88 protein-coding genes, 1 tRNA gene and 4 pseudogenes (1 of these 93 running past the window's edge) are annotated in these 115,343 nt (G+C 45.6%); 53 read left to right on the forward strand and 40 right to left on the reverse strand.

Annotated elements, in window-relative coordinates:
- Positions 1-1,154, forward strand: a pseudogene (locus RID09_RS08130) (RNA-guided endonuclease InsQ/TnpB family protein); the annotation flags it as partial.
- A 59-nt stretch (positions 1,155-1,213) separates the two neighbouring features.
- Here the strand turns inward: RID09_RS08130 and RID09_RS08135 are convergent.
- Entirely contained in the window at positions 1,214-1,810 is a 597-nt protein-coding gene (locus tag RID09_RS08135; RefSeq protein WP_446335445.1) for a glyoxalase-like domain protein, read from the reverse strand.
- Between the two features lie 290 nt (positions 1,811-2,100).
- Between RID09_RS08135 and RID09_RS08140 the strand changes: the two genes are divergently transcribed.
- Both RID09_RS08140 and RID09_RS08145 read left to right on the forward strand, forming a co-directional pair.
- On the forward strand, positions 2,101-2,760 hold the full coding sequence (locus RID09_RS08140) for an RNA polymerase sigma factor (RefSeq protein ID WP_446335446.1): 660 nt from the start codon (positions 2,101-2,103) through the stop codon (positions 2,758-2,760).
- A gap of 222 nt (positions 2,761-2,982) precedes the next feature.
- Complete coding sequence (locus tag RID09_RS08145) at positions 2,983-4,062, forward strand: tetratricopeptide repeat protein (RefSeq protein WP_446335447.1); 1,080 nt, start codon at positions 2,983-2,985, stop codon at positions 4,060-4,062.
- A 68-nt stretch (positions 4,063-4,130) separates the two neighbouring features.
- Here RID09_RS08145 and RID09_RS08150 read toward each other — a convergent pair.
- Positions 4,131-4,202, reverse strand: a tRNA-Asn gene (locus tag RID09_RS08150).
- Between the two features lie 65 nt (positions 4,203-4,267).
- On the opposite strand from RID09_RS08150, the gene RID09_RS08155 reads away from it, so the two are divergent.
- Positions 4,268-4,480, forward strand: a complete 213-nt coding sequence (locus RID09_RS08155; RefSeq protein ID WP_446335448.1) for a hypothetical protein — start codon at positions 4,268-4,270, stop codon at positions 4,478-4,480.
- 217 nt (positions 4,481-4,697) lie between these two features.
- Here RID09_RS08155 and RID09_RS08160 read toward each other — a convergent pair whose 3' ends face one another.
- Positions 4,698-5,342, reverse strand: a complete 645-nt coding sequence (locus RID09_RS08160; RefSeq protein ID WP_446335449.1) for an HAD hydrolase-like protein — start codon at positions 5,340-5,342, stop codon at positions 4,698-4,700.
- Positions 5,343-5,640: 298 nt separating this feature from the next.
- Here RID09_RS08160 and RID09_RS08165 point away from each other — a divergent pair, with 298 nt between their 5' ends.
- Complete coding sequence (locus RID09_RS08165) at positions 5,641-6,285, forward strand: ABC transporter permease (protein ID WP_446335450.1); 645 nt, start codon at positions 5,641-5,643, stop codon at positions 6,283-6,285.
- Between the two features lie 226 nt (positions 6,286-6,511).
- On the opposite strand, the gene RID09_RS08170 is transcribed toward RID09_RS08165, so the two are convergent.
- The 3 genes from RID09_RS08170 to RID09_RS08180 form a co-directional block, all read right to left on the reverse strand.
- On the reverse strand, positions 6,512-8,503 hold the full coding sequence (locus RID09_RS08170; RefSeq protein ID WP_446335451.1) for a Dyp-type peroxidase: 1,992 nt from the start codon (positions 8,501-8,503) through the stop codon (positions 6,512-6,514).
- A 129-nt stretch (positions 8,504-8,632) separates the two neighbouring features.
- Positions 8,633-10,768: a galactose oxidase-like domain-containing protein gene (locus RID09_RS08175; protein WP_446335452.1), complete on the reverse strand. Its 2,136-nt coding sequence runs from the start codon at positions 10,766-10,768 to the stop codon at positions 8,633-8,635.
- Between the two features lie 675 nt (positions 10,769-11,443).
- Positions 11,444-12,079 carry an ABC transporter permease gene (locus tag RID09_RS08180; protein WP_446335453.1) on the reverse strand — a complete coding sequence of 212 codons (636 nt, stop codon included), beginning with the start codon at positions 12,077-12,079 and terminating at the stop codon, positions 11,444-11,446.
- A gap of 63 nt (positions 12,080-12,142) precedes the next feature.
- Between RID09_RS08180 and egtC the strand changes: the two genes are divergently transcribed.
- On the forward strand, positions 12,143-12,931 hold the full coding sequence (gene egtC, locus RID09_RS08185; protein WP_446335454.1) for an ergothioneine biosynthesis protein EgtC: 789 nt from the start codon (positions 12,143-12,145) through the stop codon (positions 12,929-12,931).
- A gap of 368 nt (positions 12,932-13,299) precedes the next feature.
- Here the strand turns inward: egtC and RID09_RS08190 are convergent, their stop codons facing one another.
- The gene (locus RID09_RS08190; protein ID WP_446335455.1) at positions 13,300-13,488 is read right to left on the reverse strand and encodes a hypothetical protein; all 189 of its coding nucleotides are present in this window, start codon (positions 13,486-13,488) and stop codon (positions 13,300-13,302) included.
- A 356-nt stretch (positions 13,489-13,844) separates the two neighbouring features.
- Here RID09_RS08190 and RID09_RS08195 point away from each other — a divergent pair, with 356 nt between their 5' ends.
- The gene (locus RID09_RS08195) at positions 13,845-14,810 is read left to right on the forward strand and encodes a protochlorophyllide reductase (protein ID WP_446335456.1); all 966 of its coding nucleotides are present in this window, start codon (positions 13,845-13,847) and stop codon (positions 14,808-14,810) included.
- Positions 14,811-15,413: 603 nt separating this feature from the next.
- On the opposite strand, the gene RID09_RS08200 is transcribed toward RID09_RS08195, so the two are convergent.
- Together RID09_RS08200 and RID09_RS08205 are read right to left on the reverse strand one after the other, a co-directional pair.
- Positions 15,414-16,031: a sugar O-acetyltransferase gene (locus RID09_RS08200; RefSeq protein WP_446335457.1), complete on the reverse strand. Its 618-nt coding sequence runs from the start codon at positions 16,029-16,031 to the stop codon at positions 15,414-15,416.
- A 48-nt stretch (positions 16,032-16,079) separates the two neighbouring features.
- Positions 16,080-16,394 carry an urease subunit beta gene (locus tag RID09_RS08205; RefSeq protein WP_446335458.1) on the reverse strand — a complete coding sequence of 105 codons (315 nt, stop codon included), beginning with the start codon at positions 16,392-16,394 and terminating at the stop codon, positions 16,080-16,082.
- Between the two features lie 375 nt (positions 16,395-16,769).
- Between RID09_RS08205 and RID09_RS08210 the strand changes: the two genes are divergently transcribed.
- Positions 16,770-17,078 (forward strand): hypothetical protein, encoded by a 309-nt coding sequence (locus tag RID09_RS08210; RefSeq protein WP_446335459.1) that lies wholly within the window; start codon positions 16,770-16,772, stop codon positions 17,076-17,078.
- 676 nt (positions 17,079-17,754) lie between these two features.
- Positions 17,755-24,384 carry a CHAT domain-containing protein gene (locus tag RID09_RS08215; protein ID WP_446335460.1) on the forward strand — a complete coding sequence of 2,210 codons (6,630 nt, stop codon included), beginning with the start codon at positions 17,755-17,757 and terminating at the stop codon, positions 24,382-24,384.
- A 573-nt stretch (positions 24,385-24,957) separates the two neighbouring features.
- On the opposite strand, the gene tatC is transcribed toward RID09_RS08215, so the two are convergent.
- The 3 genes from tatC to RID09_RS08230 form a co-directional block, all read right to left on the reverse strand.
- Positions 24,958-25,731 (reverse strand): twin-arginine translocase subunit TatC, encoded by a 774-nt coding sequence (gene tatC, locus RID09_RS08220; RefSeq protein WP_446335461.1) that lies wholly within the window; start codon positions 25,729-25,731, stop codon positions 24,958-24,960.
- A 100-nt stretch (positions 25,732-25,831) separates the two neighbouring features.
- The gene (ccmS, locus tag RID09_RS08225; RefSeq protein WP_446335462.1) at positions 25,832-26,266 is read right to left on the reverse strand and encodes a beta-carboxysome assembly chaperone CcmS; all 435 of its coding nucleotides are present in this window, start codon (positions 26,264-26,266) and stop codon (positions 25,832-25,834) included.
- Positions 26,267-26,332: 66 nt separating this feature from the next.
- Positions 26,333-28,090 (reverse strand): ABC transporter ATP-binding protein, encoded by a 1,758-nt coding sequence (locus RID09_RS08230; protein WP_446335463.1) that lies wholly within the window; start codon positions 28,088-28,090, stop codon positions 26,333-26,335.
- A gap of 538 nt (positions 28,091-28,628) precedes the next feature.
- Between RID09_RS08230 and RID09_RS08235 the strand changes: the two genes are divergently transcribed.
- Positions 28,629-28,838 (forward strand): hypothetical protein, encoded by a 210-nt coding sequence (locus RID09_RS08235; protein WP_446335464.1) that lies wholly within the window; start codon positions 28,629-28,631, stop codon positions 28,836-28,838.
- A gap of 144 nt (positions 28,839-28,982) precedes the next feature.
- On the opposite strand, the gene RID09_RS08240 is transcribed toward RID09_RS08235, so the two are convergent.
- Entirely contained in the window at positions 28,983-29,378 is a 396-nt protein-coding gene (locus tag RID09_RS08240; protein WP_446335465.1) for a PPC domain-containing DNA-binding protein, read from the reverse strand.
- Between the two features lie 42 nt (positions 29,379-29,420).
- On the opposite strand from RID09_RS08240, the gene RID09_RS08245 reads away from it, so the two are divergent.
- On the forward strand, positions 29,421-29,747 hold the full coding sequence (locus tag RID09_RS08245) for a hypothetical protein (RefSeq protein ID WP_446335466.1): 327 nt from the start codon (positions 29,421-29,423) through the stop codon (positions 29,745-29,747).
- A 104-nt stretch (positions 29,748-29,851) separates the two neighbouring features.
- Here the strand turns inward: RID09_RS08245 and RID09_RS08250 are convergent, their stop codons facing one another.
- A complete protein-coding gene (locus RID09_RS08250) occupies positions 29,852-30,430 on the reverse strand; it encodes a TIGR04376 family protein (RefSeq protein WP_446335467.1) in 579 nt (192 codons plus the stop codon).
- A gap of 309 nt (positions 30,431-30,739) precedes the next feature.
- On the opposite strand from RID09_RS08250, the gene RID09_RS08255 reads away from it, so the two are divergent.
- Together RID09_RS08255 and RID09_RS08260 are read left to right on the forward strand one after the other, a co-directional pair.
- Complete coding sequence (locus tag RID09_RS08255; RefSeq protein WP_446335468.1) at positions 30,740-33,859, forward strand: MFS transporter; 3,120 nt, start codon at positions 30,740-30,742, stop codon at positions 33,857-33,859.
- Positions 33,860-34,043: 184 nt separating this feature from the next.
- Entirely contained in the window at positions 34,044-34,535 is a 492-nt protein-coding gene (locus RID09_RS08260) for a BON domain-containing protein (RefSeq protein WP_446335469.1), read from the forward strand.
- A 193-nt stretch (positions 34,536-34,728) separates the two neighbouring features.
- Here RID09_RS08260 and RID09_RS08265 read toward each other — a convergent pair whose 3' ends face one another.
- Positions 34,729-35,820, reverse strand: a complete 1,092-nt coding sequence (locus RID09_RS08265) for a response regulator transcription factor (protein ID WP_446335470.1) — start codon at positions 35,818-35,820, stop codon at positions 34,729-34,731.
- 250 nt (positions 35,821-36,070) lie between these two features.
- Between RID09_RS08265 and RID09_RS08270 the strand changes: the two genes are divergently transcribed.
- The 5 genes from RID09_RS08270 (at position 36,071) to RID09_RS08290 (ending at position 41,075) form a co-directional block, all read left to right on the forward strand.
- Positions 36,071-38,089 (forward strand): AMP-dependent synthetase/ligase, encoded by a 2,019-nt coding sequence (locus RID09_RS08270; protein WP_446335471.1) that lies wholly within the window; start codon positions 36,071-36,073, stop codon positions 38,087-38,089.
- Positions 38,090-38,228: 139 nt separating this feature from the next.
- Positions 38,229-38,684, forward strand: coding sequence for a YlqD family protein (locus RID09_RS08275; RefSeq protein ID WP_446335472.1), 456 nt, complete (start codon positions 38,229-38,231; stop codon positions 38,682-38,684).
- A 170-nt stretch (positions 38,685-38,854) separates the two neighbouring features.
- On the forward strand, positions 38,855-40,054 hold the full coding sequence (locus RID09_RS08280) for an NAD(P)/FAD-dependent oxidoreductase (protein WP_446335473.1): 1,200 nt from the start codon (positions 38,855-38,857) through the stop codon (positions 40,052-40,054).
- A 150-nt stretch (positions 40,055-40,204) separates the two neighbouring features.
- Positions 40,205-40,867: an HAD-IA family hydrolase gene (locus tag RID09_RS08285; RefSeq protein WP_446335474.1), complete on the forward strand. Its 663-nt coding sequence runs from the start codon at positions 40,205-40,207 to the stop codon at positions 40,865-40,867.
- A 67-nt stretch (positions 40,868-40,934) separates the two neighbouring features.
- Positions 40,935-41,075, forward strand: a complete 141-nt coding sequence (locus RID09_RS08290; protein ID WP_446335475.1) for a hypothetical protein — start codon at positions 40,935-40,937, stop codon at positions 41,073-41,075.
- A 109-nt stretch (positions 41,076-41,184) separates the two neighbouring features.
- Here the strand turns inward: RID09_RS08290 and RID09_RS08295 are convergent, their stop codons facing one another.
- Positions 41,185-42,024, reverse strand: coding sequence for a PEP-CTERM sorting domain-containing protein (locus RID09_RS08295; protein ID WP_446335476.1), 840 nt, complete (start codon positions 42,022-42,024; stop codon positions 41,185-41,187).
- A 285-nt stretch (positions 42,025-42,309) separates the two neighbouring features.
- Between RID09_RS08295 and cofG the strand changes: the two genes are divergently transcribed.
- From cofG to RID09_RS08310, 3 genes are all read left to right on the forward strand, one after another.
- Positions 42,310-43,275, forward strand: coding sequence for a 7,8-didemethyl-8-hydroxy-5-deazariboflavin synthase subunit CofG (gene cofG / locus RID09_RS08300; protein ID WP_446335477.1), 966 nt, complete (start codon positions 42,310-42,312; stop codon positions 43,273-43,275).
- A gap of 29 nt (positions 43,276-43,304) precedes the next feature.
- On the forward strand, positions 43,305-44,180 hold the full coding sequence (locus tag RID09_RS08305; RefSeq protein ID WP_446335478.1) for a hypothetical protein: 876 nt from the start codon (positions 43,305-43,307) through the stop codon (positions 44,178-44,180).
- A 183-nt stretch (positions 44,181-44,363) separates the two neighbouring features.
- Positions 44,364-44,747, forward strand: a complete 384-nt coding sequence (locus RID09_RS08310; protein WP_446335479.1) for a TFIIB-type zinc ribbon-containing protein — start codon at positions 44,364-44,366, stop codon at positions 44,745-44,747.
- Between the two features lie 360 nt (positions 44,748-45,107).
- On the opposite strand, the gene RID09_RS08315 is transcribed toward RID09_RS08310, so the two are convergent.
- The 3 genes from RID09_RS08315 to RID09_RS08325 form a co-directional block, all read right to left on the reverse strand.
- Complete coding sequence (locus tag RID09_RS08315) at positions 45,108-45,422, reverse strand: DUF2973 domain-containing protein (RefSeq protein ID WP_446335480.1); 315 nt, start codon at positions 45,420-45,422, stop codon at positions 45,108-45,110.
- A gap of 115 nt (positions 45,423-45,537) precedes the next feature.
- Entirely contained in the window at positions 45,538-45,903 is a 366-nt protein-coding gene (locus RID09_RS08320) for a DUF2605 domain-containing protein (RefSeq protein ID WP_446335481.1), read from the reverse strand.
- A 169-nt stretch (positions 45,904-46,072) separates the two neighbouring features.
- On the reverse strand, positions 46,073-46,222 hold the full coding sequence (locus RID09_RS08325; RefSeq protein WP_446335482.1) for a hypothetical protein: 150 nt from the start codon (positions 46,220-46,222) through the stop codon (positions 46,073-46,075).
- Positions 46,223-46,232: 10 nt separating this feature from the next.
- Here RID09_RS08325 and thrS point away from each other — a divergent pair, with 10 nt between their 5' ends.
- Entirely contained in the window at positions 46,233-48,062 is a 1,830-nt protein-coding gene (thrS, locus tag RID09_RS08330; protein ID WP_446335483.1) for a threonine--tRNA ligase, read from the forward strand.
- 94 nt (positions 48,063-48,156) lie between these two features.
- Here thrS and RID09_RS08335 read toward each other — a convergent pair whose 3' ends face one another.
- Positions 48,157-49,563: a hypothetical protein gene (locus RID09_RS08335; RefSeq protein ID WP_446335484.1), complete on the reverse strand. Its 1,407-nt coding sequence runs from the start codon at positions 49,561-49,563 to the stop codon at positions 48,157-48,159.
- Between the two features lie 872 nt (positions 49,564-50,435).
- Between RID09_RS08335 and RID09_RS08340 the strand changes: the two genes are divergently transcribed.
- From RID09_RS08340 to RID09_RS08360, 5 genes are all read left to right on the forward strand, one after another.
- Positions 50,436-51,428 carry a hypothetical protein gene (locus tag RID09_RS08340; protein WP_446335485.1) on the forward strand — a complete coding sequence of 331 codons (993 nt, stop codon included), beginning with the start codon at positions 50,436-50,438 and terminating at the stop codon, positions 51,426-51,428.
- A gap of 155 nt (positions 51,429-51,583) precedes the next feature.
- Entirely contained in the window at positions 51,584-52,138 is a 555-nt protein-coding gene (locus RID09_RS08345; protein ID WP_446335486.1) for a hypothetical protein, read from the forward strand.
- Positions 52,139-52,572: 434 nt separating this feature from the next.
- Complete coding sequence (locus RID09_RS08350) at positions 52,573-52,935, forward strand: response regulator (protein ID WP_446335487.1); 363 nt, start codon at positions 52,573-52,575, stop codon at positions 52,933-52,935.
- Positions 52,936-53,112: 177 nt separating this feature from the next.
- Positions 53,113-53,460 (forward strand): aspartate 1-decarboxylase, encoded by a 348-nt coding sequence (gene panD, locus RID09_RS08355; protein WP_446335488.1) that lies wholly within the window; start codon positions 53,113-53,115, stop codon positions 53,458-53,460.
- A 50-nt stretch (positions 53,461-53,510) separates the two neighbouring features.
- Positions 53,511-54,368 carry a class I SAM-dependent methyltransferase gene (locus tag RID09_RS08360; protein WP_446335489.1) on the forward strand — a complete coding sequence of 286 codons (858 nt, stop codon included), beginning with the start codon at positions 53,511-53,513 and terminating at the stop codon, positions 54,366-54,368.
- A 78-nt stretch (positions 54,369-54,446) separates the two neighbouring features.
- On the opposite strand, the gene RID09_RS08365 is transcribed toward RID09_RS08360, so the two are convergent.
- The gene (locus RID09_RS08365) at positions 54,447-54,902 is read right to left on the reverse strand and encodes a pentapeptide repeat-containing protein (RefSeq protein WP_446335490.1); all 456 of its coding nucleotides are present in this window, start codon (positions 54,900-54,902) and stop codon (positions 54,447-54,449) included.
- A 155-nt stretch (positions 54,903-55,057) separates the two neighbouring features.
- Complete coding sequence (uvrB, locus tag RID09_RS08370; protein WP_446335491.1) at positions 55,058-57,055, reverse strand: excinuclease ABC subunit UvrB; 1,998 nt, start codon at positions 57,053-57,055, stop codon at positions 55,058-55,060.
- A gap of 99 nt (positions 57,056-57,154) precedes the next feature.
- On the opposite strand from uvrB, the gene RID09_RS08375 reads away from it, so the two are divergent.
- A complete protein-coding gene (locus RID09_RS08375; protein ID WP_446335492.1) occupies positions 57,155-58,132 on the forward strand; it encodes a hypothetical protein in 978 nt (325 codons plus the stop codon).
- 77 nt (positions 58,133-58,209) lie between these two features.
- Positions 58,210-58,812, forward strand: coding sequence for a superoxide dismutase family protein (locus RID09_RS08380; protein ID WP_446335493.1), 603 nt, complete (start codon positions 58,210-58,212; stop codon positions 58,810-58,812).
- A gap of 212 nt (positions 58,813-59,024) precedes the next feature.
- Here RID09_RS08380 and RID09_RS08385 read toward each other — a convergent pair whose 3' ends face one another.
- Together RID09_RS08385 and RID09_RS08390 are read right to left on the reverse strand one after the other, a co-directional pair.
- Positions 59,025-59,786, reverse strand: a complete 762-nt coding sequence (locus RID09_RS08385) for a TIGR03943 family putative permease subunit (RefSeq protein ID WP_446335494.1) — start codon at positions 59,784-59,786, stop codon at positions 59,025-59,027.
- Positions 59,787-59,969: 183 nt separating this feature from the next.
- The gene (locus tag RID09_RS08390; RefSeq protein ID WP_446335495.1) at positions 59,970-60,998 is read right to left on the reverse strand and encodes a permease; all 1,029 of its coding nucleotides are present in this window, start codon (positions 60,996-60,998) and stop codon (positions 59,970-59,972) included.
- A 312-nt stretch (positions 60,999-61,310) separates the two neighbouring features.
- Here RID09_RS08390 and RID09_RS08395 point away from each other — a divergent pair, with 312 nt between their 5' ends.
- Positions 61,311-62,450 (forward strand): glycosyltransferase WbsX family protein, encoded by a 1,140-nt coding sequence (locus RID09_RS08395; protein WP_446335496.1) that lies wholly within the window; start codon positions 61,311-61,313, stop codon positions 62,448-62,450.
- A gap of 375 nt (positions 62,451-62,825) precedes the next feature.
- On the opposite strand, the gene RID09_RS08400 is transcribed toward RID09_RS08395, so the two are convergent.
- Positions 62,826-63,302 carry a DUF29 domain-containing protein gene (locus RID09_RS08400; protein WP_446335497.1) on the reverse strand — a complete coding sequence of 159 codons (477 nt, stop codon included), beginning with the start codon at positions 63,300-63,302 and terminating at the stop codon, positions 62,826-62,828.
- Positions 63,303-63,478: 176 nt separating this feature from the next.
- On the opposite strand from RID09_RS08400, the gene RID09_RS08405 reads away from it, so the two are divergent.
- Positions 63,479-65,068 carry an NAD(P)H-hydrate dehydratase gene (locus RID09_RS08405; protein ID WP_446335498.1) on the forward strand — a complete coding sequence of 530 codons (1,590 nt, stop codon included), beginning with the start codon at positions 63,479-63,481 and terminating at the stop codon, positions 65,066-65,068.
- Positions 65,069-65,572: 504 nt separating this feature from the next.
- Positions 65,573-66,853: a dihydroorotase gene (locus tag RID09_RS08410; RefSeq protein ID WP_446335499.1), complete on the forward strand. Its 1,281-nt coding sequence runs from the start codon at positions 65,573-65,575 to the stop codon at positions 66,851-66,853.
- Positions 66,854-67,131: 278 nt separating this feature from the next.
- Here the strand turns inward: RID09_RS08410 and RID09_RS08415 are convergent, their stop codons facing one another.
- Positions 67,132-67,500, reverse strand: coding sequence for a hypothetical protein (locus RID09_RS08415; protein WP_446335500.1), 369 nt, complete (start codon positions 67,498-67,500; stop codon positions 67,132-67,134).
- A 610-nt stretch (positions 67,501-68,110) separates the two neighbouring features.
- Between RID09_RS08415 and RID09_RS08420 the strand changes: the two genes are divergently transcribed.
- Positions 68,111-71,389 (forward strand): plasmid replication protein, CyRepA1 family, encoded by a 3,279-nt coding sequence (locus RID09_RS08420; RefSeq protein ID WP_446335501.1) that lies wholly within the window; start codon positions 68,111-68,113, stop codon positions 71,387-71,389.
- 78 nt (positions 71,390-71,467) lie between these two features.
- On the opposite strand, the pseudogene RID09_RS08425 reads toward RID09_RS08420, so the two are convergent.
- Positions 71,468-71,620: pseudogene (locus tag RID09_RS08425) on the reverse strand (glutaredoxin domain-containing protein); the annotation flags it as partial.
- Positions 71,621-71,659: 39 nt separating this feature from the next.
- Complete coding sequence (locus tag RID09_RS08430) at positions 71,660-73,183, reverse strand: RNA-guided endonuclease TnpB family protein (RefSeq protein ID WP_446335502.1); 1,524 nt, start codon at positions 73,181-73,183, stop codon at positions 71,660-71,662.
- 99 nt (positions 73,184-73,282) lie between these two features.
- On the opposite strand from RID09_RS08430, the pseudogene RID09_RS08435 reads away from it, so the two are divergent.
- A pseudogene (locus RID09_RS08435) lies at positions 73,283-73,405 on the forward strand (transposase); the annotation flags it as partial.
- A gap of 78 nt (positions 73,406-73,483) precedes the next feature.
- Here RID09_RS08435 and RID09_RS08440 read toward each other — a convergent pair.
- Positions 73,484-73,555: pseudogene (locus RID09_RS08440) on the reverse strand (glutaredoxin 3); the annotation flags it as partial.
- Between the two features lie 389 nt (positions 73,556-73,944).
- Between RID09_RS08440 and RID09_RS08445 the strand changes: the two are divergent.
- The 5 genes from RID09_RS08445 (at position 73,945) to RID09_RS08465 (ending at position 84,041) form a co-directional block, all read left to right on the forward strand.
- On the forward strand, positions 73,945-76,398 hold the full coding sequence (locus RID09_RS08445) for a CHASE2 domain-containing protein (RefSeq protein WP_446335503.1): 2,454 nt from the start codon (positions 73,945-73,947) through the stop codon (positions 76,396-76,398).
- 190 nt (positions 76,399-76,588) lie between these two features.
- On the forward strand, positions 76,589-79,846 hold the full coding sequence (locus RID09_RS08450; protein WP_446335504.1) for a two-partner secretion domain-containing protein: 3,258 nt from the start codon (positions 76,589-76,591) through the stop codon (positions 79,844-79,846).
- A 158-nt stretch (positions 79,847-80,004) separates the two neighbouring features.
- Positions 80,005-80,787, forward strand: a complete 783-nt coding sequence (locus RID09_RS08455) for a Uma2 family endonuclease (protein ID WP_446335505.1) — start codon at positions 80,005-80,007, stop codon at positions 80,785-80,787.
- A gap of 10 nt (positions 80,788-80,797) precedes the next feature.
- Positions 80,798-83,428, forward strand: a complete 2,631-nt coding sequence (locus RID09_RS08460; protein ID WP_446335506.1) for a CHAT domain-containing protein — start codon at positions 80,798-80,800, stop codon at positions 83,426-83,428.
- A 94-nt stretch (positions 83,429-83,522) separates the two neighbouring features.
- The gene (locus RID09_RS08465) at positions 83,523-84,041 is read left to right on the forward strand and encodes a DUF928 domain-containing protein (protein WP_446335507.1); all 519 of its coding nucleotides are present in this window, start codon (positions 83,523-83,525) and stop codon (positions 84,039-84,041) included.
- Positions 84,042-84,539: 498 nt separating this feature from the next.
- Here the strand turns inward: RID09_RS08465 and ppsA are convergent, their stop codons facing one another.
- Together ppsA and RID09_RS08475 are read right to left on the reverse strand one after the other, a co-directional pair.
- Positions 84,540-86,996 carry a phosphoenolpyruvate synthase gene (gene ppsA, locus RID09_RS08470; RefSeq protein WP_446335508.1) on the reverse strand — a complete coding sequence of 819 codons (2,457 nt, stop codon included), beginning with the start codon at positions 86,994-86,996 and terminating at the stop codon, positions 84,540-84,542.
- Positions 86,990-87,223, reverse strand: coding sequence for a hypothetical protein (locus tag RID09_RS08475; protein WP_446335509.1), 234 nt, complete (start codon positions 87,221-87,223; stop codon positions 86,990-86,992). The genes ppsA and RID09_RS08475 overlap by 7 nt, the downstream gene beginning before the upstream one ends.
- Positions 87,224-87,569: 346 nt before the next feature.
- Between RID09_RS08475 and RID09_RS08480 the strand changes: the two genes are divergently transcribed.
- The 6 genes from RID09_RS08480 to RID09_RS08505 all read left to right on the forward strand — a co-directional run bounded on the left by RID09_RS08480 (position 87,570) and on the right by RID09_RS08505 (position 92,707).
- The gene (locus RID09_RS08480) at positions 87,570-89,450 is read left to right on the forward strand and encodes a tetratricopeptide repeat protein (RefSeq protein WP_446335510.1); all 1,881 of its coding nucleotides are present in this window, start codon (positions 87,570-87,572) and stop codon (positions 89,448-89,450) included.
- 467 nt (positions 89,451-89,917) lie between these two features.
- Positions 89,918-90,115 carry a 50S ribosomal protein L35 gene (gene rpmI, locus RID09_RS08485; RefSeq protein WP_446335511.1) on the forward strand — a complete coding sequence of 66 codons (198 nt, stop codon included), beginning with the start codon at positions 89,918-89,920 and terminating at the stop codon, positions 90,113-90,115.
- Between the two features lie 49 nt (positions 90,116-90,164).
- The gene (gene rplT / locus RID09_RS08490; RefSeq protein WP_446335512.1) at positions 90,165-90,521 is read left to right on the forward strand and encodes a 50S ribosomal protein L20; all 357 of its coding nucleotides are present in this window, start codon (positions 90,165-90,167) and stop codon (positions 90,519-90,521) included.
- A gap of 197 nt (positions 90,522-90,718) precedes the next feature.
- Positions 90,719-91,501: a transporter substrate-binding domain-containing protein gene (locus tag RID09_RS08495; RefSeq protein ID WP_446335513.1), complete on the forward strand. Its 783-nt coding sequence runs from the start codon at positions 90,719-90,721 to the stop codon at positions 91,499-91,501.
- 44 nt (positions 91,502-91,545) lie between these two features.
- On the forward strand, positions 91,546-92,076 hold the full coding sequence (locus RID09_RS08500) for a tetratricopeptide repeat protein (protein WP_446335514.1): 531 nt from the start codon (positions 91,546-91,548) through the stop codon (positions 92,074-92,076).
- Positions 92,077-92,293: 217 nt separating this feature from the next.
- Complete coding sequence (locus tag RID09_RS08505; protein WP_446335515.1) at positions 92,294-92,707, forward strand: hypothetical protein; 414 nt, start codon at positions 92,294-92,296, stop codon at positions 92,705-92,707.
- 109 nt (positions 92,708-92,816) lie between these two features.
- Here the strand turns inward: RID09_RS08505 and RID09_RS08510 are convergent, their stop codons facing one another.
- A complete protein-coding gene (locus tag RID09_RS08510) occupies positions 92,817-93,332 on the reverse strand; it encodes a DUF1499 domain-containing protein (RefSeq protein ID WP_446335516.1) in 516 nt (171 codons plus the stop codon).
- 140 nt (positions 93,333-93,472) lie between these two features.
- On the reverse strand, positions 93,473-94,792 hold the full coding sequence (locus RID09_RS08515; RefSeq protein WP_446335517.1) for a dihydroorotase: 1,320 nt from the start codon (positions 94,790-94,792) through the stop codon (positions 93,473-93,475).
- A 179-nt stretch (positions 94,793-94,971) separates the two neighbouring features.
- Here RID09_RS08515 and lepB point away from each other — a divergent pair, with 179 nt between their 5' ends.
- From lepB to RID09_RS08530, 3 genes are all read left to right on the forward strand, one after another.
- The gene (lepB, locus tag RID09_RS08520) at positions 94,972-95,574 is read left to right on the forward strand and encodes a signal peptidase I (protein ID WP_446335518.1); all 603 of its coding nucleotides are present in this window, start codon (positions 94,972-94,974) and stop codon (positions 95,572-95,574) included.
- 853 nt (positions 95,575-96,427) lie between these two features.
- The gene (locus tag RID09_RS08525) at positions 96,428-99,154 is read left to right on the forward strand and encodes a two-partner secretion domain-containing protein (RefSeq protein ID WP_446335519.1); all 2,727 of its coding nucleotides are present in this window, start codon (positions 96,428-96,430) and stop codon (positions 99,152-99,154) included.
- 157 nt (positions 99,155-99,311) lie between these two features.
- Complete coding sequence (locus RID09_RS08530) at positions 99,312-102,122, forward strand: CHAT domain-containing protein (RefSeq protein WP_446335520.1); 2,811 nt, start codon at positions 99,312-99,314, stop codon at positions 102,120-102,122.
- Here the strand turns inward: RID09_RS08530 and RID09_RS08535 are convergent.
- Entirely contained in the window at positions 102,097-102,939 is an 843-nt protein-coding gene (locus RID09_RS08535; RefSeq protein ID WP_446335521.1) for a DUF928 domain-containing protein, read from the reverse strand. The genes RID09_RS08530 and RID09_RS08535 overlap by 26 nt on opposite strands.
- A gap of 199 nt (positions 102,940-103,138) precedes the next feature.
- Positions 103,139-103,534 (reverse strand): hypothetical protein, encoded by a 396-nt coding sequence (locus RID09_RS08540; RefSeq protein WP_446335522.1) that lies wholly within the window; start codon positions 103,532-103,534, stop codon positions 103,139-103,141.
- A gap of 746 nt (positions 103,535-104,280) precedes the next feature.
- On the opposite strand from RID09_RS08540, the gene RID09_RS08545 reads away from it, so the two are divergent.
- On the forward strand, positions 104,281-105,618 hold the full coding sequence (locus RID09_RS08545; RefSeq protein ID WP_446335523.1) for an AAA-like domain-containing protein: 1,338 nt from the start codon (positions 104,281-104,283) through the stop codon (positions 105,616-105,618).
- Positions 105,619-105,632: 14 nt separating this feature from the next.
- Positions 105,633-108,602: a CHASE2 domain-containing protein gene (locus RID09_RS08550; protein ID WP_446335524.1), complete on the forward strand. Its 2,970-nt coding sequence runs from the start codon at positions 105,633-105,635 to the stop codon at positions 108,600-108,602.
- A 37-nt stretch (positions 108,603-108,639) separates the two neighbouring features.
- Here the strand turns inward: RID09_RS08550 and RID09_RS08555 are convergent, their stop codons facing one another.
- Positions 108,640-110,511 carry a protein kinase domain-containing protein gene (locus tag RID09_RS08555; protein ID WP_446335525.1) on the reverse strand — a complete coding sequence of 624 codons (1,872 nt, stop codon included), beginning with the start codon at positions 110,509-110,511 and terminating at the stop codon, positions 108,640-108,642.
- Between the two features lie 443 nt (positions 110,512-110,954).
- Between RID09_RS08555 and hemJ the strand changes: the two genes are divergently transcribed.
- A complete protein-coding gene (hemJ, locus tag RID09_RS08560) occupies positions 110,955-111,557 on the forward strand; it encodes a protoporphyrinogen oxidase HemJ (protein WP_446335526.1) in 603 nt (200 codons plus the stop codon).
- Between the two features lie 168 nt (positions 111,558-111,725).
- On the opposite strand, the gene RID09_RS08565 is transcribed toward hemJ, so the two are convergent.
- Positions 111,726-112,634, reverse strand: coding sequence for a cation diffusion facilitator family transporter (locus tag RID09_RS08565; RefSeq protein WP_446335527.1), 909 nt, complete (start codon positions 112,632-112,634; stop codon positions 111,726-111,728).
- Between the two features lie 238 nt (positions 112,635-112,872).
- On the opposite strand from RID09_RS08565, the gene RID09_RS08570 reads away from it, so the two are divergent.
- Together RID09_RS08570 and RID09_RS08575 are read left to right on the forward strand one after the other, a co-directional pair.
- Positions 112,873-113,223, forward strand: coding sequence for a hypothetical protein (locus RID09_RS08570; RefSeq protein ID WP_006100292.1), 351 nt, complete (start codon positions 112,873-112,875; stop codon positions 113,221-113,223).
- Between the two features lie 72 nt (positions 113,224-113,295).
- Complete coding sequence (locus RID09_RS08575; protein WP_446335528.1) at positions 113,296-113,676, forward strand: hypothetical protein; 381 nt, start codon at positions 113,296-113,298, stop codon at positions 113,674-113,676.
- 173 nt (positions 113,677-113,849) lie between these two features.
- Here RID09_RS08575 and RID09_RS08580 read toward each other — a convergent pair whose 3' ends face one another.
- The 3 genes from RID09_RS08580 to RID09_RS08590 all read right to left on the reverse strand — a co-directional run.
- On the reverse strand, positions 113,850-113,984 hold the full coding sequence (locus tag RID09_RS08580; RefSeq protein WP_446335529.1) for a hypothetical protein: 135 nt from the start codon (positions 113,982-113,984) through the stop codon (positions 113,850-113,852).
- Between the two features lie 22 nt (positions 113,985-114,006).
- On the reverse strand, positions 114,007-114,249 hold the full coding sequence (locus RID09_RS08585) for a DUF4327 family protein (protein WP_446335530.1): 243 nt from the start codon (positions 114,247-114,249) through the stop codon (positions 114,007-114,009).
- 268 nt (positions 114,250-114,517) lie between these two features.
- A protein-coding gene (locus RID09_RS08590) for a glycoside hydrolase family 3 N-terminal domain-containing protein (protein ID WP_446335531.1) crosses the window boundary here: on the reverse strand, positions 114,518-115,343 show its 3' portion. 821 nt of this gene lie beyond the right edge of the window; 826 of the gene's 1,647 nt are visible here — the last part of the coding sequence; its start codon lies beyond the right edge, outside the window; the stop codon is at positions 114,518-114,520.

Genomic DNA, 115,343 nt, shown 5'->3' on the forward strand with positions numbered 1-115,343 from the left:
TAAATATGACTTAGAAAAGGAGTACAAAAACAACAAGCACTTCCAAGCCCTCTATTCTCAAGCGGCTCAACAAGCGCTAAGAACAGTTAGCGAATCCTTTAAGTCCTTCGATGGTTTAATAAAGGCGTTTAGAAAAGGAAAGATAGCAGATAACCCTAGACTGCCTAAGTATTTAAAGAAAGGCGGTCTTTCTGTTGTCAGCTATCCTAAGCAAGCTTTGAAGATTAAAGATGGTCAAATCAGGATACCGCTAGGAAAGTTGGTTAAAACATGGTTTAAGATAGCGGATTTCTTTATCCATAAACCATCTAATCTCAACTTCAAAGACATCAAGGAGCTGAGAGTCCTCCCCCGCAACGGTTGCTTCTACGCTGAGTTCGTCTACCTCCTGCCTTCCATAAAAGCAGATGTAGACCCCTTACGGGTACTAGGAATCGACCCCGGACTCAACAACTGGATGACCTGCGTTTCTAATGTAGGAACCAGTTTTATTGTTGATGGACGTAAACTAAAGAGTCTCAACCAGCTCTACAACAAACGGGTTGCAACCATTAAGTTGGATAAAGCTCAAGGGTTTTGGAATGAAGAATTAGCCTCTCTCACAGAAAGGCGTAATAGGCAAGTAAGAGATGCGGTTAACAAAGCCGCTCGTGTTGTTATCAACTATTGCCTCCAACATCGGATTGGAACAGTCGTTTTCGGCTGTAATCGACGCAATAAAGATGGGATTGAGTTAGGGAAAAAGACGAACCAGGAGTTTGTTCAAATTCCTACTGCTCGTCTTAAACATAGGATTGAGCAACTGTGTGAGCAATACGGGATTCAGTTTGTAGAAACTGAAGAAAGCTATACATCTAAAGCTAGTTTTCTTGACAATGACCCTCTGCCTGTATTCGGCTCAGGCCCGGAAGGGTGGAGCAAGGGTGGAAAGCGAGTAAAACGAGGAATGTACCGCACCAAAAACGGAGAATTTGTCAACGCCGATGCTAACGGGGCTGCCAATATTCTCCGCAAAGTAGAGATACAGCTAGGTCTTGATTGAGCCTTGCGTCAGTAGGGCGTTTTTGACTGCGCCATTCAGGGTTTTTCTCTGGAACTCTAAGAAGACAAAACGAAGGGACGCGGCTTTAGTTCGTCCCGTAGTATCCTCTTAGAATCCCCCGCGTTTTAACCGGGGGAGAAGTCAACTATTGCTAACTTTAACGAAAATGGCTCAATTGGAGACTTCTGCCATTTCAATAACGCGCCCCTCTAAATCTTTAACTAAAAAATTCAGCGGTTTTTGAGTGCGAACCTTATACTTGAGGCGTCGCATTTGTACCCGCATCAACACTTGTTCTAAGCAGTCATGATCAAAGCAGACATGGCGGTGTCGATTTTTATTCCCATAGCTGGCACCGGAAATGACATGGAGTTGGGTATTTTTTCTAAGCTGATACCAAAGTCCCTCAGTTCCTTGTAGTTGAGTTGCACTCGTGGTTCCGGTATTGGTGGATAGATAGAGGGGATCAATCCCGGTTGCGCCTAGGGTTTGCTCATAATTGTAGTAGTAGTGTAGGGGAACTTCTGCGGCTGACAACTCCAGCAAGCCTTCATAAAACTGTCGTGCCACCTCCACATCAGACACCATAATGGTATGTACTTTAGGCGCACTGGTGAGAAACATCCACATCGCCACCGCGTAAGCTGCCAAGAGCATAACCATAATGCCTTGGGTGGAAAAAAGGCTATCGAGTGGCAGAGACGGTAAAAAAGCGCCAAACGGCAGGAGTGGTAGTCGAAAGGCAATAATATCAACTGATAGAATCATTCTGACAAGCGATGTTGAGTTGATTTAACTTTGACGAATCGGTTGTTCTGTTACAGGTTTATGATGAATACCATCCGATGTCCTATAGATGTTACTAGATGTTACTAATTTTAGCTAAGGTAAACGACATCAGCTAATCCTGCGGGACGTAAAACTCACACACTAAGGATGATAGGCGTCAGCAACTCACTGTTAAATCTTCAACCGAAGGGGTAACACCTGCATAAGGGAGGCATCTGCTTGAGAGTGAACACCGTGCATTCACCAATTCTAGCTAGAACGTAAACACTGTGCATATTCCACATTTTTCTGAATCCAACCATCCGCTAGTCAAATCCCTGTTTCACTACAGCGATCGGGAACTGGTAACTCTGTTTCAGCGCTATCCGGAACAGGGAAAGTATTTCACGGCGATTTTCTGCCGCTATAGTCCGATTGTCTATACCTTAATTCGTCATTCCGCGCGATCGCCCGTGCAAGCCGACTACCTCTTTGCCCTCACCTGGCGTCATATTTTCTATGAACTGCGGGGAATGGATTTTATCAAAGAGGCGGCGAGTGAGTCTAATACCTTCCAAAGCTGGCTGATTAACATGACAGCCGTCTGCATCAATCAAGCGGATTTACCCCCAGTGGAGTCCATTCACTATACCCTCCAAGCTGCACCACCCCCATTATGGTGTTATCTGGAGGCAGCATTAGAACAGTTACCCCCTCTGATGCGGTTAATTGTGATAATGGCTTTAACCTTTAAGTGGAGTGAAACCCGCATCGCCGCCTATTTACAAGCCGAAGGCGAAGTGATCGCACCCGCTCAAGTCAGAAATCAACTCCAGCAGGGGTATCAGCGATTAGAGGCAAACTTACCCGAGGATATTCGCGAGATTTACTTACAACAAGCGGCGGATAATACTGAGGACAAGTCCGAATCCAATGCTGTACCCGTGTGACATCCTCTGGCGCTGTAATCTTTTTACTGCAATCGCTAGAATTTTGAATAGGGCAAGTTCTGTCCGATTTTAAGCCTGTGGACTGGAAAGAGTGCCGTCACCGCCAGAAAGAAGCAGGAAGCAATCCGGATGATGTCTAACAAGATCCAATATTGTCTAGCTTTGTCCAAGTGTTGTAGAACGGATAGACATTCCCTATCTCGAACAAAAAATCATCAATCCATGAATAGAGGATATCTCTCGGTGAACGTGATGCGTCGCACATCGGTGGCTCTGATTTCTGGGGCGGTACTGATCTTGAGTAACCCGGCTCTAAGTCAAACCGTCTCCAACAACACCGAGGGTTTTGACTTACAAGATCAATTGACGATTCCCTTGAATAGAAGCCTTCAACGGGAAGAAAGAAATGAGGCGGATTTACTTCTGCGGCTAGGAGGAGAGGCAAAGCGTCAAGAAAATTGGCAAAAAGCCATCGCTTATTGGCAACAGGCGCTGGATCTTTATCAGAAAATCGGCGATTTTGAAGGACAAGGCTTAGCTTACAATTATATTGGTCTCACTTATGCTGATTTGGGACGCTTTTCCCAAGCTGAGGAGTCCCTACGCCGTCGGTTAGGGGTTGCCCGTTTCCTACAAGACTTTCAGGGACAAATTTATGCCTTGAATAACATTGGCACTGTACTGCTGCAATCGAGAAATCTGGAAGCCGCCCAAGTAAGCTTTGCTGAAGCCCTCACGATTGCTCGCACGGTGGGCGATCGCGAAGGGGAAGGACTTAGTTTGAGCAACCTGGGTTTAGTCGCCACTAGTGCGGGTGATTATTTAGAGGCGATTAAGCAGTATAAAGCGGCGATAACCTTGCGGCGGCGATTGGGCGATCCTTTGGGAGAAGCGAATACCCGTAATAATTTAGGGGATGCCTATTTCGCGATCGCCTCCTACAAAGATGCGATTGGCTCCTATCGATATACCTTACAACTGGCACAAGATAGCCGTGATATTCCCAATCAGTTTCGCGCCCTGCGTGGATTGGCGAAATCTTACAGTATCATTGGTCCAGATTTGCTGGCGATTCGATATCTCAATCAACATTTAGCCTTAGCCCAAGAACAGGAAAGCTTAAGCCGAGAGTTGGTTTCACTGCGATTATTTGCCGAATTTTATCTAGCCAGAGGCAATTTATCTAAAACGCGGCAATTTTACGAACAAGCGATCGCCCTCGCCAACGCGATCGGCGAAACTCAGCAAGAAGCCTTATTACGGAATGATTTAGCCCAAATCCTTTATGAAAGAGGGGATTGAACTGCTAGTTTTGCTACTGCCATTCCGCAGGTTTAGCTTTTGGCTTGGGGCTACCAGCTAATTTTAAACTCCCCAGGCCGGATTCGAACCAGCGACCAATCGGTTAACAGCCGACCGCTCTACCACTGAGCTACTGAGGATCATGACTTCAACGCTTGCCACGATTACTAATCTTACCCAGTAAAAGGATAATTTGGCAAGCCCTTTGAGAAAATTTTTTTCAGAGCATCCGCCGTTACACCTTCTGTTTCCCAGCCATACCCGTCATTTCGCTGAAGTAAAAGATGCTGCAACCCCTGTGATTAAAACCTTTTGGGAGATTCTCTCTATCCGTATCCAGGTTGTCGCAAAAGGCACAGGCGTAGATGGCACAGAGGGCAGATGGCAATGCTACGTCTGGGAGCTGGGGAAGCCATAGTACATTTTCCCTGATAGCGGTGCAAGGGTATAAAAGGGTTAAACCCTTTTTCCTTGAACAGGAGCAAATATCAATGCCGCTCAAAGCATTGATAGATAAGGGTTTGGGATTTTTGCAGCCAGCCCTATTTAGATATAAAAGCTGCGGAAGCAGATGGTTCTGTTGTCGTGATTGGAATGTAAGTAGCCCCGATGGCTGCTTTTAACAAGCGAGTGGCTTACAATTTGGCAAAATCCGCGATAACTGTCAAGACTTCACGAGGATGGTTAACTAAAAAGTCAGGGTTATATTTGATTAATGCATCTGAAGAATTAAATCCCCAAGTTACGGCTACCACTTTTATGTTAATTTTCTTTGATGCAGCGATATCTCGTGTTTCATCTCCTATATAAACAAGGAAGTTTGGCTGAAAATGGTTATCATTTATAAGTTTTTTTAATGCGCTTGATTTACCGAAAATTGTCGCTTCTGAATCAATGAAACTAAAAAAAGATTCTAGGGCATGTATTTTTAAGAAGGTTTTAACATTTTTTTCGGTATTTGAGGTTAATATGCCGATAATCTTTCCTTGATTCTTTAACTCCTTTAACAACTCAGGTATTCCATAAACAGGCTTTAAAGATTCAATATCCTTGTGTAATTCTGATTTAATGCGCTTAAGCAAAAAAGGAATTTTGAACAAGGGAAGTCCTGATTGTTGAATAATCTGGCGAGTGCTTAAATTTCTAATCTGTTCAATGTCCGATGGCATCAACGGTTTATATCCAAAGTCGTCTGCTAAACGATTCGCAATCCGGACGATCGCGTTGAAGGTATCCGCCAAAGTGCCATCAAAATCAAAAACAATAACTTTTATACTCATGAGTTTGCTCCGACAATTGACAATGACTAGCGAAATGCCGACAGATGCAGGAAAATTGATATAGATATCCTGCTGAAACGCCAATATCGGAATATCTTAGTTTGTCCAAGATTTTTCCGAATTCCGTAAGTGTAGGATCTATATTGCCGGGGCAGATCAAAAACTTGGCATCACAACTTATGTAAACCAAGTATAATCAGTGGTGCAGGGATAAATACTGGGATAGATAGTCCTATGGCTACACGTAATTGGTAAACAGAATTATTGTATGATAAACGTTAATGGCTGAAAAACTCAAATGTTTCAGACGTTTGCCGAAGTTCTAAATTATATTGCCAGTCATCCAGACAAGTTTAGGGAAGCCCTAGGGCAACATTTGCTATTGGTACTCGTGCCACTGACAATCAGCTTAGTGCTGGGTTTACCGTTAGGGCTGCTGAGTGCGCGATCGCGAACCACCTCAACTGTCTTGATTAATACCGTCAATGGTTTACGAGTCATTCCCAGCTTAGCGATTTTATTCGTTGCCATTCCCTATTTGGGGCTAAGTTTCAAATCGGCGGCGGTAGCGTTGACGCTTTTAGCACTACCACCGATTTTGATCAGTACAGATGTAGCCTTTCGCAATATTGAACCCACCATCATCGAAGCTGCCAAAGGGATGGGGATGTCTCCCAGGCAAATTTTGCAACAAATCGAAATTCCTTTAGTCTTACCGGTAGTCATTGCTGGGATTAAAACCGCGACAGTCGAGGTAATTGGTAGCGCAACTCTAGCTGCTTTTATTGGTGCAGGGGGATTGGGTAGTTTTATTGCGTTGGGGTTTGCGCTTTATGATCAAAGTATTCTATTGGTAGGTGCTATTCCTGTGGCAATATTGGCATTAGTTGCGGAGGTTAGTTTGAGTATTTTACAACGATTTACATCCTCCCACAGCAGGTAAAAAAGGTTTTATATTTGTTATAGGGGTCATTTGTCAGTGTCCGCAGTTTCCCAGACTTTCATTCTCCTGCTAAGCACTCGTTTAGACTGAATTTTCCCCAGCCGAAAAATTGAAACTGCCTCACCTTATGGTGAGGCTTTCCGCGATTTTTGACGTACCCTACTTATTTACAATCGCTTAAAGATTGATGTGATGTAGTGGTGGTTTTAACTGAATGTTTTGTCTATTACCCACATAGGAAACTGATGTAGTTGTTCAGCGTTGCGATGTTCTGCTCATAGGCAGATTCATCACCCACCGCCACTACACTCCGCACAAAAAACTTGAACGGTAGCTCTCGTTCGCCAAAAAAGCTAACAAATCCATCCGGCTCAAGGGTATCTCCGTTTAAACCAATTGCCCAATACAGTTCTTTGTATTCCTTAAGTTCGGCGATTTTATATTCGCTTGCCTCAATCTCCTGGTTGCGTACATCTTCAATGTATTTATTGAGCGTTGCGATATCCTCCTCGTAGGCAGAGGGGTCGCCAATTTCTACCTGCGAACTCCGCACGTAAAACTTAAATGGTAAGTTTCGCTGCTCGAAGAAGCGGAGGAATCCGTCTGGCTCGCTGGTTTCTCCGTTCAAACCAATTCCCCAGTTCCGCTGCTGGTAATTGCGGAGTTCGTCAATAATGTTTTGAGCAGCTTGGAGCTCTTGTTTGGGTACTCCCCGAAATACGATATTGCAGGTGGGAGCGGGAGCAAAAGACTTGAGGAAACTCATGCAGGGGGCAAAGAAATATTCCCCGCCTTTCATGGTTACCCAATGAGTGAAGTCAGCTTCCGTCTGCCCTGACTCGTCCCAGTTAGTTGGCCATTGGTATGTCTCTGTGACGGCGACTAAGTTACCATTATTATCCTTTTCTTTCTTTTCAACACCAATGACTACATCTGTACCCACATCTCGCCGGACAAAGTTACGTTCCTTCGCCCATGCCTTCTGCATGAAGTTGAACTGATTCGATAAACTGGCTTGGAAGCACAAAAACAGCAGTCCTGCACCGGTTTCTGGCTCCTCGCTGGGGAGAGGTCCATAGTTAATTCCCCGACGAACAATACGATGCATCTTCTCCTCTTCTAGAGGGACTGGCGTTTCACCACGGGGATTGACCTTGCGAGTGTGGGCGTGGAAGGGACACTTTAGACCTTCGTTATCCTCTGCATAATTAAAGTTGTTCTCTTCAGGCTGTTGAGAGCTTTCCGTATTTTGGAGAACAACTGGAGTTCCGTCCTGGAAGCGTCCCATAGTGTAAGCTCCTGCTAAATCGGGGGAAGCTTCGAGCTTTTCAGCCAGGTTATTAACTACATCCTTGTTCCAGGCTTTAACGTTTTGCTCCAGTTTGCGGTAAACTAAAAAACTACCGTAGCTCTCATCTTTTTTACCCAAGGGATCTTTGAACAATACCAAATTTAGCGGGGCGCTAGGATCCCATTTGGAAAAGTCGCTATTTTCTTTTTCCTTGTCAATATCTGCCTTCAGAAACAGGGGTTGACTGACTCCATCTCGGAATCCGAAATGCTCCATCTCCGCTCCAGTTTCAGAACTTCTGAGGACGTAACCTATATCCTCATGGGCGACTGTAGCAATATTAGCCAGCTCTGTTTTTATTTTCTCTACTTGTTGTGCCAATAGAGCAGGCTGCTTGTGCAGCAGTTCGGGGTTTTTCCGCTCTAACAGCTTTGCCTCTTGGGTTCGCGGACCTACTATCTTATCACCTGCAAGCAATACAAGAGCATGAATTTCTTGTTGAAAACTATCTTCCCATTGCTCAACATCATCGCCAAGTTCGTTCTGAATATTGGTATCTTTCATCCCTTGTCGAAATGGGTTTTCATTGGGCAGATCCTCGTAGTTATACCCTAAGTACATATAACCAGCCCTTGTTAAAAAGAAGTTGCCAAATAGTTGACCTTCCCCTTCATACTGTCGATGCTGCTTTGCCTGCTCGGCTTGAGCCAGTGCAGATGTTACATACTTGTGACTAAAATTGCCAATCCATTGCTTAACGGATTCCGGATCGCCAGTGAATTTCAAAAACAAATGAACCGCATGGTTTCGTCCATGGGATTTGAGGATATTGCCTTGGATCTCACCTAACAGGGCTTCATATTCCAATTCATCAAAAGGGGTGACAATTTCGGTGACTTGCTTTATCGCTTCGTTGATGTCAGCCATAACCAACTCCTTTTTTACTGTGTAGCTAAACTTGTCTGGTTGAAAGTAAGACTGGGAGATATTTGACAAACAGTAAGTCAAAAAACTCCTACAAATATCTCGCCAGTGGAAGAATTGATGCCCCGGAAATTAAGCCTTTACTAATTGCACGATCTTGGCGTGGGAAGGCTTCCCGGCACCATTGACGTAGAAAAGCATGTAGTGGCCTGGTGGGCTGAAATGGTCGTTAGTCGGAGCGCTAAAGCTGATGCTAGTGTTGTTGTCAGTTCCACTAGGTTGTTGGTCTTGGATCTCTAGTTCTACCAAGCGTTGACCCATATCAAAAGAGTGAGTTGCCGAACCCAATTTCACCAGAACCACAGAACCTGAGTTATCTGTAGAGGCGTTGCTCACAGAGATAGTTTGAGAGGCGCCGTATTGTAGTTGTGTAATATCTGTCTCAATTTCTGGGCGGGGACTCGCTCCGAAGAGATAGGGCGGGTAAAATATTGCATGTTGCCAGATCTCGCCGCTATTGCCGTCAGTGCCTTTCTCGACAAACGCGAAATCGTTCTTGGTATCTAGACGAACGGTTCCGTCCTCATCATATCTGGCGGCGCGAGAGTTGTTGCCACCCATGACTAACACCCGTGCATCTGGTAACAGCAAAGCGTTGTTGTGATAAAGCCTGGGTTCAACATCCGGGTTCATCAGCTTGGTGCGGAAGCCTTGGTGGTCGGTTTGGGTGGCATCTGGAATCAACAAGGTCGGGTTGTAAGCCGGACGGGTTTCGGCGTAGTTACCTCCGTTGACTACCAAAATTTCCTTGGTCGGCAGAATGACAGCCTGTTCCATAGCCCGCTTGCCATAGCGACCTAAACTGGAGGACTGCTTTACATACTTATAATTCAGTGGTAAGGCTTTTACTTTACCCTCTACGATATCCTCAGTTTCGAGTAGAATGTCTTCGTCAATTTTGGCAAAAAAGTTCTTATCGATCTCCCACGAACCTTTAGTGTTAGTGTCTTGTGCGCCTGGTGCTTTCCAACGCTCTAGGCTGGCAGCAATGGTTGCTCCCTTGATGACATCTTTTCCTGGTCCAATACCAATGTTATTGGTGCCCATGATGCCACCCATTAAGAGGACATCTCCGTTAGGAGAACTCGGGTCTATTACTGCAGTACCATAGACTTTGTTGATGGCTTTTCTGTCAGGACCTTTCTCGAAGCTTATGGTATACTTTCCGGTTCCGGGGTCTTTATCGAAGATTACGAAATAGCTATGGACGCTTGCGTGAGCAATCTTAGCCTCGTTTTTACCGCCACCATCTCCTGTGATTAAGAATCGGTTTTGCTGTTGGGTTGGCAGTATGCGTGCATAAAGGTCTATGATGTCAGACCCGAAGTTCTCGTCGTTCATCCGAGTTAAAAACGGATTGTTGGGGAGATTTTTGACATCGATAGACTGCCAAGTTTTGTTTGTGGGATCGTAAATTTCTACCAGAGTGCTAATAAGTTCTGGGGAAGTCGCTGAGAGTCCCGAGAAGGCAGCAATTTCCCCGTCAGCTAGCGGGACGAGGGTAGGATACCAGTGACCGTCCTTGGTTAAACCTAAGGTTTCCCAAGTCCGATCTTGCCAGTGAAAAATATTGGCATTTCTCGAGCCTAAGAAGCGCACGCCGGGGTAGTAGCGTCGAGTCCCCCCGACAAATAATACATCTCCGCTGGGTAGCTGTAAATGACCGGAACAGAAAAGGTCATTTATTTCACCTTCTACCTCCGCTGGGGGCGATGAAATACGCTCGAAAGGAGATTGGGTGAAGTCTGGTTGGGGGTTATAATAGAAATCAGAAAGGGAAGGATCGAAGATGGATGTGTTGTTGACGACATCGTAATTACTATTATCAAGACCGTCTTCGATTTTGCCATCTGCCGTAACGTGGTTGCGGTTGCTGCTGCCGTTGGCAATTAAGACTTTTGAGTTTGGTAATAGCGCTACGTGAACAGCTTGCATCCGATCCTTTTCTTCGGGCATTGGCAACATATACCAAGCACCCATTTCTGTCGGACAACCTTCGTAGGTTAGGAATTTATTCTTGAGGTTGTTTCGCAGTTTAGTTTCTAGCTGACTAGGAGTTCCGGTGCAGATTGAAGCGGAGGACGAGCCTCCGTCATCGGCTAGCGCGTAACTCCAGTCGCAAAAGATGACTGCTACTGCCAGGACAAAGATTGTCAATATCTTCAGGAGTTTGTTTCGCGTCGCGATTGTCAATTGTTCTTGCTTCATTATTTTATTTGTTCACTTCTATTAACTTCCCCTCAAAATGTCAAACCAGACAGAAAATTAGTAATTTTCTCCGCCTACTTTTGTACCTTTAAAAACCATCACCTCTAGAATCTAAATTGCACTTTAATTCCAGCAGAAACTGTGTCCAGTCCAGAAAATTAAGCCTGAGAAATACCAATTCTACAGACACAATTACCTGTCCGACAAGAGGAATTTGTTTCTAATCGGATGATACCCCTCTTTTGACTCAAATAGGTACGCAAAGATTATACCCATCAGTCATGAGGAAAATGAACCCATCCTCATTGGAAAACACTGCACACTGATAGGGTGTGAGAGGAACGCAAATTAATTTGCTTTGTATTGTTCTTGGCAATTATAACTTCTATCTAAAGAGGTATGTCAAGGGTAATACACTGGTCTGAGAAAATTTTTCTGTTTGGGCTTCGTCTGACAACCCTTTGGGACTAGTTGTAAAGAATTATTAAGGGCTGTATTGAGGGGTTAAGCAAAGTTGTAAAAATCTAACTAAATAGTTGGACAAAAGTTTTGGGCGCTGTATAAAGTTTTATAAATATTGTCTCAATGCTTGTGATATAACAACTTGGCTTGTTTTTACATTTCTTAACGCAGAGCTGTTTATTTATGTCTGACCACTTATTCTGTAGAATAGTTTCATCTGGTTCCCTGAATTTTTCGTTGCGGATTAGATAGCCACTGTAATCCCAACAAGACACCATTTAAAGCAAACGCCAAAATCGCCACAGTAATTGCCCCCGCCCAAATTTTATCGTAGCGACTCTGAGAAACTCCCTCAAACAGTAGTAATCCTAATCCTCCAGCCCCAAACTTAGCACCAATTGTGGCAATCGCGATCGCGACAATTGTTGCCAGACGTATTCCGGCAATTCCAATGGGTAAAATTAGGGGAACTTGTACCCACCACCACCGTTGCCAGGAATTCATTCCCATCCCGCGTGCGGCTTCTAAGATTTCGGGATCAATTGATTGTAATGCCACCAAAAAATTTCGTACCAGAATCACTTGGGTATAGAGAATCATCGCCACCACTACCGATTGACGATTTAACCCAAAAAGTGGCACAAGCAGAATAATGAGCGCTAGACTCGGTATGGTGTAGAGGATGCCCAGAATACCTAAAATGGGAATATTCAGCCAACTGTAGCGAGTAATCAGTAAGGATAAGGGAAGCGCGATCGCGACAGCAATCAGTACAGCTAAACCCGTCATCTGGAGATGTTCGAGCAGTAATTGAACAATATCTTCAGGATTTTTAATAATATAGTTCATCAGGATTTCATTTCAGCCTAAAATATAAATGGATTCAATGGAATAGGATATAAACCAATAAGCATGTGCCGATTACTAGGCTACCTAGGTTCCCCTCTCCAACTCGATCAGCTTTTGTATAAACCTGAACATTCCCTGGTTGTCCAAAGTTACTTACCAAAGGAGATGAAATCGGGTGTCGTCAATGCTGATGGATTGGGCATTGGCTGGTATCATTTAACTCAGGATGTTGAGCCGTTTACCTACAAAAATACGCTACCCATCTGGAACGATACGAATCTACCGGAATTGAGCCGTTATGTGGAATCCGACTGTGTATTGGCGTATGTTCGGAGTGCTACACCAGGTCAAGCCTTGCATCTGGGAAACTGTCAGCCCTTTCGCCGCGAGCGCTTGTTATTCATTCACAACGGTTTTATCCAACATTTCCGTCAAACCCTATATCGAGCCATTCGCGATCGCCTGAGTGATGAAATTTATCAATCAATCCACGGTACAACCGATTCTGAGCATATTTTTGCCCTCTTTGTCAATGAACTCCAAGCGGCTCCCGATGCTTCCATAGAGAAAGCCTTGTCGCAAACCTTGATCCAGTTGACACAATTAGCCCAATCCGATCAAGTCAGCTTTTCTGCAAATGTGGTTATCAGTGATGGGCATAGCCTAGTTGCCAGTCGCTATGCATTGGATACCAGTGCACCGTCTCTATACTGGTTAAGGGATGACCCAAATTACCCTAACGCTGTCATGATTGCCTCTGAACCCTTGTTTGCTGGAAATTGGCACAGTTTCCCAACCAATAGCCTCCTGGTGGTTAAAGAGGATTTGGAGGTTCACATCAATCGACTCTAAACACTGATAATGTCGTGGAAGTTAACCAACTCCCAAGGATGCCGATGCACCGCCATTTCAATGCCGTTGCCGTTTGTGCTATTCTAAGAATACCTACCATCTCATTTTTCTCAACCCAGCGCTCTCTCACGCTCGGGTTTTTCTAGATGTCTCACTGAGTCGAATAGGTATAGCTTGAGTTCTATAACTTAGCTCTTAAGATTAGCTGAAGATATGTTCAGGGTACTTTTTTCACGGCTTCACTCTCTTTTAACAGGATGACGGAATCCTCTGATTGGGCAAAATTCCGCCATTCTAGATGCCTGCACTTTTCGCCTCATACCCCAGGTTTATTCCTTTATCTTACCGTGCCGAAGACAACTCCTCACTTAGCCACGCCAATCGGGAAATTGACCCTGGAGACAGGCAGCTATTTCATCATTCCAGTCATCTTCTATTTTCGTAATCCACGCCTCAAACTTATCCTCAGTGCCGGCGTTGAACATTTTGTACCGCAGTTTTAACGACAATTTATCCCAGCGCACAGATTGGCTATGAGAGAATCTGCAATAAGTCATTCTTAAGCTCCCGATAATTATTAGTTAACTCAAAACCACTGATTTTCTAAACTTCTTTTAACAAATATATTGAATTGTAAAGAAAAAATCTAGGCGTTCAATAACACAACTCAGGTGATGATTCAATAGACGATTGGTGATACTGTATAGTATCAATAAGTAATTTCAATGAACCTTCAGCGTGACTAGACAAAAGCCCTTGAGTGAGCGAGGTCACACATTCTTACCCAGCCCATCTACCCGATCAACTGAAAACTTTTTGAGCAACTTAATCAACTCAACTGTAAGATCATCAAGTAGCTCAGTGGTAAGAGAGTCTAAAAACAGTTAACGGCGGTTAACGGAGTCTGAAGAGAATGGAACAACATCAGAAATCGACGGTTGTGATTACGGGTGCCTCATCAGGGGTTGGTTTGTATGCTGCCAAAGCCCTGGCGCAAAGGGGAACATGGCATGTCGTGATGGCGTGTCGGAATTTAGAGAAAGCCCAGAACGCGGCTCAAGAGGTAGGTATCCCCCAGGATAGCTACACAATTATGCCGATTGACTTGGGTAGCTTAGAGAGCGTGCGCCAGTTTGTGACCCAATTCCGGGAAAGTGGCAAGTCTCTAGATGCTTTGGTGTGCAACGCCGCCATTTATATGCCTTTAATAAAGGAACCCCAGCGCTCGCCAGAAGGGTATGAATTAACCGTTGCCACAAATCACCTGGGACATTTCCTCCTGTGCCACCTGATGCTAGAGGATTTGAAGCATTCCTCGGCTTCGTCTCCCCGGCTGGTGATTTTGGGAACGGTAACCCACAATCCCGATGAATTGGGTGGGAAGATTCCACCGCGTCCAGATTTAGGTGAACTCAAAGGCTTTGAAACGGGATTCAAAGAACCTCACTCTATGATTGACGGCAAAAAGTTTGAACCCGTCAAAGCCTACAAAGACAGCAAAGTCTGTAATGTGCTGACGATGCGAGAACTGCATCGGCGCTATCACGAGTCAACAGGTATCGTTTTCAGTTCCCTTTATCCAGGATGTGTCGCCGATACACCCCTGTTCCGAAATCACTATCCCCTGTTTCAGAAACTCTTTCCCTTATTCCAGAAACACATCACTGGGGGGTACGTATCGCAGGAGTTAGCAGGTGAACGGGTTGCCGTCGTCGTTGCCGATCCTGAATATAGCCAATCCGGTGTCTATTGGAGTTGGGGGAACCGACAGAAGAAAGAGGGCAAGTCCTTTGTGCAAAGGGTTTCTCCCCAAGCCCGCGATGATGAAAAAGGGGAGAGGATGTGGGAGTTGAGTGCCAAGTTAGTGGGAATCGTTTGAGGAGAGAGGACTAGGGGTTGCCGTTTGTCCTAGCCGCTCTACATAACTAGTCAGGGCGATTCCTGAATTGCCCCGACTATAACTATCGGGAAAGTCGGCATTGAAATAATACAGTGTATTACGAAAGCGTTGACAATAGTTGTATTCTTCTTTACCATAGTTAGTATTCCTTCTAAAGAAGGTTACTAGGACGTATTACAAGCAATGGAATTTGCTCTCATAGCAAGAAGAAAATCCCATTGCTGCTGACGATTGATGTTGACGACATTGAGCTAGGGAGCATTTACTAAAAAAGCCGTTAGGTTTTTCAAGCTTTGTTTGTTTAAAGTAGACAAAGCTTTGTGCGACGGCAAAACCTGTATCGATGGGGCTATTGGTTGAAAGAGATGGCTCTACCCGAACAGGTACTGGTAAATGAATGTTAGGGTGCATTTTCAGGTTCATGTGACGTGTTTGATAAGGGTCTTTATTTAAATAACGCCACTGATAGATAAGAATGCGCGATCGCAACTCATTCTCTTTCAACAAGAGATAGCGATCGCGCTTTTTTACAGCATGAGCGATGGTGAAAGCCCCCGTACTTCAGTCGGGGGATGAAACCGGTTACACTTCCAGGATTGGAGGTTGAGTCGTACTTGCCACTCGTATAACCCGACAGGGATTTCCGGCGGCGATAACATTGGCAGGAATACTTTTGGTAACAACGCTACCGGCACCAATCGTGGTATTATCGCCAATCGTGACACCTGGACAAATAATTGCACCGCCACCAATCCAGACATTATTACCAATATTAATCGGTCTGGCGAGTTCGCGTCCGGTTAGTCTTTGGGTTGGATCGGTAGGATGATAGGCTGTATAAATCTGCACATAAGGTCCACATAACAGATTATCGCCTAAATGAACCGTATTACAGTCGAGAATCACACAACCATAGTTCATATAGAGATTATCGCCGACATAGATATTACTGCCATAGTCACAGTAAAAGGGAGGACTAATTTGAGGATTAGATCCCAGCTTGCCAAATAAGTCCTGTAAAAGTTGCGATCGCGTCTCTACTTCGTCTTCCATTGTGGAGTTGTACAAGCGCGTCAGTTGACAGGCTCGATTATGTAATGCTTTTAATTCAGGGTCAGATGCTAGATATAGCTCTCCTGCTAACATCCTCTGTTTTTCGGTCATCTGCTTCATCAAAGCAATATCCAGCCAGTTTATCATTGTTTGCGTTTTGCCCGGTTTCCCCACCATTCTTTTGACGTGGAGAAGTCAATAATTATCCAGCGCCCCATTCACTCTGCCATTAAACCCATAAACCTGACGGCTACCGACAAACGGTACCAACTCAACCTCCCGTTCATCTCCCGGTTCAAAGCGCACGGCTGTACCCGCCGGAATGTTTAACCGCATCCCCTTGGTTGGCTCTCGGTCAAATGATAGAGCGTCATTCACTTCATAGAAATGAAAATGAGAACCTACCTGAATCGGGCGATCGCCTGTATTCGCTACCGACAGGTGCAAGGTTGGACGCCCCACATTCAGTTCAATCTCTCCCTTTTGGATGATTTGTTCCCCTGGAATCATCGTCTATTTTTAATAAAAGTTTACAAAAGTACAAGTAATGTTGATTTCAATGACAGCAACTACTCCCAGCGCTGCAACTGCCTTGAGAACTGTCAACGAATCTAAATCTGTTAATAATACACGACTATTTAGCCTGTTGGCTAGATAAATAATTTTAATTTTGTATACTTACCTTGATTAATGTTTACAATCATTAATGAGTTGGGAGTTCGGTGATCATGCGGATAAAAATTACGCTATTTTGCTGAGATAGCCAACCGCTAATTTTGATAAAAGTTAATTAGTCAACGCACAATTGGTAGGAAAATGTAACATTTCCTTTGCAAAAATAAATTTTTCTAACAACTTGTAACGACAAGGAAATAAGTATCAGATATGTCCTCAACCCAGTCAGCAACTCTTTCTCGCACGGATTTGTCCTTAAGCCAACAATTTGTCTCCAATCCATCCCAGCGACTGAATAAAACACATCATTATAAACTATCCAATGACCGTCACAACCATGTCTTCGTCCCGAAAGATGGCGGAATTCGGGCTTACATGACAGAACAAGGTCAAGGCGTAGAACCCGGTGATTATCTCATTTTGCACAGAGGCTCTACTTCAAATCGCTATCAAGTGGATAAGATTAATTACTATTCCAGCCCGCCTGATATGTGGATTGCGCTGCTGAAACAATGTTAAGTTGAAGTAGATCCGAATGGCTATTAAGCTGTCACGCATTTAAATTGGGAATGGGTAGCGAGCAAGATGCTCACATTACAAGGATTTGGCAGTTGTTGACATTCATGTAATCATTTAACCAAACCATCAGGGTTTCTTGGTCGGTGTTTTCGGTAATCGTGGTGAAGCCTTTTAAATCGGTAAATAGAACCGTTGCGATTAGCTTCTATCCCGATAGCTGTCCATCTTTGAGGAATTGGTTGCGATCGCGCAGGTTCGTAGTAGGCACTAAAGTGCCTTAAACGAGACGAATACTGACAACAAAGATTAAAATTAAATGAATCGGTTTCACTCCTAAGATTTCCGTTTAAACTGACATAACATTGAATAATGGTGCGTTACGCTTCGCTAACCGTTAAAGTGACTCTCGATTCGATTAATTTTTTGTAACCAAATATTAAGTCAAGGATTCACAACATCAACCGCTAAGAGAACAGGCGTAACTGTCGGAGCGGGTTTAGCCGAACATTCCCTGAGGTTAACCCGCAATTTTGGGGCAAACTAACCCTGACCTATTCTCAAAAAAATGTGCCAGAATTTTAGGCATATTTGTGAAAATCAGGTTAGCAAAATGTGCAACTCCTCCGTTGGTAAGTTACCTGGATTATTCTCTTTAGGGAGAATAATTTCTCTGGGCATGGTTACGCTTCACTCCATGTCTCCAGTTCAGGCGCAATCGATTACCCAGGCTGAGGATGGTACGGGTACTGTGGTAACAATTAATGGGAATCAGTACGATATTTTTGGGGGTTCTTTATCGGGGGATGGGGCAAACCTGTTTCATAGTTTGCAGGAGTTTGAACTTTCTGCCAATGAGATTGCTAATTTTCTCTCTACACCAAATATTCAAAATATTTTAGGGCGTGTGGTGGGCGGGAATGCTTCAATGATTGATGGGTTGATTCAGGTGACGGGGGGGAATGCTAATTTATTTTTAATCAATCCGGCGGGAATCGTGTTTGGTGTGAATTCTCGGTTAAATGTGATGGGGGATTTCACCGCAACTACGGCGACGGGAATTGGGTTTGAGGATAATGGTTGGTTTAATGCTTTTGGGGATAATAACTACGAAACGTTAATTGGGAATCCTAGTCAGTTTGCCTTTGATTTGGCGCAGTCGGGCAGTATTGTTAATGAGGGGAATTTGGCAGTAGGTGAAGGTCAGACTTTAACCTTACTAGGGGGGAGTGTAACGAATCAGGGAGAACTCACCGCACCAGGGGGTAATATTAATATTGCGGCTGTAGCCGGAGAGAATTTAGTCCGGGTGAGTCAACCGGGACATTTGTTGAGTTTGGAGTTTGTCCCACCCCAGGATGGTGAGGGAGGGGTGATCCCGGTTCAGCCCTTGGATTTAGCCGTGTTGTTGACGGGGACTGAGGGACAAGTGAATAATCAGGGGCAAGTTTCTGTGGATAGTCCTGATGCCGGAGAGGTTAATCTGGCAGGAACTGTAGTGTATAACCAGGGACAAATTACGGCGGATGGGGAGAATGGCGGGCGTATCCAGATTGAAACGAAGAATTTGTTGGATAGTGGGATTCTTAGTGCCAGTGGGAGTGATGGTCAGGGTGGGGAAATTCAGATTGATTATACAGGGACGCTGATTCAGACGGCGAGTGCTTTGACTTCGGCGACGGGGACTCATCAGGGGGGAGAGATTGGGGTTTATGGGGGAGAGGAGACTCAATTAACTACCTCTGGTAGGTTTGATGCCACAGGAGAGGTGGGCGGTTCTGTGCATCTGTTTGGTCAAGATGTGCGGCTGTTAGCGGCAGATGTGGATGTAAGTGGTAATAGCGGGGGTGGGGAGATTTTAGTTGGGGGTGACTTTCAGGGAAATCCCCTGAATCTGGGGCAAGGGGGGATGGTTAATGCCCAAAATACACTGATTAATCATGCCACTATTCTCAGGGCAGATGCGCTAACTGAGGGAAATGCGGGTAAAGTGATTGCTTGGTCAGACCAACTCACCCAATTTGCGGGTACGATTCAGGCGCGGGGGGGTGCAGTTATGGGTGATGGTGGGTTTGTGGAAGTGTCGGGGAAAGAGACACTGGCGATGGCAGGTGTGGTGGAAGCGGGGGCGGTGAATGGAGAAGCCGGGACGCTGTTGCTTGACCCGAAAAATATTGTGATTGATGATGATGTCGATGGCATAGAATTCCCGCAGTTGTTTGATTTGGTTGACCCCAATGAAGGGGGTGGGACGGGGTTTGGGCAGAATATTGTGCCGTTGAGTACGGGGAATGTGGTGGTGACTAAGCCGGGGGATAACTTTGCCGCAGAGAATGCGGGGGCGGTTTATCTTTATAACGGTGAGACAGGGGCGCTGATTAGCACATTGACGGGTTCTCAAAACTTTGACTACGTGGGCGTCGATGACGAATTCCCTGGCTCTGGCGTCGTCGCCCTGACCAACGGCAATTATGTGGTTCGCAGCCACAGTTGGAACAACGGCGAGGTACGTGATGCTGGAGCCGTCACCTGGGGGGATGGCAACACCGGGATTAGCGGAGCGGTCAGCCAGGACAATAGTTTGGTTGGCTCTCAAGCATTTGACCGAGTGGGCGACAATCGCGTCGTCGCCCTGACCAACGGCAATTATGTGGTTCTCAGCCCCGACTGGAACAACGGCGGGGTAAGTGATGCTGGAGCCGTCACCTGGGGGGATGGCAGCACCGGGATTAGCGGAGCGGTCAGCCAGGACAATAGTTTGGTTGGCTCTCAAGCAGGTGACGAAGTGGGCAACTTTGGCAGCGTCGTCGCCCTGACCAACGGCAATTATGTCGTCAGCAGCCCCGACTGGGACAACGGCGGGGTAAGTGATGCTGGAGCCGTCACCTGGGGGAATGGCAGCACCGGGATTAGCGGAGCGGTCAGCCAGGAAAATAGTTTGGTTGGCTCTCAAGCAGATGACCGAGTGGGTATCTCTGTGAGTACCTCTGGAGTGGGCAGTAATGGCGTCGTCGCCCTGACCAACGGCAATTATGTGGTCAGCAGCAACTTGTGGAATAACGGCGGGGTAAGTAATGCTGGAGCCGTCACTTGGGGGAATGGCAGCACCGGGATAACCGGAGAGGTCAGCCAGGACAATAGTTTGGTTGGCTCTCAAGCATTTGACCGAGTGGGCAGTAATGGCGTCGTCGCCCTGACCAACGGCAATTATGTGGTCAGCAGCAACTTGTGGAATAACGGCGGGGTAAGTAATGCGGGAGCCGTCACCTGGGGGGATGGCAGCACCGGGATAACCGGAGAGGTCAGCCAGGACAATAGTTTGTTTGGGACTCAAGCCGATGACTTTGTGGGCAACTTTGGCAGCGTCGTCGCCCTGACCAACGGCAATTATGTGGTTCGCAGCCCCGACTGGGACAAGGGCGAGGTAGGTAATGCGGGAGCCGTCACCTGGGGGAATGGCAGCACCGGGATAACCGGAGAGGTCAGCCAGGACAATAGTTTGGTTGGCTCTCAAGCATTTGACCGAGTGGGCAACTTTGGCGTCGTCGCCCTGACCAACGGCAATTATGTGGTCCGCAGCTCCAACTGGGATAACGGCGGGGTAAATGATGCGGGAGCCGTCACCTGGGGGAATGGCACCACAGGGACAACTCTGGATGGCATCAATACTATCAATCCCCAGAACAGCATTGTGGGTCGCACAGCCAACGCCAATCTAACTACAGTAGTTGAAGATCCCATAAATGAACATTTTTTAGTCAGCTTTTTAGGCGAAGGCAGCGGTCGAGTAACCGTTGCACCAACCAATCCCACTCCCCTAACCATTCCCAGTTTAAATCCAGACCAGTTCCAATTTAGGACTGACCCCAGCGCCACGGTTACACTCACCCCCAGCACTTTACAGCAAACCCTGAGTGCAGGTACAGATGTCGTCCTCCAAGCCAATAATGACATTACTGTAAACCGTGCCATTACCAGCACCAATCCCAATGGCAATGGTGGTGACCTGACCATGCAGGCAGGGCGCAGCATTCTCGTCAATGCAGATATCTTCACCGATAATGGCAATTTCACTCTGATTAGCAACGAAACCACTGCCAATGGAGTTGTCAATGCTCATCGTGACCCAGGTCAAGCCGTCATCTCCATCGCCCCTGGAATCTCACTCAATTCTGGCACAGGGGATACAACCTTAATTCTCGGTACAGGTGATGGGTTAACGAATAATGCCAGTGGCGATATCACAGCCAGTACTATCACAGGTGGAAATATTACTCTGATCAATAACCGGGGTGGGATTAATACGAGTACCGGAACGCTTCGTGCTGAAAGTAATGGAACTGGTGGCACGATTACCCTCGATGCGGTTGGTAATATCATCACCAACGACATCAACACCAATAGCACGCTCAATAACGGTGGAACGATTCACCTCACCAGCAACAGTGAAATTACCACAGGCACTCTCAATGCTATCGGTAATCAAAATGGGGGCAATATTCTTCTTGATGCGGCGAGAACTATCATCACCAACGACATCAACACCAATAGCACACGCAATAATGGTGGAACGATTCGCCTCACCAGCAACAGTGAAATTACCACAGGCACTCTCAATGCTATCGGTAATCAAAACGGTGGAACTATCACCCTCACAGCCACAGATAACATCTCTACCGATAACATCTCAACAACCAGCAGCAACGGCACTGGCGGTACTATCAACCTGGATAGCGACAACGATATCACAACCGCTATTCTTGATGCCTCTGGAAACACCAGTGGCGGTACTATTACCCTCCAATCTGCTGGTCAAATTAATACTAATGGCATCATTGCTAGCAGTGAAAACGGTCAGGGGGGAACCATTAATCTGAATAGCGACAGCGATATTATTACGACAGCCATTCTCAACGTTTCTGGAAATACCAATGGCGGCAACATCACTTTCGATGCAGCAGGTAATATCACCACGGACACTATTTTATTCGGTAGCGAAAATGGTCAAGGTGGAACAATTAACTTCAATAGCAACGGCAACATCACCACAGCCATTCTCAACGGTTTAAGCAATACCAATGGTGGTGATATCAATCTTCAATCTACGGGCAAAATTACCACCCAAGACCTTCTCACCAATGGCGTTAACGGTGACGGTGGTGACATACACCTTACCAGTGGTAATGAGATAATCACAGGCGCTCTCAATGCTTTAAGTAACGGCGCAGGCGGTAATATCACCCTCAATGGGGCTAGCCATATTACCACCCAAACCATCATCGCCAGCGGTGCCAATGGAAATGGTGGCACAATTGACATTGATAGCGGTGGTTCCATTACTATCCTCAACGACACCTTCACTAATCAAGGCGGTATAGTCTCTTTTTCCAGTAATGGTAATGGCGGTGATATTACCCTCAATGCTTCCACCAGCATCAATACAGGTTCCCTACCCCTATCCTCCACATCAGCGATTAGCAATGGGGGTAAAATTACCCTCAACTCAGATAATGGCGATATTACCGTCGCAGGCATTAACACTGAAGGCGGCATTGCTGGCACAGGTGGCGCTGTCGATATCACCACCCCCCGCTTCTTCCGCGCCACTGACTCTTTCGCCAATCTCAATGGCACAACCGCCAGCATTTCCACAGGCGGCGTCACCGCAGGGGGTACAATTACGATTCGTCATGGCGGCGCCGGCGTCACTCCCTTTATTGTTGGTGATGCCAGTACCAATGGTACAGCCGGGGCAATTACCACAGGCAATACCTTACCCGAACAAACGATTTCCCCTACAGCCGAATTTCCCTACACTCACACCCAAGACGGCATTCAAATTATCTCCGTCCCCGCACCCGGTTCTAACTCAGAACCCCCCATCCCACCTTCTCCCCCATCGGGTTCAGAACGCCCCTCTGATTCCCCTGGCGACGCCCAAACCGATTTAGCTTTTCTCGTAGGCGATATTGTCGGTGCCCAAACCTCAGTCAACCAAGATCCCCTCACCGGGGAATCTAGCTTTGTTTGGAATATTCCCGGTACAGGAAACCTAGACACGGGACGCATCAACATCCCCAACCTACTGGCTCAAAACCTCAATGATGCCATCCCCGCCATTGATGACCTGTTTGAAGGAGAATACGAAGACTATTTAGGTGAAGACATCGCCAACGAAGAAGCTAGCGTCGAAACCATTCGCAATACCCTAAACACCATCACCACTGAAACCGGAACCCACCCAGTTATCGTCTACGCCGTTTCCCTACCCGACCAACTGGAACTGATTATGATCGTTCCCGACGGTACTCCCATCCGCAAAACCATTCCCGCCGCTAATGCCAAAACTCTGAAACAGACTCTAGACGAATTCCGCCGCACGGTCACCAATGTCCTACGCCCCACTGCCTATTTAAGACCCGGGCAACAACTCTATAATTGGATGATTGCTCCCCTAGAACCTGATCTAGAAGCCCTAGGTATCGACACCCTCATTTTTTCCATGGACGCGGGTTTACGCACCATCCCCATGGCGGCGTTACACGACGGGGAGAAGTTTTTGATTGAAAAATACGCCATTGGTTCTATCCCCAGTGTCAGCCTGACCAATACCCGCTACAATCCGATTAAAGATGCCCCAGTCCTGGCAATGGGCGCTTCTGAATTCACTGACCAAAGACCCTTACCTGCTGTCCCCATTGAACTGGAAACGATTACCCAAAAAGTCTGGTCAGGGGAAGCTTATCTCAATGACCAATTCACCCTCAATAATCTGCAAACTCAGCGCCAACAAAAGCCTTGGCAAATTATCCACCTTGCCAGTCATGCTGATTTCCAAGACGGAGACCCCAGCAATTCTTATATTCAGCTTTGGGACACGAAACTACAATTAGACCAAATGCGGCAACTGGGTTGGCATGAGAAGCCCCAAGTAGACCTATTAGTTTTAAGCGCCTGTCGTACCGCTTTTGGCAGTTTAGAAGCTGAGTTAGGCTTTGCCGGATTAGCGGTGAAGGCTGGGGTCAAGTCGGCCTTAGCCAGTCTCTGGTATGTCAGTGATGGCGGTTCATTAGCGCTAATGAGCGAATTTTACCACCAATTGGGTCAACCGGATGTAACGATTAAAGCCGAAGCACTCCGACGCGCCCAACTTGCCCTGCTGCGAGGGGAGGTGCGTGTGGAATCAGGAGAGTTGCGTGGGTTGGGGGTAGGGGAAAATCGTCCTGTTGTATCGGGATCGTCCGACAATCAAAACTTTTCTCATCCTTATTATTGGGCAGCGTTTACGATGATTGGTAGTCCTTGGTAAAGAGCAGGGGGAGCTTTTTTGCTGGTGGTGCGATCGCGAAACCACTGACAGTTCCACCCTAACTACGGGATGGAAATCATCCCAGCCATACCACAGGGATATTCTCATGTCCGGTTGCATCTCATCGGCGGCTCTATCCCATAACGATAACTTTTCGATTTATCCGTTGAGTTTTAAATTAATCAAGATAATCGGACTGAGGGCTTCAGTCGGAAATTCCTGGCAAAGCTTGACTTCACGTTGGTTTTGGTTGTAGTATAGCAAAATTGAATCTTGTATGATGGCTCTTTTATAGTCATTTTTCCAAGAGAAACCCATCAAACCCTTAAATTAACGTCAATTTTTTTCCTTAATTGGCAAAAATTGAGAAAATACAAACGTGTTTCAATCCCCAATTTCATCAACTTACTCAGGGGCGGATTTGACAAAAAAACCGTTTGATGCATCTAATGCTCAAACAAGCATCAGAAATGAGGGAGTTTCACGTCACTTTTGATCAAGTCGTGAACTATCGCTGTCACGCTAATAATCAACCAAGGATGATAACAGGCTCGCCCCTTACTACGAACTCAATCACTTTCCTGACAGCTTAACCAAACCAATTCCGCCAAAGTAAAGACCGATGACAGCACCAGCGAGTAAGCTTTGAGTCAGAGGATCAGTAGAGGGAGTTAACACAGCGCCTAAAACCACGGCACCCAAAATAACAACCCGCCAACCAGAAAGCATTTGTGAGGATGAGACAATTCCTAAATTTCCCAACAGAATCTGAATAATTGGCACTTGAAAGGCTATCCCTGTGCTGAACATGAGTAGCAGCACAAATTCAAAATACCGTTCAATTGACCAAGCTTGCTCAACGACATCAGCACCGTAACTAATAAAGAATTTCAGCGCGGCTGGAATTAAAGCGATGTAGGAAAATGCCAACCCCACGAAAAACAGAACACTAGATCCTAAAACCACAGGTGCAATCAAGCGTCGTTCGCGGCGAGTCAGCCCAGGTAAGACAAACTGAATAGTTTGGTACAGAATGAAAGGAGTCGCAACCAGCAAACCACTGTAACCCGCCACTTTCAGGGAAACAAAGAAGTATTCACCGGGAGCTAATTGCAAAAACTTAACGCCTCTAGCGGGGATTTCCAATAACTGGACAATGTATTTAACCGCCACAAAGCAGCCAGTAGCACCAACGGCGACAGCAAGCAGCGAATAGAAAATTCGCCGCCGCAACTCTTCTAAATGATCGAACAGCGACATTTCGGCATCATTGGGAAGTTCGTCGAGGTAGTTGGTTTCACTCGTGTCAGCAGGTTGCTGGGGTAAAGTTTCTACGTCAGGCGTCATCAGTTTGTCGAGTTGGTTGGTTTTGTTAACTATTGTACCGATTTCTAGGTTTCATTCCATTTTGATATTTAATTGAAATTTACTGGTCTTTGACAAATGACTAAGGACAAATACCAAATTCACTCAGACGCTGTTCTAGCTCTTTGAGCAATGTATCTACATCTTTACCCACTTGCTCAAAACAGAGGGGGGGTGGGGATTCGGGTTCAAAATGAATTAATTTAATTTGGTCATTGCCAATCCCAATCATTAAAACTTCTTTATCCGGTTGGTGAGCATTCACAATACCTATCATTTCCTGAAGATAGTTATCAACCTTTTGATTCAGTTTTTCCAGCGCCGCTTTGGGACAATAGACAAAGTGGGGTTGGGGTTTCAGGTCAATTCCCAACGTTTCGTCGCTTTCGCCCTTCTCCAGAAAGAGTCCCCATGACAGCGCCGCCAGTTCCTTACTATGTTCTTTGGCAAACTTATTTAGCTTAACTTTCCACTGATCCTCTGGCTTATTCGGCTGAGGTTTACTGAACATGATCATGGTTTACAATTCCCAATGACGTAGCTTGCTTCTCAAGGACAGCGAGTATGACCAATGACGAATGACTTATTTAACCCCAGACTGAACTTGCCAGAGCATCGCATAAATTGCTTGTTGCTCCAGTAATTGTTCATGGGTGCCTTGTTCAACTAATTTACCCTTTTCCATAACATAAATACAATCGGCATTGCGTACTGTAGACAGGCGATGAGCGATCGCGATCGTTGTCCGGTTTTGGGTAATCTTCTCTAGCGATCGCTGAATGGCGGCTTCTGTCTCGTTATCTACGGCGGAGGTGGCTTCATCGAGGATCAGCACGGGGGGATTTTTTAAGATAGCACGGGCAATTGCTAATCGCTGCTGCTGTCCACCGGATAACTTTTGTCCTCTCTCCCCAATAATTGTGTCGTATCCTTGGGGGAGTTGGCAGATAAATTCATGGGCTTCAGCAATTTCTGCGGCTTCCGTTACCTCAGATAACGTGACATCAAAACTACCATAAGTAATATTTTCCCGCACAGTGCCATGAAACAGAAACACATCCTGACTGACTAAACCAATGGCGCGGCGTAAATCAGCTAACTGAAGCTGGCGCAGGTCAATACCATCGAGGGTTATGGTTCCTTCCTGGACTTCATAGAGTCTCAATAATAACTTGACGAGGGTACTTTTCCCCGAACCCGTCGCACCGACAATGGCAATGGTTTTTCCCGCCGAAATATGAAGGGAAAGATTTTCTATCACAGGATGGCGTCCCTGATAGGAAAAAGTAATATTTTTTAACGCCAACTCACCCCGCACCTGAGTTACTGGCAAAGAAATCTCGCCCGAATGCATAGTAATCGGTGTATCTAACAGATTCATCACCCTGGCTGTAGACGCCATCGCTCGTTGATAGAGATCGAGGGTTTGTCCCAGTCGGGTGAGGGGCCACAGCAAGCGCTGAGTGAGAAATACTAACACGCTATAAGTACCGACGGCTAATCTCCCAGCTACCGCTTCCATACCCCCATAGAGGAGAATTCCGACAAAGCCCAATAAAATGAGGATACGAATCAACGGCACAAATGCCGCAGATAGTGCGATCGCACGACGGTTACTTTGGCTATAGGCTTGGCTTTGGGCGCTGATCCTCTGGATTTCATAAGCTTCCGCCGTAAAGCTTTTAATTGTAGTTATTCCTGTCAGATTATTTGCCAATTGCCCATTGAGTAAACTCACCTTTTCCCGCACATCAGCATAACGGGGAGCAAGGCGGCGCTGGAAGGTGATGGAACCCCAGAGAATAAAGGGCATGGGTAGAAGTGCCATCCAAGCCACACCAGGTGCCAGAATCAAGAAGGTGGCGCCAATAATCACAACGGTTGTGGATACCTGGAGAATTTCATTGGCGCCAACATCAAGAAAGCGTTCCAGTTGGTTGATATCGTCGTTGAGAATAGACATCAACCTGCCCGTACTCCTATCCTCAAAATAAGCTAAGTCGAGGGATTGTAAGTGAGCATAAGCATCTAAGCGCAAGTCATGCTGAATCGTCTGTGCTAGATTACGCCAGAGTCGGTTGTAGGCATATTCAAAGATGGATTCTAATCCCCAGATGATCAGGCTAAGCAACGCCAGAATCAACAGTTGAGTGAAGATGTCGGTGACGCCGAGTTGGGCGATGAGGGAATCCTCTTGTTGGACAACTACATCCACCGCCGCACCAATTAACGCAGGTGGCGCTAAGTCAAAGATTTTATTCAGAACCGAACACGCGATCGCCTGCCAGATTTGGGTGCGATAGTTATGACCGTAGGCGAATAGACGCTTGAGAGGGGACACTGATTTGGACAGAGGCTTCCTGATTTGGGAGTGCTTCTTTTCTTTTGAACTGGACACGCAGATTACCCTGACTGGACAAAAAGCTGATTCAACTGATATTTTGCACTATAAGGTTAAACGCTCTTTCAGCAAAGGAGAACCTATTAACACAATTGGATAATAGAGAATGCCCTGTTCCCCGTTAAGAGTTCCCTATTCCCTGTTGCCTATTTTCTTAAAATCCGTTTTCATCCCCCGCTTAAAAGACGGGGGCTTTCAACTTCGATCTCCGTAAGATGAGTATATTCACTCAACCGGGTTATGTGAAGCTTGTATGAAGCTCAGTCTCACACAGACTTCGGCAACCTCCCATAACCTCGTGTTTTGTTCCAACTGAATTATGATATTTCGGTAAAGATGACGGGTAAACCATACCAACTCCCGAAAGGGGTGGCATGATGATTGGTAGGAATCAGGGCATCACCAGTAAGCTATAGGCGATCGCTTCCTTACCCTAAATCACAATTTTTTTGACCACTAAGGGTATTACGAGCAAGCAATGATGATTACTAACGCCAACACCCCGATTATTCCTCCCCGGATTGATTATTGCCTCACCGCGACTGAGCAAGGATGGCAACTGACGGCTTGGGAACCCGCTATTGTTGGAGGAAATAGAGTTAAGCCCTATCTATGGAAGTTTAATTCAGAACTCCAAACCCTACAGGAAGCACATCGGGCGCTTCAGCTCATTCTAGGTGAGGAATAGTTTTTTATTATCCAATCGGCTTTGTGCGACTGTCTGAGTGAGTATTAAGCTCATCTGTTTTGAGTTTATGAGCCTAAATGACTGTGATAGACTGATTTGGCTAGATTTGAGGAAGACAGGTTTCAGCTTGTCCTATAGTAAACTTTATTTAGGTTTGATTTCTAGCTCTTTATATCCCGTCGTTTCATCTATTGTTCGCAGAAAAATTAAATTATCGCTGACGCCTATAATAATTTCAGCCGTCGTATAGATAATGCATCCCTCTAGGAGATGCCCCCCGATTGTTTTCCCTTTTTTATCCGACAGGGCAATGTGTAAATGGATACCATGGATAGACAGAGTGCCAACGAAGGAAACAATCTCGAAATGTTCCTTGAAGGCTTGAGCATAATTTTGACCCGAAAAGCGCAGGGTGGCTTGTTGTAGGCTGCCCACAGCTGTAATCATAAACCCAGCTTCAATCTGGTGCTGTGCGACGAAATGCCTTAAGCTTGTCATTAAATCATCATTGGGTTTTAAGCGAAGCGCAAAAATTTGCATGGTGTATGATTAGGGCGGCGGCGCTAATTTCAAGTCAGATATATGAGAGTTGTAATTACCACCTTTGTGGTATTATTTAGCCTAATAGAATTGTCTCAGTGGATGAGTCATTTTACCTTGCCCATGCCAGTATTAATTTTGGCAGGAGCGTTACTCGCGATCGCATCTAACTACGGTAAATCTCCCGGTTGGTTTGTCTCTCTACAATCCAGGCAATTCCCGGCTAATCAAACTCAGGCTCCATCTGTGGAGAGTGCCAATCCAGCATCCAACTCGACGGCACTTAATCCATCGTCATCCACACTAATGCCTAAACTGCATCGCTCGATTTCCTTTACGATTCCTCGCCGTTCATCCGGGGATGGGTAAATGGGGAGAGGTAAGTTTAACCTAATATCTAGCCATACCTAGCCATGTCTACTCAAATTGCCCCTATCCCAATGTGGTGTTAGATATAGCCTTACCAAGGCAGATTAGCGCCCCATATTCCGTTTCATTTGATCTAACTCCTCATCGGTTTCCCAGCGCTGAAACTGAGACTCCAACGGATCTACACCTGATCCAATGTTGTAGTTTGAATTCTGGTTCCAAGCTGATGTCTGCCACTGAGATTGAGTTTGGGCTTGAGCGCGGGCGGCTTCTGCTTCTCTTGCCTTGGTATGCACTTCATTACGACGGGTTTGAATCTGACGCTGTAATGCTTTAGTCTGAGCAATTCTCTGTTTAACCCCTTCCATCTTGCCCCAGAGTTGATTACCTTGATGTAAAAGAGCGGCTTCTCGCTGTTGAGCGGCTTGGGCTAAATCAAGTCTGCCTTTCGATTGAGCCTTACTCACTCGTTCATGCCAACGCTGAATTTCTTGGGCAACTCCTAATATTTCGTCCTGGAGGCGCTTTTGCTGAAGTTGCAAATCAGCAATCAGTTTCAACGTGTCTTCTTCTTGCTCCCGCAACTGCTCTTCGAGTGCCTGTAACTCTAGATGGGGATTGTTGCGGAGAAATTCATCCAGGCGATTTTCCAGAAAGCGATTGAGATCCTCAAATAAACCCACGTCAGACTCCTAATACCCGTGCGCCTCGCTAACATACTATCTCATCCTTATAAGTACGGACACAATAAAAGTTGACTTTTGAGGTGAGATTGGGGAACAGGGGACAAGAACAAGAGATCGAAATGAACTCACAAGTCACTCTATCGGTAGGCATAAATTTGCAACTTGCCCATAAGTTTCACCCCTTGGGGAGATGATTTTCAGCCTTTAGACAACGATTCTGGCATAAGGACTAGGATGATCTGCCAAGAAACAGGCAATGGTATTCCAGTCATCGTTAACACAACCGAAACAACGAGGAAGAAGATTATGGTTGAGAGTGTGGGACTAGTATTAGGACTCACGAGTTGGGCAGCTTGGATAGCACAGATACCGATAGAGCCGCGACTCGAGACCGTCGAAGATGCTGCACTCATCTTTGACGGACCCCAATTTTTTACCACATTAGTCGCTGGTGTAGTCTTAGCGTTTGCTTTCCAGATGCTATTAACGAATCTGGGTGTCGCGTTGGGAATTTCCTTTGCTGGAGGCGGAGACTCATCATCGTCTTCGTCTGATCATAAGTCATCAGAGACTATGCAGGGGACGATTCGCAAGATTGGTATGGCATTAGGGTTAGGAACATTAATTAGCGTTACCCTAGCACTATTTTTTGCCTGTCTATTTGCCGTAGAATTAAGCTTGCTGGAGAGTCCCGGCTTGGGTGCGATCGTCGGGTTGGTGATTTGGGCAACTTACTTTTCGTTACTGGTTTGGGTGAGTTCGACAACGGTTGGTTCTTTAATCGGCTCAGTAATTAGTACTGCTACCTCTGGTTTTCAAGCCATTTTAGGCACCGCCACAGCCGTAATGGGGGGTAATGCAGTCAGAAAAGAAATGGTGCACACTGCAGAAGCAGCGGCGGCGGCGGTACGTCGAGAACTGGGTTCTGCCATTGACCCAGAGACGATTCGCGAGAACCTAGAAGATTATATGCAGTCTATACGACCTCCAGAACTGAATCTGCAAAAGATTCGGACGGAATTAGAAGACTTACTCAATGACCCAAATTTACAAGAGATTGCTGGTAGTGAAAGCCTGCGTGATATTAATCGGCAGACATTTATTGAATTAGTTAGCAGCCGCAGCGATTTAGCCCCACGGGATGTGAATCGGATTGTTGACCAACTCGAAAACGTCTGGAAGAAAACGGTGAATCGGCTGCCTTCTTCTCAAGATGCTATGGCAGAATTTAGGGAGTATCTTCAGTCTGCCACGCCGGATCAGCTCGTTAGCGGTGAGTTTACCCAAAAGCTAGATGATTTGATAGCAGAACTCCGCAAGCGCCGCAAAGCCCAAAATCCAGGACCTCTGGCTCAGGCTGCATCCACAGGTTTGCATAGTCTGATTGGATTGGTGATGGGACGCACGGATCTGTCAGACTTTGATGTTGAGAAAATTGTTGGTCAGCTTAAAAGCGTCGGAAGCCAAGTCACTGAACAGGTTGATAAAGTTTCCGCTCAAATCAGTGGTAGTAGTAAGGATGAAGTTTACAGTACCGTGCGAGCAGATGTGGAAAATTACCTGCTCAATAAATATTCTTGGCAAATGCAGCAACCGACGCTGGATCGGGAATTCCGAGATGTGCTATATGATCCAGAAGCTGACCCAGCAACCGTGGTGCAGGAATTAGAGCAGCTAAATCGGTCAGATTTTGCTGACTTGTTGAGACAGCGGGGTGTTTTTACAGAAGAACGGATCAGAGAAATTTCTACCTGGTTGGATATTATTCGCTTAGAAGCATTATCTGTGGCGATCGCAGCCAGAGAACGCGCCGAGGCGATCGCACGGTTAGCCGCCATGGAGCAATATCTCCTATCCGCGCCGAAAGAAGCAATCACTCCTGAGAACATTCAACTGAATATCAGGGATATTCTCGGCGATCCGGACGCCGATTACGAACACCTAAGCAATCGTCTGGCTCAGTTTGACCGTCCCTTATTTGAGCGGTTGGTCGAGAAACGCCAAGATTTAACGCCTATTGAACAGGAAGCCGTAATCGTTGAGCTGGAAAAAGCCCGCGATCGCGTGTTGGATACAGCCAGAGAAACCCAAGAGGCGCTTAAGGCAAAAGTTGAAGCTCAGTGGCTGAAAGTTCAGTCTATATTGAGTAACACGGGTAAAGATCAACTGAATCCTCAAGCCATTGAACAGGAACTCAAATTACTCTTGGATGAACCCCAGGTGGGATGGCTACTGCTGCGTAAACGCGCCGAACGCTTTGACCGGGATACGTTGGTACAACTGTTAAGTCAGCGTCAAGATTTGAGTGAAACGCAAATTAACCAAGTTCTCGATCAGGTTGAGGGTACCTGGACTCGTGTTCGCCGCATCCCCCAAAAAATGGTGGATACAACTAAAGAGCAATACGATAAAACCATGTCGGCGATCGCTCAGTATCTGCGGAACACCGGGAAGCCAGAACTCAATCCAGACGGGATTCAGCGTGATTTAACCAAACTGCTGGATAATCCACAGCTTGGAGTCCGTTTAATCACAAATCGGTTAGCTTCAATGGATCGCGATACCCTGGTACAGTTACTCGCCCAACGGGATGATCTGAGTGAACAAGAGGTTAATCAGATCATTGATCAAGTTCTTTCCACCGTTCGCGGCGTAGTCAAATCCCCCCGACGCTGGGCGCTACGGACTCAGGAAACTGTACAAGATTTTCAAGCAGCATTTGCTGATTATCTGCGTTCTACGGGCAAAGAGGAACTCAATCCCGAAGCAATTAAGCGGGATGTGCAATTGCTGCTGAATGAACCCGGTGCTGGAATGTCAAGTCTGCAAGAACGCTTGTCCCACTTTGATCGCTCGACGCTGGTGGCGCTGTTATCCCAACGGGAGGATATTTCAGAAGAAGATGTGAATCGAATTGTCGATCAAATTGTGAATGTGCGTGACCAAGCGATCACCCAAATCCGAACGGTGCAACATCGCATCCAGTCGGTTATTGATGGTATTTTTGAGCGCATTCGCAACTACTTCAATAATTTAGAGCGTCCTGAGCTGAATTATGATGGCATCAAGCGAGATATCCAGACGTTATTTGATGACCCAGAAGCTGGGTTTGATGCACTGCGCGATCGCTTGTCTCACTTTGATCGGGATACCCTAGTCGCTATTATCAGTTCCCGTGATGATATCTCCGAAGCCGATGCTAATCGGATGATTGACCAGATCGAGCAGGTTCGCACTCGTTTGCTACAACGGGCAGAACGTATCCAAAAACAAGCTCAAATGCGTCTAGAACAGGTTAAGTATCAAGCACAACGCCAAGCCGAAGAAACTCGCAAAGCCGCTGCGATAGCTGCTTGGTGGCTGTTTGCTACGGCGCTGGTTTCGGCGTTGGCTTCCGCAGGTGCAGGGGCTATAGGTGTTGCTTAAAGATGTAGAGACGTTGCATGCAACGTCTCTACATCAGGGCGCGTCTCCAGGGATTCCCCTGTATCCCTGTTTCCTTCATTTTGTATCTATCTTTGGATAGAAAAGTAATTTATGACTGTAGAATGAAGTCTATTTTTGCATAAGTTGGTAACGTTAGCTGTAGAGTACGGAGAAAATGATAGTTATGGATATGATCAACTTATTAATGGTCATCACTGCCTTTGCGATCGCGAGTTTTGTTCTTGTTCTTGCTAAGCCGAATCGCCTGTTCCGCTCAGCTATGATGCTGCTGGGTGTTGTCATCTTTACATTTAATAGTGCTTTTCCTGCCTTAGCTGCACCCCCTCAAGCTGCTGTTGATTCCGCTCAAAATTCTCAACAACAGCAACAAGAAAGGGAGAAGTTGACAACCTCCGCCGTGGGCAGTCAGTATCAAGGAGTTGAATATGTTGAATCGAGCAAAGGTGGAAACGAACTGAGTGATTCCCAGATTCAAGATAAGATTAAGTCCGATATTTCCGAGAACCTAGTCGCTGGCGTTGCTAGTGGTGCGGTTCGTCTCAGCGGAACCGTTAAAGACCAAGCAACGGCTCGTAAAATCGTTGAGAAGATTAAAGACATTCCTGGTGTTCATGAGATTACCTTCGATTTAGCCCTCGAAGAACTCCCTTCTTAATTAATCAGAAATTAATAAATATTCCGTCAATATCAAACGGAGTTTTTCTTGCTTAAATTGGTCTTGTTCTTTTCCACAAGACCAATTTTTTATTAGATATAGCAGTAGACACATCGATTAGGACAAGTAGAGACGTTCCGGCGGAACGTCTCTACCCAATGATGTGTCTCCCTGACATCAACATCAGAGGCATTTAAAATCCCAATAAAAGATAGGTTTCATTTTCTTGTTGAGTAACGGTTTGTCTCCAGCTCATTTCCGGGGAGACATCTTCAAATAGGAGAAATAACTGATTATCAACATTCATGCTATAGATATCAATATACTCCGGTCGCTGAGGATTATGGGAACGAGCTACACCTTCGATCCTAAAATCTTCTGTTTTTCCTGCCAAAACAGCCAATAATATATCGTCTAAACCAATTAACTCTGGAAAACTAACACTGACTGACTTGCCAATAGTTAATTTTTCGGGAAAATCACAAAACCTTTGAGCCTGCTCAGAAATCTCTCGAATCGTTAAATCTGGATTGAGGATTAAATACTCCATCTGACGCATTGCCACAAACCGTTCCAGAATAGGATTGAGGGTTGATGACGAAGTTTGAAGTTCAGATAGCTCCTTCAGACGATACCCGAACCCATACACAGTTTCAATAATGTCACCTGCACCCGCTTTGTTAAGCTTGCGTCGTAATCCTTTAACATGTGCCTTAACCGTTTCCCGGTTTGGTGGCTCTCCGAGGGGCCAAAGTTTTTCGATAATATAATCTTGACTAAATATCCGGGTTGGAGATGACATCAACAAATATAAAAGACTGTATTCTTTGGGAGATAGACGCAAGGGCTGTCCCTGACAAGTCACTTCACAAGTACTAGGAGCTAATTCCAACTTTCCCCATTGCAAAGTTGGGGTGCTAGCCTCTCGGTTACGTCTGAGTAATGCCCGGATTCTAGCCGCTAACCCTTCAACCGGACAGGGTTTAATAATATAATCATCAGCGCCCGCATCTAACCCCGCCACCATATCTTGAGTCGCTACTGATGCACTTAATAAAACAATCGGACTGGTATTTCCGGCTTGTCTTAAACGGCGACAAAGGCTAATACTATTCAGATGAGGCAAATTAATATCAAGCAGAATCAGATCATAGTTATAGGCTAAAGCATTATCCAAACCTGTCTCACCGTCATCTGCCAGATCAACAACATAGTTTTGTTGAATTAACCCTGCCATAATAGTTTTGGCTAAGGTTGGATTATCCTCAACAAATAAAAGTTTCATTGTCTTCCCCCTTTGAATAATAGATGATCCTGAATCTTCCCTTGATACCCCCCCTAGTTCTGATGGAGGAAAATCCTCCCCTACCTGAACCTCAGCGTTCCCGACATCGTTTTGGACAATTTTTCAGGAGACACAGAGATGGGGCATAGGAAGAAAATCTATCAACAGACAGAAGACATTCTGTCCACTGAGACTCCTATTCTGACTCACAGCAAAAGAGTATGGTAAAAAAAACAAGGGATTGTAATAGATGTTAAACACAGAGCCTGCTGATTCTATGTCGTTGTCGATGAGTTCCCAAGAGCGTAACCTGCTCAAGCACCTAGTTGACTACTCCCCTATCCAGTCTCTCCCAGAAATTTGGTCGATTGCGGCGCAGCGATTTGGACAAATCATTGCCCTGAGAGATCCCCATGCCCAACCCGAGGTGATCCTAACGTACACCCAGTTGGTGCGCCAGATTCAACAATTCGCGGCGGGGTTACAAACCCTGTTCGATAATCCAGTAATCAAACAGGAACAAGACTCCTCGGATCTTCCTCCCCGTGTCGCCTTGATTGCCGATAACAGCCCCCGTTGGCTGATTGCCGATCAGGGGATTATGACGGCTGGGGCGGCAAATGTGGTTCGCAGCGCCCAAGCTGATCCTGATGAACTGCGGTATATCTTAGAACACAGTGGCAGTATTGCTTTAGTTGTCGAAGATACTAAAACACTAACTAAACTCAGACCTTATCTTGACGATTTGCAGATTCAGTTTGTGATCCTACTCTCCGATGAAGATCCACCTGCTGAAGACAAGCTCAAGGTGCTTAATTTCTCTGAGGTGATGAGTCTGGGGTCAAAAACAACCCTACAACCGGTTCAGGCAACTCGTCAAACCCTCGCGACCTTAATGTACACCTCCGGCACCACAGGTAAACCCAAGGGGGTAATGTTAAGTCATGGAAACCTGCTGCATCAAGTCACCACCTTTGGTATCGTCCTCCAACCCAAAGGAGGCGATCGCGTATTGAGTATTTTACCGACTTGGCATGTCTACGAACGCACCGTAGAATACTTCCTCCTATCCCAAGGCTGTACCCAAATTTACACCACCATTCGCCATGTCAAAGCCGATCTCAAAGCCTTTAAACCCATCTACATGATCGGTGTTCCTCGGCTGTGGGAATCCATTTATGAGGGGGTGCAAAAGCAATTTCGTGAGCAACCGCCGAACAAGCAAAAATTAGTTTTTACCTTACTCGATATCAGTCAGCGCTATATTAAGGCGCGGCGAATCGCTCAAGGGTTAGACCTGAACCAGCTGAATACTGGTCCTTTAGAACGTATCAGCGCCAGCATCCAAGCCTCACTCCTGTTACCCGCCCATAAATTAGCCGACAAACTAATTTATCAAACTGTGCGGGCGGCAACCGGGGGTCAAATCAAAACCATTATAAGTGGTGGGGGTTCCCTGGCAATGCATTTAGAAAACTTCTTTGAAATTGCTGGGATTGAGATTCTTGTGGGATATGGACTCACCGAAACCTCTCCAGTCACCAACGTCCGCCGGATGGAACGGAATCTGCGCCGTTCATCCGGATTACCCATGCCTGGAACCCAGATTCGCATTGTTGATCTCGAAACCCACAAACCCCTACCTCCAGGCAAACGGGGGTTGGTTTTGGTGAAAGGACCCCAAGTGATGCAAGGGTACTATAAAAACCCAGAGGCGACAGCAAAAGCCATTGACCCCCAAGGATGGTTTGATACCGGAGATTTGGGATGGGTGACTCCCAACAATGATTTAGTCTTGACAGGACGGGCAAAAGATACCATCGTATTGACCAACGGCGAAAATATTGAGCCGCAACCGATTGAAGATGCCTGTCTGCGAAGTCCTTATATTGAACAGATTATGCTAGTGGGTCAAGATCAGCGATCGCTCGGTGCGTTAATTGTGCCGAACCTAGAAGCCCTGCAACAGTGGGCAGCCGCTGAAAATGTTACCCTAAACTTGCCCAACTCCGATACACAGGAGAACAGTGAGTCGTTCCGGACGACTATTGAACTCAAAAGTAAAGAGGTGCAGAACCTATTCCGGCAAGAATTGAACCGGGAAGTAAAAAATCGACCAGGTTATCGCCCTGATGATCGGATTGGTCAATTCGTGCTGATTTTAGAACCCTTTTCCATAGAAAACGGCATGATGACTCAAACACTGAAAATCCGGCGACCCGTTGTTACTCAACGATATCACGATATCATTAACGGGATGTTCGCCTGATTGATGGGAAATAGGGTGAAAGAGTCTGCTGGCAAGTTGCCTGTTGATCTTAATCCTCATGCCCCAAACTTTGGGTTATGCTATTACCCGGATTAACCCATATCCTTTTAACGTTTCAGACCTACCGAGAAAGAGCTATATGACTACAGAAGAATCTAAATCAAATCTACTCTTGAAGCGACCGGTTAATATTAAAGCCATTGTCACACCCCGTTGGAAGGAGGAGGTGCAACAACAACTTCAGGGACAAATTAACCAACTTGACTCTCAACTTCAACAGTTAGACATGCAGGGGCAACGGGCGATCGCGGAAATCCAAAAGCAAAGTGTGCAACCTCCAGGTCCTCAAGTCAAGCAGCAAATCGACAGTATTCAACTACAGGTCAATCAAAAGAAAAGTGAGCTACTAGAACAGAAAAACCAGCAACTCCAGCAACTCCAACAGGTACAGATGCTCGAACTTGACCAAGAAGTCAATCAAGGTCAAATCGAAAGCTTCTTCCGCGTTGAAGCCGGAGATAACCTGGTTCGCAAAATGCAGGTCGAAATTCTCCTGCGAGATGGCGTAGTCGAAGAAATTCGCGGCGATATCTAAACTTGTGAGGCAAGTAGGAGTGGGTGTGATGGAATGGTGTTTTGCTATTGATGATAACCTTACCTCCAACCCGCCCTGATTGGAGAGACGCGCCATGGCGCGTCTCTACATTGGGTATCTTGCTATCCTGAAAGAAGTTGCCCTACTATGGCTAATCTGCCCATTCAACGATGAGTGACCAACCGACCCGCTTATGTATTCTCGGTGGAGGCTTTGGGGGGCTTTATACTGCCCTGCGCTTAAGCCAACTCCCTTGGGACAAATTACAGCAGCCAGAAATTATACTCGTTGATCAAAGCGATCGCTTCGTATTTATGCCCCTGCTGTATGAACTCCTGACAGGTGAACTGCAAACCTGGGAAATTGCCCCACCCTTTGAGGAACTCCTGGCAAATACAGGGGTACGCTTTACCCAAGCCACGGTGATGGGTATTGATAGTGAGCAACAGCAGGTACAATTGCAGGATGGCGTAGAATTTTCTTACGATCGCCTGGTCTTATCCTTAGGCGGAGTTACACCTCTGGAGAGCGTTCCCGGCGTCGCTGAACATGCTATTTCTTTCCGGGCGATCGCAGATGCTTATCGTTTAGAAGAACGGTTGCGAATTCTGGAAGAATCCCACAGGGAAAAAATTCGTGTCGCGGTTGTGGGTGGTGGATACAGTGGGGTAGAACTCGCCTGCAAACTCGCTGAACGCTTAGGAGAACGAGGACGCCTCCGGTTAATTGAACAGGGTGAGATGATTCTGAAAACCTCTCCCGAATTCAACCGTGAAGCTGCACGGAAGGCTTTAAATGAGCGAGATGTGTGGATTGACCTAGAAACATCGGTAGACTCGATCAGCGCTGACACAATTTCTCTGCTGTACAAAGGACAGGTGGATACAATTCCTGTAGATATCGTACTATGGGCAGTGGGCACCACAGTAGCGCCGTTGGTGCGATCGCTCCCCTTTAAACAAAACCACCGGGGTCAGCTGATGATCACCCCAACCCTGCAAGTGGTTGATCATCCAGAACTTTATGCTCTAGGGGATCTCGCTGATTGTCGAGACGCCACAGGTCAACAAGTTCCCAACACCGCTCAATCAGCCTTCCAGCAAGCCGATTACGCCGCTTGGAATATCTGGGCATCCCTGACTGGGCGTCCCTTACTTCCCTTCCGCTACCAGCATTTAGGCGAAATGATGACATTAGGGACAGACAACGCGACACTGACCGGGTTAGGATTAAAACTTGATGGGGTCTTCGCCCACGTAGCACGGCGTCTTGCCTATCTTTATCGTATGCCCACCCTAGACCATCAGGTTAAAGTTGGTTTAAATTGGATTGCACAACCTTTATTAAATCTTCTCAAAGATGAGGGATAAGGAAGTTTTGACCTTTCACTTAGGAAAGAGGAAACCCGGTTGTGAATTTTGAATATGTAGGGGCGGGTTTTACTACTATCGTTTTTTACCTCACCCAGATGCAACTAAACCCGCCCTGACAAATGACAAATGATAAATGACAAATAACAAATGACCAATCCAAAAGTCATTTTACTAGATGCCGTCGGTACATTATTTGGGGTGCGCGGGAGTGTGGGTCAGGTTTACAGCCGCGTAGCTCGTCAGTTTAACGTGAATGTACCACCCAAACTGGTTAATGATGCCTTTTTCCAAGCCTTTGCTGCGGCTGATCCCTTAGTTTTTCCAGACACAGACTCACAAGAGATTCCTCAGTGTGAATTTGAATGGTGGCGCGTGATTGCCCTTCGCACATTCCAAAAAGTCGGTGTTCTGGAACAGTTTGCCGACTTTACCGATTTTTTTGACCACCTTTACACCCACTTTGCCACAGCAGAACCGTGGTTTATTTATCCCGATGTGATCCCATCCCTGGAGGGGTGGCGGCGGGTTGGTATTCAACTGGGTGTTTTATCCAATTTTGATTCTCGCCTTTACTTAGTGCTAAAAGCCCTGAATCTGGATGAGTTTTTTAGTTCAATCACCATTTCGACAGAAGCGGAGGCGGCTAAACCTGATCCCAAAATTTTTACCCACGCTTTACATAAACATGGATGTGAACCTTCAGAAGCATGGCACATTGGTGATAGTTTGCGGGAGGATTATCAGGGGGCTAAAGCGGCGGGATTGAGAGCGATTTGGTTGGAGCGTTCCGAGGATATGGCGGAGATTTAATCGTTTTTGTGTCATTCGTCATTCATCATTCGTCAGGGCGGGTTTAGTCACATTTAGGTGACAAAAAATGTTAGTAGTCAAACCCGCCCCTACCAACCAGGTGTATATAGATCCCCGACTTCTTGGAGAAGTCGGGGATCTTGCGGAAGAAGACTATACCTCATCAACCACCAAATCTGCTGTAAATGCCGAACAGCTTATGCTGTAAATAAAGATATCAGCAATCAATCAAAAAGTGGGCAAATGCTACCTTACTCGCAATTGCCCACTAAAATCTTATAAAAATTGTTCTCATTCTATTGATAAGAAGTTAGAAATTAAGATTTCCGAGAATTTTTACGACGACGAGAGACTGCCATGGCGCCAGCAAACAGCCCTAACCCAGCTAGGGTAGCGGGTTCTGGAGTGGATTTTGGAACAATGGATTCCGCGATGATGACAAAGTCCTGATAGTCTCGGTCAGAGGCAGGAGTTCCAACAAGTTTATCCTCAAAAGCAATGATGAATTCATTGTCGCTAAATACACCCGGTTGACGTCCCGGCGCCTGTAGTACTGTTTGATCATTGCCCTGAAAAATGAGACTCTGAGCCGCGTTATTTGTGTTGAGCCGATCCTCGCTGAAGAAGGTTTCGCCTAGTGGATTTGTCAGGTAATAACCAAACATGTTGCCAAAATCTTCGTAGATTTGGAAGTTAGGATCAGCTACAGGTGGGAATTCAGGTGGGAATGCCAAAGTGCTAACACCGACGCTGTTATCAGCTAAGAAGAATACGCTGGCTGCATCTCCTGGGTCATTGTCTCCAATAAAGATCGGAACTCGGAAACTAGGGGTACCCGCTTTGTAGATACCGAATATGTTTTCAGGGGCAAAACCAGCGATCTCGAAAAGTAAAGTGTTTTCAGAAGCGCCACTAGACTGGTTCGTAAATAAATCGAACGGTTTCTGATCATTATCTACGTCAATCTTAGGATCGGATAATGTGATGCCATCCAAGAGTTGTTGGAGGGATATGCCATCATCAGAATCCGCAGCACCAGATACCGGAACGGGTCGATCATTCAAAGCCGCAGCGCTTTCGGTAAAGGTTGCGACTGACCCAAGAGCGAGTAGGGAAGCACCGACTGCAGATATTGCTAATTTATTTGGAGTAAACATATATGTATGTAAGCCTTACACTAGGTATTTGCTTTGTTAATGGACATACTAATCCCTACTCCCAGAGAAAAACAATAGCCTCTAGTCATTCTTCATGAAATCTTTACAGGAAAGAGGGGTTGTCTTCACACTAGCTTCATATTCCTTTGATATATCCTTGATGCTTTCCGTTCCATATAAGCCGCGAATCAACGAATGCATAAGGTTTTCAGACTATGAGGAGCAACGGTAAAATGAAGCTTTCAACTCTACGTCGCACTCGCATAAAGTTTAACGTCATCCACAATGGCAATGACCGATTCTCGAATTATTACCTATAGTCCCGCTTACACCCTGGTGCCTACATACGAATGCTTTAACCGTTGTAGCTATTGTAACTTTCGCGCAAATCCGGGTCAAAGTCCATGGTTGACTTTAACAGAGGCTGGTGAGCGCTTAACACAGCTTCAACCTCAGGGAATTTGTGAAATCCTCATCCTCAGTGGTGAGGTGCATCCCCACTCACCACGCCGTCAAGCTTGGTTCCAGCGAATTTATGATCTGTGTGAACTTGCCCTATCAATAGGATTTCTCCCCCATACTAATGTAGGACCGTTGCAGTTTGAGGAGATGCGATCGCTAAAATCGGTAAATGCATCAATGGGATTAATGCTGGAGGAGATAACACCCCAACTCCAGCAAACCGTTCACCGTCATGCACCCAGTAAGATACCACAGGTGCGGCTACAACAGCTTATTTGGGCGGGGGAATTGCAGATTCCATTTACTACAGGCTTATTGTTGGGTATTGGTGAGACACCCGTTGACTGGTGGGAAACCTTAGATGCGATCGCGCAGCTTCATCATCAGTATGGTCACATCCAAGAAGTTATCTTACAACCCCACAGTCCCGGTCATCAACAAAATTGGCAAGCCCCCGCCTTTGATCCGCAGCAGTTACCCCAAGTCATTGCTAAAGCACGTCAAATTTTACCCGCCGATATCACCCTGCAAATTCCGCCCAATTTAATCCTAGATGATCAATGGTTACTCGCCTGTTTAGCAGCAGGGGCGAGAGATTTGGGGGGAATTGGACCCAAAGACGAGGTAAATCCCGATTATCCCCATCCTCACATTCAGCGATTACAAAATATCGTCGAACCAGCCGGATGGCATCTATCACCACGCTTACCCGTTTACCCGCAGTATAATAACTGGTTGTCCCCACGACTACAACAAGCCGTTTTGAATTACCAATTCCCTATTTCTTAACCAATTACCTCTTCCCCAATCTCCCCTGTATGTCTGAACTTGAAACTGCCTTAGAATTCATCCAAAACATTGAACAGAAAAACCCTAATAAATCAGCCTATGAAATCGCCAATATTTTGCGCGGCTATACCCGAAAAAACTATACAACAAGGTTATGGAGGACCGCAACAGGTTATCACCAAGACTATATTGAAGGAGAATTTCAAGGAAAACTGAACGGGGATGTACTCTTAAGTGGTGAAATGACAGATTTTGGTCATTTTCTGGCATCCTTGTCTGACCAAATTAATCAACCGGGGGTTCAATGGTCAGATTTAACCCAATGGACAGCCGATCATACAGCATGGGCGGGTGATATTGGTTCAGCGATCATTGTATATCGAACGCAATACGCTACCCTAGCTGTCAAAACTCTAGGGGAAGCCTTAACTCGCTTTGCTAGAGATTCTGACTATACCGCAGATGTCGCAGCTTGTGTTATCGGATCTCTGATTAATTCGGGTCGCTATCACTCGGTTTCTCAAGCCATTGCTGACTATAATTCTACCTCGTATTCCCAGCAAGTGAAAACATTTATTCGGAAACGTTTTGGCGGATCATTTCAAGGTAATCAACTCAATAATCCAGCAACTGTCGAAGCAAAAATGGCTCAAGTTGTCTTTTTATTCGTGCGGTTATCCAATGCTCCAGATAGGGTGAAATCAATGAAAGAGTTTTGGCAATCTCCAGAGCAATTAAGCTTAAGTAATATTGTGCAACCGCAACGGAGTGATATTCTGGCAGGAACATTACATTTCTTAGCTCACTTGGTTAAGTTTGGCAGTTTGGAACCCTTAATATTTAAACCCTATCGCCTGCCAAGAACTAAATGGCTGGGTACTCTTGATCAGGTAACGGTGAATTAAAACTTCTGGCAAATGAAATTCTATCTGTTATCTATTACTAAATCAGTAATGAAGTGATATTCCCTGTTGCTAAAGAATTAATTTCGTCTTTTCGTTAAGTTTTAAAAACAAGCCTCTATCATTGGCAGAAAAAATTGCTAAACTACAGCAATCGAAAACAATCCCGAATGGAATGGTTGAAAAATGACTCAAATGAAATGTCCTAAATGTCAAGGAAGCTTAGAAGCTGTAGTGTATGCCGATATTGAAGTAGATCGATGCACGGATTGCCATGGCATTTGGTTTGATTCTCAAGAGGCTCAAATTCTCAAGAAAATAGAGGGCTCTGAAGTTATCGATACGGGTGATCCTAAAATCGGGAGTAAATTTAATACCATCGAAGATATTAATTGCCCGAAATGCAAAGCAAAGATGACCAAAATGGTTGACCTAAAGCAGTCTCATATTTGGTACGAGAAATGCCCTATCTGTTATGGAATCTGGTTTGATGCGGGGGAATTTAAAGATTATAAACAGGAGGATGTTCAGGATATCTTTAAAGGAATATTTAGTCGAGAAAGACGCTGATAGGTGCTGATCAGCTATTCAGGCAAATGGAGAGTTATTCGGGTTATCTATACTAGCGAATCATCAATCAAAATACAAAATAAGCGGGTTAAAGGGACTTACCTTACCCTCTGGGAAAGCTATACCTAAATCCCCACCTAACAGTTGAGAGGTAGGGACTTCCTAGAAAACAAGTCCAGTAATCGGATCATCTACTTAAATTTTCCAAAACAAAATGGTGACATGAAGAGCTAAAATTTCCGATCTCTTGACCCTTTACGAGCTTCGAGGGTATGCTTTTTACTTCTTGTGACCACTAACTGCTATTACTGGACTTGACATTCTGGGGATTTTGTTAAAATAGCCTTTAGTTTATATACGCTAAATCTCTTCTGACTTATCCACGCTATGGCTGGGAGAGGCATTATATAAAGCATCAAGCTGGGTGCGGGCGTCTTCAACCGTCATTGATTTCATCACCAGCAGCGGCTCACTTGTTGGTTTACCTGCATCATCCAACAGTTCTGGGTGGGGTACACCAGTGTGATGAAAGCCAGACGCGGAAAATGATTGTCTTCCCGCAGGGGAGTAGTGCCGCTGAGCATCTATACTCAAGTTCAGCAAGCTGCGAATCAAATTCCCGATCGCCAGAAATGCAATAACGGTAAAGGCAATTACATAGAGTAGGTGTAACATGGCATCATCCTTTAGACTAAACCGTTGATTTGTTAATCGATTATCTTAGATGGGTCAAGAAATTACGTCTTTATCACTAATCCGTTTAGCTTATCAAATCTCGGCAGAAATTTGATCACTCCCTCGACTCAATATTCACATTGTTGGAAACCTCCGACTCAGATTCTCCCGATTTCAATGAGCGCCAGCGCATCCCTACTTGCCAACATTCGTTGACTAATCGATGCCATGGCACTAATGTAGCGGGTTCAATCCCGACTTGACCATCCGTTGCTTGAAACAGTGTCACCGCCGCATTGACTTCCCGTTGAGCTGTTTTAACTCGATCGAGTAAATCCGTCTGCTGCTGTCGGCTTAAAAAGCTGATCTCCTCTGATTCGAGTAAAGAACGCGATCGCGAAAACCAATATTGAAAATCATCCAAGAGCGGTTGCAGTATTGACTTGAGCAGATCTTGCTCGTGAGGCTGAGACTGAGGCATGAATCTTAAGCGCTAATTCATCTGTAAACTTATCTTAACGCTAGTTACAATTCTTTACAATACACAAGCAACTGAGCAACCTGCATTGATTGAATAAGGTAGGTATCATGGAATGGAGCAAGGGAACCAGGGAAACCGGGGTAATTGGGTTCATTGTTAATCGTTTTGTTCACACCGATGAACCATGTAGCTGGCTTGGAGAGAAGCGAGTACCATGATCCATGATCCATGTAGCTTGCTTCTGTTGCCGGAGTACGCTGGCATTCCCCATCTTTTCGTGGGATAAGCTTAAACCCGATTGCATCAGAACTGCTTTCAATCTCAACTCAATGGTACACTCACCCATGTCCAACGTAGAAGCCCCCCAAAAACCCGAAAAAATCCATTTGCCTCGGACCAGTGAATCCGAGAGCTTAAAAAAAATTCGCCATACCGCCTCCCACGTCATGGCGATGGCGGTGCAGAAGCTGTTTCCGGGGACACAGGTGACCATTGGTCCGTGGATTGAGAATGGCTTTTATTACGACTTCGCTAAACCCGAACCCTTTACGGAGCAAGACCTAAAAGCCATCAAAAAAGAGATGGTCAAAATCCTCAAGCGCAAACTGCCCCTGATTCGGGAACAAGTCACTCGTGAGGAAGCCGAACGCCGGATCAAAGAACTCGGAGAACCCTACAAACTAGAAATCCTTCAGGATCTAGAAGACCCAATTACGATTTACCATCTCGGAGACGCTTGGTGGGACTTGTGCGCTGGTCCCCATGTGGAAACCACCGCTGACATTCATCCCAAAGCAATTGACCTAGAAAGTGTCGCTGGGGCATACTGGCGCGGCGATGCGACTAAGGCACAACTTCAGCGAATTTACGGCACCGCCTGGGAGACGCCGGAACAACTAACCGAATATAAGCGGCGCAAAGAAGAAGCCCTCAAGCGTGACCATCGCAAGCTGGGCAAAGAACTAGGACTGTTTATCTTATCCGACGCTGTAGGACCGGGATTGCCCTTGTGGACGCCCAAAGGCACTGTATTGCGGAGTACCCTGGAAGACTTCCTCAAGCAGGAGCAAATTAAGCGCGGTTACCAACCGGTGGTTACACCCCATATTGCTCGCGTCGATTTGTTTAAAACTTCGGGACATTGGCAGAAATATAAAGAAGACTTGTTCCCGATGATGGGTGAGTCAGAAGCCGAGGGCTTTGTCCTGAAAGCCATGAACTGCCCGTTTCATGTGCAAATCTATAAGCATGAACTGCGTTCCTACCGAGATTTGCCTATGCGCCTAGCGGAGTTTGGCACGGTTTATCGGTATGAACAATCGGGAGAACTGGGCGGATTAACGCGAGTTCGGGGCTTTACCCAAGATGATGCCCATCTGTTTGTTACCCCCGAACAACTGGATGATGAGTTCTTGCGGGTGGTTGATTTAACTCTATCGGTGTTTGGCACCCTAGGGTTGCAAGACTTTAAAGCCCGTTTAAGTTTCCGTGACCCCAGCCAAGACAAATATATTGGTTCAGATGAGGCGTGGAATAAGGCAGAGAACGCCATTCGTCGGGCAGTCGAAACCTTGGGAATGGCTCATTTTGAAGGCATTGGCGAAGCCGCGTTTTATGGTCCAAAGCTGGATTTCATATTCCATGACGCGCTCGATCGCGAATGGCAATTGGGGACGGTACAGGTGGACTATAACCTGCCAGAGCGATTTGATTTAGAGTATGTGGCGGAAGATGGTACGCGCCAGCGCCCTGTGATGATTCACCGTGCGCCCTTTGGCTCATTGGAGAGGCTGATTGGAATTGTGATTGAGGAGTATGGGGGAGACTTTCCCTTCTGGTTAGCTCCGGTGCAAGCACGACTGTTACCCGTGAGTGATGAACAGTTACCCTTTGCCAAGGAAGTGGCACAGAAGATGCGCCTGGTGGGGGTTCGAGTCGAAGTCGATACCAGTGGCGATCGCTTACCGAAGATGATTCGCAATGGAGAAAAGGAAAAAATCCCGGTGATGGCGGTTGTCGGGGCGAAGGAGGTTGAGTCGAATAGTCTCAGTGTCCGGACTCGCACCGCTTTTAAGCCCTCCCAAGACTTAGGGGCGATTCCTGTGGCGCAGGTGTTAGAACGCATGGAGAGTGCGATCGCCAACCGCCAGAATTTTTAGGTTCAATCTCTCTCTATAATATATATGATGTAGAGACGTAGCATGCTACGTCTCTACAAGGTTTTGGCGTCTGGACAAAGTGGCTAACTTGGTATTAATCATGTTGCAATTGCTTAACCCTATTAATCGATAGAGGTTTATAGAGAGAACATAAGGCGACTTTTCGCTTTTCCAAAAGTTTAGCCACTTCATTCATAACAATGTCCACCAAATCGGTATCACAGCTAGCTAAAAACTCTTCTGACGTTATTGTTCCTTGAAAAAACTCCTGGGTGCGTTGCCACATCTGGCAAATCCCCTCAAATCCGATGTACTGGACAACAAAGCTAGTCAAAGGAGAGGTTTTGAAATCGAAGGAAATGCCTTGAGCGCGTCCCCCTGCCAATAACTGCCACACTTCGCATTCCAGAACAGTTTTAGGTCGATAAGGATTAATCAGAGTGGGAAACGAATCGCCCAAACGACCGATTGAACTGTGTTCATCTCCAAAATCTCCCATCATAATGCTTAAGGGAACATCTGAACCTAAACGTAATGATAAGGCTTCTAAAATAGCATTAGCCACCAACTTACTGTCTAAATATAGCCGCGCCACTTCTAAATTACGGCGAGCTTGCTCTACTAAATGGAGATAAATTAAATCATTGGGTTCGCCTCGGAACTGTCTAAAAATAAGTTCGGCGTTAAGGAATTTCATAAAAACTGCCATTTTTTGGATAGCCACTCGATAATCCCGCACCGTATACGACCCGGATTTGTTTAGATTATGGTTAGTTTCGGGTAATAAATTCCAAGTATTGGATAAAAAAACAGCCGAGCTGGGATGAGCAAACCCACCAACATCCCGATTCGCAAGTCTTACTGAACGCTTCACGCTTTCTAGAATTTCTGTATCCGTTAAGTTAAGATTAAATCGCTGATTTGTAGACTTCAAACACTGATATAATTCTTCGCTAGGACTTAACCCAAAATCGGATTGAGTGCGGAAGGGAATAGTCGCTTCGATACAAGCTATAACCTGCACAATCAATCCCGGCGTCAGTAAAGGCTCTAGTAGTTTAGCCGCAACAATCGCACTTAAAAACTCATTTTGTCCGGTAAAGGGAAATAGTTCCTCTCCTGGATTGACTTTAAACAGAGTGGCGACTATCTCAAAAAGGATATCCTGTTCACCTGTATTTTCTTTTCGGACAAAAAACTTCCCTCTCTCCTCCTCAATAAAAGGAGCGAGATAGGGTGTCAGGTTAAACGGAATACATCCATCAACTTGCACGTAAATAATATCGTGAAACAAAGCCGCCAAGACTTCAATAGCGTCCGTCGATCCACCGACTTCTAAAATATGTTCTACGGAATGAAAATAGCGCCAGGGACCCATCATTGTTTGCACGATGATTCGGGCAATATGAGCAAGCTGACTTTGGCAAACTTTAACGTCGAGCTTATGGGTTGCCCAGATGAGCTTATGCAAACATTTCTGATAATTCTTATCAAAATTCATAATGTGAACTTAACTCATGGGAATATTTTAAAAGCGTCATTATAACTCTATACAGCATAAACAGCTATTGACCAGGAAAAGAGAGGGGAAACGGGCAAGCTTTTAGTTAATTAGGGAGGGTTGAGGGAGTACTGTTGATTCTTTTTCAAGAGCGATAGCTTAAAATTCTGCCCTTACTTTGAGTTTGGATTTCACTCCCCTACTTCCCCCGTCCAAGGATTTTCTATCTTTAAATCCAATTCGAGATGAGCGGCTTTCAATGAAATAGGGAGATTTTCGGATTGTCGTTGCCATGGCATGGTACTATAGTCTTTACTTTAAATTGTGAAGGTTTTTTAGCTGATTTTACCTCAGCCAGATGTTTGATTGCATCTGCGCCAATTTGCGGAATCTCTCACAAGAGAATTCTGAATCGGTTAGGGTGAGGTTTAGATGCACACAGGAGCAGGGTAAAAATGTACCAGACGTGTCATGGCACATCTGGGAGCAGGGGATAAAGGAAGAGATGTCACCTGACCTTTGCGTATTCTTAGATACATTTTTGCTGTTGGATTTCTCCTGGCTACCAAGGTTTGTGATCTACGGAAAATCCCTTATCCTGGACTGAACGTCCTCTTAAGAGAGATTCATCTCAGCATAGTCTAATGAGTAATCAGCAAAAGGCAAACCGCCCAGCTCGATAGTCCGAATTGGATGGGTAATGGCTTAGAGCGCCAGTCAGCCAGACTTACCGCGCTCAAGCTACTCCTGAAAAATGCCCGATTCTGGCTAGCGATCGCTGAACACGTTATCTCTTTCCCAATTGGCTGTTTGTGAGCGATGATCATACTATCTTAACCTAAATCCGCTGATTCGGACTCTCTGAAGATACTATGAGCAATCGCCCTCCCTTGAATGCATCTGCCCCAGCCTCCATCCTTTGGCAAGCCCAGCAGGAACTGTTACCGCCTCGTCAGTTCTATCGTCTGTGCCAACAAGCGCGTCAGCAATCCGATCAGACACAGACACGATTATACTTCTATGCTCCTGATTCAACGTTCATTGACTTAAAAAACAGAATTGGAGCGCGGGAGATTAGACGATTTCTCGACTATTTAGCCCGATATGTACGGGGGACTGTGCAAGAGGGCGATCGCTTTATATTCTACCTCAAACGAGGCAGGCTCCGGCTAAAACACAAAACTCAGACAATAATATTAATTAGAAAAGTAGGGGAGTATTCCCCACATACCCTATTTAAGCAAGCCATGAAAATTGAAGTAAAAATAGCTGGGGCGGGGATGATTGGTCGGGTCGCTTGTCTTAGGATCAATGGCAAAGATTTTGCCTTTAAAGCATTTTTTGATCCCGACTTTGTATGGCAGCACGGACCTTGGGCAGAAATTCCCATCGGTATTCGCTTAAAATATTGTCAGGTGACTAAAGATATGCCGGAATTTTTGTTTTCTGGTCTGGATTGGGCAATATGGGAATGGATTTATCCCCACACTCATCCCCAATCCCGAAAACAGGGCATTACATACCAGCAGTTTGCTCAAAGGGAAGGACTCACGACACTGAATCCCTTAAATCGAAATAACTATAATCCCCATAATATACGCCTTGATCCTGGAGGAATTCAAAAAAACTATTGGGGAAGGCGATTGCAGGATTTTTTCCGCAGCCTTATGTTTTATGCTCGGAAAGTTCGCACACAAGGATGGAAGTCCCTGACTCCATACCTGAAACCGGAAAAACTCCGCTATTTAGGGGTGCGGTTGGTTTCACTCAGGAGAACTGGGGGGAGTCCAAGGGCGGTATTGTCGATAATAGATTGGCACACCGTATTGACGAAGAAAACAAACGTAAAACACCGTGAACTATGATAAGCTGAGCAATCATTTTTTAACAGAAATTCGCGATTGACCTGCTCTAAAACTTAGAGTAAGATTATTTATTTGAGCAAGGATTGAGAATGATTGACCGCTAGCCGCAATGCTATCTCCGACTAAAAATCCGGCATCTAGCAAGGACATTCTTTATGCAGCCAGAACAGCTACAGCAAATCAAAGGCTACTATCTTGAGGCTGCTGAAGCACACCTGCAACTCATCGAGCAGCATTTGCAGCATCTGCGAAGCACGCTTAAAAACCCAGACCAAGTGAATGAACTGTGCCAAGCGGCTCGTTGTGGTATCGTAGGGGGGGCTAACCTACTGCCGATTAGTCAGCTTCATATTCAAGGCATTCATCAAATCGGTTTATGTTTGGTAGACTGTGTTAATTTGATTCAGCAGCAGGGTTTACTCCAGGTTGACCAAAGGCTGCAAGATTTGTTAATGCAGGTGTTTTATGCCTTGAAAAAATTAATTAAGGCGATGGACGAACCCTCTAGCTTAACGGATGAGCAGGTGAGGCAAATTATGTCAAAAACCGAGTCGAAGCGGGAACAACTCAAGGCTCACCTCAAAGGGTTAATTCAGCGATCGCGCCACAAGTCGTCTGCTAACGAGGAAGCCGCGTCAACACAGGAGACTGACACACCTTCCCTTGATGACTTACAATCCTTAATCGATGAACTCTTGCAGGATAGGTAAGTTGGTCAGTCGAAATCAATTTAACGATAATAAATTGTGTAAACGTCCCTCAACCCCTGACCAATGATAAAGGATAAAGGACAAATGAGGATGCGATCATTTTTTGTAATAGATTCGTAAATGCCCTTCCACTACAAGATTATCCAGTGTTATGATTGTCTGTTGAAGCCTAAACCATTATCTCTTCATTTGGGAATGCATCTTCATTTTTAAGCGAGCCAAACGCAGCATAAGAGGCGCGATGGAAACAGTAGGCGTGTTAATCTCAGGTTGCATTTTACACTTGTCCGGTTACAACTCTAGTCGGTAACCATTCAGAGGCGCAAGCCAAACGGCTGAGTTGAAAACTGATGCTGCGATCGCGTAGTCCTACGCTTTGACCAGGAGGCTAAGGTTTCACTTGTCCCTACTTTTCTGAATAGGAATCAGCCAACATGAGTACAGTTTTACTAGTTGAAGACAACGCCAGTCAGATGGATCTGATCGAGAACTACCTGCGCCAAGGGGGTCACACTGTTATCCGAGTGTCTAAGCCAAAAGAGGCGGTGACTCACGCAACGAACAAACAACCCGATGTGATTATTACAGATGTTGTCATGCCAGGAATGAGTGGTTTTGAGTTGTGTCGAAAACTTAAAGGTCATCCGGCTACAGCTAATATTCCTATTATAATTTGTTCCTCTAAGAACCAAGAAATTGATCGTCTTTGGGGTATGAAACAGGGGGCTAAAGCTTATTTGACGAAGCCTTTTTCTCAAGAGCAACTCAATCGTGCGGTTAAATTGGCAATGGCATAATTTTAGTTCTGGTGTAAGGGTAAACCGGGTGCATCCCATTTTTAAGGAATAGGGAACAGGGATTGATCTTTTTAACTCAGTTAACCCAATTTATGTTCAGTTACTTATCGGTAGGGCAGCTAGGTCACCGAGAAACCTGAAAATATTGTAAAATTGAATTAGAGTTATTATTTAATAATGCTGATTACCATGTTTAAAAGCAAGTTGCATCGGGTAAAAGTAACCGATGCCTGCTTGTACTATGATGGCTCAATTACCATTGATGAAGAACTCCTGAAAGCGGCAAATATTTTGCCCTACGAAAAAGTACAGGTTGTCAATGTTAATAATGGTTCCCGTCTGGAAACCTACACCATTGCTGGCGAATGGGGAAGTCGTGTCATCTGCTTGAATGGTCCTGCGGCTCGTTTAAACGCTGTCGGAGACAACGTGATTGTGATTGCTTACGCTCAGATGACACCGGAAGAAGCACTGCTACATCATCCCAAAGTCGTCAAAGTGGATGAATCCAACAATCCCTTGTAGTCTTTTTAACCACACCTGGGTATTATGGGTATTATGACAGCTTGAGTATTATGACAGATAAAGATTCGGAATCAGTCAAAGTATGGTGCAGTGAAATCACAGCCGCCTATACCTTAGAACAACGAAAACGCTGGTACAGTGATGTCGCCAATATCTATCATCAAGCCCGACCACGCTATCCTAAAACCTTAATCCATCGCGCTGTTGAGTTAGCTCGACTTCCCGCTCAAGCTACCATTCTAGAAATAGGATGTGGTCCAGGAATTGCCACTGTAGAATTTGCTGAATTAGGCTTTTCTATGGTTTGTCTTGAGCCAAGCCCAGCCGCGTACAAACTTGCCAAAAGCAACTGTTCAGCCTATCCCAATGTGGAGATTATCAATACAACCTTTGAAGAATGGGAGCTAGAGCCTGGGCGATTCAACGCTATTCTTGCCGCGACTTCCATGCACTGGATTTCACCCGAAATTAGGGTGCAAAAATCGGCTGAGGCTTTGCAAGACAATGGGTCTATAATTATGTTGTGGAATACACCGCCGCACCCCAATGATGAAATTTGTCATCAATTAGATGAAGTTTATCAAACTCAAGCGCCATCTATTCCCAAATTTGCCAGATATGGATCTATAGAAACCCATCAAGGCAACCTAAAAGAAATTGAACAAGATTTTATCAACTCAGGTTTATTCCAGAATTTCTTGTCAGAACAGTTAGTTTGTGATACGACTCATAGCATTGATGAGTATTTGACACTTTTGAGTACAATATCACCCTACATAAAGTTAGAGTCGCTGCAACGAACCTCCTTATTTTCTGGTATGAGAGAAGTGTTAGAGAGAACCTGTACAGGAAAGCTAAAAACCTCCTATCTTTCAGCTTTGCAAGTTGCCCATGTCAATCACGGGTAAAAAAGAACGTGGGAGAAAGTTGAAATAGGATGATCAGCCAGATGATTTTAGCGAAAAGAGTAACGATGACAATTTTTGCTAACTACACCCTTGCATTGACCGACTCCCATTTGGCATAGTAGCTCCACAAAAGTTGGTTAGATAAACATTTGCGGTTTTAATCTTGGCTTGGCGTAAATTAGCGTTGACTAAGTTGGTACTAATTAACGAAGCATTACTTAAATCGACGCCTTTAAGGTTCGCACTGTTGAAGTTTGCCCCATTCAAATTAGCGCCATTTAGAGAGGCTCCACTCAAATCTGCTTCTGCTAAATTGGCATTACTCAGATTCGCACCATCTAATATAGCCTCCTTGAGATTAGCACCTTTTAAGTTGGCACCCTTGAGATCGACATTACTCAAGTCACAGCCAGGGCAATCTCTCGCTTTGGCTATCTTTGCTGGAACGTCAGAGTTTGTCTGTTCGACTGTCACTCCAGTACAAGCAGGTGTACTGAAAACGAATAGGGAAATAATTATGTTTAGGGGTTTCATATCACGTAAGGTTTTTAAGGTTCTACCACTTAAAATTTGGTCTGGGCGGGTTTTGCACAAACGTTACCATCAATCGCTAAGCATAAAATCCCTAAACCCGCCCCTACAAATTCACACGCCATGCCCGACTAGCGAAGCCAAGGGTCAAAACTCCTTTATCGACCCACCAGTTTATCCCGCAGATGTTTAATTTTATCGCGATACTGGGCAGCTTCCTCAAATTCCAGATTTTTAGCCGCCTCCTTCATCTGAGTTTCTAATTGACTAATTAACTCAGGAATCTGTTCTAAGGGTAAATCCTCTACTTGTTCAGAAACCTTTGCCAACTGTTGATGATTCAACCGCCGCGACACATCCAAGAATGCCAAAATCGCATTACTGGATTTTTTGACAATCGGTTGGGGGGTAATGCCATGCATCCGGTTATATGCCAATTGAATTCCCCGACGCCGTTCTGTCTCATCAATGGCTTTTGCCATGCTATCGGTAAGATTATCAGCATAGAGAATGGCTTGTCCCCGAACATGACGCGCCGCCCGACCAATGGTTTGAATCAGGGATCGTGCAGCCCGGAGGAATCCTTCCTTATCAGCGTCTAAGATAGCCACCAAAGATACTTCTGGTAAATCTAACCCCTCGCGCAACAAATTCACGCCAATGAGTGCATCAAAATCGCCCTCCCGCAATGATTGCAAAATTTCAATCCGTTCAATTGAATTAATTTCCGAGTGTAAATAGCGCACGCGAATGCCGCGTTCCTGTAAATATTCAGTTAAATCTTCTGCCATTCGCTTAGTTAACGTGGTGATAAGTACCCGTTCTTTTTTGGATGCCCGTTCCTGAATTTCCGCGAATAAGTCATCCACTTGACCTTCGGTGGGACGGACAAAGATTTCTGGGTCAACAACCCCCGTGGGACGAATTACTTGTTCCACTATCTGTTCTTGGGACTGTTCAAGTTCCCAATCTCCAGGAGTAGCGGAAACAAAGATACATTGGTTGACTTTTGTCCAAAATTCTTCTGCCTTCAGGGGACGATTATCTGCTGCACTGGGTAAGCGAAAACCATGGTCAATTAATACCCGCTTCCGGGCTTGGTCGCCGTTGTACATCCCCCGAATTTGGGGTACGGTGACATGGGATTCATCCACGACTAATAACCAATCTTTGGGGAAGTAATCAATTAAACATTCTGGGGGTTCTCCCGCCCTACGTCCGGCGAGGTGGCGGGAATAGTTTTCCACACCATTACAATATCCAACTTCGCGCAAGAGTTCTAGATCATAGCGGGTGCGCTGTTCTAAGCGCTGGGCTTCGAGTAATTTGCCAGCCTGTTGTAACTGGGTGACTTGTTCTTGGAGTTCCGTTTCAATGGCGTTACAGGCTTCTTCTAATCGTTCATCTGGGGTAACAAAGTGACGGGCGGGGTAGATATTGAGGGCGTCGAGACTTTGGATAATTCCACCTGTCACGGGGTCAACATAGCGGATAGCATCAATCTCATCACCAAAGAATTCGACGCGAATAATTCGGTCTTCATAAGCCGGACCAATTTCGAGTACATCTCCCTTGACTCGGAACCGTCCCCGCCCCATTTCTATATCATTGCGGGAATATTGGACAGAGGCTAAATCGCGCAGGAGTTTACGCTGATTTAATTCTGTACCCACTCGCAGGGGAATCGCGGCTTTGAGGTATTCTGAGGGAATGCCCAAGCCATAGATACAGCTAATCGAGGCTACCACAATCACATCTCGCCTTTCAAAGAGCGATCGCGTGGCGGAGTGGCGCAGCATATCGATTTCATCGTTAATCGCGGCGCTTTTTTCGATATAGGTATCACTGACGGGAATATAGGCTTCCGGTTGGTAGTAGTCGTAGTAGGAGACAAAATACTCCACCGCATTCTGGGGAAAGAAGTCCCGCAACTCGTTACAGAGTTGGGCGGCTAAGGTTTTATTGTGCGCCAGTACCAGAGTGGGTTTGCCCATCTGTTCAATCACTCTGGCTACGGTATGGGTTTTACCCGTTCCCGTCGCACCGAGGAGGGTTTGGAAACGGTTACCCGCTTTCAGAGAAGTTGTTAGGCGGGAAATGGCTTGGGGTTGGTCGCCCTTGGCTTCAAAGGGGGCTTGCAGATCAAAGGGTATCATTTGTCAGGGAAGGGGGAACAGGGAACAGGGAATAGAAAATTCATCATTCATGATGCCTGCTTTGGTTTAGGGTAAAAGGAATAACGATTAACTTTTGCAATGAACCGACTGCAAAAAGCCATTACAATTTTCGGCATAACTGCCACGGTGAATGCCTGGGGTATCATTCCCTCTATCTGCGACAACGGGACACTATTTAGTATAGCTACTGCTCAGGCGGGACAAGATGGGGAACCGGGAGTTCGGGTCAAGCCTCAATCTAGAGAGGTTCAAGTTTCTCCCTCAGAATCAGTTGTCCCCAGTCAACTTACCCAGTCGAATCCGACACCAGGAATGAGCCGTCCCTTGACGGATGAACTTGATGTCAGTCTTTTAGCCAGAACGGTTGCTAATTTTATTCAAGCCGAACGCTATCAAACTGAATCGGAAATGCAATTCAGTTTTGAGGCACAGGGTTTTACCGGTCAATTTTCGGTGTTGGTTAAAACAATTGCCCAATCTCCTCAGCAGTTTCGCACCGAGATTTCTACACCTGAGTCAGGCGAATTTGCCCAACCGACTTATATTCTGGTTTCTGATGGTGATCAGGTCTGGATTTATAATCCCGGCTTAAAGCAATACACCGTTATGGATTATGAACGTTTTAACCAATCGAATGATAGCTTTTTTATTGGCTTTTCTTCGATGTTATTTCTAGAAATGTCTGCTCCTTTTAGGCAAGCCTTTTCTGAAGGTGGAGTGACGGCAGAGGGAGTGATTGATCAGCTTGAATCGGTTTTTAAGGCGGAAGATGATATGCCATTGCAGGGTAATATTCTAAATTTAGAGGGACAAGACTACTATGCCTATCGCTATAAGGATCGCCAAGCCGGATTTACGTTCACATTTTTGGTGGAACCCAATACAGCCGCAGTTGATCAGCTTCAAATTAGTGGGAAAGCGGACGGAATGGATATCAAGATGACCGAAAATATTATTCGCCGTGTGCCATCTCCTATTGTTGCTGCTGATACCTTTACCTTTTATCCGCCAGCCGGGGTGACTCAGGTGGAATCTATGGAAATTGACATTTTTTAGGAAATAGCTGAGGATTAATAATAGCTTGAATTTGACTTGTTTGATTCAAATTGTAGTGCATTACCATTTAACTGGAGATGACCTTGATTAATAGACCCCTGAGAATTATCGCGATCGCGTTTTTTTCGACGCTGCTGATGTTCGTGTACGGCTGTCAGCCAACAAACAATGTGACTGAGGAACCTGTGACAGAACCCCAAGAAGAAGTGACAGAACAACAAGCTAGCATCGCCACCGCCGTCATCAACAGCACAACTGATCCCTCAGAAGTTTTGGGGGAGGCTGAGTTTACCAACACGGCGGATGGTATGTTGATTGAAGTGACGATGACAAATGCTCCATCGGGAGAACGTGCTTTCCACATCCATGAATCGGGTAGTTGTGCGGATCAAGGGAATGCGGCTGGCGGTCATTTTAATCCAGATGATGTGAAACATGGATTAATTACCGAAGATGGGTTTGAGAATGCTCATGGGGGAGATTTAGGCAATATTACGATGGCTGAAGATGGTACTGGTACAAAAAGTATGACTGTTGAGAGACTCACGTTCACTGAAGGGAAATATGCGATTGGGAATCGGGCGGTGATTCTTCATGAAAAGCCAGATGATTTCGGTCAACCTACGGGTAATGCTGGTGGACGAGTTGGCTGTGGAATTATTGAAGTGACTGATTCGTAGGAGTCGGATAAAATTCAACTGGGTTATGGGTTGGTTGGCTGGCTTTCAAATCCAATGGCTTGGCTCTCCCGTACTTGTGGTGAAAAACCCTATATTAGTGATAGCTTCCCTAAAAAGATTGTTTTGAAAGCCTTGCCCCAGAAAGTTTCCAAGAATAATCAGGTTTGCTTATCACCATAAGTACGGAAGACCCAAGAGGCGTAATCAGGAACTTAGTAATAGTAAGGATTATCGGGTTCAGGGACTTTTTCCACCTCACTCGCGTCAATCACCAATTGCCGTTTACCTTTTAACGTTTCCGTAATCATTTTACCTTTCACTTGTATCCAGGTGTCCGGTTCATAAGCCTTACGATTTCCCGGAAGTTTCACGGGTAAACTGACCGGATAAGCATCTGCTGCACAGCAGGTAATCACAAAACGAGTCACTAATAAATAGTTCGAGGATAGGTTTTCGGGATAAACGACAAACCCTTTAACATTAACCGCTTGACCCGCATATTCATCAGGTTCAGGATAAACACTTAGGGTGCGAATCCATTCAATCAGCGATCGCGCTTCGGGTTTGCTAGCGCTGCGAAAGGATTGGGGCTGGGTGCGGGTGGCGGTTAAGGATTCCATGACACCTCGTTGAATCGCTATCTGGCTGGTAAAGACTTTGGGTTCCACCAATAGTCCTAAAATCGCCGTGGCTAACAACAATCCTGTACTCCAACCCGGTGGAAACCAGCTAATATGTTGCATCATCGGCATCGTTTTGGGATTTCGGGGTGGTAATTGACCGATGACTTGAATGGCTTTTAACACCGCCAGCACTAGCAAAAGTATCCCAGTTCCCAGAACTAAGGCAAAGTAATTCGGGTGAATGAGTAAATTTAACTCGCCACTGACCCAGTATTGAATCAACAAAATTCCCCAGATGCCTAGGGTGATAATATCGAGTATGGGTAGTAAAAGACGTTGTTTTTTTATCATTGGTCATTGGTCATTGGTCATTGGTCATTGGTCATTGGTCATTGGTCATTGGTCATTGGTCATTGGTCATTGGTCAAATAATTCTATCATTCCAAATTTAGTCAGGGCGGGTTTAGTTAAGTTAGTGGTTTGATCCGAAATGTTATCGGTAAAACCCGCCCCTACACATTCAAAACTTTATAACTAACTCAGATGTAAATTAACCATTAAGGTTAGCAAAAAGGTTAATTGGGCGGCGAGGGCAAATAAGTAAAAAATTGCCCTAGCTTTAAAGACGGAGAACATTAAACCAATCGCCTTGATGTCTATCATTGGACCGAATACCAAAAAGGCTAATAATGAACCACTGGTAAAAGTTGAAGCAAAGGCGAGGGCGAAGAAGGAGTCAACGGTTGAACAAATTGAAACGACGGCGGCTAATAGCATCATCGCCAGAATTGAGGTGATTGGACCCGAACCCAAACTGAGGATGATTTCACGGGGAACGGCGACTTGAATCGTCGCCGCGATCGCACTCCCAATTATTAGCACAGCGCCTAACTCTCGTAACTCTTGCACGGTATTGTCTAAGAACAAGCGCCAGCGATCGGACCAAGGCTTACGGGGGGGGGTAGCGGCGAGTGAGGCTTGGAGAACTGTCGCATCCATGGGGATGGGGGTTCCCGGTTGACCCAGTAAAAATGTACCTGATTGCAGGAGGGCGGGTTGGGGTTCCTTTTGCACAGAAGGTTTGACTTTGCGTTCTTTGGGAAGCACCATGGAACGGGTGATAGTTTGTTGCAACAAAGGACGCATATCTTTCTGAACGCTGAAGACGCAACCGATAACTATGGCAATACTCAGGGAAAACAAGACCCGTAAGACCACAATTTCCGGCTGATCTCGAAAGGCGACCCAAGTTGACCAAATTACAATCGGGTTAATCGTGGGGGCGGCTAGCAGAAACCCGATTGACACCGATACAGGTGCCCCTTGTAGCAGCAACCGCCGTGACACAGGAACATTCCCACATTCACACACCGGGAAGAAAAATCCCGCACAACTCCCCACAACCGCCCCGAGGAAGGGGTTCTTCGGTAAGGAAGCAATCAGCCGTCCCTCATCGACGAACAACAGCAGTAAGCCGGAAAATAAGACGCCAATGAGTAAAAATGGGATTGCCTCGACCAGCAAACTCAAGAAAAGGGTAAAGGCGTTGTTTAACTGACTCATGCATTTAAGCGTTTCGCGATCGAGGGTCTTTTTACACGTAAGCGCTATTGTATCAGATAGTTTCCAGGGAGGGAGGGAAACGGGGATCAAGCGATAATAAATACCATTCACGGTGCAATAAATCAAATCAGGATTTACACAAATTTACTGTTGACCCCCTATATGGAGAGTCTAATGCATGAATTATTGGTGTCAATTTAAGCTCAAATATCTCCAATACCTTGATTTTACTTCTCCCTAACCCTCCTCCGAAGACGGGTGACGGGAAAATTTCTCACATTTTTTACTGATATCTAATAGGACATTTCCGTAATGACAACCAACCCCTTAAAATCAGCAAAGGCTCGTGTAATTGCGTTTTATCTGCCGCAATTTCATCCCATCCCTGAAAATGATCAAGCCTGGGGAAAAGGCTTCACAGAATGGACAAACGTTGCTAAAGCCAAGCCATTATTCCCCGGACACAACCAACCCAAAATTCCCGCTGATTTAGGCTTTTATGATTTGCGTTTACCCGAAGCCCGACAAGCGCAAACGGATCTGGCAAGAGAGTATGGAATTGAAGGGTTTTGTTATTGGCATTATTGGTTTGCGGGGAAGCGAGTTTTAGAACGACCATTTAATGAGGTCTTAAAATCAGGTGAGCCGAATTTTCCGTTTTGTTTAGCTTGGGCAAATCAAACCTGGACGGGGATTTGGCATGGTTGTCCGGATCGGGTTTTAATTGAGCAAACTTACCCTGGTTTGGCAGATTATACGACTCATTTCTATACCCTCCTGGATGCGTTTACTGATCCCCGCTATATCACGGTTGAGGGTAAACCCCTATTTCTGGTTTATAATCCGGAGGAATTGCCAGACCCGAAACAATTTACGGACTGTTGGAGAGACTTAGCAATTAAATCCGGGTTAAACGGACTCTATTTAATTGGAGTTGCCCGACATGAATACTGGTTTCCTGAAGCCAATGGGTTTGATGCGTCTGTTATTATCAATCCCGATTACGTTTTTACGCAGTCTTCCGCCCGAATTTTACCAGAGAAGCAGGGTTTAACTAAAGTTAAGCAAAAGTTTAGTTCGTTCTCATCCCGGAGATTCTACCAAAAACATAAACAGTTTTCGGATTATCCGCTACTTTATTCCTACGAAAAAGCGATTAAGTGTGCTTTTAAGGGAAGTCACCCCTATTTTTTGACTTATCCCTGTATTTTTCCGAATTGGGATAACACGCCGAGAACAGGTATCTATGGATTGGTGTTTCTCAAATCAACTCCTGATTTATTTAGAGTTCATCTGCAAGAGGCAATTGACACTGTATCGGAACGGGAATCTGAAAAGCAGCTAATTTTTATTCGTTCGTGGAATGAATGGGCGGAGGGGAATTATTTGGAGCCTGATCTGAAATTTGGCAAAGCTTTTTTAGAAGTTATTCGCGATGAAATCTATAGTTGAAACTCAAATTAGAATCGGCGACTAGAAGTCACAACTACACAAACAAAGTCCGCCTGCGCGGACTAGATGATAAAGAGGTTTGTAAACCGGGATTCGCTATGATTGTTGTGTTCAATATTCAGCAAGCCAATGGAAAATTGTAGAGCATTAGCGAGTTGGGTGTATGTCAACGCAAGTAGGTTGGGCTCTTGGAACGTAGACGTGACGCGCAGCGATAGCGACGTAAGGAGCGTCAGCCTTCTCGTACTCCGGAGGAGAACCCGAAGGGTAGAGTAACCCAACGCCATCGTTAGTTTGAACTAAACTAAATGTTTGTTGTAACGAAGCAAACGTTGATGGCGAATACAGCGCAACTACGAATGTCCAACATTCGGCTTAAGTGTATTCCTCTGGCTCAAAAGTCTCTCCAGGAAAAACGTTGTTATTGAGAATCTGCTCCAGAGAATAAGGACATTCTGGGGGAAAGGTTTTGTAACTTAAAGATGTTTCGCGAACCGCTAAATCTAAGGCATCTTGATATCCATTCTCTAGGGCTTCAGGTAGGTAAGGTTGCAGACTGGGACTTTTTTTAAGCAGCCGTTCGACGCGACGGCGTTGTTCCCGGATAGTAGCAAACCAACTCCTTGAGCGCTTATCAGACTGAAACTCCCACTTGAGCAAATGTCCTAATAAAATTCCCAAGCGATTTTCCAGCTCTTGCCGTTCCTGTCTACCCAATGCTTCTATCTCCTCAACCAAGTTGGGAATATCTAAATGACTCCACTTTTGTTCCTGGAGCAATCTCGCTTGTTCCTGTGTCCATCCATAAAAGTCGAGTTCGTAAGCTGGAGACAATTTATTGGTTGTTTTCATTGGTTTATTTTGTAGCTAATCTATTGATAGTCTAAAAAATTGCTTGTCACACCCAATCCGGGTTTATCGCGAAAGGCAGAAGGCTCCAGGGCAAAAAGGGGATTACTTCGGTTGGCAAGTTGCTAATCTTTCAGTGGGCTGATGCAAATCAGCATTTAACGGCACAATAATCAAAGATGGCGAAATGGGGAATAACTGCTGTGCAACCGACAAAGCGACGTGAACAAATTGAACAAATCGTAGTTACCGCTGAGCAGATGCGCGAGATTGAAGGGCGTATCTTTGAGGCGGGAATGCCTGTCGCGGCGTTGATGGAAAAGGTGGCGGGGTTGATTACGAGGCGGATTCAAACCCTTTATCCTTATCCGCAAACGCGGCGGGTGGGTGTGTTAGTGGGTCCGGGACATAATGGCGGTGATGCTTTGGTGGTGGCGCGGGAGTTACAGTGTCAGGGCTATGAGGTGCTGATTTATCGTCCCATTAATAAGCTCAAGGAATTAACCTCCCAACATGCTCAATATGCTCAGAGTTTGGGGATTCCTTTTTATGAGCAGATTCAGCCGTTGCTGGATTGTGATTTAATTATTGATGGATTGTTTGGATTTGGGCAAACGCGATCGCTCGCAGGAAATCTGGCGGATACGGTTAAGCAATTGAATCAACAATCCCTACCCATCCTTAGTATCGATTTACCCTCTGGGATGCACACGGATACAGGAGAAGTCTTGGGTACAGCGATTCGGGCAACTCACACGTTCTGCTTGGGGTTATGGAAGCAGGCATTTTTACAAGATCAAGGATTGGATTGTCTGGGTGAGGCGGAGTTAATTGATTTTGGTATTCCCTTGGCGGATATTTGGGCAGTTTTGGGTCAATCACCGGGACTAATGCGGGTGACTCCCTCCATGGTGCGGGATTGTCTACCTCTACAACGTCCAGCCGCTACTTATAAGTATAAAGAAGGGCATCTGCTATTGGTTTGTGGCTCAACCCAATATTCTGGCGGCGCGATTTTAACCGCACTGGGGGCGCGGGCGTCTGGGGTAGGGATGCTATCTGTGGCTGTCCCGGAATCGCTGAAACCGTTATTAGTCAGTCATGTCCCGGAATCGCTGGTGATTGGTTGTCCGGAAACAGCGAGTGGCGCGATCGCACAACTTCCTGATTCTGTAAACTTAAGTAAATTTAGTGCGATCGCCTGTGGTCCGGGTTTGACTCTGGATGCTAAGTCTTTGGTACAAGGATTAATGGGGGTAGAATGTCCTCTGATCTTAGACGCCGACGGCTTAAATAGTTTGGCAGAACTGAAAACGATTCCCACGTTAATCCGGCGTCAGGGGGCGACGGTGTTAACGCCTCATGTTGGTGAGTTTAAGCGGTTATTTCCCGATTCGGCTGAGTTGCTTCCCGATCGCGTGAGTGCGGTGCAAAAGGCGTCTGTGCTGAGTCGATCAGTGATTTTATTAAAAGGAGCCAGAAGTGCGATCGCGAATTCCCAGGGATCGGTTTGGCTGGTGCCAGAAAGTACACCCGCCCTAGCCCGTGGTGGGAGTGGGGATGTTCTCACCGGACTCATCGGCGGTTTAGTCGCACAGCCTGCTACAGCTAAGTTTCCCCTAGACGCCACCGTCGCGGCGGCGGCTTGGTGCCATGCCCAAGCTGGAATTTTAGCCGCACAGGAACGCACTGAGTTGGGTGTGGATGCTTTTACCTTGTCAGAATATCTCATACCCGTGTTCCAAGAAGGCAGAAAGCAGAGGGCATAGGTTGTAGAAACGTAAGGCGTGGAACGATAGCGAGCCGGGGAGCAAACAAAGGACAAAGGACGAATGATGAAATGATGAATGACGTTCCCTAAATTTGAGATATAAGAGATTCAAATAGAAAGACCGGGGTAGGATAACACCAAAGATTTTGTGAACTTTTACTAAAGTCTACAGCCGTTAGACGAAATTCTCTACTCCAGAAGTGTTGATAGCAGTAGTTTTCCGGAAGGTTCACCCATTTATCGGTCTTCTGCTGCAATACTTCTCGGTATGGAAATCAGGCAAGCCATTCTTGAGCCTGAGTTTTTGTCACTCGATCATTACGTTTGCCTTGAACACTTGCCTTGACAAATCTTCTTCGCACGGCTAATATTTTTGACTTTGTTCAACAACCAACAATCATCAAATCCGGGGATTTCTTATTTGTCAAGTATTTGGCTGTCTGGCAACCGAACGATGAATGACTGAACCCTCCGTCCTTAAATCCCCCATTGTGTGTTTCCCATGACTAGTGAACTACTGCAACAAGTCCGACTATTAGATCCGGTTTCCGGAACCGACCAACTCGCTGATGTGCTGATTACAGATGGCATAATCAAAGCTGTTGCACCGAAAATTACGGAGTGGTCAAGCGATACTGTGGTGCGGGATTGCCAAGGTCTAATTTTAGGGACTGGCTTAGTCGATCTTTACAGTCATTCGGGGGAACCCGGATATGAAGAACGAGAAACTTGGTCATCACTGCTGGCGGCGGCGGCTGCTGGAGGCTTTACCCGACTAACCATTTTGCCGGATACAGTACCGCCGTTAGATAATCCTTCTGGACTTGCCCGTGTGCGCCAGCAGGAACGATACCATCCCAGCCAATCTTCCCCTCACCTGTATTACTGGGGTGCAATAACCCAAGGCGTGGAAGGACAACAGATGACGGAACTGGCTGAGTTAGCCGCAGCAGGCGTCGTGGGTTTTGCCGATGGGCGTCCTTTATCTAATCTGGCTCTACTGAGGCGAGTGTTAGAATACTTGCACCCGTTGCAAATACCTGTGGCGTTATGGGCGTGTGATCTGAAGTTAAAGGGAAATGGGGTGATGCGCGAAGGGGCAAACTCCATCCGTTTTGGTATCCCCGGAAATCCCTCTATGTCAGAATCAGCCGCATTATCTGCCATCTTAGAAGTAGTAGGTGCGATCGCGACTCCGGTACATTTGATGCGTATATCAACCCGTCGCGGCGTGGAACTGATTCAAGAGGCGAAAGCACGAGGGGTTCCGGTAACCGCGAGTACCTCTTGGATGCATTTGCTGCTGGATACTCAAGATTTAAGTAACTATAATCCCAATTTACGCATCGAACCCCCATTAGGCAATCCCGATGACCGAATCGCCCTAATCGAAGGAATTCGGGATGGCGTGATTGATGCTATTGCCATTGACCATACACCTTACACCTACGAAGAGAAAACCGTTGCCTTTGCCGAAGCGCCACCAGGAGTCATTGGTTTAGAGTTAGCGTTACCCTTGCTTTGGCAAAATTTAGTGGACGCTGGCGTATGTTCAGCTTTGCAACTGTGGCAAACTATCAGCACAAATCCAGCGTTTTGTCTAGGTCAATCCCCCGCCAAGATTGCCAATGAGCAACCCGCCGAACTGGTGTTATTTGACCCGCAGCAGAGTTGGATAATTGCACAAGATACCCTGCAATCCCTCTCTAGAAATACACCGTGGTTTGGGCAAAAGATTAGGGGGCGCACCGTTCAAACCTGGTCAGGACTTCCGTTTTCTTAGTATCTAAATTACCCTTTGTAGGGACACTTATATGAGTCTGTTCGTAAGCTGTTCTGCCTTTAAATCTTAATGTCAACAATGGCGAAATCTTTGGTGTGCTAGCATCTTTCTCGCTACCCATTTATAATTTAAATGCATGACAGTTTATTCAGCACTTTAGTGCTTGGGAATAAGTCATATTAAGGCACTAAAGTGCCTACTACAAGCCGACTAAAAATATTATCAACGCATTGGGTAGAATCAAATCTGACCTGGGAACGAGGGTGTTTCTAGAGGCTTCAATCTTGATCAATCTTGCCCTCATTACAGGGTGCTTCGGTAATCCAAAAGCGAAAATCTAACATTGAATAGTCTTGTTTTTCCTCTCTCCGGGAACTGCCTCGGCATTCAGAACGGGTCATAAAATTGGGCGAAGAAGGTCGAGGCTCTTTATTGCTACTTGTGGTTTTTTGATTCAAGGTTAGATCTCCTGCAAGTTTAATATTTAGTGTTTTTAGGTTTGGTAAAATCCCATGTTTTAAATTAGAACGAATAATGGCTTGTTTCGTTGATAAGTCGTTAAATACGGGCGTGGCATGACTCGCTGTGGCAACGGTTAAAGTTCCTAAAATGCTAATACCAGTCAGACGAAGTAAGCATTTCGTCATTGATTTATCGACCTAGGATTAGGTTATTTGTTTTTATTGTGGCATTATTTATTTCGGGAAAATTCGTTATTTTTGAGCAATTTTAAAACGCTGCAATTCTGACTTTAATTTCATGGTTTAGGCTTTTGTCTCTGTTTTTGTCCTGAAGCGTTAACAAGTTTTGAGATTGACCTCAATTATTTTAAGATTTACCTCAATTATCCTGAATTCAATCCGTCCTGAATTTAACTCAACCGGAAACCGTAGGGGCGCACGTCAGTCATCCGTGTCAACTTAAGGGGAAAAGCTTTCCGTGTGAAATGTTGAAACTCGTTACCTTGAAAATAACCCCCCTTAATCCCCCCTTGCTAAGGGGGGAAATGTTCCCTGTCGGTTCCCTCCCAGTTCCCTCCCAGTTCCCTCCCCTTTATAAGGGGAGGGTTAGGGTGGGGTTGATTTAATCTACCCAATTAATTAGGTGTGCCACGCTAGTTCATACCAGGATACCCCCCTCACCCCTGCACCGCCATTTTTTTACAGGACGCTGCGATCGTTGGTCAACAAGCCCTATAATTAGTGTTCCTTTCCTAACCTATCTAGTTTGGCTACTAGATGTAGTGTAGTTTCCTGTATGACCCACTCAATCTCTAATCCCGTGAATTATCTGCAAGAATGGAACAGTAGCTGTATCGATGACCAACTCACCCGCCTGAACGTTATCCCTTTAACTGGCACTTGCCCATCAAACTATTTACTCTACGCGGATACATTACCACGACGCAATGATGGTCGTGTCAGTCACCGCATCCTCAAACGCTACGAACATACAGAACACGGCGGATGGTGGTGTTCCGGAATTGACCTACTCACAGGTAATGATGACCTCTGGGGTTGTTTCAAGCCCAGTTCTCCTCGGCACAATACTCAGACAGGAAAACCGATTAAATATGAACATCCGCCTCTAACCCCCACAGGTATCTTTGCCCTACGTGTCCCCCTACATCTGTGGCAAGGTATTGCTAATCGCTATAACATGACGCTTCCATTTGATCAGATCAATGTAGAGACGTGCCATGGCGCGTCTTGCCATGGTGCGTCTGGGGGCGGGTTTAATCTCAACACTCAAAACTCAGTCGGGGCGGGTTTGGTCACATCAGGATGGGAAAAAAATGATAATAGTGAAACCCACCCCTACACATCGGTCAGGGCGGGTTTTGCAGAAACGTTATCATCAATCGCCCCCAGTCAGTCCCTAAACCCACCCCTACACATTCCAAACTATGCCCTCGAAGGCGGTGAAGGGTCAACACTTGCCAACGGATTTTGGCCGTGGCTTATCGCCCATCCAGAAGTTCCTTTGTGTATTACTGAGGGCGCGAAGAAAGCGGGGGCTTTACTCACCGCCGGCTATGCAGCCATTGCCCTCCCTGGTGTATTTGGGGGCTATCGTGTCCCTAGAGATGAACAGGGAAATCGTATCGCTAAGTCTCGCCTCATCCCCCAGTTACTCAAATTAGCAACGCCGGGGAGAACGATTTATATTGCCTTCGACCAAGACACTAAACCAAGTACGATAAAAACGGTTAATGCGGCTATTCGCCAGTTGGGATATTTATTAACCCAACAGAGATGTTCTGTCAAAGTAATCAGTTGGCATCCAGACCAAGGGAAAGGGGTGGATGACTTAATTGCCATCAGTACTCAGACAGCCTTTGACGCCGCCTATCAAACCGCCGTCCCCCTCGATACCTGGAAAGCCCAGTCCTTAACCCGCCTGACGTATCCACCCACGGTACAGGTAAATCACCGCTATTTAGGGGAACTATCGATTCCTGAGGATGCCAAACTGATTGGGATTAAATCCCCCAAAGGGACAGGGAAAACCCAATGGTTAGAAACGATTGTCAAAGACGCCATCAAGCGCCAGAAATGGGTTTTGGTGATTGGTCATCGGGTGCGACTCGTGGAGGCGTTGTGTCAGCGCTTTGGCTTGAACTATATCACTCAGGTACAGGATGGGGATACAGGTGCTACGTTAGGCTATGGTCTGTGCGTTGACTCTCTCCATCCTACTTCTCAGGCTAGGTTTGAGGCGGTGAACTGGTCAGATGGGGTGGTGATTATAGATGAAGTGGAACAGGTTCTTTGGCATGGGTTGGATTCGGATACTTGCAGTAGTCGTCGAGTGGCGATTCTGAAATCCCTAAAGACATTGATGCAGAATGTTTTGGCAGGTGAGGGGCAAGTCTATGTGGCGGATGCGGATTTGAGTGATGTCTCTATCGATTACCTAATTTCTTTGTCGGGGGTTCCCCAAAATCCTTATATTATTCACAATACCTGGAAACCCAGCGAGTTGGAATCGTGGCGGGTAAACTATTATCCGGAACCTAAACCAGAACGATTGATTCAGGACTTGGAACGGCACATTGAAGCGGGTGGGAAACCCTTTGTTTGCCTTTCCGCCCAGAAACGGGGGAGTCAGTGGGGAACTTGTACGTTGGAGGCGTATCTGCGTTCTCGATTTCCTGAGGCGAAGATTCTCCGCGTTGATTCAGAATCCCTAGCTGAACCGACTCATCCGGCGTATGGCTGTATGCGTGATTTGGATGGGGTTTTGAGTCAGTATGATATTGTTCTGGCAAGTCCGGTGATTGAAACGGGAGTCAGCATTGAGTTGCAGGGACATTTCACCTCGGTTTGGGGGATTGCGATTGGGGTGCAAAGTGAAAACTCGGTGCGTCAGGCGTTAGGGCGGGTGCGGCAAAATTTGCCTCGGTTCCTGTGGGTGGCGCCTGGTGGGTTTAATCGGGTGGGAAATGGTTCAACGTCGATTCCCGCTTTGTTGACATCGGGACGGCGTTTGACTCAGCTTAATATTCGATTGTTACAACAATCCGATTTTGATGCCCTTGATGATATTGAGACGGGTTTTCAAGCGGAATCGCTATTGTGCTGGGCAAGAATGGCGGTAAGGCATAATGCGTCCATGTTTCAGTATCGCGAATCGGTACTGGCGGCGCTGCGGGAGGAAGGGCATCAGGTGGTTGAGGTTTCCGATCAACAGACGGGAGGAGAGGCTAACCAGACACAGGGGAAGGTTGAAGCGGATTCGCTGACGGCTGCGATCGCGGCGGTGAAAGACCAAAACTATCAAGCAGAATGTTTAGCGATCGCCCGGGCTAAAAATCTCAGTGATCATCAGTATAATACCGGGCAAAAACGATTAGTGAAAACCCTTGCTCAACGACGCGCGATTCGTAAGTATGACTTAAAGCAGCGTTATCGGATTCCGGTTACTGCTCAACTGGTGGCTAAGGATGATCAGGGTTGGTATCAAAAGCTATTGCTGCATTATTTTCTCACGATAGGGCGAGACCATTTGGCGCAACGGGATGCGGCGATGGCACGTCGATTGATTGAATTAGGGGGTGGAAGTATTTTTTTGCCTGACTTTAATCGTTCTCAATTGGGGGCGGCGGTAGGGACGATGGAACTTTTGGGAGTGCCAGTTTTGCTGGCAGATAGGGGGCGTGAGTTACGAGGAACTGATCAGGATTTGAAGGCGATGGCGCGATTGGCACTATCGGATCGGGCGTCGATTAAAACGACGTTGGGGATTGGATTGGCGTCAAATGCGACACCCATTCGGATTGTCCGGCGTTTGTTGGATAAGATTGGCTATGGACTTCAATGTATTGGTCGTGAAAGTAAGCGTTTAAATCGCGTGCGCGTTTATCAGGTGGTTCATCCATCGGATGGTCGATTTGAGGTATTTCAGCAGTGGTTGGCGCAAAGCTGTGAGGTGTTAGAAAAGTCTCATCAACGACTGGATGCTTGTTCAACAGACGCAAAAATTGATGCAGGGGTTGACTATGTGCAGCTTTGTCTTAATTTCTCGGATTGTTGATTGTCATTCGTTATTCGTCATTAGTCCTTTGTCATTCTGAATGGAGCGACAGCGGAATGAAGAATCTCATTAGTGCAGCATCTGGGGAACGGTTCGCCGTCCATTTGCCCGTTCTGCCATTTTCATTCTGGCACTTCCATCGCCGTCGATTTTATATTCTGTGAAGTTAACGCCTTTCCACCACAGTAATATCTTGGCACGAATACAAAAGGGGCAAGTTTGCCAGTTGAAACCTCTCCCGGTTCCGCTGCGCTAAAACCGGGAGATTCCTCAGAACCTTATATCTAGCTTGTTGCCCGTCCCGGAGGAGGCTATCTGGCTAGACTTTTCTGAGTTGCTACGAATCAGCTCAACGGGGCTATGACTGCACCGACTTTCAGACGCGCTTACTTGGTTTGCCGATTGTTGATATTGTTGCCATGCCCGTAGCAGGGCGGTTTCCATCCCTGGATACTCAAATTGAGCATCCTGCAATGACAACGCATCGTCATAAACGTGACGACTTAAAAACGCACTCATTAAGTCGCGATGCATTACTACACCCGACTTATCGTAATGAACTCGCTCTGACAGAGATTTTTTGATACGTTCCCCTGTTAAATGAGTTTGAGAGAGCGCTGTTTTCGTAGTCGAAAACTGATAGAACGAACCGCCAGCTTTTTCAGCTTTGCGCTTCAGTTCTGACTGGAAAAAACCAGGGGACTTAGCGCCAATAGTTTTTCCCCAACTCTTTTGCCATCCCTTTACAGAAACATTTTCAGTCTTGATTTGGTTTCCGTTTCTGAGAATATCATTAACTAGGCGGCGGTTTTGAGACTTGCAATACTCAGCTTTACGCCGCTCTAATTCTCTCTTAGTTGCTGCAAGTTTTTGATAACGCTCGGACTTATTCCATGAAGAGCAACCTTTTTTCGGCTTCCCTTTTTTCAGGATAGCCTTACGTCCCTTCCTTCCTAAGAAGTCAGGTTCGTAGTTATCAGGATTGGACTGCCGTTGTGACCGTTGCATCTTTCGCTGCAAGCTACTAATCTCACGCTCAAAGGTCGGAACCTTCTCGGCAAAGGGTAACAAGCCAGCATTGCTGTCAGCCACATAAGCCACATTAGAAATATTCAGGTCTAATCCAACAACTCCAGGATTAACAAAATTAGCAGCTTTTTGATAAGGCTCCCCTTTGTTGATTAACTGAGCATACCAGCGACGTTTACCGTTAATCTCTTTCCAGAGAATCCGGACGTATTTGATCTCGCTGGTGATACCATGCATCATTACAGGGTTATTGGGGCGAATCAGAGCGTTGAGTTTGAGCTTTCCCCAAAGAAGGTGCTCCCCAGTCCAACGGATACCCTGCTTGTTGGTCTTACCCTCCATGCTGCGGAACCGAGAAGGAACCTTGAATCGTACTTTCTTAGCACGACCAAACATTACCTTTTCTGTTGCTTGGAAGGCACGAGTCGCTAACTTTTGCTGAGTATTGGAATCAACTTTTTGAGCAATCCACTTAGAAGCGTTGGCGACTACCGTTGCATAAGCCTGAAGCTCATACTCGGAGTATCGATACTGCTTCCTTGCTTCACTGAATGCCCTTGTTCTGGCTTTCCCTTTCGGTAGCTTTTTGGCTGATTGGTAATGAGAGGATTTCTGCACTAACCGCATCCGAACCATTGCCTCATTGAGTAAAGCATTATAGAGTTGCCGACCCGCTTGAAAGCGAGAAAGCAACTCTGACTCTAATTGACTGGTTACAACAAGAGGAATGGTTGTAATGAATGAAGGGGTAGTGCTTTTACCCATACTGAAGAAATCGAGAATGTTAGTTGCCTAAAATGATTGGCATCGACCTTTTAATCAGGATAGTTTTAATTTAGACAAATGTCAACAACAGCAACCTTGTATCCTCATCTAAAAAGAATGCCCTCTATGTGGACAAGAGGATACTTTCATGACACTACGGGCAAATTTTCAACAGCAGTGATTCAGGCTTACATCAATGACCCCCATCATTCTAAAAATTAGACGGCAAATAAAGAAAGCCGTGTCGCGTTTCCGCCCCCGTTTGGAAAACGGGAGCTACCACGCTCCCGCTTGTTAGATGGTGTAGATTTCCACGTTAGCGTTGATGCGTTCGGGATGACGTCCCAGGAGGGAGTTGATCAAGTTTAACATTTTATCTCTATTTTCAAGGGATCTATTTTTTAGGGTAAAGTATTAAGTCTTGTTAAGCAAATCCGGGTTATTTACCACGGCTCTTGCTAGCGTCATTTCAAATAGTCAAAGGGTAATATTAGATTAATTTATAGACCGACGCAACCCTGTTCTTGGTGGGTTACAGCGGATAGTAAATTAAGCGGTTTGTTGTCGAGATTCAATCACCGCCTAACCCACCCTACAGGAAATTAATGGTTTCGGAATCAATGGTCTTTCGGTCTAGACTAAGTTATCTAGTTTACCGGAATTTTCACAAAAGACCCTGATGGTAAGAGTAGCACATCAGCTCCAATAGCTATGTTGGAGTTAGCGGTTGGAGATGGAGGAATTCAGAAGGGAGATGTCTGATGAGGTCAAGGCTGAAAACGTGGATTAAGCAATGGCAAGGAATCCTATTGATCACTCCTAGTGTGACTCTGATTATCCTTGCCCTTAATGGGGCGGGTTTATTTCAGCTATTGGAATGGGCAACCCTGGATCAATATTTCCGTCTGCGTCCCCAAGAATCCCCAGACTCTCGCATTCTCTTAGTCACGATTGATGAAACTGATATTAATCAGGTGGGACAGTGGCCCATTCCTGATGGAGTTTTGGCTGACTTAATTAATACCCTGAAAGCGGCTAAACCACGAGTGATGGGTTTAAATCTGTATCGAGATTTACCCGTAGAACCTGGACATCAGGAATGGGTGGAGGTGATGCAGTCTACGCCGAATCTAATTGGGGTCGAAAAAAGAGTGGGCGATCGCGTCGCCTCTCCACCCACCTTAGACGCTTTAGCCCAAGTCGGTTTGGCTGATCTGCTTGTGGATGCGGATGGCAAGATTCGCCGAGGGTTACTGTCAATTCAACCGGAGAATGAGGATGTGCAATTAAGTTTAGCCGCCCGTCTAGCATTACTGTACTTAGAGGATGAAGGTATTACTTTAGAGGTGATTAATGCCAATCAGCCGTATTATCGTCTCGGTAAAGCTATCTTTATGCCCTTCCAGAATCATGATGGGGGGTATGTGGATGCAGATGCGGGAGGGTATCAGATTCTTTTAAACTTTCGTGGTGTTTCCGCCACCTTTGATACCGTCTCCTTACGCGATGTATTAGCAGATCAAATTCCCCCAGAAAAAATCCGCGATCGCATCATCCTAATTGGTTCTAAGGCGCAAAGTACCAATGATTTATTTTTTACCCCTTATGATAGCACGATATTTGCCCCTCCCCGTCGCACAGCAGCCGTTGTTATTCACGCTAATTTAACCAGCCAAATTATCAGTGGTGCAATAGATGGACGCCCCTTCATTAAAGTCTTACCCACCCTGGTAGAAGCAGTACAGATTTTTTCTTGGTCGTTTCTGGGTGCAGCCGGAAGTTTATTCTTACTAAAGAATCAACGGTTGAACCCAAAAAGCGTACTCCAATTACTCGCCCTAGGCATTTATATTTTACTGGCGATTGGTTGTAGCTTAATCGGCACTTATCTCCTATTTTTGGCAGGGTGGTGGTTACCTGTAGTTCCCTCATTACTCGCATTAACGGGTTCAGCCGTCGTCACAGCCGATTATCAGAGTCGCCAGTTACAACAGAAAGCCCAACAGAAATATCGCCGTATTTTTGAAAATGCATTAGAAGGTATTTTTCAGACAACCCTTGACGGACGCTATCGCAGTGCAAATCCGGCATTGGCAAAGATTTATGGCTATAATTCCTCCGAAGAATTAATCAGCACGATTACCGATATAACCACCCAAATTTATGTTGATCCGAACCGTCGCACTCACTTTATTAAACTGATGGAACAACAGGGAGAAGTTGTCGGCTTTGAGTCTCAAGTTTATCGCCAAGATGGCAGCATTATTTGGATTTGTGAACATGCGCGATCGGTTTGTGATGATCAGGGCAATGTACTCTACTATCAGGGGTTCATTGAAGATATTACAGAACGTAAACAAGCTCAAGTCGAGCGAGAAGAGTTTACCCGCGAGCTTTTTCGGTTGAATCAATCGTTCTCCCAGTTTGTCCCCCGGCAATTCTTACAATTACTGAATAAGGACAGTATTTCTGATGTGCAATTAGGGGATCAATCCCAGCAAAAAATGTCGGTTTTATTTGCAGATATTCGCAATTTTACGACTCTATCAGAAGCGATGACACCGCAAGAAACCTTTAACTTTATTAACCGTTATCTTTCCTACATGGAACCAGCCATTATTGAAAATCAAGGCTTTATTGATAAATATATTGGTGATGCAATTATGGCATTATTTAGTGGGAGTGCCGATGATGCCGTCAACGCGGCAATTGCTATGTTGCAACACCTGAAACTCTATAATAAAGAGCGACAAAAAGCCGGGGAGTGTCCGATTGAAATCGGGATTGGCATTAATACTGGCTTGATGATGTTGGGAACAGTGGGCGGTAAAACACATATTAATAGTACGGTAATTAGTGATGCTGTAAATTTGGCATCTCGCTTGGAACACCTGACTAAAGAGTATGGAGTGTCGCTGCTGATTTCACATTACACCTTTGACCATTTGCGTGACCCCTCTGACTATTCTTTTCGTCTCATTGGTCGGGTTAAGGTTAAAGGTAAAACCAAACGTGTGTCTGTGTTTGATGTGTTTGATGCTGATCCTTCCTCAGTTCGTCAGAAGAAGTTGAAAACAAAAACGATGTTTGAACAAGCGTTATGCCTTTATTATCAAAGAGATGTGAGTAAAGCAGCTAAATTGTTTCAACAGTGTTTAGAATTTGTGCCTGAGGATAAAACCGCTAAAATCTATCTGCGGCGTTGTCAGAACTAGAAACGTAGAATGCTATGTACCTACAGAGCAACATGGCGTTTTAAATTTGATAAAAGTTTTAAATATCCCCAAAATTGTACGGGTATCCTTAGGATGAGACTGTATAGAGAAAAAGAACCGAATTAGTGGGTTTAAGTTCCTCTTGTCGAGGAATATTACAGGGATTTTTTGATCAAATCCAGTTGAACTGATGAATCCAGTCGATTTTAACTCTATACTCAAAAGCCTAAACACTCAAAAAGCGTTAAAATGGTTCTGCTGTTTTGGACTTGTATCCAGTCAGATTTTTTATGCCGCAAAAATTAATGCCCAACTGATTCCTGATCATACTTTAGGTGCAGAAAATTCCATCGTTGTTCCCCAAGAGGTGCGGGATTTAATTAAAGGTGGGGCAAGACGGGGGAGTAATTTGTTCCACAGTTTTAGTGAGTTCAATATTGATCAGGGACAGCAGGTTTACTTTGCCAATCCTGCGGATGTTAACCATATCCTCACCCGCGTCACGGGAACGAATATCTCGAATATTTTTGGCACTCTCGGTGTGGAAGGGGCGGCGAATCTAGTCTTAATTAATCCCAACGGGATTATTTTTGGACAAGACGCCAAATTAGATGTAGCCGGTTCATTTGTTGCGAGTACGGCTGATGGGATTCGCCTGGGTGAACAGGGATTATTTATGGCAAAAGAACCCCAAAAAAGTACACTCCTATCCATTCAGCCCGGGGTATTCTTTTTTAATTATCTAACTGATGAATCGGCAACGATTACCAATGCAGGGAATTTATCTGTGGGAGGGAATCTCACTCTAGCGGCTGATACTCTAAATTTACAAGGTCAGCTTATAGCTGGAGATCATCTTACCCTGCACGCTAATCATACCGTAAACATCCGAGACAGTCTTGCCCATCCGTTCGTTGCTAGGGCTGGCGGAAATTTGCAGATACAAGGCGATCGCACGATTGATATTTTTGCCCTGAATCATCCAGAGAGTGGTCTTTTCGCCAATGAAAATATGATATTCCATTCGGCTAATCCTGTTCAAGGGGATGCCCATTTCTGGACTGGTGGCGAGTTTCGCATCGAACAGCTTGATGGGAATCTGGGAACCCTCACAAGTCCTAATGATCCGGTGATTCGCAGTGGTGGGGATGTTTTGATCGGGGCTTATCAGGGCGCTTCACTGCATATTTTCGCTGGTGGAAGTGTGACGATTCCGGGTGGTGTTTTGATCAATAATGTCGATACCGAAAATGGCATTGTTGAGATAATTACTCTTTCCGATGGCACATCCATATTCATTGATGGGAAAACTCAACCCACCCTGGATATCCGGGCGGGAACGACTGCTTTTGATATTCCAGTCATTAAAGGTATTCCATCCCAGGGAATTATTGTTCCTCCTTTCCCCAATCTCCGGGAAAGTCCGACCAGTGCTACTATTACCATTGGCGATATCTTTAACCCAGGAGGCGCTGTTTTTTTAACCAATCAGTACCAGCCCAATCCATCCTTAGCCGGGGGTATAACCGTTGGTTCAATAAATACCCCAGGAATTATGACGGGGGGTACAATTATTATCGACTCAAAAGGATTAATTGATACCACGGCTGGCACAATTGATACCCGTTCTTTTGGTAAAGCAGGTGATATCTTCCTCCAAGCCGTTGGTGATATTAGAGTGAGTAATATCAATGCCATTGGAGAACTTGGTGGTAGTATCTCTCTGAACAGTGGCGCAACGCTAACCCTGAATAATTCAATAATTAGTAGCCTCACCCGTTTAGGCAAAGGCGGTGACATTCACCTCTCAGCCCCGTCTCTGGTTTTGAGTGGTGGATCTAAAATTTTTAATGTGACGGTTGGTTCTGGAGAAGGGGGTAATATTCAGATTATCGCTGATTCAATTCGTGCCGACGATAACTCTGATATTAATACAATTGCTGCCAGTATCAACGATAACTCTGATATCACTAATATTATCGAAATTCTTGGTTCGCCGAGCGGTGATATTGCCGTTCTAATCGAAGCTATCCCAGCGAACAACACATCTGTGACAGTTTCAGGATCAGGAGGTAACATTCAGGTTACCGCTGAATCCCTTACCTTGCAAGATGAATCGAATATTGCGACAGCCACCTTTGCTAATGGTGGACAAGCGGGAAATGTGATGATTAATGCGACTTCAGTCAACCTGCTAGATGATGGTACATTGGGTTCCCTTACTTATGGCTCTGGTGATGCTGGAAATTTAACCCTAAATAGCCGTCAATTACTTATCCGAAATACAAAAACCTACTCAGAGGTAGGAACGGGCATTTCTACAGCAGCTCGAACCAATAGCAGTGGTGATGCTGGGGATTTAACCATCAACGCCGAATCCATAGAAATTATTGGCAATCAACCGGGTGAAGCTGTCGCTCCAACTGACCTCAATAGCCTCTTAGAATTGGCTGAGTTGCGGACAGGTTTGACCTCCGCAACTCAAGGGAGTGGAGATGGCGGAAATATCACGATTAATAGCGATCACTTGGTGGTGCGAGATGGCGCTGGAATTGCCACCTCCGCTGATTTCACGAGTACAGGAACCGCTGGAAATTTGAGAGTGAATGCGACTCAGATAGAATTGCAAGGAAAGGGGGGTATAACAACATTAACCTTAGCATCTGGTGATACCCGATCAGGTGATTTGTACATCAATGCTGATCGCGTGACCCTTTTGGACGGAGCCGGAATTGGTACGGGAACGCGATCAGGAAACGGTGGCAATATTGTCCTCACTGGAACGGATTTATTACTGATGCGAAATAACAGTTTAATCAGTACCACGGCGGGACAAGCGGGGGCGGGTGGAGATGGTGGCGATATCGATATTGAGGCTAAGTTTATCGTGTCTATTCTAGAAGGAAATAGTGATATCACTGCCAATGCTTTTGAAGGAAATGGCGGAAATATTATCATAACGACTCAAGGTATTTTTGGCTTGCAGGTGAGTGATAAACTTACCCCAAATAGTGATATTACGGCTAGTTCTCAGTTAGGAATTGGGGGTACAATTACGATTAATACTCCCAATGTTGATCCATCTAGCGGATTAACTGAATTACCCTTAAATTTTACTGACCCGTCTAATCAAATTATTGCGGGTTGTCCGGCTGACACAGGAAATCGTTTTACCGTTATCGGACGCGGCGGTATTCCCAATAATCCCCGTGACTATTTACCGGGAAATGCGGTTTGGCGAGATTGGCGAAGTGTTTCAGCAAATCCTGATAATCAACCTGTAGTAAATCTCCCATCCGTAACACCTGAAAAGCAACTGATTGAAGCTCAAGGTTGGATTGTGGATGAAAATGGTACGGTGATTTTGACGGCTGAATCGAGTGGAGAAAAAAGGGTAGTTTTTGGGGGAGTATCGTCTTCCTGTGGGGTGAAAAATGACTTAGACTAAATTTAATGGGTGAGATTGCAATTATATTTTTTTAACGCAGAGGGGCGCAGAGGTTTTCGCAGAGGGCGCAGAGGTGATTGAAGGATGGAGGCGATAATTTTATAGAATGGGGGAAATAACTGGAGATGATCGGACAAATAACAAAGGACGAATGACAAATGACAATAGTAACTCGTACTGATTTACCCCCAGCATTTCCTGATCATACTCAACTTCCCGAATCAGATGGTACGTTTGTGAAGAATTTCCAGGAGCATCCCCAAAGCATTATTTTAACCGATTCTATTGGTTCAGTTTTGCGGCAACTTCATCCTGATGGTCAATATGCTATTGGACAAGATTGTGGTATCTACTGGCGTGAAACTGACCCCCCCGAAAAAGGGGCTGAAGCGCCGGATTGGTTCTATGTTGCCAATGTTCCGCCGCTTCTGAATGGAGAAATTCGGCGTTCGTATGTCCTGTGGCGAGAATTCATGGCACCAACGATTGCTATTGAGTTTGCCAGTGGGGATGGAGAAGAGGAACGGGATGCTACACCTTTATCAGTCTCGGCTGAGGGGAAAACTACGAAACCCGGTAAATTCTGGGTTTATGGACATATTATTCGCATTCCTTACTATGCCATTTACGAAATTAAAAATGGCAAATTAGAGGTGTATCATCTGCAAGATTTTTCCTATCAACGAATAGAACCTAATGAACGGGGTCATTATTCTATTCCACCGTTAGGAGTAGAACTCGGACTTTGGCAAGGAACCTATCAAAATCAAATTCAACTCTGGCTGCGCTGGTGGGATAGTGAGGGCAACCTTTTACTTATTGGTGAAGAACGGGCGGAAATTGAACGACAACGGGCGGAAAAAGCCGAGCAAAAAGCGGCAAAATTAGCTGCACGATTGCGAAAAATGGGGATTGACCCTGACGCCGACGAGTTAGAGTAGAAGAGGGGTTATGAAGCGGTTGAGAATAAGCAGTAAAAAGCAAGTATTTTTCTGGGGATTACTCTTGGTAACCTGCTTAGTGGTGATGACGATTCATCCTGTCGCGGCACATAATTCTTCTCACCCTTTCAGTTTCAATTCTATAACCTCTCCCCCTACCCCTCTGCTGCAAGGAGAGGGGAGACAAATTGCCCAATTTATAGATACTCCTAACCTTGTCAGTCAAGGCAAAATCGATTATGATGCTGGACGTTTGGCTGATGCAATAAAGACTTGGCAAGAGGCGGCGCAGAATTATCAAAAAGTCGGCGATCGCATCAATCAGGCGTTATCGTTACATTACTTATCATTAGCTTATCAAGACTTGGGACAATGGCAACAAGCGGAAGCGGCGATTAACCAAAGTCTGGATTTACTCCAACCCCAAGCTAATCCCGCTATGTTAGCACGAGTATTGAATACAAAAGGGAGTCTGCAACTGGCAATGGGACAACCTGAGGCGGCGCTAGAAACCTGGAAAAAGGCAGAAAACCTCTATTCCCAAGCCGACGATGATATGGGGGTACTAGGGAGCCAAATCAATCAGGCTCAGGCATGGCAAAGTTTGGGAATGTTTCAGCGATCGCGGCAACTTCTCGAATCGGTGCAGCAACAGCTAAACGCCCAACCGGATTCTATCATGAAAGTGACCGGATTACGCAGCCTGGGTATTGTCTGGGAAGCCATCGGTGATTTGCTAGCCGCCCAGACTCTCTTAAAAGAAAGTTTAGCTATTGCACAAACCCTTAATTCTGCCCCTGATATCAGTGCAGCTTTGTTGAGTTTAGGCAATATTAGCCGCAACTTAGAAGAAATGCCAGGGGCATTAGAATACTATCAACAAGCCGCAGAAATAGCCACAACTCCTCTGTCTCAAGTACAAGCCAAACTCAACCAACTTAACCTACTGATTCATCTGGAACAGTTGAGCGACGCCCAAGAATTAGTTCCCCAAATTCAAACTAACCTTTCTCAGTTACCTCTTAGTCGAGAGGCTATTTATGCCCAAGTTAACTACGCTGAACGTTTAATCGAACTCGTCGCAAACTCAGAGGTGAGTTCTCCAGGAATTGCCAACTATCAAACCATTGCCCAACACTTAGCTAAAACCATTCAAGAGACGAAAGCTTTAAACGATAAACGAGCAGAATCTCTCAGTTTAGGAATTCTAGGGACATTATACGACAAAACTCAACAATGGTCTCAAGCCCAACGCTTAACCGAACAAGCCCTATTTTTATCTCAGAGTATCAACGCTGCTGATTTATCCTATCAATGGTACTGGCAACTGGCACAAATCCTGACAAAGATAGGTGATAAACCAGGCGCGATCGCAGCCAATCAACAGGCGCTTGATACGGTACAATCCCTCCGGGGTGATATTGTTGCCATGAATGCTGATGTGCGGTTTGCGTTTCAAGAGAAAATTGAACCCATTTATCGTCACTTCGTCAGTCTTTTATTAGAGTCTCCCTCACCCGAACATCTGCAACAAGCCCGAAATGTGATTGAATCCCTACAATTAGCCGAACTGGAAAACTTTTTCCGCACCGCCTGTTTAGAGACTAAAACTGAACAAATTGATACTGTCATCGAAAAAGGTGAGGCTAGGGCGGCGGTGATTTACCCGATTATTTTACCCAATCGTTTAGCGGTGATTTTTTCCTTACCGGGACAACCTCTCAGTCATTATGATATAAAATTATCCCCCACAGAAATTGAATCCACAGTCAGCCGTTTGCGACAAACCATGAGTCCGGCTTTATCGAATAAAGAACGGCTTGAGCTTTCCCAAACAGTTTATGATTGGCTGATTCGCCCGATTGAAAATCAATTAGTCAGTAACCAGATTAAAACCTTAGTCTTTGTCCTAGATGGTGTTTTGCGTAATATACCCATGACAGCGCTCTACGATGGTAACCAATATTTGATTGAGAAATACAGTGTCGCCTTAACACCAGGATTGCAATTACTGGAGCCGCGATCGCTCAGACAAATTTCCCTATCTTCTTTAACAGCAGGCTTAACTGAAGCCCGTCAAGGTTTTGTACCATTACCGGCTGTTGAACAAGAAATTAAAGAGATTAGTAATGATTTACCTTCAGAAATTCTATTGAATGAAAATTTTACCCGTGCCACAATAGAAAAGGAACTAAAAAACCATTCCTTTAATATTCTCCATCTTGCCACCCATGGTCAGTTTAGTTCCCAACCCGAAGACACATTTATTCTTACCTGGAATGAACGCATTGATGCTAATATCTTATCTCAATTGCTTAAAACTAGAGAACAAAGCAATTCTGAACCGATTGAACTATTAGTCCTCAGTGCTTGTCAAACGGCGACTGGAGACAAACGAGCCGCTTTAGGATTAGCCGGATTAGCCGTGCGTTCTGGCGCTCGGAGTACAATTGCCACCCTCTGGTCAGTGAATGACCAATCCACCGCCAATACCATGATTGAATTTTATCGCCATTTGCGTCAAGGTGATGGTAACCGAGCGGAAGCCCTGCGTCAAGCTCAGTTATCACTATTGAAGCAAAAAGCCTATCAGCATCCCTATTACTGGGCACCCTTTATTCTAGTGGGAAATTGGCTATGATTATTGGCGCTAAAAAACAGGTTTTAAGAGCGATTTTTTCGGGTCATAGGTTATTTACTGAAAACCCAACATAAATCCGAGGAGGATTTAAATCATGAACCTAGTTAAATCTTTATCCATAGTAGGCATTGCTCTATCCTTGCAGCTTGTAGTCGTTCCGGATTTAATTGCACAATCTGAGTCAATTAATCCAGAGGTATGGGTAACATTTGATCCCCCAAAACCAGGAAAAGGAACTCCATCTGATACGACCGGCGGCGCATCTCGTGGAAATTGTCCGGGGGATGAAGTAATGGATGATCAAGGGTTATCTGCCTTGATGCCTACCTACAGCGAAACGGATGTTGAGCGTCCAAGTTTTGCAGTTTATCTTCCCAAAACTGGAGCAAACAAAGTATTTTTTAGCTTAAAAGATGCTGATGAAGACTATTTTTATCAGGCACAAATTACACTTCCTCAAACTCCGGGTACCTATCGTTTAGAGTTACCAGCTGATGCTCCGGCAATAGATGCTAACACACAATATCAATGGTCTTTAGGGTTAATGTGTGGGCAAGCCGTCGATCCCAATGATCCAAGAGTCGGTGGGACGATTCTGTATAAGAGTCCCTAGTGCGGCGCGGCGGAAATACTTGAGCAGCTTCGTAGATACGATGAAGCAGGGGGAGCAGGGGGAGCAGAGGGAGCTGGGGGAGATGTTAGCTGTTCAGTTATTTCTGCCTTCTTGCACTAGAAAAATCACCATGCCAGATTCTCAGTCAGTCATTATCCAGTGATTGACCGGATGTAGGGGCGCATCGAGGTGCGTCCTTGCATAGCGTGCGCTATTAATCCCCCTCATAAGTATAGGAAATTTCTCCATTTTTTATAAAAAGTTTAGCATTAGCATCAGAAAAACTTCCCTATAAACCCAAATCTTGCAAATTCCTCTGCGTACCTCTGCGCCATCCTCTGCGTACCTCTGCGTTAAAAAAAGATAATTCTGATACAAACAGATTAAATATTGCGGGTTTTCTGGGCGCACGTCGGTGATAGGGCGCACGTCGGTGCGCCCCTACGATGCATTGGGTTTGTAGTCAAGGATGCTCACGTCAACCCCACCATGACAAGGCTATGATTCTACAAACTCACCCGACAAACTACTTTCAACCTCAGCCACCATTAACAGCGTTTTTAACACCGAATCAGGATTCAAACTGATCGAATCAATCCCCTCTTCCACCAAAAACTTGGCAAACTCCGGATAATCGCTAGGCGCTTGACCGCAAATACCAATCTTACGCCCACACTCTTTTGCTGTTTGTATCGCCAACTTCACCATCCGCTTCACACCACGATTGCGTTCATCAAAAATATGCGCCACTAACGCCGAATCTCGGTCTAATCCTAACGTCAATTGCGTCAAATCATTTGACCCAATCGAAAACCCATCAAACACCTCAGCAAACTCATCCGCCTCCATCACATTACTGGGTAACTCACACATCACATACACCTGCAATCCATTCACCCCACGGGGTAAACCATTTTTTGCCATCTGGGCTAACACCTGACGCCCCTCATCTGGAGTGCGACAGAAGGGAATCATCGGAATTACATTGGTTAACCCCATCTCTTCCCTTACCCGCTTTATCGCCTGACATTCCAAAGCAAAGGCTTCCCGGTAGTTCGGATCACAATACCGAGACGCCCCTCGCCACCCCAGCATCGGATTATCTTCCTTGGGTTCAAAACTCTGACCGCCTAAAAGGTTAGCATACTCATTACTCTTAAAATCCGACATCCGCACAATCACAGGTTTGGGATAAAACGCCGCTGCAATAATTCCCACCCCACGCGCCAATTTATCGACAAAAAATTGGGGTTTATCGGCATAACTCCTCGTCTTCTGGGCGATTTGCGCTCTCACCGATTCATCCCGCAATTGATGATAATGAATCAACGCCAGAGGATGAATTTCAATATGATTGGCAATAATAAACTCCAACCTGGCTAAACCCACACCATCGCAGGGAATTGCGGCTAAACCAAAGGCTTGATCTGGATTACCTACATTCATTAAGATTTGCGTCCGGGTGCGGGGTAAATTATCTAAAGGAGTTTCTTGGACTTCAAAGGGTAATAACCCCTGATAAACTCGTCCCTCATCTCCCTCCGCACAGGAAATTGTCACCTCTTGACCCGTAGTTAATACCTCCGTCGCCTTCCCACAGCCAACAATCGCCGGAATCCCCATTTCTCGTGCAATAATTGCCGCATGGCAAGTGCGTCCCCCTTGGTTGGTGACAATGGCGCTGGCTTTTTTCATAATCGGTTCCCAGTCGGGATCAGTGCGGTTGGTGACTAATACTTCTCCCGGCTCGAAAAGATGAATGTGAGATGCATCCATAATAATATGAGCAGTCCCTTGACCAATTGCCGCGCCCACACTACGCCCCGTAAGTAATACTTGGCTGCGTTGGTTCAACTGATAGGTTTTGAGAACCTGTGCCGATTTCTGCGATTGCACCGTTTCTGGACGCGCCTGGACAATAAACAAATCCCCGGTTATTCCATCTTTTGCCCATTCAATATCCATGGGTGTGTAGAGTCCCCGGAGTTGAGAATAATGGTCTTCAATTTGTACCGCCCAACGGGCTAATTGTAAGACTTCTTCATCCTGAAGACAAAATTTCTTTTGCTCAGAGGGGGCGACTCGCACATTGCGCGTCAGTCTCGAACCCCCTTCGTCATATATCATTTCAATTTCTTTTGTCCCCAGGCGTTTTTCCAGAATCGGGCGACATCCCTGTTTTAATGTGGGTTTAAAAACCACGTATTCATCGGGGTTAACCGCACCTTGAACCACCGTTTCGCCCAAGCCGTAAGCGGCGGTAATTAATGCGGTATTTTTGAACCCTGTTTCGGGGTCAATGGAAAACATCACCCCAGAACAGGCTAAATCAGATCGCACCATTTTCTGAATCCCCACCGAAAGCGCCACATCAAAGTGGTCAAATCCGTTATGTTCCCGATACGCAATGGCGCGGTTGGTAAACAGGGAGGCGAAGCATTTATGGGTAAATTCCAGAACCCCTTTGAAACTATTCACATTTAAATAGGTTTCCTGCTGACCCGCAAAACTCGCATCGGGTAAGTCTTCCGCCGTCGCTGAGGAACGAACCGCCACATCTGTCCCCTCCCCGTAGCGATCGCACAATTGTTGATAAGCTGTACGAATGGCTTGGGTCAGTTCTAGGGGAAACTCAATACTGAGGATTAACTGTCGCGCTTTTTTGCCATGCTGTTGCAGATTACTCACATCATCCACATTCAAATCTGCAAACAGGTGACGCAGCTTGGCTTCTAAATCGGCGGTTTCGATAAAGCAACGATAAGCATACGCCGTAATCGCAAACCCGGTAGGAACATTGATTCCCTGGGGAGTGAGTTGTCCAATCATTTCACCCAGAGAGGCATTTTTGCCCCCAACCAAGGGTAGGTCATCCAGTCGGATTTGATCAAACCAGAGGATCAATAATTTATCTTGAGGGACTGGGGTAGAGGTCTGAGGGGTTGAGGTCAGCATAAACTTTTTTTCTTAAAGGGATAATTTAAGTTTAGCTTTATAAAATATTCGGGATCACTAATAGGTTGCGAAAAATTAACAGAAACCTTTGCCTTCCTCATACCCTGTTGCCATTTCGCGATCGCTAAAATTGGTGATTGGTGATTGGTAATTGGTGAGTAGGAAAAATTCTTCCTCATCTCCTCTTGCTCCCCAAGCAGGGCGGGTTTAGTGTAGAGACGCGCCATGGCGCGTCTCTACAAGGGGGTAACGTTATCAGTCAAACCCGCCCCTACAAATTGACGCCCCAGCTCCCCCAGCTCCCCCAGCTCCCCCAGCTCCCCTCGACCCAAAATGCTTCCTAAAAAGTAAAAGATTGGCTGCTTATGTGTAGCCAATCTTGTCCAACATGTATTACAATTTCTCTTTCGACTGAATCTTAATTCACGGGTTCATCTTAATTCACGGGTTCAAAATAGCTCCAGATATCCTCTGGAGCTTTTTCTGTCGTGCTATCATAACAGATTTTTTTCCAGAATGGGGATTTTGCCCCTTGTGTCATAATTTTTGCACAGAGCGTCAGCGTGCATCGATATGGGCAAACTCTTAGCAGAATGTTACCAATTCCTCAAAGTCCTGGATACCGATGAATTGGGTCACACCTATTTAGTTATAGATATTCACCTTCAAGAGCAGCCTAAATGCGTGGTCAAGCAAATCCGACTCCCGCCAAACTCCTCTCAAACTCGACAACTTATTCTCAGCCGTCTGGAAAAAACGTCACAATTGCTGAAAAAGCTGGGTCAACATGACCAAATTCCCCGATTTATCACCTCATTTGCCCAAACGAACCAGTTTTATCTCGTTCAAGAGTTTATTCCCGGTTATCTCTTAACCGACGAACTCATACCCGGTGATCCGCTGACCGAAAATCAGGTGATTACCCTGTTACAAGAACTCCTCCACCTCTTAGTTTTTGTCCATCAACAGGGTGTAATCTTAGGAAACCTCAAGCCTTCCACGATTATCCGTCGCCAAGGAGATGGCAAATTAGTCCTGACAACGTGGGGAGTTATCCATCAACTGAGTGCCCAAATCGCCCAATCATTCCACCAATCAGCCCCAAATCCGCGCCATCCTACTTCCGTTGATCAATCCTCCAAACCATTCCCAGAACACCTCCAAGTCAATGGCGACTTGTACGCCTTGGGAATAATCGCCATTCAAGCCATGACTGGATTATCCGCCAGTGAGTTAACGGAACTTAAACAAACGAACAATTCTCAACATGAAACCAGCGCTTGGCAAGCTTACACCCAAGTTAGCCCAGAGTTAGCCGCTATCCTGGAGAAAATGGTGCATTCTGATCGCCAGAACCGTTATCACAAAGCGACGAGTGTACTAGCGGATCTCAGTGGTATCCCGGAGAGCAATCCAATTACTCAATTTTCCCTACCCTCGCTACCAGAAATCAACCCCGCGATCGCGACAATTACGTTTCCTACTCGTCAGTTTAAACCCCAGGTTATCCTCGCGGCTATAGCATTAGTGGGAATCACAGCGTTAATCTTGGCTTATACCCTACACCTTCCCCAACGCCTAATGGCGCAATACTTTCTCCACCAAGGAAAAACCCAAGCACAACAGCCTGAGGCGGCGATTCAATACTATACTCAAGCCATTGCCTATCAGCCGCAAAATGCTACAGCTTACTATCATCGGGGAAAGATTTACGCTGATAGGGGAAAATCTCAGCTAGCCCTGGCTGATTTGTCTCAGGCGATTCAACTCAATCCCCAAAATGCTGACGCCTATTACCAACGGGGAAATCTTCGCCTTGAGTTAAGCGATCGCCAAGGGGCTAAAGCTGATTATACCCAAGTTCTACAACGTGACCCTAATTTTACCCCTGCATGGGTGAATCGAGGTCAGATACAAGCCGAGTTAGGTAACGAAAAAGCTGCCATTGATGATTATACCCAAGCCATTCAACTTCAACCCAATCTCGTCACGGCTTACCTAAAGCGCTGTCGTTCCCGTTCTAACCTCGGTAACCAAAAGGGTGCCATTGACGACTGTACCACCGCGATTAATTTACGACCGCATAATGCCCTAGCTTACCAAAACCGTGGCTTAGCCCGTCAGCGTCGGGGAGATATTCGCGGGGCGATAACGGACTATACAGTAGCGATTCAATTGAATCCAGAGGCGGCAGAACCTTACTATAACCGAGGATTAGCCCGTCAGGAAATAGAAGATATATCCGGTGCGATCGCGGATTACACCCAAGCCATTAAACGAAATCCTAACTATGCCTCAGCTTACTATGAGCGGGGGTTAGCCCAAGCCCAACTGGGAAATCGGTTAGCCGCGATCAAAGATTTACAGCAAGCGGCTCAACTTTGCCATGATTTAGGTAAACTGGATTGTTATGAAGCGGCGCAGTCTCAACTGTCTAGAGTGTCGGTTCAGTAATAACACTTAGTTGCTCGTGACATTTAGCTTTTAATTTATTTAACCTGTACTACAATAGTAGCAAATTGAAAGTACTTTGACAACTATGAAACAAGTGACAACACGAGTATCAGATAGGGAATATGAGCATCTAGCCAAATTTTGCAAAGTAACAGAAAGAACCCAATCTGATGTACTCCGGGAACTGATACGCAAGTTGTCAATCTCTGGGGCGTTGGACCCCATCGATTGACCGCCTATCCATCTCGCGCCAATCTGAGTACAGATATGGCGTGAGGCTTTCGGCGTCTAGCTAAAAAATAAAAACAAAGTCTGCTTGACAAGAAAAGACAGGAAAAATAAGGGTTTGGGAACCCGCGCAGGCGGGTGCAAGGCAAGTGTAGTTGCGGTGGAAACTACCCTGTTAACCGTTAAGTTGACTGGGATAGTAGTAAAATTGGAGATTGTGTCCTTATTCAAAGTTGTTTATGCCGAAACTGAAAAGCCGTAGAGCAGCCGCCAAACGTTTTCGACCCACCGGAAGCGGTAAAATTAGACGACGCAAGGCGTTTAAGAGCCACTTACTGGAGCGCAAAAGCTCAGGACGGAAGCGGCGTCTGTCGAAATTGAGTTTGGTCAATGAACGGGATGCTGATAATGTACGCTTAATGCTTCCCTATTTTTAGACCACTTAAAACGAATAACCATCTAGTTAGTATCAATTAGGAACAGTCAATGACAAGAGTAAAACGCGGTAACGTTGCACGTAAACGACGCAAGAAAATTCTCAAGCTGGCGAAAGGATATCGGGGTTCTCACTCCAAACTCTTCCGTACAGCCAATCAACAGGTGATGAAAGCACTGCGGAACGCTTATCGCGATCGCCGCAAGCGCAAGCGGGATTTTCGCCGTCTCTGGATTACTCGTATCAATGCGGCGGCTCGTCAGAATGGCATAAGCTACAGTCAGCTTATCGGTCAGATGAAAAAGGCAAATATTCAGATCAATCGCAAGATGTTGGCACAATTAGCTGTGTTAGATCCCGCCAGCTTTCAAAAGGTTGTAGAACTGGCTAGCCAAGGGGCAAAGTAAGTTCAATAGAGCGTTTCGGTTGAGGTAGCAGGGGTGCAGGGGTGCAGGGGTGCAGGGGAGCCAATTTGTAGGGGCGGGTTTGACCGATAACGTTACCCAACAAACCAATAACGTGGCTAAACCCGCCCTGGTTAGGGGGTATAATTTCCCTCTTCCCCAATCCCCAATCCCCTCAACCAATCACCAACCCCAGATAGATGATCGCCCAAAGGTTTTTCAATGTCGGTGTAGCACTTGGATTGATGGGGGTGGCTGTCGTACAACCCCCATCAGCTTATCCGGCTGAATTGGCAGAAATTGAGCAACGGGGTCAATTAATTGTTGCGGTAAAAGACAATGTGCGTCCTTTGGGCTTTCGCGATGCGACGGGAACGCTACAAGGACTAGAAATTGATATTGCTCGACGACTGGCGAAAGAACTGCTGGGGAGTCCAGAGGCTGTGGTTTTGCAGCCTGTGACGAATCGCGATCGCTTGAGTGTGGTATTTGAGGATCGGGTTGATATTGCGATCGCTAGAGTAACGGTAACGGATTCTCGCGCTCGCTTGGTCGATTTCAGTATCCCTTACTATTTGGATGGTGCAGGGATTATTACGAAAGATGCCTCAATCAATCTGTTGAGCGATTTAGACAACCAAACCATCGCTGTCCTTAAGGGTTCGAGTACAATCGCGGTGATCAAGTATGCTTTACCCAATGCCCAATTAGTCGGCGTTGACTCCTACCAAGAAGCGCGTGCGCTCATTGAGGCGGGAGAAGCCAATGCATTTTGTGCCGATCAGAGTGTTCTGACTGGATGGGTGCAGCAATACCCAGACTATCGATTGCTCCCCTATCGCCTATCTGGTGCAGCCTTGGCGGTGGTGATGCCTAAAGGATTGCAGTATACCGCACTGCGACAACAAGTCAATCAGGCGATCGCACGTTGGCACGCCGAAGGGTGGTTAGCTGAACGTGCTGCCGCTTGGGGTTTACCATGAAGAGTGGAAACCCCTCCCCTATAGTTGCACGGAATTACAGGATTATGGATGAAACTCTGCCACAAATTTATCTAATCATATTGTTAGTCCTGCTTGGTGTTGCAGCATTGGCGGTAATCCGCCAAGTCTTCAAAACCCGTAAAATCGAAAGCACCCTCTCAAAGCTGGAGAGAAAGCTGCAAAAAGAGCGGGGGTCAGTCCAAGACTACTACGAGTTGGGCAGTATCTATCTAGACAAGAAACTCTTTGCTCAAGCCGTTATCCTATTCCAAAAGGGACTTAAAGCTCCAGATGCTTCAGAAACCAACCTAGCTCCTGTTCATAATGCCCTCGGTTTTGCCTACTTTGCCCAAGATCAGTACGATATTGCCATTCGCCAGTATAAGGAAGCCTTAAAACTAGAGCCAGATTATGTGACGGCTCTCAATAACTTGGGTCACGTTTACGAGCGCAAAAAGCTAACCGCTCAAGCGTTGGAGGCTTATGAAGCAGCGCTCAAGTATGAACCGAAGAATGAGACAGCCAAGCGCAGAGCTGAATCCCTCCGCAAGCGGTTAGTGCCATCCACCAGCTAAATTTTCTGCGGCTTGAACCCTCCATAGATCCTATAGAGACGTTGCAGGCAACGTCTCTATATGCTGACAGGCTATTCCAGACTCATCTATTTTGTGCAGAAAAACTACCCAGATTATTACCTCACTCTGCTAGTTTTAGAATGCAATTTACATAATTCTTGATTATTGTTAACATAAAGTAATAAAGGTAATCAATTAAGGGCAGGATTAGTTCGCTATGGGATTTCTGAGTAATTTATTTGGGTTAAAGAGCAAGTACGTTGATGAGGAGACAGACGAAGTAGAACAGGCGACAGAAGCCCAAAAGCGACAAGTCTACTTCTTAGAGCCGGATGACGCCAAGACATTCGGTGATATTAACTATATGCGATCGCCCACATCTGTGAAGAAGCGATTTGCCAAAAAGAAAGACAACCTAGGGCAGGGTTTAGAGCAGGAGGTAGAAACCTCTGCTTTTGGGCAAGTCATCCGTTCCAATAAGCAAATCAGCGCTACTCCTGAACCTCTGCCAACTCCTCAAAACCAGCCAGTGAGTGAGCCACAGCAAAAGAGTTTTGAGCGCCGCCGCGCTAGCTCTAGCGATTCTGGCATGGATATGTTCCGTAAAATGGCTCGTGACATGAAAAAGTAGGGGTTTGGTAACCAAACCCCTACGGCGTGGTGAGGATGTCAATCTAAGATAATTTTCACACCCTGACGGGGCGTTTGCTGTGCTTATCACCCCGTCAGAGAACTTACACTTAGCTTTGCAGCTCGTTGAATTTGGCGCGAATGGTTTCCACCCGTTGGCGGTTTACACCTAAATCGGATTGTCCTAAACGGGATGCCGAACGAACATGGATAACATTCGCACCTTCATCTAGGAAAAATTCTACATCATCGACAAATCCCATAAGCTTAGTTGTGAATTCAGCGTAGAGATAATTGTCGGTTTCCGTGATAATTTTGGTTTTTTCCATATTTTCAATCACGGTTTTGAGGTCAGCTATTGCCTTAGCTGGTGTTGATTTGTAGGTTAATGGCTCAATTTGATGTTGGGCATCTTGATCTTGAGAGTTGACACAATTTGGCGTACTTGGACAAGGAGTTAACTTCCCTGACTCAATACCAAGATTTGTGGGTCGTTTTCCAGCAAACATAGCTCCTCCCGAAACAGTTAAGGTTACGCCTATAGAACAGGCAACAATGAAAATTAAAGCAATACAGATGATTAGAATAGATCTAATCGGGGAGCGTTTTTGAGCTTCTAAGGTCATAGTATTTGTCCTTTGTCATTTGTCCTTTGTCCTTTGCCTTAATTCATCATTCAGACAGGCTGGGTTTGAGGGAAAGTTACCATCAAGAGCGAGAGGAAATTACATCAACCTGCCCCTACTCCCCTTAAAACCTCACCATTTTACCCATCAAACGTCAAGGCTTGACCACGTATAGCTGTGTGCAGTTTTCCCCGTTCATAAACCACTTGACCCCCAACAATAGTCATCACAGACCATCCGGTCAAGTTCCAGCCTTCAAAGGGACTCCAGCCACATTTGGTTAACAGTTCCTCTCGCCGCACCGGACGGTAATTTTCTAAGTCTACTAAGACCAAATCTGCATCATAACTGGGAGCGATCGCGCCTTTTTTGGGAATGCGATAGGCTTTAGCCACAGCCGTAGACATCCAGTTCGAGACTTGGGCAATAGTACAGCGTCCTTGTATAGCTTGGGTGAGCATTAATGCTAAGGATGTCTCCACTCCTGGCATTCCCGATGGACTATTGGGATAGGTTTGGGCTTTTTCTTCCAGGGTATGGGGGGCGTGATCCGTAGCAATAAAGTCGATGACACCATCTAATAGGGCTTGCCAAAGGGTGGCATTATCCTGAGGCGATCGCAAGGGGGGATTCATTTGCGCTAAGGTGCCGATTTTCTCGTAGGCGCTGGTATTCAAGAGCAGGTGTTGGGGAGTGACTTCGGCGGTTACCCAACTGGGTTTATCCCGACGTAGTAACTCGGCTTCCTCCCCTGTAGACAGATGCAGAATATGCAGCCGTCGCTGATACTTTTTCGAGAGTTTTAGGGCGAGTTGAGTCGCATTCAGGGCGGCTTGATTATCTTGAATCTGGGAGTGAATCGCCGGATCATTAATGCCAGCAAATTTTTCCCGCCGTTCCCGGATTCGGGCTTGATCTTCAGCATGAACAGCAATCAGCCGGGTTCCTTGGGCAAAAATGGGTTCAAGGGATTCCTCGCTATCCACTAATAACCCCCCACGCATCGAACCCATAAATATCTTAATCCCACAGGTCGGCTGTGCCTCACGCAGATCGGGCAAATTTTCTGGCGTCGCGCCAATAAAAAAGCCGTAGTTAACCAAGCACTTCTCAGATGCCCGTTTCAGCTTGTCATCTAAGGCGGCTTGAGTCGTAGTTAGGGGGCGAGTGTTGGGCATTTCCAGAAATGAGGTAACGCCTCCCTTGGCACAAGCACAACTGGCGGTAAATAAGTCTTCCTTATGTTCTAAGCCTGGTTCGCGAAAATGAACTTGTGGATCGATGACTCCCGGCAACAATGTTAACCCAGTCGCGTCGATTTCTCTATCTGCCGAAGCTGAAATGTTTGGGGCAACCTGGACAATTTCTCGACCACGAGTGAGGACATCTGCGAGCAAAATGTCCCCTGTTGGCATGAGAATACGAGCATGGCGGATTAATAAGCAAGAGTCAGAGGACATAAGAAAATGCTAAAATTCCCAATAGCTTCAGTATTTCTACTTTAAAGCGAATTTTGTCCAGATACTAGAGGAACAGCTTCGGTTACAACCGCTTCGGTTAAATTAGAAGAGATGAGCCTCTAATTGGCTGATTTTCCTCCATCGTCCAACTCGTGATTGCTTAAGGTGATTAAACGGCTATGACTCGTGTCCCAAATCGAGATCCGGAAAAACAATCGGTACAAAAAGCTGAAAATCCGTGGGTAGAGGGATTCAAGACGATTGGCTTGAGTGTTTTTCTCGCGATCGGGATTCGCAGCTTTGTGGCAGAAGCGCGATATATCCCTTCTGGTTCTATGGAACCGACCCTACAGATTAACGATCGCTTGATTATTGATAAGATCAGCTATAACTTCCGTCAACCCCAGAGAGGAGATATTGTTGTCTTTTCCCCCACAGAGGCGCTCAAGCAGCAAAATTTCAAAGACGCCTTTATCAAGCGGGTGATTGGGCTTCCTGGTGAAACCGTCGAGGTGAAGGGGGGACGAGTCTACGTCAATGGTCAAGTATTGCGGGAACAATATATCGAAGAGGAACCCGAATACAGCTACGGACCTGTTACTGTGCCAGAGGACAACTATTTGGTTTTGGGAGATAACCGCAATAATAGCTACGACTCTCACTATTGGGGTTTTGTCCCCCGTAAAAATATTATTGGCAGAGCGATTGTCCGCTTTTGGCCCATTAATCGGGTTGGTGAAGTTGATGTGATCGAGTCTATTGCTCCAGAAGCTTCTCCTTGAACAGGGAACTTTGACCTCTTCCTGGCATAAATGACTAGGGATTCTATAAGGATACTACGGGACGGATTGAAACCACGTCCCTTTGCAACTCCCTAACCTGCCTTCATCCAGAGATACAAAAAACTGTCTGATCTTTTCGTCTCGTAAGTTCAACCATTTTTCTAGCTGTCTGCTGTAGGCTTTCGCCTTGTCTTTCCCGTCCGGTTCATTCAATAGCACAGTTATTTTGCCAGGTTAATATTGTCTGGATTGATATTCGTTCTGCATATTCTCTTAGCAAAACCTTTTCGCACCAGACAGTTGATATTGTATTCTTATTCGTACATCATTCCCACCCCTTTCACTCGCTCTCGGATTTCTACCAAAGAAAAAAATGATCCGAGTTTTCCTGCTTGATCAATCTGATAGAGATGTTCGATTGTTTTGGGTGTTATACCAAATCCGGGGAACGCTACCCCCGTTATAACCTAGTCCGCGCAGGCGGACTTTGTTTGTGTAGCAGCGATTTCAATCGCCTCCTCTTGCTAACCTACTCCATTGCATAATGTATATCTTATCAGTCTCGGCGATAAGATAGAGGAACAAAAAAATGATTCAATCTTAAATCTAATATGTGGGGTTGAAAAGCTAGAATTAATCAAAAATCTAATAATTTAAACTTAAATTGTATAAAATAAATGGTATTCTTTTATACAATTTAATCCCTAATTATTGTTAAGTTTAGTATACTATTGTACGCTTGCCCAATTTTAATGGTTATCTGGCGACAAATACAACTATTGGATAGAGTTGGCGAGTATAATTTTTAACCAGCTAATCGCTTAACCGGGCAAACTGGGAAGAGGTTGATGATATGGAAAAAATAACTCATCTGTTGCGGACACAGGCACAGGAAAATGGGGAAACTGGAAAACTAGGTTCCAAGGGAATACGGAAGACTTTGGGCAGATTGACTGGTAAGAGTCGCTCAAAACGGGCAGGATGCATCAGAATAGGCAGTGTAGCGCTCACCAGTTGTGTCTGGCTAGCTTATGGTAACTACGCCGTTGCCCAAATTATGCCCGATACAACCTGGGGCGCTGAACAATCGGTGGTTGAGAAAGGTGGTATCGACGGCGCTATTGTTGATTTGATTACCCAGGGAGCAACTCGTGGTGCTAACCGATTTCACAGTTTTGAACAATTTGATATCACAGAAGGAGAGAGTGTCTATTTTGATTCTCCCCAAGGAATTGAAAATATTTTTAGTCGGGTAAGGGGAAATGACGCCTCGTATATTCTGGGGACGCTGGGTGTCAATGGTGGGGCGAATCTGTTTTTTATTAATCCCAATGGGATTATTTTTGGCGAGAGTGCCAAGCTGCATGTTGAGGGTTCGTTTGTGGCAACGACAGCCAATGGGATTCAGTTTGGGGAACGGGGATTTTTTAGTACCACACAGTCAGAGGTTCCTTCGCCGTTACTGACGGTGAATCCTTCGGCGTTTCTGTTTAATCAAATCACGCCAGGACGCATTGAATCGCGCTCAGTTGCATTTTCTGGAGTTGATCCATTCGGCTTTCCTTTCTTTGGTTTGCGAGTCCCTGATGGTAAAAGTCTGCTGCTAGTGGGTGGAGAGATCCTGATTGATGGACAAATGTTTGAACTTGAGGAGGAAATATTTGGAGGTGGGTTGAATGCATTAGAAGGTCGAGTGGAATTAGCGGCTGTAGCTGGTTCGGGGACAGTAGGATTGACTGTTGACGGCAATAGCCTCTCTTTGAATGTTCCTCCAGAAATTCTGCGGGCGGATATAGAGTTAACCAATGGGGCTTTAGTGATCACTAGTAGCGAAGCTGGGGGTGATATTCAAGTTTGGGGGAAGGAAATCACTCTGACAGATTTTTCGACAATTAGCTCCAGTTCTTTTGGTGCAGGCAAGAGTGGAACTATTGTGGTGAATGCCTCGGAATTAGTGCAAGCTAGTGGCGTGAACAGTGGCTTTTTTACGACCGGCGAAGCAACCGGAGACGGAGGGGAGGTGATGATTACTACACCCGTGCTACAGCTATGGGATGGGGCACAGATTGCCACTGCTACTTTTGGTGCAGGTAATGCTGGTAATGTGGTGGTGAACGCCTCGGAATTGGTTCAAGTTAGTGATAACATCGACAAGGTTGCTAGTGGTTTGAGAACAGATACTTTCGGCGAGGGGGATGCAGGAGACCTCACCATTAACACCCCTGTACTCCTCATCGAAAATGGCGCTGTAATTGCTAGTGGAACTTCTTCCAATAGCACAGGAAATGGCGGCACTTTGACTGTCAATGCCTCGACATTGGTGCAATTGAGTAGTGAAGAAGGTCAGCTTCCCAGTCTCTTAACAACTCAAACTGAGGGACAGGGAAATGGAGGAAATCTAACGATTAACACGCCCAAGTTAGTTGTAACCGATGGAAGCCAAGTTTCGGCTGAAACGTTTGATAGCGGGATTGGTGGTTTAATTGCGGTCAATGCCAATACTGTTGAGGTAACCCGTGGTGGACAACTCCGCACAACCACAGAGGGTAGCAATAATGCTGGAAATATTTCATTACAGGTGGAAGAGAGCGTAACGATTACTGGAGATGATAGTGGATTCTTTGCTAATACTACAAAATACTCCAGTGGCAATGGTGGCAGTATCTTTATTGACCCTCCAATCGTAGTTATCCAGGATGGAGCAGAAATTGCAACTGAGAGTAAGGGGACTGGAGAGGCGGGAGATATTGAAATTCAAGCTAATTTCCTCAGCCTGGATACTAATGCTCGTATTTCTGCTGAAACGGCTACAAACAATGGCGGCGATATTACGCTTCTTATTGATGACATTTTACTCTTGCGCCGTGGGAGTCGCATCTCAGCAACGGCTGGTACGGCTGGGCAAGCAGAGCCACGGGGAGATGGTGGCAATATTACCATTGAATCTGATTTTATTGTTGCTGTTCCAAATGAAAACAGCGATATTACTGCCGATTCTTTTTCCGGAGAAGGAGGACGCATCCGGCTCAAGACTCAAGGTTTGTTTAATCTGGTTATCCGCAGCCGCGAAGAGCTAGAAACTTTACTGGAACCAGATGATCCCTTAGAACTCAAAGCCGCTGAATTGCAATCAAATGACATCACTGCCATTTCGCAAACGGTTCCCCAACTCAGTCAAATTCCTACTCTCATATTATTAGGACTAGACCCGGCTCAAGGACTGGTGGAATTGCCAGCAGAACTTGTTGATGTGACGCGACTGATTGAACAAAGTCTTTGTGCCGCTGCACAGGGAAGTGAATTTATCATAACTGGACGCGGCGGTTTGCCTAAGCCTCCCAATCAGGTGCTTGATGCTGATGCGACTTGGGAAGATTGGCGGATAACTACTGTGGGGGAATCAACGGAGGTGCAGCAATCTAACCAAAACAGTTATCAAGAAGTTACAGAGAATAAGCCAAATAAATTTGTTGAAGCTCAAGGTTGGTTTAAAGATGCAAATGGTACGATTATTCTCACCGCAGAACCAACGGTTGTGACTCCCCACGCAACGGGTTTACCATCGTTCACCTGTCAATAGTTAAAGTTTTCGTGAAACCTTACCGAAATCAAAGTTGCAATGTGAGCGCTATAAATGGTGCGTTACGCTCCGCTCTCCTCACCCTACAATTGCCTGAGGTTTTTGTAGTAAGCACTTCAGTGCTTGTTACAAACATAAATCTAAAAGGTTTAATGATATGAAACGCCTAGTATCCTTATCTGTAAATAAAGTATCAAAGGTCTGTGTTCCTCGGAGGTTGAGTTGGTTGGGAAAATGGGTAAATTTACGATTTTCTGTACTGACGCGATCGCTCAGGCTTGTAGTAAGCGATGAAGCGCTTATGGCACTAAAGTGCCTACTACGAACGGCGCGATCGCTCCTGTTGGCTCTGTTGGGGTTAAGCTTAAGTCTGGGTATCCATAGAATACCTCTAGTAAGGGCAGAACTTCCTGTCGCCACGGAGACTCTAGCCTTAGTACAAGTCGGCAAAAATCACTATGATACTGGACAATTTACTGAAGCTGTACAGGTTTTGCAACAAGCAGCACAGGGGTATGCCGAGACTGGAAATACCCTCCAGCAAGCTCAAGTATTAAGCCTCCTGTCATTAACTTATCAGAAACTCGGACAGTGGCAAGCCGCTGAACAAGCAATTCAAACCAGTTTGTCTTTACTCGAAACTGTACCTCAAGCTAACCCAAGGGTTCGCGCTCAAGTCTTCAATGCTCAAGGGCGTCTACAATTAGCTACAGGCAACGCTGAAGCCGCTTTAGCTAGCTGGGAACAGGCAGAAACTCTCTATCAGCAAGCGAGTGATCCGATAGGAGCAATTGGTAGCCAAATTAATCAAACCGAGGCAATGCAATCCTTGGGATTGTATCGACGCACACAACAGCTTTATCATCGGCTAGAACAAGCCCTTTTTGAGTTAGATGATTCACCTGTTAAGGTGGCTGGGTTGCAAAATTTTGGGACTGTTTTGCGACAAGGGGGGGATTTAGAAAAATCTCAAGATATTCTCAGCCAAAGTTTAGCCTTAACCCAAGCATTAGGCTTACCGCAACAGGAAAGTCAAATATTGCTGAGTTTAGGCAATACAGAGCAAACCTTAGCCCAACGCGCTAAAGTGTTTGAAAATTCCTCAGGCAAAGACTATATCCAAGCTGCCCTGACTCACTACCAACAGGCGGCAATGAAAGCCACGATTCCTTTAACCCGAATTCAAGCTCAACTTAATCAATTGAATTTATTGATTGAGACTGACTCTATATCACCGGATCAAGAGTTTTTGTCTTCAATATCAACCGGATTATTAACTTTACATGCTAGTCGGGCTTCTGTTTATGCTCATGTGAATTTTGCTGAAAGTTTGCTCCAGATTCCAGAGTTAATGGCACAGAAGCAACGCACTAATGATATGGCGGCAATCTTAACGACAGCGATTCAACAAGCTGAAGCTTTACAAGACCAACGGGCGATATCTTATAGTTTGGGTACGCTAGGTAAGCTCTATGAAAAAACCCAAGACTGGACAAACGCCAAAAATGTAACCGAAAAAGCACTCCTGATTGCTCAACAGATGAATGCAGCTGATATCACCTATCAATGGCAATGGCAAATGGGGCGATTACTGCAAGCCCAAGCCCAAGAGAATTCTCCAAATCTGCTTGTCAATTCAGACGCGATCGCATATTACAATGAAGCCGTTAAGACACTCAACAATTTACGCGGTGATTTAGTCGCCCTCAATCCCGAAATTCAATTTTCCTTCCGAGAAACTGTCGAACCTGTTTATCGTCAATTCGTCGATTTACTTCTGCGTTCCCCCACTCCCAATAAAGCCAATCTGAGCCAAGCCCGCGATATCATGGAAGCCTTGCAATTGGCTGAACTGGATAACTTCTTTCGCGATGCTTGTGCCACACCAGAAGCTGTGAATATTGATAACGTTGATCCTCAAGCGGCGATCATTTATCCAATTATATTACCCAATCGCTTGGAGGTAATTCTCAAATTACCTGGACAAAATAACCTGCGCCACTATGCCCATCAAGGCGTCTCTGAACCTCAAGTTGATCAAGCCGTGGAACAATTGCGCCAGGATTTAACCAAACGCAGTACGAGTATCAGTAAAATTAAACAGGATGCGGCACAACTTTACGATTGGTTAATTCGCCCCTTTGAAGCTGATTTAGAACCCGCAAACTCAGATAACCCCACCGTTAAAACTTTAGTATTTGTCCTCGATGGTTCCTTACGCAATATTCCCCCCTCGACTCTCTATGACGGAGAAAAGTATTTAATTGAGCGATATGCTGTGGCGTTAACGCCCGGTTTACAACTCCTAGAACCCAAACCCCTCAACCGCGAGAATTTCCGAGGGCTGATTGCTGGAACGACAAATGCACCCAGCTTTGAGCAAGAAGGATTTTCTACCCTAGACAATGTAGCCGATGAGTTAGCCGGAATCCGAAACCAACTCAACCTAAGTCAAAGCCTAGAGAATCAGGATTTTATACAAGATAATATCCGCAATCAGATTAATATGGAACCCTTTAATCTGGTACACATTGCCACCCACGGCAAATTTAGTTCTAATCCCCAACAAACCTTCCTCTTAGACTGGAGTGGGCGGATTAATGTTCAGGATTTAGATAGTTTATTACGCACCAATGAACCCAATCGTACTACCGCTATTGAATTACTGGTTTTGAGTGCTTGCGAAACAGCCGCTGGAGATAAGCGTGCGGCATTAGGATTAGCCGGAATCGCGGTTCGAGCTGGCGCCCGCAGCACATTGGCGACATTGTGGCAAGTTAACGATGCATCCACCGCAGAATTTATGCGACGGTTTTATCAACAGTTAAAAGAGCCTCAACTGAGTAAAGCTGAAGCTCTGCGGAAAACTCAAATTGCTTTCTTAACCGAGTATCCAGATGATCCGGATAAAGATTACCTACGCCCCTATCACTGGGCACCCTTTATTCTGGTTGGGAACTGGTTATAACATTGCCAGGTATAACACTACCAGCAATGGGTTCTTGCTCAATTTCTTGTAACCCAATTCTTTCATCTCCCAAGAGTTCTAACCAGATACTTTCCAATGTGGCATTTTCAGGGTATTCCAAGCGTAATTGAGCCAATTCTGAGAACATATCATACCAAACGTCATGACGGGCGTAAGCGGCAACCCGTTCTAGGGGGTTTTTTGACAGATTTAATTCTGCCTCAAGTTCAGCAGATTGGGCAACTCGTCGCACAAATCCCGTCAGCGATGCTGGCGCCAGTCGAGTTGCTGCTTGCTGGGATTGTGCTGAACTAGGACAACTCATTTCAAAATACCAGCGATAGGTTTTACCTATTTCTAATGGCTTTTCTGTTGTGGGAACTGTTACACTGACGATTCCTGGTGTTGCTGGCAGTTTAAAGGTGGTGCGGTAAATATCATTTTCCCCCTGTTGGATGGAAAATTCTCCAGAGGATACTTTGTCTGAACCGTAGGGAACATAAACCCAAAAGGTGGGATAGTCACTCACGGTTAACTGAAAGTTCTTGCCACCTGCCATGCGAGTGAGGAAGAGATCTCCTTCGGTGTATTCGCAGTTACCACGAGTACCTGTTCCATTGCGGGTTGTAGGAGTACCACCACCATCCTTAGGCGGTAAATTGGGCAGGAGAGAGGGAATTGATATTGGCTCAAAGATAGTATTTGACGACTCAACTTGTGCCGTCGCTGGAGGAAGACGAGTAATGAGGCTGATGATGATTCCTATAGCTAGTACAGCTTTGCTGCGAGGAATAAGTATAAATTTGAAATTGTTCATGTCTTAGCCTGTAAAAATACTAGAGGATAGAACGTGGAGTTGTCAGCAGGGGAGTTCTCAGAGTGGGGAAGCCGGGGAGAATTTATAAGGTAACTCTCCGCTTTAAAATTTGCTTCCCTTGAGATGCTCCTCCAGACAATGATTTCGCCACAATGTTCAATTCTAGATGCACCCGTCACGTTTGTCGTTTGATTTAACCCTAATCTAAATGCCCAAAAGCTTTGCGCCAGAAATGATATAAGGGGTAGTGCTGGGAGTAGGGAATGTGAGAGTTCGAGTATAAAACTTGATAGGGTTCCACTAAGTTGGGAAGGTCAAGACCCATCGGAATCATAATATCTGTGATATTGGGTTCTTTGTCCTCCTCTTCGTTTGTATCACTTTGATTTCCGTGCTTAATAGCAGTGAGAACAGAAGCTTCTGAAGGCAAGGAAGCAAGAGATTGAGTTCTTGGAATAGGACAAGGACGATTACCACACCGACGGCGAGAATAGCGACCCCAACTTCTCCAACTATTTAGAGAAAATCCTGAACTTACCGGATATAATAGGAAAAAAGTTTCAGGAGTATATGTATCCCAAAAGATAGTTCTCATCTGTTTGCAAATCCTCATTCTTTAGTAGTTAGTAAGGGATGGCTGAGTGAATCTGTCCGCTTTGCCTTCCCGTTTCGGTTTTCAGTATGAATGACTATTTCCCCAAAGAGTTGAGGAAAATTCAGGACTTGAAAATTCAGGAAAATTCAGGGTGTTCAGTAAAGTTGAGGTTTATCTTACTAAATATTTAGGAATAATTTTATCGCACTGGCGTCTTGAAAGATGTTAAATTTTATGACTCAGTGGAACTAGAAGCTGACTAGAGAAAAGGACGATCGCTATCGCGTCTTATGTACCTTGTTCCGAAAAGGATTGAGCCATTTTTATAATCTGCCTTAATTCATAATTGTATCGAATGTAACCTTTTAACCTCTGCCAGCGCTGTCCTTATAATTGTATCGATATGTAAAAAACCTAGTCAGTTTGCTAGGGTTGAACTAGAAACTCTCTATGACTCTATTATGGCAGGCAGAGTCTCGCCAACGGCATTCCCAGCCAGAATGTCGAAAATATATAGACGTGGTGTCACCTCTGTAACAGGCGGCAAAACCGAGCTATTGGATGGTAATGATTTAAAGATTACACAGCAATTATTACCCGAAAAATTTCCATCTCAAATAAATCGGAATAATTCATGAAAATTCAGGTTTATGGCTTGTGTAATTTTCGCAAAATCTCACTTCATCTCAGGGTGTATTCGTATTTACTAAGATAAGATAAGTAGGTTAGTCTGAGTCTTCATGCCAATGAAATTTGATATAGATGACGCCATCCAAATGGCGAACCAAGCTGTATCATACAGCGCTCACCGCAGCTTGACGGATGTAGAAGTCATGGTTCTCAAAGGAGCATGGCAACGTCAAGAGTATGATCAAATTGCCGCCAAACATCAATATGCCACCAGCTATATTAGTCAAGATGTCGCTCCGAAGCTGTGGAAAATCTTAACCGAAGCCTTAGGAGAGAAAGTGAAAAAAAGCAATTTCAAACAAGTACTGGAGAGATATTGGAAACAGCACCAGGTTTCCCAGGCTTCCCCCAATCCAATTTCTCCAGCCCCAAACCTTTATCTTCCTAACCAAAAACAGTTAGAATCATTTACGCCCGACTACTATGTAGAACGCTCTCCCTTGGAAAGCACTTGTTATCAAACCCTCTTACAACCGGGAGCGCTGGTGCGGATTAAAGCACCCAGTTTAATGGGTAAAACCTTACTCGTAAATCGGGTATTAGCTAAATTAGCCACTCAAGGCTACCGCACCGCTAGTTTAAGCTTTAAACTAGCCGATAGTCAGAGTCATTTCACTCATCTGGATAAATTATTACGGTGGTTTTGTATTAATCTCTCTCGCGAACTCGGCTTAGCCAATGCCTTAGACGATTATTGGGATGAAGAGGATATGGGTTCTAAGGTCAGTTGTACTACCTATTTTGAAGACTATCTCTTAGCCTCCACGAATAGTCCCATTGCCTTGTGCTTAGATGATGTACATTTACTCTTCCCGTATCCCGAAATTTATGAAGACTTTTTCGGACTCTTGCGCTCCTGGTATGAAAAAGCCAGAAGTCGCCAACGGTGGAAACTATTGCGGTTAATTATCGTCCATTCAACTGATGTTTATATTCGCCTCAACATTAATCAATCACCATTTAATGTTGGGTTACCCATTGAACTTGCTGATTTTACCTTAGAGCAGATACAAGAGTTTGCCCAAAAATATGGACTCAATCCTGATCTGAGTTATCTTCAACCCTTAATCAACATGATTGGAGGACATCCCTATTTAGTCGAACGCGCCTTTACCTACCTAAAAAATGACCCCAATATGCCCCTCGATCAACTCTTAGCCACCGCACCTACAGACGCTGGAATTTATGCCAGTCATTTGCGAGAAAATTGGTTTTATCTGCAATCTCATCCTCAACTCGCAGAGGCGTTTAAAACCGTTGTTACCAAGACAACCCCTATACAAGTTGAACCCATGCAAGCCTATCAACTTCATAGTATAGGATTAATCAAACGGTCGGGAAATAAGGTCGAACCCCGCTGTGATTTATATCGTCAATATTTCTGCCATCATTAAGGAGTGAATACCGAATGTATGCTGATGAACTCAACGGGGCTGATCGGTATCATCTTGGCGGAAGTTTACCCGCTGATGCACCCACTTATGTGGTAAGAAAAGCAGATTCTGAACTCTATAACGGTTTACTATCCGGGGAATATTGCTATGTCCTTAATTCTCGGCAAATGGGCAAATCTTCCCTGCGAATCCGTACCATGTGCAAACTCACAGCCCAAGGAATTGCCTGTGCCGAAATTGAACTGAATGGTATTGGGAGTCAACAGATTAGCGCCCAGCAGTGGTACGGTGGGATTATCCAAGAATTAATTAGTGGTTTCGATTTACAAGTGAATCGACGTAACTGGTTACGGGAGTATGAGGATCTCTCCCCGGTGCAACGTTTGGGCAAATTTCTGGAAACAGTATTGCTGGCACAGATTCCCAAAAACATCGTTATTTTTATCGATGAAATTGATAGTGTTTTGGGATTGAGTTTTCCGGCTGATGATTTTTTTGGACTGATCCGTAATTGTTATGACAAACGGGCAACCAAATCTGACTACAAACGCCTTACTTTTGCCTTATTGGGAGTTGCCACGCCATCGGATTTAATTCAAGACAAATATGCAACGCCATTTAACATTGGTCGGGCAATTGAATTGAAAGGGTTTAAGGTTCACGAAAGCGCGGCTTTAATTCAAGGATTAGTCGGACGAATAAGCTGTCCCCAAGCTGTATTAAGCGAGGTATTGTATTGGACAGGGGGTCAGCCGTTTCTCACCCAGAAATTATGTTGGCTTCTGGTGAATCGTTGTAATCAGGAACAGAATGGACTCTGCATTATTCCTGAGAATGAAGCCCCGCGATGGGTGAAACAGTTTGTGCAAACGCAAATTATTGAAAATTGGGAAGCCCAAGATGAACCGGAACATCTGAGAACGATTCGCGATCGCCTGCTGGGACAACTTCACTGTTGTCAACGATCCCTCCAGATTTATCGAATCATTTTAGAACAGGGAAGTGTTGAGGCAAAAAATAGTCCTGAACATATCGAATTGCGGCTATCGGGATTAGTGAATAAGCACCAGGGTAACTTAGTGGTTTATAACCCGATCTATCAAACCGTTTTTAATCTAGATTGGATTGAAAAATATTGTCCCAAGGAACGGATTCTTGCCGTCGTCTTTACCGATGTGGAATCATTCTCGACAAAAATGGCAGCCGATGAGAAGCATACCATGGGACTGCTCCAAAGGGATTTTCAGCTTATCCGAGAATGCTGTGAGCAGTTTTCCGGCGAGGTACTCAAAGGGTTGGGAGATGGGTTGTTGATGCGCTTTGAAACTGCACAAAACGCTGTTGATTGCGCGATCGCGATCCAAAATTCGCTCAAAACCGCTGCGGCGAATTTACCCAAGCGGGACATTCTCCGCCATCGAATTGGTATCCATCTGGGGGAAGTGTTTTTCTTCCAAAATGATTTCGGTGTTTCACCCTCCCGTAATTTTATCAACGCCTATCAGGATGATGTGATGGGTAATGTGGTGAATGTGGCGGCGCGGCTGCAAACTGAAGCACCAGCGGGGGGAATTTGTATTTCCCAAACCGTCTACGAAGCCGTTAAAGATCATCTGAATGAAGTGAAGGATCACCAACAGCTTCAGATTACGAAAGCCGGAGAACGCCTGTTAAAGAATATTCCCCAACCTGTCGCCGTTTATATTATTACCCTTGATCCGTACCTGCAACCCTGGTGGTGGAAAATACTCATCGTCTTAATCACAGCCGCGATCGCGACAGGTATGGTTTTCGGGGTGCGATCGCGCGGTTGGTTGGAATCCTGGGAACTCACCGTATTCGATCACCTGATGCGGCTGCGACCCCATGAAGGACCCGATGAACGACTCTTAATTGTAGAGATTACCGAAAAAGACGTTCAGGCTCAACCCTCAGCCGAACGAGTTGGCTCATCTCTATCTGATCGAGCCTTTGCTCAACTCTTAGCCAAATTAGAATCCTATCAACCCCAAACCATTGGCTTAGATATTTATCGCGATCGCCCTGTAGACGAAAACTATCCAGAGTTAGCCCAAGCCATGAAAAAGAGCGATCGCTTGTTTACCATCTGCCATTACGGGAATCCTGGGGTTTTACCGCCACCGGAAGTGTCAGCGGAACGACAAGGGTTTAATAATGTTGTCCTCGATACGGATGAAATTCTGCGTCGTCATCTTATAGCCGTTTCTGACGCCTTACCCTGTCAAAATCAATACGCTTTTAGTATACAGATTGCCGCTCATTATCTAAAGAGCCAAGGAATTAAACCGCAACTGAATCCCGAAGGTTACTTCCAGTTTGGCTCAACGGTGTTTAAAACTCTAGAAAAAAACACAGGTGGCTATTCTAATATTGATTCGAGTGGTCACCAAATCTTACTCAATTACCGCGCCACTCCCCAGATTGCTGAGAAAATTACGCTCACAGATGTTCTGAATGGTCAACTCAATCCTAAGCGAGTAAAAAATCGTATTGTTCTGATTGGCACCACCGCTCCCAGTTTTAACGATCATCGTTGGCGTACTCCCTCTAGTGGAGGACAGAATACCGTTCAAACCCTGACCGGGATTGAAATTCAGGCGCAGATGGTCAGTCAAATTCTCAGTGCTGTTTTAGATCATCGACCCCTGATATGGTGGTGGTCCCAACCCATTGAGATCCTCTGGATTGGCGGCTGGTCTTTAGTTGGAGGAATACTCGCCCACAATTCTTGTTCACTATTAGGTTTTCTGATCCGAGGCGGAGTCGCTACAGGTATTTTATACGGAAGCGGGTGGGTTCTTTTCCTGCAAGGGGGTTGGATACCGATAGTTCCCGCCGCTTTAGCCTTGGTCATGACTGGAGGTATGCTGATTGTTTTCGGGAGTATGTCAGAGAAAGCAGGCAATATTCCAGCTAACCGGATAAGTTGGGTTTCGTTTCTCAACCCAACCTACTTGCGTTGACATGCACCCTTGTTTTCTCTGAGTTGAAATCTCCATTTTATGACTGATTAGTTTTTTGGTAGGGTGGGGAAGAACCCGCTGGACATTGAATAGTATTCTCCACTACTTCAGGTTGAGAGGGAGGCGTTTGTGACGGTTGATTCGTCTGGCAAATTTGATCAATCGCCGATTCCCCAATCACAAACACCGCCCCGGTATAACTCTTTAAATCCGGCTTCTTCGCTTGAGCCGTAACCAGCGCTTGCTGTTGATTCGCTGAGACAATCTCATACTCATAAGATTCGGGCTGCGATTGCAAGGGAATTGCCAACTCCTCTAAGCTTGAGGCAAATTGTTCGTGTTGTAAATAGAAAATTTGTTGGCTTTTATTCACCGAATTAATAAACGATTTGGCTTCTAATTCTCCCGCTAAATCAATTGGTGGCAATGGTGAAGGAGTCAGGAGAGTGTGGGTAGGTAAAATCGGTTGAGGTTCATTTAGAGACAGAGAAGATTTTGCCGTATTTTGATTTTCTGGGACGGGTGAGGCGCTATTCCTTGGGGTTTCTGTGGGCTGAGAAGACAGCTGATTAGAAAACGGGCGCTGTTGCCAATACCAATAGAGAGAAGTCACCGCCCCGCCAAAAATAAGTAAGACAACTCCTGCTACCCATTTCGCTTTTCGCCCTTTCAGCAGCTTGAGCCCATTCAACTGAATCGGTGTTTTTGTTAGGGGGGATGATTTAGAGGGATTGGACCTTGAAGCGACTGCTCTGCCTTGATTCGGAGCCGATTCATCCTTTAAAATCTGCGTTGGTGCGTCCGGGGCATAATCCCATCGCGCCGTAGAATCTTGGCTATAACTATTTGTCCCTGATGGGGGATAGTTGACCGCTGAATTCCGAGAACGTTTCCCAGATGTCCCCGCCGAATTTTCTCCTGTCCCGGTCAAAGATTTTGCCGGATTCCTCATGCCCGACTTGCTCATTTTTCCGGTGGTTTTATCCAACATCTTGGTTGGGATCTGGGTCAAATTTTGTCCTTTGGTTCTCGCCCCTTGAATAGACATTCCTTGCCCAGGAGAGGATGTGATAATACCCGAATTGTAATGAGATAAATTTTTCAGATCAGCTAAGACTGCTGTGACGGATTGGTAACGCTGACGGAAGTCATAGCGCACCATTTTATCGATAACATAACCCAGACCTGGGCTAATATTCAGTTGATCGCGCCAGAGAAATTCACTGGTTTCAGGGTCTTGTTGTAGTTCTTTTGGGTGTAACCCGGTCAAAGCTTGGATACCAATTATCCCCACCCCATAGATATCACTGCTAAAGCGCGGTTTTCCGGCTAATTGTTCGTTAGGCATATAGCCGGCTGAACCAATGGCAATCGTCAGCGCCGTTGGTTCCTTGGTTTCGACGGGTTGAGTACTGATTTGTTTAACCGCGCCAAAATCAATTAAAACAATTTTATGATCGGATTTGCGTTTGATGATATTCGCCGGTTTGAGATCCCGGTGAATAACTTGATGCTGATGAACAAACTCCAGAGGTTTTAAAATTTCTTGTAATAGTCGAATAACAATTGCCTCTCTCAACGGCTTACCGAGGGGTAAAAGTTTAGATAGACTATCACCTTCGATAAATTCCTGGACTAAATAAAATTCTTGATTTTCTTCAAAGTGAGCGAACAGTCGGGGAATTTGCTCATGGTTTCCTAATTTATACAGAACCTCGGCTTCGGTATTGAATAAACGTCTTGCTGTCTGCAACATCGCCGGATCAGTGGTTTTTGGCTTCAGTTGCTTGACAACACACCAAGGATAACCGGGTAATTGTCTATCTTCTGCGAGAAAGGTGGTTCCAAACCCACCCGCCCCAAGCTGACGGATAACGCGGTAGCGCCCACTAAGTGTAATATCGGTCATGAGAGTTGTATCGAGGTTGTCAGCGTAAGCCATCTGATCAAACGAGACTGCAAATTGTACATTAGCCTAACTTCATTGTCGCTGCTAATCTGGCAATGTAACAATCAATCTGTGATAAGTGCATCAGGAATTACTCTATGGCATCCTAGCACCCAGAATCGGTTATAGCGCTTGGCGAGCAAAGCGATTAGCGCTTCCTTTGTTAAATTGGATTCGATAGAGAGTATTGCACCCCTCCTTTTTCAGGATAATCGCAATCGGGCTACAGTTGAAAGGTTTACTCTATCACGAGGTCTATCAGGAGTCCCCAATCGGGTATTCACAGTTTGACCGATCTCGTTAGTGATTGGTTTGAGTTGAGAATGGGGCAAAATCTGAATAGGATAGACATACTAACAGATTGCCCACTCTAATCCAATCACTCAATTGTAAAGGAATAATTTATGGCTTACTTCTGGTTTAAGGCGTTTCACCTAATTGGCGTTGTTGTCTGGTTTGCTGGGTTATTCTACCTCGTGCGTCTTTTCGTCTATCACGCAGAAGCCTCGCAGGAAGCGGAACCCGCGCAAACGATTCTGAAAAATCAATACCAACTCATGGAGAAACGTCTCTACAACATCATTACCACACCGGGAATGATTGTGACTGTCGCCATGGCAATTGGTTTACTCACCACTGAGCCAGAGGTTTTAAAGTCTGGTTGGATGCACGCTAAGTTGGGGTTTGTCGTGGCGTTGCTGGCTTATCATTTTTACTGCGGTCGGTTGATGCGACGGTTAGCATCTGGAGAATGTCAATGGACCAGTCAACAGTTTCGCGCACTCAATGAAGCCCCCACTGTCCTACTCGTCGCGATTGTTTTACTTGCCGTGTTTAAGAATAGTTTACCCACAGATATCACGGCTTGGGGAATCTTTGCCCTGATTATTGCTATGGCAGCATCGATTCAACTCTATGCTAAAAAACGGAAGCGGGATAAGGAAAAAAGTTTGGCAGAAGCGTCCCCAGCAACCAGTGAGGAGATGACCGAACAGGTATCTGCCTAAGGACAAATGAACTGTGGTAGAGACGTTCCGGCTGAACGTCTCTTCTGGTTAAGAAGAGTAAACTTTGGGATTAATATTTCCTTATCTTTTGTGGAAAACTAAGCGGTTTCTGTGGAAAAGTGGCAATATCTGTGGAAAAGTCAGGCTTTTTCCAGGGGGTATGAGTGATTAAAAGGTAATCTGATCCGACTCATAAGCTGGGGGTTCAACATGAATCAACACTCGCACCGGATGAAAGCGTTCTTCTAATCGATCCTCCACAGCTTCGGTAATTTGGTGGGCGGTTTCCACGTCTTTGGCATCAACAATCAGATGCATTTCCAGAAAGACTTGACGCCCCAAAACACCACGAGAGGCGATATCGTGGCAGTTGATTACTCCAGGAACTTGCATAACAATGACTTGAATCGCTTCAGGTGCGATCGCGACTTCATCCACTAACCAGGGTAAGTTATCTGTTAACACCTTCCAACCACTGCGAAAGACTAACAGGGCGACAGGAAAGGCGAGAATCACATCTAGCCACTGGAGTTGGGGCAGATTCCATACTTCTCCTTGCCAGATGCCAATCAATCCTAGCAAAACCGTAATGGTTACCCACACATCACTCATCGTGTGTTGAGCATCCGCTATCAAAATCGCACTTCCCACCCGCTTCCCGACATTTCTTTCATAGAAGGTGACGAAAATATTCACGCCTAAGACAATCAGCAGTAACCACAACTCTGTCGGTGCAATCTTGATCGGCGTCAAACCGTTGACAATCCTCTCGATTGTGCCTTTGAGAATTTCAAAACAGGCGATGCCCAAAAACGCCGCAATCCCCAAAGCGCCCACCGCTTCAAACTTCTGATGACCATAGGGATGTTCGCGATCGGGGTAAGGAGACGAAAATCGATTCGCCACTAAGCCCAAAACATTATTGGCACTATCGGTGACACTGTGCAACGCATCAGCTTGTAAGCTCAAAGACCCTGTTAAAATGCCAACAACGGCTTTCAATGCCATCACGAATACATTCAACACCAGGGTAATCAGCAAAACCTTGCGAACTTCAGCACGTTTGTCGGCTGGCATTATGTTTGCCCCTAAATAACTAATTTCCCCTATCTTTAGTTTAGAGTTTAGTCGGGAAAATGACTGAAACCCTTGTCATTTAATGCTTTTAATTCTCTAAGCCCCCTAACTTTTTGTAGGCTTCTTGCGAGTTTTTCTAGGCATTGTGTGCCAAGACGCCTAATTCTTTGGTAGATTTTCGGAGGGACTTAGTTACCATCTTCTATCAGTAAGCGCTCATTATTAAGATTTATTGCTCATGGTTCCAGCTCAACTTACCCTCAATCTGGCTCAAGGGTCTGTATCGTTCAAATTTACGCCGGAAGCTGCCCAAAATTTACAAAAGGCTCTTGCCCAACTTGTACAAACCTTAAAAGCTACGGCTCAAGCCCCAGGCAGTACCAGCAAGCCCAGTCCACAAAAACCGATAGAGTACCAATATACTGGGGATGTTTTCTTGGAAATTTTCTGCAATCCCAATATTTACCCCAGTCCCTTTGCGGCTAAAGTCCTAATTACACTGCGGGATGAACGCATCCGTTTGAGTACGGAAGCCGAACTGACTCGGGTGATTGAGGATGTCAATCAGTATCTAGAACAAGTTGGCTGACAATTTAAGGTAGGGCAGCTTTACAGAAGTGTAAAGTATTGTAAAATAAGCAAGGGGTTCAAAGACAAAATTATGAGTTCTAACAATATCCAAGACGTTTTACAAACTGGCTTCCGTGTATCGCTGGGGGCTACCACTTCCCTCATCGAAAGCCTTCAGGATCAGCAAAAGCGGGAAGAAAACCTGTCCCTGCTGAACTTAGACTTCAATCAACAGGTTGCTGAGTTGTCAAAAAAAGGTGAAAAAACCGAGCAAGAGGCTCAACGCTTGATTGAACAGATATTCAACCAAATGAACCAACCGACAGAATCAGCTACACCATCAACGCCCAGGGACAGTGGTTCATCATCAACGGGAACCACATCTCGCAGTACCCAACAAGAACTTGAAGAACTGACGGTACAAATCGCCCTGATCCGAACCGAGTTGGAGCAGATGCGTAACCCTGACTAGAACAAATAATACCGACTTGTGCCTCATCGTAGCCTCATCTTAATGGATAGGTTAACTGGGGCTCCTACAGTATTTCAGGTTATCCAAATTTTAATATGCAATTACATTGGTGCTTTGCTAAGCTGCATCCTTTTTTTTAGGGTTGTATCAGGAGCGAGAGCTATGGCTTAAGCCTAAAGCCGAAAGGGTTTCCCCATGTAAATCGGCACTTGTTTCTGACTCGCCAATTCACCAATGACCCATAACAACGAACCGATAACGACACTTGACAGAGTAAATTTGTACAACTCATATAAGCGCCGAGCCACAATCCCTCTCAAATAAGGCTATTTAATCGTTTTCCCATTCTTCGGAACCAATTAAATCACCAATCCGGTCTCTAAGCAAGAAATCACACTGTTCTAGTTCGCATTCGATACATACCCACTCGCGAGCTGGAATGTACTGACAAAGAACGTAGATGGGCTGCTGACGGCTGACCACTCCTTTTTCCACGAGTTGACGTGCTTCTTCTTGAATCACATCAATGGAGTATCGAATAGAGGGAGTAGAGGGAGCAGTTTGAAGACTCATCGGGCTCATAGATACCATCCTGACTAAAAACTAAGCTACGTTCTAACTATATACGAATTTGGCTAGCCTGAAAAGGTATCTCGTTCCGTATAGAAAGTTACAAAGATCTTCGAGTTATGAATAAAAAATACCAAAGATACAAATTGTTTCAGCTTTTAATCGCTAGCGACTAAAAGCTGAAACCCTTGCTATACCGTTAAATTGGCAGTTGATAGTGGGGCTGCCTCTGAGATTCCTCTCTCGATCATGGCAAGTTAATTAATAAAACTTAAATAAACTCTGTTAAGCTATAATCACATTCAATCTGATCAAATAATACCTCAAGTGCGATCGCCTGCGCCTCTGGCATCTGTCCGTAGGAGTAAACATAAGGCGTCTGGGCGGGGAGGTCAGGTAAGAACTGCTCTAAGGTGTATGGACTACCGTAAATCACCAATGCCTCTAAGACTTGATCCGTTAATAATCGCTGTAGCCAATCCGCAGCCACAGCAGTTAAAGAAGCCGTACTCCGAAACGGATTTCCACGAATAAAAAGCTGTAGCAGCGTCGGAATCGGTCGCTCATTGTGATCCCTCAGCATCGGTGGCGTATGGCAATCCACCCATTGCAATTGGTAGCCAAACTGTTGGGGTAGGGTAACGGCTGGAGCATTTCGCCCCAAAACATCACAGGTTAAAATATCATCCACAATGATGAGGTTGCGCCCCTGGCGACTATTCGGGAGCAGTTTTGAGCGCAGGGGTAGGGAACCGCCAACTTGTTGAGAATCACGGAGGATATTAGTAACCGTATCAATGGCAGTCGGTTGAGCCAGATGACCCAGAAACGATAAGGGTTGAGCTTGATCACTTCGGCTCCCTGACACCTGTGTCCCCTGGCTGATCTTCGCCTTCGCCTGCCAAATCCGTTCCACAGATGCCAGAATGCGATCGCGGGAAATCCGTCCTGCCGCTACAGCATCACAGACGGCTTGAATGGCGGTTTCTGGGTTAACGGGCATGAGTAAAATATCAGCCCCAGCTTCAACCGCTTTTACAGGGGCTTCCGTTGCGCCATAGCGATTAGTGATCGCACCCATAATTAAGGCATCGGTG

The sequence above is a fragment of the Coleofasciculus sp. G1-WW12-02 genome (assembly GCF_040219735.1).
In the GTDB taxonomy this organism is placed as follows: Bacteria; Cyanobacteriota; Cyanobacteriia; order Cyanobacteriales; family Coleofasciculaceae; genus Coleofasciculus.

Coding starts and splice junctions, on each gene's coding strand:
- RID09_RS08135 (WP_446335445.1), bottom strand. CDS start 1,810: ATGATTCTATCAGTTGATATTATTGCCTTTCGACTACCACTCCTGCCG.
- RID09_RS08145 (WP_446335447.1), top strand. CDS start 2,983: ATGAATAGAGGATATCTCTCGGTGAACGTGATGCGTCGCACATCGGTG.
- RID09_RS08160 (WP_446335449.1), bottom strand. CDS start 5,342: ATGAGTATAAAAGTTATTGTTTTTGATTTTGATGGCACTTTGGCGGAT.
- RID09_RS08165 (WP_446335450.1), top strand. CDS start 5,641: ATGTTTCAGACGTTTGCCGAAGTTCTAAATTATATTGCCAGTCATCCA.
- RID09_RS08170 (WP_446335451.1), bottom strand. CDS start 8,503: ATGGCTGACATCAACGAAGCGATAAAGCAAGTCACCGAAATTGTCACC.
- RID09_RS08175 (WP_446335452.1), bottom strand. CDS start 10,768: ATGAAGCAAGAACAATTGACAATCGCGACGCGAAACAAACTCCTGAAG.
- RID09_RS08180 (WP_446335453.1), bottom strand. CDS start 12,079: ATGAACTATATTATTAAAAATCCTGAAGATATTGTTCAATTACTGCTC.
- egtC (WP_446335454.1), top strand. CDS start 12,143: ATGTGCCGATTACTAGGCTACCTAGGTTCCCCTCTCCAACTCGATCAG.
- RID09_RS08190 (WP_446335455.1), bottom strand. CDS start 13,488: ATGACTTATTGCAGATTCTCTCATAGCCAATCTGTGCGCTGGGATAAA.
- RID09_RS08195 (WP_446335456.1), top strand. CDS start 13,845: ATGGAACAACATCAGAAATCGACGGTTGTGATTACGGGTGCCTCATCA.
- RID09_RS08200 (WP_446335457.1), bottom strand. CDS start 16,031: ATGATAAACTGGCTGGATATTGCTTTGATGAAGCAGATGACCGAAAAA.
- RID09_RS08205 (WP_446335458.1), bottom strand. CDS start 16,394: ATGATTCCAGGGGAACAAATCATCCAAAAGGGAGAGATTGAACTGAAT.
- RID09_RS08210 (WP_446335459.1), top strand. CDS start 16,770: ATGTCCTCAACCCAGTCAGCAACTCTTTCTCGCACGGATTTGTCCTTA.
- RID09_RS08215 (WP_446335460.1), top strand. CDS start 17,755: ATGGTTACGCTTCACTCCATGTCTCCAGTTCAGGCGCAATCGATTACC.
- tatC (WP_446335461.1), bottom strand. CDS start 25,731: ATGACGCCTGACGTAGAAACTTTACCCCAGCAACCTGCTGACACGAGT.
- ccmS (WP_446335462.1), bottom strand. CDS start 26,266: ATGATCATGTTCAGTAAACCTCAGCCGAATAAGCCAGAGGATCAGTGG.
- RID09_RS08235 (WP_446335464.1), top strand. CDS start 28,629: ATGATGATTACTAACGCCAACACCCCGATTATTCCTCCCCGGATTGAT.
- RID09_RS08240 (WP_446335465.1), bottom strand. CDS start 29,378: ATGCAAATTTTTGCGCTTCGCTTAAAACCCAATGATGATTTAATGACA.
- RID09_RS08245 (WP_446335466.1), top strand. CDS start 29,421: ATGAGAGTTGTAATTACCACCTTTGTGGTATTATTTAGCCTAATAGAA.
- RID09_RS08255 (WP_446335468.1), top strand. CDS start 30,740: ATGGTTGAGAGTGTGGGACTAGTATTAGGACTCACGAGTTGGGCAGCT.
- RID09_RS08260 (WP_446335469.1), top strand. CDS start 34,044: ATGGATATGATCAACTTATTAATGGTCATCACTGCCTTTGCGATCGCG.
- RID09_RS08265 (WP_446335470.1), bottom strand. CDS start 35,820: ATGAAACTTTTATTTGTTGAGGATAATCCAACCTTAGCCAAAACTATT.
- RID09_RS08270 (WP_446335471.1), top strand. CDS start 36,071: ATGTTAAACACAGAGCCTGCTGATTCTATGTCGTTGTCGATGAGTTCC.
- RID09_RS08275 (WP_446335472.1), top strand. CDS start 38,229: ATGACTACAGAAGAATCTAAATCAAATCTACTCTTGAAGCGACCGGTT.
- RID09_RS08280 (WP_446335473.1), top strand. CDS start 38,855: ATGAGTGACCAACCGACCCGCTTATGTATTCTCGGTGGAGGCTTTGGG.
- RID09_RS08285 (WP_446335474.1), top strand. CDS start 40,205: ATGACCAATCCAAAAGTCATTTTACTAGATGCCGTCGGTACATTATTT.
- RID09_RS08290 (WP_446335475.1), top strand. CDS start 40,935: ATGTTAGTAGTCAAACCCGCCCCTACCAACCAGGTGTATATAGATCCC.
- RID09_RS08295 (WP_446335476.1), bottom strand. CDS start 42,024: ATGTTTACTCCAAATAAATTAGCAATATCTGCAGTCGGTGCTTCCCTA.
- cofG (WP_446335477.1), top strand. CDS start 42,310: ATGGCAATGACCGATTCTCGAATTATTACCTATAGTCCCGCTTACACC.
- RID09_RS08305 (WP_446335478.1), top strand. CDS start 43,305: ATGTCTGAACTTGAAACTGCCTTAGAATTCATCCAAAACATTGAACAG.
- RID09_RS08310 (WP_446335479.1), top strand. CDS start 44,364: ATGACTCAAATGAAATGTCCTAAATGTCAAGGAAGCTTAGAAGCTGTA.
- RID09_RS08315 (WP_446335480.1), bottom strand. CDS start 45,422: ATGTTACACCTACTCTATGTAATTGCCTTTACCGTTATTGCATTTCTG.
- RID09_RS08320 (WP_446335481.1), bottom strand. CDS start 45,903: ATGCCTCAGTCTCAGCCTCACGAGCAAGATCTGCTCAAGTCAATACTG.
- thrS (WP_446335483.1), top strand. CDS start 46,233: ATGGTACACTCACCCATGTCCAACGTAGAAGCCCCCCAAAAACCCGAA.
- RID09_RS08335 (WP_446335484.1), bottom strand. CDS start 49,563: ATGAATTTTGATAAGAATTATCAGAAATGTTTGCATAAGCTCATCTGG.
- RID09_RS08340 (WP_446335485.1), top strand. CDS start 50,436: ATGAGCAATCGCCCTCCCTTGAATGCATCTGCCCCAGCCTCCATCCTT.
- RID09_RS08345 (WP_446335486.1), top strand. CDS start 51,584: ATGCAGCCAGAACAGCTACAGCAAATCAAAGGCTACTATCTTGAGGCT.
- RID09_RS08350 (WP_446335487.1), top strand. CDS start 52,573: ATGAGTACAGTTTTACTAGTTGAAGACAACGCCAGTCAGATGGATCTG.
- panD (WP_446335488.1), top strand. CDS start 53,113: ATGCTGATTACCATGTTTAAAAGCAAGTTGCATCGGGTAAAAGTAACC.
- RID09_RS08360 (WP_446335489.1), top strand. CDS start 53,511: ATGACAGATAAAGATTCGGAATCAGTCAAAGTATGGTGCAGTGAAATC.
- RID09_RS08365 (WP_446335490.1), bottom strand. CDS start 54,902: ATGAAACCCCTAAACATAATTATTTCCCTATTCGTTTTCAGTACACCT.
- uvrB (WP_446335491.1), bottom strand. CDS start 57,055: ATGATACCCTTTGATCTGCAAGCCCCCTTTGAAGCCAAGGGCGACCAA.
- RID09_RS08375 (WP_446335492.1), top strand. CDS start 57,155: ATGAACCGACTGCAAAAAGCCATTACAATTTTCGGCATAACTGCCACG.
- RID09_RS08380 (WP_446335493.1), top strand. CDS start 58,210: ATGACCTTGATTAATAGACCCCTGAGAATTATCGCGATCGCGTTTTTT.
- RID09_RS08385 (WP_446335494.1), bottom strand. CDS start 59,786: ATGATAAAAAAACAACGTCTTTTACTACCCATACTCGATATTATCACC.
- RID09_RS08390 (WP_446335495.1), bottom strand. CDS start 60,998: ATGAGTCAGTTAAACAACGCCTTTACCCTTTTCTTGAGTTTGCTGGTC.
- RID09_RS08395 (WP_446335496.1), top strand. CDS start 61,311: ATGACAACCAACCCCTTAAAATCAGCAAAGGCTCGTGTAATTGCGTTT.
- RID09_RS08400 (WP_446335497.1), bottom strand. CDS start 63,302: ATGAAAACAACCAATAAATTGTCTCCAGCTTACGAACTCGACTTTTAT.
- RID09_RS08405 (WP_446335498.1), top strand. CDS start 63,479: ATGGCGAAATGGGGAATAACTGCTGTGCAACCGACAAAGCGACGTGAA.
- RID09_RS08410 (WP_446335499.1), top strand. CDS start 65,573: ATGACTAGTGAACTACTGCAACAAGTCCGACTATTAGATCCGGTTTCC.
- RID09_RS08415 (WP_446335500.1), bottom strand. CDS start 67,500: ATGACGAAATGCTTACTTCGTCTGACTGGTATTAGCATTTTAGGAACT.
- RID09_RS08420 (WP_446335501.1), top strand. CDS start 68,111: ATGACCCACTCAATCTCTAATCCCGTGAATTATCTGCAAGAATGGAAC.
- RID09_RS08430 (WP_446335502.1), bottom strand. CDS start 73,183: ATGGGTAAAAGCACTACCCCTTCATTCATTACAACCATTCCTCTTGTT.
- RID09_RS08445 (WP_446335503.1), top strand. CDS start 73,945: ATGAGGTCAAGGCTGAAAACGTGGATTAAGCAATGGCAAGGAATCCTA.
- RID09_RS08450 (WP_446335504.1), top strand. CDS start 76,589: ATGAATCCAGTCGATTTTAACTCTATACTCAAAAGCCTAAACACTCAA.
- RID09_RS08455 (WP_446335505.1), top strand. CDS start 80,005: ATGACAATAGTAACTCGTACTGATTTACCCCCAGCATTTCCTGATCAT.
- RID09_RS08460 (WP_446335506.1), top strand. CDS start 80,798: ATGAAGCGGTTGAGAATAAGCAGTAAAAAGCAAGTATTTTTCTGGGGA.
- RID09_RS08465 (WP_446335507.1), top strand. CDS start 83,523: ATGAACCTAGTTAAATCTTTATCCATAGTAGGCATTGCTCTATCCTTG.
- ppsA (WP_446335508.1), bottom strand. CDS start 86,996: ATGCTGACCTCAACCCCTCAGACCTCTACCCCAGTCCCTCAAGATAAA.
- RID09_RS08475 (WP_446335509.1), bottom strand. CDS start 87,223: ATGGCGCGTCTCTACACTAAACCCGCCCTGCTTGGGGAGCAAGAGGAG.
- RID09_RS08480 (WP_446335510.1), top strand. CDS start 87,570: ATGGGCAAACTCTTAGCAGAATGTTACCAATTCCTCAAAGTCCTGGAT.
- rpmI (WP_446335511.1), top strand. CDS start 89,918: ATGCCGAAACTGAAAAGCCGTAGAGCAGCCGCCAAACGTTTTCGACCC.
- rplT (WP_446335512.1), top strand. CDS start 90,165: ATGACAAGAGTAAAACGCGGTAACGTTGCACGTAAACGACGCAAGAAA.
- RID09_RS08495 (WP_446335513.1), top strand. CDS start 90,719: ATGATCGCCCAAAGGTTTTTCAATGTCGGTGTAGCACTTGGATTGATG.
- RID09_RS08500 (WP_446335514.1), top strand. CDS start 91,546: ATGGATGAAACTCTGCCACAAATTTATCTAATCATATTGTTAGTCCTG.
- RID09_RS08505 (WP_446335515.1), top strand. CDS start 92,294: ATGGGATTTCTGAGTAATTTATTTGGGTTAAAGAGCAAGTACGTTGAT.
- RID09_RS08510 (WP_446335516.1), bottom strand. CDS start 93,332: ATGACCTTAGAAGCTCAAAAACGCTCCCCGATTAGATCTATTCTAATC.
- RID09_RS08515 (WP_446335517.1), bottom strand. CDS start 94,792: ATGTCCTCTGACTCTTGCTTATTAATCCGCCATGCTCGTATTCTCATG.
- lepB (WP_446335518.1), top strand. CDS start 94,972: ATGACTCGTGTCCCAAATCGAGATCCGGAAAAACAATCGGTACAAAAA.
- RID09_RS08525 (WP_446335519.1), top strand. CDS start 96,428: ATGGAAAAAATAACTCATCTGTTGCGGACACAGGCACAGGAAAATGGG.
- RID09_RS08530 (WP_446335520.1), top strand. CDS start 99,312: ATGAAACGCCTAGTATCCTTATCTGTAAATAAAGTATCAAAGGTCTGT.
- RID09_RS08535 (WP_446335521.1), bottom strand. CDS start 102,939: ATGAACAATTTCAAATTTATACTTATTCCTCGCAGCAAAGCTGTACTA.
- RID09_RS08540 (WP_446335522.1), bottom strand. CDS start 103,534: ATGAGAACTATCTTTTGGGATACATATACTCCTGAAACTTTTTTCCTA.
- RID09_RS08545 (WP_446335523.1), top strand. CDS start 104,281: ATGAAATTTGATATAGATGACGCCATCCAAATGGCGAACCAAGCTGTA.
- RID09_RS08550 (WP_446335524.1), top strand. CDS start 105,633: ATGTATGCTGATGAACTCAACGGGGCTGATCGGTATCATCTTGGCGGA.
- RID09_RS08555 (WP_446335525.1), bottom strand. CDS start 110,511: ATGACCGATATTACACTTAGTGGGCGCTACCGCGTTATCCGTCAGCTT.
- hemJ (WP_446335526.1), top strand. CDS start 110,955: ATGGCTTACTTCTGGTTTAAGGCGTTTCACCTAATTGGCGTTGTTGTC.
- RID09_RS08565 (WP_446335527.1), bottom strand. CDS start 112,634: ATGCCAGCCGACAAACGTGCTGAAGTTCGCAAGGTTTTGCTGATTACC.
- RID09_RS08570 (WP_006100292.1), top strand. CDS start 112,873: ATGGTTCCAGCTCAACTTACCCTCAATCTGGCTCAAGGGTCTGTATCG.
- RID09_RS08575 (WP_446335528.1), top strand. CDS start 113,296: ATGAGTTCTAACAATATCCAAGACGTTTTACAAACTGGCTTCCGTGTA.
- RID09_RS08585 (WP_446335530.1), bottom strand. CDS start 114,249: ATGAGTCTTCAAACTGCTCCCTCTACTCCCTCTATTCGATACTCCATT.